This window comes from Pseudonocardia sp. MH-G8 (assembly GCF_002262885.1).
Classification (GTDB): Bacteria; Actinomycetota; Actinomycetes; order Mycobacteriales; family Pseudonocardiaceae; genus Pseudonocardia.
This window is the reverse complement of sequence record NZ_NKYF01000011.1, coordinates 114,712-228,037: the sequence shown is the minus strand read 5'-3', so window position 1 is coordinate 228,037 and position 113,326 is coordinate 114,712. Positions and strand designations below refer to the sequence as shown.

Below are 113,326 nucleotides of genomic sequence, written 5' to 3'. Positions count from 1 at the left end.
CGCGAAGGCGTGCGCGACCATCCCGGTGCGGCCGTAGGGCAGGCGGATCAGCACCACGGGTTGTGGACCGGCGGCGCGTCGCGGGCGGTAGAGGTCGCCGAGCAGCGACACCCCGCCGGGGACGGGAACGGCGACGTCACGGTCCACGGCGTACGCGGTCGCGCGCAGCGGGAGGCCCAGCAGGGCATCCGCGAGCAGCCCGCCCGCTCTGGCCAGCACGTTCACGGCGCGTCCTTCCTCGAAGTCACCCGGCTACGCAATCACCACGCGGCGCTTCCCGCTCGGTGGGGTTTGTCCCGGGGTGACCCGGCAGGCGGCCCCGGTCGCGTTCCGCTCAGGAACGCGGTGCAGCGCATCGTCGTCCGTCACCAGACCGACGCGAGGCTGGGGCGCACGGAGGAGAGTTGGTCACGCACGACGGGAATGCGGCAGGAGTGAAAGACTCGGTCGGCGCCGACGTCGGGTGTTCGAGGTTCATCTCGGTGAGGCGGTCGATGCGTCCGCCACCTGCCTGCGCCGGCCTTGATCACGCGGCAGTGCGGTGTGAGTCATACGTCGGACCCGCTCGCGACTGCCTTCACGCCACTCTCGCCGTCATGATCGCCAGGAGTGGTGCGAGGGCTGCAGGTCTGCTGTTCTGGCACCATTTTCGGCGATCAAGTCCTCCTCTCACATCCGCGGAACGCCGTTTTCATGATCAGATAGACCTGGGAGGGATTCGGGGAAGATTCAACACCTCTCACGTCTATCTGGTCATGAAAACACCTGTGGGCGCGCCGTCCCCGGCTCGCGGCCGCTGCCCCACGCCCCGCCCCTGGTCTTCGGCGTGGTCGGCCGCGTTCCGCTGCCCCTTTCCGTTGGCGGGGTGGTCGGGTTGGTGGAACTGCCGAATATCCGGGCTGGGTGGGCGGCCGTTCCCGGCGCGGGCCCAGGCCCGTTCGGGACGAGCCCGTCGCTGCCAGGTGGGCGCCCACCTTGCGGTGGTCCCGTTCCACACCCTTATCGATGATCATTGGCCAGAGCGAAGGTGTGTCCACCTCCCGTTCCCAGGGAGCAGGGACCTGCAGCGAAGTGGTGCGGCTCAGGTCCTGTCCCGCTGGTCAAGGCCGTTTTGAAGGGGTTCGAGAACGGCACCACAGCCAGGTGGGCACGGACCCGGCCGCCACGGGCTCGTCCGGAACAGGCCTGGGCCCGCGTCGGGGACGGCTGCCCGGTCGACCACGGTATTCGTTGCTTGTGCCCCACCCGGCCACCTTCGGCGCGGAGGTCGACCTCGGCGCCGAACCGACTGCGTGTGAGACCTGGAAATAGGGTGGAGCAGGAAGTCTCGAGTCGGGGACGGCGCGCCCACTGCAACCCGGACTACGAGGCAGAGCAGGATCGCCGCTGACACACCGACAGACGACGTTCGCGGCAAGGGGCGGCCCTCACACGTTGTTCTGTCAAGCCGATCATCTCGGCAGGCATCGTTCACTATTGCACACGGTGGGATCACCCGAACAGACCCATGCCATCGAACACCTGTTCGACTAAACTGGAGGTATGTCCGCAGTCGCCGCCGCGTACGAACACCTCCAAGAGGCGTTCGACGCATTCCGGCAGGCCGCGGAAAACCCCCTGACCTCAGACGCGGAACTGCTGTCGGTGCTCACCATCGGTGAAGGCATGTCCCGACAGCACGACCACCTCATCGTCTCCACCACTGCCGCGCTGCAACGGCGCGGCACGTTCGCCGAACGCGGCTATCGCAAACCCGAAGGCGCGTTGACCGACCTGCTGGGCTGCGACTCCTACGAAGCGCGCCGCCGGGTGGTGGCCGCGGAGCAGGCGTGCGAGCAGATCGGGATCGACGGCACCGTGCTCCCCGCCCGCCTGCCCGCCACCGGGAAGGCGTTCGCCGCCGGGCAGGCAGGGCTGCGCCACGTCGAAGTGATCGCCGCCCTGCTCAACACCCCCGAGGCCGGGCGGATCACCGACTGGCAACGCGCCGGGTTGGAAGAACAGCTGGCCGGTATGGCCGCCGAGTACTCGCCCGGACAGCTACGCAAGATCGGCACACAGCTCCTCGAAGCGCTCGACGGCGACGGCCCCGAACCTGATGACAACCCGCCGGAGCCGGTCAACCGGCTGCAGGTCCGTAAGCGTCGCGACGGGTCGGGCGGCACGATCAGCGGGCAGTTCGACGACGCGGCGATGTTCGACGCGATCGCCTCCGTGATCGACGCCAAAGCGAAGCCTCTCGGCCGCGATGATCAACGATCGACGGGGCAGCGTCAGGCCGAAGCCCTCGCCGACGCCTGCGGGTTCGTCCTCGCCCACGCCACCCTCCCCGACACCGGCGGGCGACGCCCACACCTCAACGTGCTGATCCGGCTCGAAGACCTCGAAACCCGCGCCCGCTCCGCGATGCTCGACTTCGGCGGCCGCATGAGCCCCACCTCGCTACGGATGCTGGCCTGCGACGCAGCGGTCGTACCGATCGTCATGAACGGCGCCGGGCAACCCCTCGACGTGGGGCGCTCCACCCGGGTGATCCCCGACGGGTTGCGCAGGGCGGTCACCGCCCGCGACCGTGGATGCGCGCACCCGGGCTGCGACCGGACGCCATCGTGGTGCGAAATCCACCATATCTGGGAGTGGGAGTACGGCGGCCCCACCGAACTGAACAACCTGGTGAGTTTGTGCAAGGTGCACCACCGCCTGATCCACGATTCCGGGTGGGTGGTGCGGATCCGTGACGGGTTACCCGAGTTCATCCCACCGAAATGGATCGACCCGGAACAGAAACCCCGCCGGAACCCCTGATGGCCGGGCCGACGGGAACCCGTTCCCGTCCAGCGCGCTGCCGTCGTGCGGCCGGTCCTACCCGATCCGGGTACCACAGCCCATCGACGCCGACCTGGCGGCACTGCCCGGCCACCCGAGCAGGTCACGACTGCGGGTCGGCCTCTCGGGCGCTCCGGTCAGCCACCGCACTTCGTGCCGGGACGACACCGTGGAACGCGCGGATGTGCGCATCGATACGGCCGGCGGCGAGCGCGGCGTAGATCTCCCGGTGCTCGCCGCGCAGGCGTTCACGCAGTGCGGGCCAGTCCGGTCGCTCACGCATCGGCCCCGCCGGAAACTCCTGGCGCCGCGGCGACCGGGCGCTGCTGTCGCAGGTCTCTGGGGGCCCGACCGCTCCAGCGGCGGACCGCACGCGTCAGCGCTGACTGTCCCGTCAGCCCGACCATGGCGGTGACCTGCGAGAAGGGGAGGTCGGTCTCGGTGATGAGCCGGTGAGCGGTGGTGCGGCGGACGTCGTCGAGGAGCGCGTCGAAGCTGGTGGATTCCGCGGCGAGGCGACGTTGCAGCGTGCGCGGGTGGACGGTGAGCAGGCGGGCGATCGCGGCGAGATGGATGGGCGCGGAGCCCAGGGAGCGGGCCAGCAGCAGCCGGACCTGGTCGCTCGTGCTCCGCGCGGGTTCGGTGAAGTGCGCGGCGATGTAGTCGAGGGTGATCTCCCGGAGTACCGGGTCGGCGCCGGGCAATGCGGTGGTGAGCAGCCGTGTCGGGACGCGCAGGAGCGCGCCGGGCTGCGCGAAGCGCACGTCGGCGCCGAAGTGGTCGGTGTAGCTGCTGACGGGCGCCAGTGGCGGGTGCGGGAGGTGGGCGGAGCGCAGCCCGTAGGAGCCGCCGTGCAGCAGCACGATGACCCGGTGGAACAGGCCGAGCGCGTGGTCGACGGCCTGCGCGGGCATGGGGTCGGCGTTCTCGTAGAGCAGGCCCACGACGCCCGGTGCGGACTGCGGGTCTGGCACCTGCGCGACGCGGGAGCCGGGGCTGTGGGCGAACAGGAAGCGGGTGGCGCAGTCGAGGGCGTCCCCGAGTGTCGCGGAGTTCTCCACCGCGATCGACAGCGGGCCGAGCACACCGATGTCCTGCTGCGCGGCCAGGCGCAGGCCGAGGTCCGGGCGGTGCAGCTCGCTCGCGGCCGTTTCCAGCAGCCGGCCCGCGGTGCGCGAGGGGACCAGCGCGTCGTCGTTGTCCAGCGAGTCGACCGGCACCCTCGCGCGCGCGAAGAGCCCGTCCGCGTCGCCACCCAGGCCGTGGACGAGCTGCGGGAGGCCGCGCAACGCAGCGGCCCTGACGACGGAGCTCATGTCGTCGGAAGGTAAATCGTCGACGCCGCAGTGGGGAGAGCGGGTACCCGCGGAACTCCCGCAGGACGACGGACGTCATGCAAGCCATGGACCGATCGATACGGCAGGGCCTCGACGGCGCGTTCCTCGACGGAGCGGGCGTCGCGGCCGGTCTTCTTCGCCACGCGGCGGTGGCCGATCTCTGGCGGAACGACAGCGCCCTGCCCGAGATGTCGGTCGGGGCACTCGCATGCCACCTCTCGCGCCAGATGACTCGCGCCGCGCAACTGCTGGGCGCTCCGTCGACGCTTCCCCTCCTCGCCTCGGTCGACGAGCACTACGCCCGCGCCGGCTGGGTCACCTCGACCTCGCCCCACGATCCGGCCAACGATCACACCACCGACGACTCCGAGGCCGAACTCGGGCACACCCAGATGCTCGAACGGCTCGAGAGGGACACGTCGAGCACCACTGGGCAGCTGCGGTCCGGTATGGCGCAGGAGACGATCGACATCCCGTGGCAGGGCTGGGCCCTGCGCCGGGACGACTTCCTCCACACGCGCCTGCTCGAGGTCGTCGTCCACACCACCGACCTCGCCGAGAGCCTGCAACTCCCCACGCCGGAGTTCCCCGAGCCGGCGTTCGCGCCGGTCCGCGACCTGCTCGCCCGCCTCGCCGTCCGCCGTCACGGCCAGTCCGCCGTCATCAGCACGTTGACCCGCCGCGAGCGGGCTCGCAACATCAGCGCCTTCTGAATCACGGGGCGCGCGACAGGCTGCCCCTCGATCGGCCCGGACGACGGAACTCATGTCACCCGAAGGTAAATCATTGTCGCGCAGGGGCAAGTTCGAGGTGGGTGGTGACCGGATACTCGGGGTCGTGTCCACCGAGCTGATCCCGCAGCCCCGCCCGCGACCCCTCGTCGGCAACCTGCCCGACCTCGACGGTGAGAAGGGCATCTTCGGCCTGATGGAGCTGGCCGACGAGCACGGCCCGATCTACCGCCTCGAGGTGCCGGGCGGGGACCTCGTCGTGGTCAGCTCCCAGGAGCTGGTCGACGAGCTGTGTGACGAGTCGCGGTTCGACAAGAAGCTGCACAACCCGCTGCGCAACGTGCGCGACTTCGCCGGCGACGGCCTGTTCACCGCCGAGACCGACGAGCCGAACTGGGGCGCGGCGCACCGCATCCTCATGCCGGCGTTCGGGCCGGCCGCGCTGCGGGAGATGTTCGACGGGATGACCGACATCGCCGAGCAGCTGCTGGTGAAGTGGGAGCGGCAGGGCCCCGGGCAGCGTGTCGACGTCAGCGACAACACCACCCGGCTGACGCTGGACACCATCGCGCTCTGCTCGTTCAGCTACCGCTTCAACAGCCTCTACAGCGAGCAGATGCACCCGTTCGTCGGCGCCATGGTGCGGTCGCTGGTGGAGTCGGGGGAGCGTGGGCGGCGGCTGCCGCTGCAGAACCGCTTGATGCTGCGCACCCGCCACCAGTACGACGAGGACAAGCGGCTGATGTACGAGGTGGCCGACCAGATCATCGCCGACCGCAGGCGCCGGCCGCTCCCCGACGGGCAGCACGACATCCTCGACACGATGCTCGAGGCCGCCGACCCGCGGACCGGCGAGCGGCTCTCGGACGAGAACGTGCGCTACCAGCTCGTCACGTTCCTCATCGCGGGCCACGAGACCACCAGCGGCCTGCTGACCTTCACCCTCTACGAGCTGCTGCGCAACCCCGAGATCCTCGACCGCGCCCGCGCGCACGTCGACGAGGTGCTCGGCGACCGGGCGCCCCGCTACGAGGACCTAGCGCGGTTGGGCTACCTCGACCAGGTCTTCAAGGAGAGCCTGCGGTTGTGGCCGACGGCGCCCGCGTTCGCCGTGCAGCCCTACGAGGACACCGTCATCGGCGGGCGCTACCCCGTGCGCGCGGGGCAGACGCTGCTCGTGCTCATCCCGCAGCTGCACCGCGACCCCGCGGTGTGGGGCGGGCAGGCGCAGGAGTTCGACCCGGACCGCTTCGCGTTCGACCGCGCCGCCGCGCTGCCCTCGAACGCGTGGAAGCCGTTCGGCAACGGACAGCGTTCCTGCATCGGCCGCGGGTTCGCGCTGCAGGAGGCGACGCTGTTCCTGGCCATGCTGCTGCAGCGCTTCGAGCTCACCGCCGCCGATCCGGACTACCGACTGAGCGTCAAGCAGACGCTGACCATGAAGCCCGACGGGCTGTACGTGCACGTCCGCCGCCGCGAGACGACGATCGTCCCCGCCGCCCCGTCCGAGAAGCGCGTCGCCGATCGGGAGACCACGGCCGCGGCGGCGAACGGGATCCCGATCCGGGTGCTGTACGGGTCGAACGCGGGCACGTCCGAGGCGTTCGCCCAGCGGATCGCCAACGATGCGCGGCTGCGCGGCTACACCGCCACCCTCGACAGCCTCGACGGCGCCGCCGGGCACCTGCCCACCGAGGGTGCCGTCGTCATCGTGACCTCCTCCTACGAGGGGCAGCCGCCCAACAACGCCCGCGCGTTCGTCCCGTGGGTGCAGAACCTGGCCGGGGGCGCGCTCGACGGCGTCCGGTACGCGGTGTTCGGCAACGGCAACAAGGACTGGGCCCGCACCTACCAGGCGGTGCCGAAGGCGATCGACGAGCACCTGTCGCGGGCCGGGGCGCGGCGGCTCGTCGCGCGCGGCGAGGCGAACGCCCGCGGTGACTTCTTCGGCGACTTCGAGGACTGGTACGCCGGGTTCTGGGAGCCCGTCGACGGCGAGTTCGGCCAGTCCGGCCGCGAACCGGCGCCGACGCCGCAGCTCGAGGTCGAGTTCGTCGGCGCCGTGCGCGACCCGATCCTGCGCCAGAACGGGCTCGAGCTCGGCACCGTCGTGGCCAACCGCGAGCTGGTCGACACCTCGGCCCCGGGCGCGCGCTCCAAGCGCCACATCGAGATCGCGCTGCCCGACGGGGCCGGCTACCAGGCGGGCGACTACCTGGTGGTCCTGCCGCTCAACCCGGCCGCAACCGTCGACCGCGCCCTGAACCGCTTCGACCTCGTCTACGACAGCAACGTCGTGATCCGCTCCGGCGGCGGGCGCACCTTCCTGCCCACCGACACCCCGGTGACGGCAGGGGAACTGCTGGCCAGCTACGTCGAGTTGGCCCAGCCCGCTACGCGCAAGCAGATCGAGCAGCTCGCCGACGCCACGGTCTGCCCGCCGGACAAGAAGGCCCTCGAAGCCCTCGCCGGCGACCCGGACTCCTACGCCGCCGAGGTGCTCGACAAGCGCGTGAGCGTCCTGGACCTGCTCGAGCGCTACCCGGCCTGCCAGCTCGCGTTCGCCAGCTTCCTCCAGCTACTCGGCCCGCTGACGCCGCGCCAGTACTCGATCTCGTCCTCGCCGCGGTGGAGCCCCGACCACGTCACGCTCAGCTTCGCGGTGGTCAGCGGGCCCGCCCTGTCCGGCCAGGGCATGCACGAGGGCGCGGCCTCGACCTACCTCGCCCAGGCCCGCCCCGGCACGAAGGTGGCCGTCACCGTGCGTCCCTCCAACGTGGCCTTCCACCCGCCTCAGTCGCAGGCCACGCCGATGGTGATGGTCTGCGCCGGCACCGGGATCGCCCCGTTCCGGGGATTCCTGCAGGACCGGGCACTGCGCGCGCAGGCCGACGGCGTCGCGCCCGCCCCCGCGCTGCTGTTCTTCGGCTGCGACCACCCGGGGGTCGACTACCTCTACCGCGACGAGCTGGCCGCCTGGGCCGAGGCCGGGATCGTCGAGGTGCATCCCGCCTTCTCGGCCGAGCCGGTCGACGGGATCCGCTACGTGCAGGACCGGCTGTGGGCCGACCGCGACCGCGTGGTCGAGCTCGTCCGCGACGGGGCCGTCTTCTACGTCTGCGGCGACGGCCGGCGGATGGCCCCCGCGGTCTACGAGACCTGCACCCGGATCTACCGGGAGGCCACCGGGGCCACGGCGCAGGAGGCACAGGCCTGGCTGGACGCGATGCAGCACGACCACGCCCGCTACGTCGCAGACGTGTTCGCCTGAACCGGCCTCATCGCAGCAGCGCGAGCCAGGGGTGGTCCGGTTCCGCGGCACTGATCGCGTCCCGGAGCCACTCCCGCTCGGCCGCACCGAGGACCGGGCGGGCGGCGTGCAGATCGACCACGTCCTTGGGGCGGCGGGCACGCGCCTTGTGGTGCAGCTGCACCTCGGGTGCCAGGAAGGGGACGCCGTCGGCGGTCGTGCGGACGATCTCACGGAGCGGGCGGCGCAGGCGGGGGTCGCGCCGCGACACCCAGTCCGACCCGTCCGACTCGTCGATCATCAACTGGACGCGCCACGGGGCCGTGGCGTGAGGGCGGCACCACACGTCGTGGACCTGGCCCGGCAACGGCTCGCCCCGCTCCCACGGTCGTAGCTGTCCGGGCGGGTCCGCGGCCCACAGCTCCCAGCCCGGGAGCGCGGCGTGGGCGTGGAGGTGGTCGGCCCTGAGGAGCCCGACGTCGATGTCGTCGTGGGAACGGATCGCGCGTCCCGCGGCCAGCTCGATCGCGAACCCGCCCGCGATCCACCAGGGCCCCGGGAAGTCGGCGAAGAGGGCGGCGACCTCGTGAACGCTCGCCGGGGCCCACGATCCCAACTCCGGTGCCGCCACGCCTCGCATCCTGTTGTGGGAGGTGGCGGGGCGCAACGGCATTGACCGGGAAGCCGGCCCGGAGCAGTTCGGCTCGGGTCGTCCGTGTGATAGCACATGTGCTACCCTGCCGTATGAGCGTCGTTGTTGGACTTCGTGAGCTGCGGCAACAGGCGTCCGAGCTGGTCCGTCGAGCTGAGGCCGGCGAGGAGGTCACGATCACCGTTGCCGGCCGACCGAGCGTCCGACTGGTGCCGGCCGTTCCGCGATCCTGGCGCAGCTACTCCGAGATCGCGCACGTGTTCGAGGGCCCCGCCGACGCGGAGTGGACCGCCGATCGCGACCGGGTCGACGATGCCCTCCGCGAACCGCGGACGGCGACGTGAGGGCTGTACTGGACACCAACCTCGTCATAGCCACCGATGTCCCGCAGATCGGCGGGGAGCTGGCCATCAGCGCAGTGACCGTGGCTGAACTGCACTTCGGTGTTCTCGTCGCGCGGGAACCCGCCGTGCGGGCGGAGCGTCTGCGGCGTCTCAGCGTGCTGCAGCGGACGTTCGACCCGCTGCCGGTCGACGACGCCGTCGCGGCCAGCTACGGACAGCTCGCTTCCGCGGTGGTCGCTGCGGGGCGCCAACCGCGGGCGCGCACGATGGACCTCCTGATCGCGGCAACCGCCCACGCCCATTCAGCGCGGCTCTACACCCGCAACATCGACGACTTCGTCGGCATCACAGATCTGGTCGACGTCGTCGCGGTCTGAGCGGTGGGCCGACGTCAGGCGATCAGATAGCCGCCGTCGACGCCGACGACCTGGCCGGTCACCCACCGCGTCGGATCGGCCAGCGCGCGGATCCAGGGCGCCACGTCCTCGGGCCGGCCCCGTCGGCCCAGCGGGATGCGGGCGCGCTCGTCGGCCTCGAGCTGCGCGATCTCGTCGGGGGACAGGCCCATGGCCGTCAGCGCTCCGCTCTCGGTGGGGCCGGGCGCGACCGCGTTGACCCGGACGCCGTGCGCGGCGAGCTCGAGGGCCCAGCTGCGGGTGAGCTGCTCGAGGGCGGCTTTCGTCGCGCCGTACACACTGATGCCGGGAGCCGGCTTGGCTCCGAACGTGCTGGACACGTTGACGATGCTGCCGCCGTCCGCGCGCAGGTGCGGGAGGGCGGCCTGGGTCAGCAGCACGGGCCCGAGGACGTTGGTGGCCCACATCAACGCCGCGTCCTCGGACGTGATGTCGCCCAGCGCGGCGGGCCGGCCCAGACCGGCGTTGTTGACCAGGACGTCGAGGCGTCCTCGCTCGACGAGCGCCGCGTCGATGATCGTCGCGACGTCCTCGGACCTGCCGACGTCGGCGACGTGGGGGCGGATGCCGGGGTGGTGGCCCGCGGTGGCGGCGAGCGCGTCGGCCCGCCGGCCCACCACGAGAACATCCGCCCCGCGCTCGGCCAGGTCGATGGCCACCGCGCGGCCGATGCCCGACCCGCCCCCGGTGACCACGGCGGTGCGCTCGGACCACTTGCTTTCGGAATCTTCGATCATGTCGTGGACGCTAGGTACTGACACGGGTGTCAAGGTCAAGGACGGAGACGGGCGGATGCTGATCGGTGAGCTCTCACGGCGGAGCGGGGTGAGCCGGCGGTCCCTGCGCTACTACGAGCAGCAGGGGCTGCTGAGGTCGCGCCGCACCGCGAACGGGTGGCGCGAGTACGACGAGGCTGCCGAGCGCCGGGCGCGTGGCGTCGCCGAGATGCTCGCGGCCGGGCTGACGCTCGAAGGCGTGAAGGAGCTCGAGCCGTGCCTGGACATGGACGGCCTTGCCGCCTGCGACGACCCCGGCCTCGCGCTGGAGACCTACCGCGCGCGGCTCGCGGTCGTCGAGCAGCGGATGACCGCGCTGCGCCACCACCGCGACGAGCTCGCGCGGCGGGTCGACGAGCTCAGCGGCCGCTGACGCGCCGCCCGAAAACGCGCGGAGTGACGTCAGGGGTCGGCGCCGTGATCGTCACGTCCGTGCATCTGCCAGGGTTCGGTCGAGTACCAGGACCAGCATCGCTACTGCGCCCAGTACCCAGCCCCATACCGGTCGCTCGGCGAGTACGAGCAGTGCTGCCCCGATCAGGAACACGCCGAGCTGGAAGGCGAACAGGGCCGGGTCGGTGAGGCGGTTGCCCGAGGTCGGTGCGGCCCATACCGCCCACAGGCCGATGACCGCCAGGGGCAGGATGCCCGCGAGCACCCACCTCCACGGGCCCGCGCCGACGTGCCAGCCCCACACCCCGAACGCCGCCCAGGCCACGAGCTCGACGGCGAACAGCACGACATCGTTGACGGTCTTGACCACTGGCACTCGACGAGTCTCGCGTACCGACCCTCGGCCCGGGCCGGACATGGGTGTGGCCCTCCTCCGGCCGCGTGCACACGGCCGGAGAAGGGCCACGGATCGCCTGTTCAGGCAGGGGGTCCCTGATCTCCGATCAGGAGAACATGCCCGTGAGCGAGGACAGCCAGCCGCCCGCGCTCGAGCCGGAGGCCGTCGAGATCGACGTCTCGGCGGCGTTGGGGCCGCTGGTGTCGGTCCAGTCCTCGGTCTCCTCCGCCCCGTCCTTCAGCGGCACGACCAGGGCGCCCAGCTTGCCGAGGTCGGCGTCGGCGGGAGCGTCGGGCGAGATCTGGAACGGCGTGGACGACTCCAGCGACTCGCCGGCGCCGAGCTTGCCCTCGGGTCCGCTGATGTTGCAGCTGACCAGGGTGCCGCCCTCGTTGTTCTCGCCCGTCTCCTGGCAGTTCGAGGCCGGCGCGAAGCTGACGTACTCCGGCAGCGACATGTTGAGCAGCATGCCGTCGGTCGCCTTGTCGCTGACGTTGGTGAGCGTGTACTCCACGTCGACCGTGCTGCCCGGCGCGGCGGCGGCCGGCTCGGACAGCGTCAGCTCGAGGTCCGGCGAGTCGTTGTCGGCGAATGCCGGACCCGCGAGCACGCCGAAGCTCACGACGGCGGTCGTGGCCACGACGGCGATCCGTCCGGTGTGACGGATGGTGGAACGCATACTTTCTCCCCGCTCTGTGGATCTGCAACTGTCAGGCGCAGCCCACCGCCGGTCGCCCGGCGTCGTGTCAGACACGATTCCCTCCTGGAGCCGCCTACCTTGTGTCACCGCAAGCCCGCCCACGACTACCTCTGGCAGCCGTTCGGACGAGCCCCCGAGTCCGTTGGTGACAGTCGGTCAACGATGCCGACGCGGCTGGGTAACGTTAAAGTTCTTTCTTCCTCGGTGGCAGCGGTCACCGTGCGGCCCCACGCTCATCCGCCCGGGACGGCCTCCGTGACGGCCGAGAGCTCCGGGACGGCGATCTCGAGCGCATAAGGCAAGCTCAGCGGGCTGCCGAAGCCGAGGGCGCCGTTGAACTCGGAGGCGAAAGTGCCGGTGAAGTAGGTGCGGCCCTCGCTCACGACGGGGACCTGGGCGAACACCGGGTTCGCGAGCATCGCGTCCTCCTCGGCCCCCAAGACGACCAGGACGTCCTCGTCGAGCACGCCGAACTGCTCCGGAGAGACCGCACCCGTGTGCGTGGAGTTGACGAAACCCAGGTCGGTGAAGAACTGGGCGCGCAGGTCGGTCGGCTCGAGGACGTAGGTGGTGGCGGTCTCCTGGGCGAGGGCGACGGCGATCGTCTTCCCGGCGAAGGACGGGTGTGCGGCCGACGCGTCGGCGAACCGCTGCTCGACCGAGGCGACCAGCTGCTCCGCCTCGCCGGGCTTGCCCAGCGCCTGCCCGGTGATGCGGGTCTGCTCCTGCCAGGTGGTCGTCGTCTCCGCCGAGGGCGCCGCCACGGTGGGTGCGAGCTGCGAGAGCTTGTCGTAGTCGGACCGGTCCATGAAGGAGTACACCCCCATGATCAGGTCGGGCTGCAGCTGGGCGATCTTCTCGAAGTCGATCTCGTTGCCGCCGACCTTCTCGGGCGGAGGGCCGGTGATCAGGTCACGTGCCCAGGCCCTGGTGTCCTCGTCGAAGCTGCCGATGAAGTCGCGCACCCCGACCGGCTGCGCACCGAGGGCGAGCACGAAGTCTGCTTCGTTGAACCCGAGCGCCACGACCCGCTGGGGCGGCTGCTCGATCGTCGTCGTACCGAAGGCGTGCTCGATCGTCACCGGGAAGCCGGGCGCAGAACCCGCGGCGGGCGCAGCGGGCTCCGTGGGCTCGGTTCCGGCGCCACAGGCGGCCAGCACGGCGACGGCCGCGGCTGCGGCGATCGCGGTGGACACGGCCCGGACCCGGCCGCGCCACGAACGGCGCCCAGGAGTCGTCATCGTCGTTCTCGGCTTTCAGCAGGCGTGCCGAGGCGGGCCCGGGCACGGAGGGAGCAAGGCAGGTGAGGCTTACCTGACCGTTGGGAAGGTCGTCAAGGTTCCCGCAGGGTCCTGCCGTCATGGTCACAGCGGAGCGACCAGCTCCGTGATCCGCCGCGCCCGGTCCACGACCGCGGGGTGGTCGAGCCCGAAACCACGCGGCGGGCCGAGCCAGCGCGACAGCTGCCGCAGCCCCAGCAGGACGGCACTGCGCAGGATGGTCTCGGCGTGGTCGGCCGGCAGTGGCCGGACCTGCTGGTATCCGCGCAGCACCGCGGGCAGGAGCGCGACGGGCAGGGTCTCGCGGTCGTGCAGCAGGAAGTGCCCGAGGTCGAACAGCGGCTCGGTCCCGCGGATCTCGCCGAAGTCGATGAGCCCGGTGTAGCGGCCGTCGGCGCAGAAGATCGGGGTGACGTCGAAGTCCCCGTGCGCCAGTGCTGCGCGGGCCGGCGGCCGGGCGCGCTCGCGCTCGAGCAGGCCTTCCACGGCCTCCAGGTCCCGACCGTCGAACAGCGACTCGAGCGGTCCCGGCCACCGCTGTGGCAGGTGTGACATCACGAAGGTGGCATGGCGGGAGTGCTCGGCGCGCAGCGGCCACCCCGGACCGTGCCGGCGGACGAACCCGTACCCGTCCACCGCTACCGCGTTGAGCAGGGCGAGATCACGTCCCGCATCCTCGGCGACGGTGGCCGCGACGGCAGGATCGGAGACGTCGGCCAGTGACGTCCCGGGCACCTCGGTCGTGATCAGGACCGAGCGGCCGATGCCGGCGTCGAGCGGCTCGACGTGGACGACGTCGGCGACGCGGACACCGAGGCCCCGCAGCCGATCGTGGAGCTCCGCCTCGGTGCGCAGGTCCTCGCCGGGCTCCTCCGCGACGCGCAGGTAGAACGTGTCGGTTCCGCGGAACACCCGGTAGACCTGGGTGGAGACGCCGTCAGGGGTGCGGGCGAACGCCGGCGTGCAGCCGAAGACCCGCCGCAGCAGCGCGGCCGTGGCCGCGGCGTCGACATCGGGCTTGCGTTCCAGGTCGTCCTCCCGGACTCGTCCCGCGGACGCTAGCGCATCGCGCACGTGCGTTCGCGGGCTTTGATCGTGTGGAGGTGCGCGGTGTGCCACGCCCGGGGCCTCGCTGCGGGTCGGGAGGCAGCGAGCGGTGATCGATCTGATCAGTACCTGGGTGCGGGCGCGGCGACCGTGGCGTACTTGTCGGAGTGATCAGGGTCGGGTGATCGGTCCGAGGAGTGCGTGGGTGCTGTCGCGGCGACGTCAGGTGCTTCTCGCAACGATCACCACCCGCATCCGCGGGGCGAACCTCGTGTTGCCACCGCGTTGGCGGAGGCCGGCCCGAGCCGGTGCCGGTTCGCCTATCCGGCCGTCAGGAAGCCCCGGTAGCCGTCCGCGGCGATCTCGTCGCAGATCGCCCGGTACGCGCCGACCCCGCCGATGTAGGGCAGGAACACACGCGGTTTGCCGGGGACGTTGGAGCCGAGGTACCAGGAGTTCGCGAGCGGGTAGAGGGTGGAGGCGCCGACCTCGGCGACGTGCTCGACCCACGTCCGCTGCGCCTCGGGGGTCGGTTCGATGGTGGCGCCGTCGAGTCGGCGCAGGCACTCGGTGATCCAGTCGACGTGCTGCTCGATCGACACCATCATGTTGCTCAGCACCGACGGGCTCCCGGGCCCGGTGATCGTGAAGAGGTTCGGGAAGCCGGCGACGCCGAGGCCGAGGTAGGTGCGCGGGCCCGCCGCCCACTCGTCGGCCAGCCGGACGCCGTCACGGCCGCGGATGTCGATCGCGAGCAGGGCCCCGGTCATGGCGTCGAAGCCGGTGGCGAGCACGAGGTCGTCGACCTCGACCGTCTCCTCGGTCGTCCGCACGCCGTGCGCCGTGAACTCGAGGATCGGCGTCTTGCGGACGTCGACGAGCCGGACGTGCGGCAGGTTGAAGGTCTCGAAGTACCCGGTGTCCAGGCACGGCCGCTTGGTGCCGAAGGGGTGGTCGTCCGGGGCGAGGGCAAGCGCCGTGTCCGGGTCGTGGACGGTCTCGCGGATCTTGTCGCGGATGAAGTCGGCGACGGTGTCGTTCGCCGCCAGGTCGATGCCGAGGTCGGCGTAGGTGCGTCGCAGCGCGCCCAGGCTGCCCTCCGCCCACGCGCCCTCGAAGGCGGCCTGCCGTTCCTCGGGCGTGGCGTCCAGGGCGTTGCCCTCCGGGACCGCGCCGAGCAGGCCGGCCGCGGACTCCCGGGCCTCCGCGCGGTACCTGCGGTAGTCGGCCTTCCGCGCGGCCTGGGCCGCCGGGTCCATCGGCGCGTTGTGCGCGGGGACGACGTAGTTCGCCGTGCGCTGGAAGACGGTGAGCTCCGCGGCCTGCGCCGCGATCAGCGGGACCGACTGCACGCCGGACGAACCCGTGCCCACCACGGCGACGCGCCGGCCCGAGAAGTCGACTCCCTCGTGCGGCCACCGGGCGGTCGAGTGGATCGGCCCGGCGAACTCGTCGAGGCCGGGGATCTCGAGGTCCTTCGGCTTCGACAGGCAGCCGGTGGCGAAGATGCAGTACCGCGCGGCGACGGTCTCGCCGCGGCTGGTCGTGACCTCCCAGCGCTCGCCGTTCCACACGGCCGCCTCGACCCGGGTGTTTAGCTCGACGTCGCGGCGCAGGTCGAACCGGTCGGCGACGTGCTCGACGTAGCGCAGGATCTCCGGCTGGGCCGGGTAGCGCTCGGTCCACTCCCACTCCTGCTCGAGCTCCTCGGAGAACGAGTAGGAGTACTCCAGGCTCTCGACGTCGCAGCGCGCGCCCGGGTAGCGGTTCCAGTACCAGGTGCCGCCGATCCCGCTGCCCGCCTCGAACACCCGCGAGGTGAGACCGAGCTCGCGCAGCCGGTGGAGCTGGTAGAGACCGGCCAGACCGGCGCCGACGACCACGACGTCCGGGCTGCTGGGTCGGGTGCGGGAACTGAACGACGTCATCGTCACCTCAGCGTCTCCGGGTCCGGGCACTTCCCTGCAACGTACGTCAGCTGGGGCCCGGTCGACCAGGGCGTCGAGCGGACGCGCAACGCGAGCGCCTCGGATCTCGCCGCCCGGGACCGGAGCGAGACCTGCGTCATCGGAGCCTGGACACCCGCGCGGAACTCAGGTTAGCGTCGCCTCAGTAGAAGTGAGGGAGGTCTACGTGGGCTTGCGACTCCCGATCGGGGACGTCACCGTGCTGCTGGGGCCGGCGCTCGCCCGGCTCCGGGTGATGGCGCAGCTGGACGAGGGCACTGCCCGCACGCCGGGAAACGCCGCCGTCGGCGTCCTGCGGCTGGTGGCCGGCCCGGACGACCCGGTCGCGGACCGGTTGGAGACCCTCGACGCGGCCGGCCGCGGTGCCGCCACCATCGTGCTCGTCGACCGCTTCACCGACGGGCTGGCCGCCCACGAGCGTGCCGCGCTGCTGCGCCGGCTGCACGCGGTGGCCGACGGGCGCGCCGTGCTCGTGAACGACCGCGACCCGGTGGCCGCCCTGGCGGCAGCCGACGGCGCGCTGCGCGTCGACCGGACGGGCACGCTGTCCTACGAACCCGTCGGGGAGCTGGACTACCTGGCCTCGTAGGTCAGGCAGTCGGCCACGTCGGTGCCGGCGCCGATGTCCACCGACGGGGCGGTGCATTCGAGCTTGTCGTTGAAGCGGCAGTCGGAGCGGTGGCACGCGCCCACGAGCCCGTTGCGGTCGGTCCCGGCGCGGAACGAGATCTCCACGAAGGTGCCGCAGTGGGCGTGGTCGCCGCCGATGGTGATGGCGCCGGCGTGGCAGCTGGAGGAATCGTTGTACGAGCAGCTCGTGGCCGAGCAGCTGTGCACCTGGGGAAGGTCCTGGACGGAAGTCATGCGGGCAGTCTGGGCGGTTCCGGGTGGCCCCGCCAGGCAACAGAGGCTTGCTTGACCGGCGCCAAGTGTGCCCTGAACAGTACGCGTGACCTGCGGTGATGCTCATCGGCTCGGTGATCGGCCCTCATGCAAGTGCGGCCGATCCGGTGAATCTTGGGCCGCGGCGGCACGCGCCCGCGACATGACTCCGGGGAGCCGACCTGACGAGCCGACGGGTCACCCGGCCTGCGCGGACGGGAAGCGCGGCTCCCGCTTCTCCCGCAGCGCCGCGACACCCTCGAGCACGTCGGGCCCCATGAAGCAGAGCATCTCGTAGGCCGCGGACTGGTCGAAGGCCGGTCCGGCGGCGCGCAGCCAGCTGTTGAGGGACCGCTTGGTGAGCCGGATGGCCTGCTGGGAGCCGGTGGCGAGGACCTGCGCCACCCGCAGGGACTCGGCGAGCACCTGGTCGCGCGGCAGCGCCTTGGCGACCATTCCCAGCCGCTCGGCCTCGGCGCCGGTGAGCATCTCGCCGGTGAGCAGGTAGTAGCGGGCCTTCGCCATGCCGGCCAGCAGCGGCCAGATGATCGCGGCGTGGTCGCCGGCGGCGACGCCCAGCTTGACGTGCCCGTCGCCGAGCTTGGCGTCCTCGGCGCAGATCGCGATGTCGGCCAGCAGGGCCACCACGATGCCGGCGCCGACGGCGACGCCGTTGATGGCGGACACGATCGGCTTCTCGCAGTTGATGATGTTGTAGACGAGGTCGCTCATCTCGGTGAGCATGTGCGAGACGCGGTCGTGGTCGCCCGCCATGCGCTCGACCATCGCCAGGTCGCCACCCGCGGAGAACGCCTTGCCGGCGCCGGTCACGACGGCGACGCGTGTCTGGCGGTCCGCGGAGACGTCGCGCCACACGCGGGCCAGCTCGCCGTGCAGCTGCTCGTCGGTGGCGTTGTACTTGTCGGGCCGGTTGATGGTGATCAGCAGGACGCCGTTGTCGTGGCGCTCGAAGTTCAGCTGCTGGTAGTCGTCCAGGCTCATGGCGGGCTCCTCGTGGGTGGGTCGGGTCCGGGCGCTGCCCGTTCAGCTCATGGTCAGGCCGCCGCTGACGCTGACGGTCTGGCCGGTGATGTAGGCGGCCTCGTCGGAGGCGAGGAACGCGACCGCGTTGGCGACGTCGCCGGGCTCGGCGAGCCGCCGGAACGGGATCGCCTTGACCAGCGCCTCGCGCAGCTTCGGCCCGGCGAAGGAGGCGAACAGCGCGGTGTCGGCCGGGCCGGGGCACACGCAGTTGACGTTCACGTGAGCGCGGGCCAGCTCGCGGGCGGTGGACTTGGTGAACGCGATGACGCCGCCCTTGGCCGCGGAGTACACCGCCTCGCCGGACGAGCCGACGCGCCCCGCGTCCGAGGCGATGTTGACGACGGACCCGTGGCCCTGCTCGGCCATCAGCGGCAGCACCGACTTCGACGTGTGGAGCACGCCGTAGAGGTTGATCGCGATGAGCCGGTCCCAGTCGGCGGGATCGGAGTCGACGAAGGGGCCCGCCTTGTCCCAGCCCGCGTTGTTGACCAGCACGTCGATCCGGCCGAACCGCTCGCGCGCCTGGGCGACCATCGCCGTCACCGACGTGGGGTCGGTGACGTCGGCGGGCACGGCGACGCCGCCGACCGCGTCGGCGGTCTCGGTGGCGGTGGCCTCGTTGACGTCGGAGACGACGACGGTGGCGCCCTCCGCGGCGAGCTTCTCGGCGATGGCACGGCCGATGCCCTGACCGGCCCCGGTGACGATGGCGATCTTCTCGTCGAGCTTTCCCACGGTCTTCCTCCCTACGGCGCGAGCTCGCGGCCCAGCTTCTGCCGGGCGATCACGAGCTTCATGATCTGAGCGGTGCCGTCCCCGATCTGCAGGCCGAGCACGTCGCGGAGCCGCTGCTCGATCGGCAGCTCGGTGCGGTAGCCGTACTGGCCGTGCAGCAGCAGGCACTGGGTGATCACGTCGTACGCGGTCTTCGGGGCCCACCACTTGCACATCGCGGCGTCCGCGGTGTGCGCAGCACCGGCATCGCCCCGCCACAACGTCTGCAGGCACAGCAGCCGGGCCGCGGCCAGCAGCGTCTCCGCCTCGGCCAGCGGGAACGCCACGCCCTGGTTCGTGCTCAACGGCCGGTCGAAGGCCTCGCGGCCCGCGACGTGGCGCCAGGTCTCGTCCACGGTCTGCTGGGCGGCGCCCACGCACTGCAGGCCGATCAGCGCGCGGCTGAAGTCGAAGCCGCGCATCACCTGGCTGAAGCCGCGGCCCTGCTCGCCGAGCAGGTGGTCCGCGGGAATCCGGACTCCCTCCAGGTGCGCCGCGCCGCGCCCGACCGCCGTCGTGCCCATGTCGGAGTAGAGCTCCCGGCGCACCCCGGGCAGGTCGAGCGGTACGAGGAACGCGCTGATGTCGCGCCCCCGCTGCACCGACGGCCCGCTGCGGGCGAAGACCACGACCGCGGAGGCGTCGCGGGCGAAGGACAGCGACTTGACCCCGTCCAACACCCAGTGGTCGCCGTCGCGCACGGCCGAGAGCCGGGGCATGCCGGCGTCCGAGCCCGCGTGCGGCTCGGTCAGCCCGATCCCGACGATCTCCTCACCCCGGCAGATCTGCGGCACCCACCGCGCGGCGATCTCCGGGGTGGCGTGAGTCGCCAGGATCTGACCGACGAGGGAGCCCACGACCTGCAGGTAGGCCACGTTGATGTCGCCGCGGGCGATCTGCTCGGTGATCACACCGGAGGTGACCCGGTCCGCGCCGGCGCCCCCCAGCTCGGTGGGCAGCTCGGGTGCGATCAGGCCCGACCGTCCGATCTCGCGCCGCAGTTCCGGCTCGATCCGGCCCGCGGCCTCGCGATCCCGGTAGCCCGGGAGCAGGTGGTCCTCGGCGAGGGAGCGGGCGCGGTTGCGGAACGCGCGCTGCGCTGCGGTGAGTGCGAAATCCATGGCCGCCTCCCGTCGACGTTGACCACAGTGACGAAGTTCGACTCAAGGGTCAATAGCCTGGGTAGGTATTTGACTTGCGGGTCAGATGTGCGTGACACTGAGCTGATGAGGGCGACGTCCGTGGACGAAGCGGTCGGCCGCGTGCAGCGCAAGCGCGGGCGCCGCATCCAGCAGATCCTCACCACCGCCGCCGAGCTCTTCGGCGAGCACGGCTACGACGCTGTCAGCCTCGAGGACGTCGCCGATGCCCTCGACGTCACGAAGGGCTCGCTCTACTACTACTTCGCCAGCAAGGACGAGCTGGCCACCGCGGCTATCGAGACGCTGGGCAACGACTGGACCGACCGGCTCGAGCGGCTGCGCGCGGCGCAGGGCGGCCCACCGGCCGAGCGCCTGCGGGAGCTGGTCCGCGCTCACGTGGCGATCGCCGTGAACGAGTACCCGGCGGCTCTGCGGATGTTCCTGGTGCCCGGCACGTGGCCCCACGCGCAGCGCACTCGCATCAAGGAGCTGCGCCGTCGGCACGACCAGGTGTTCCGGACCGTGCTCACCGAGGGCGTGGAGTCGGGCGACTTCGCGACCGTCGGCGTCGACGTCACCCTGCAGATCATGCACACCGCGATGAGCCAGGCGCCGTCGTGGTGCGCGGAGCGTGCGCCGGGGGAGCGGGACCAGGCACTCGACGAGCTCGCCGGCGCGTTGATGAAGCTCGTGGCGCGGTGATCGGGTTTCGGGAGGGCGGGCTCGGTGCGTGACCCCGACGAGGGCGTCGGCCCGGACGGCGCGATCGTGACAGGCGTGTCGCGGGGGAAGGTGCCCGCGGCGTTCGAGCCGGTGCTCGCTGCGGTCAGCGACGCGGTCGGCGAGGCCGTCTCGCTGCACCTCTACGGCTCGGTCGCCACCGGGCGGGCACGGGTCGGCGCATCCGACGTCGACCTGCTCGCCGTCGGGCTCCCCGCCCCGGTCGCCGGCGCTGTGAGCCGCACGCTCTCGGCCCGGTTCGCCGGGCTGGCGCGGGGTATCGAGATCGGCGCGGGCCGGCCGGAGGACGTCGTCGGCGAGGGCGACGAGCAGTACGGCAACCGCGTGTTCCTGCGGCACTACTGCGTGCGCGTGTCCGGGCCGCCCGGCCCCGACCTGCCCGCCTTTCCCGCCGACGCGCGCGCCGCCCGCGGGTTCAACGGCGACATCGCGATGCACGCGCAGCGGTGGCGCGCGGCCCTCGCGTCAGGAGCGGACCCGGCTGCGCTCGGACACCGCGCGGCACGCAAGACGCTGCTTGCGCTGGCGTCCCTGGTCAGCGTGCACGACGGGACGTGGACGACGGACCGCGCGTCCGCGTGCCGGCGCTGGTCGGAGGTCGACCCGGGGATGGCCGAGGACCTCGCGGTGCTGCTGCGCTGGTCCGAGTTCTCGCCCACGCCTGCCCCGACACGCGAGCGGGTGCGGCGGGTGCTGGAGGGCCCGGTGGCCCGGATCGTCGCCGCGTTCACCGCGACGGTGGGGCTCTGGCGCGCGAGCTGACGGGCCGTGGCCCTCGTGCGCGAGGCGGCCGGTCCTGATCCAATCGGGGACGTGCCGGGACCGCTGGTCCTCGGCCTACGCCGAGGAGGATGTGCATGGCCCCCGTCCGGACGTCGTTCGTGCTGCCCGGGCTCACCGCGCCCGCCGAGATCGTCATCGATACCTGGGGCGTCTCGCACATCTACGCCGCGAGCACCTACGACGCGTTCCGCGTGCAGGGGTTCAACGCGGCGCGCGACCGGCTCTGGCAGATCGACTTCTGGCGCCGCCGCGGGCTCGGTCTGCTGTCGGAGGTGTTCGGCTCCGAGTACGTCGAGCGCGACCGGTCGGCGCGGCTGTTCCTCTTCCGCGGCGACACCCGCGCCGACTGGCTCGCCTACGGTTCGGACACGAAGCGAGCCGCGACCGCCTTCGTCGAGGGCGTGAACGCGTTCGTGCGGCGGACGCGGGACGAGCCGGGGCTCCTGCCCGTCGAGTTCCGGGAGCTGGGCTACGAGCCGGCGTTCTGGGAGCCGTCGGACGTCACCCGCATCCGCAGCCACGGGCTGTTCTACAACCTGCGCGACGAGGTCGCCCGGGCGCTGGTGCTGCGCGACCACCCCGCCGGGGTGGAGGAGCTGCGCAAGCGGCGCGAGCCGTCACGGCCGCTGCAGGTGCCCGAGGGGCTGGACCTGGGCGTCATCCCGGACGACGTGCTGGCCGTCTACGACCTGGCGACGGTGCCGCCGGTGTTCGGCGCTGCGCCGTCGCCCGGTGTGCTCCCGGAGGGCAGCAACAACTGGGTGCTCGCGGGTGAGCGCACCGCGAGCGGCCGGCCGATCCTCGCCAACGACCCGCACCGGGCCGCTGCGGCGCTGCCGGGCCTGCGCTACCTGGCTCACCTGTCGGCCCCCGGGTTCGACGTCATCGGCGCGGGGGAGCCGGCGCTGCCGGGGATCTCCATCGGCCACAACGGTCACATCGCGTTCGGGCTCACGATCTTCCCGATCGACCAGGAGGACCTCTACGTCTACGAGACCAACCCCGCCGACCCGCTCGAGTACCGCTACCAGGGCCGGTGGGAGCCGATGCGGGTGGAGCGCGAGACGGTGCCGGTGCGCGACGGTGCGCCGGTGGAGGTCGAGCTGCGGTTCACCCGGCACGGCCCGGTGATCCGCAGCGACCCGCAGCGGAACACCGCCTTCGCCGTGCGCGCCGCCTGGCTGGAGCCGGGGATGGCGCCCTACCTCGGCAGCATGGACTACATGCGGGCCCGCGACCGCGACGAGTTCCTGGCCGCGATGAACCGCTGGGGTGCGCCGGGCGAGAACCAGGTCTACGCCGACCCGGAGGGCTCGATCGCGTGGAAGGCGGCCGGGCTGACCCCCGTGCGGCCGAACTGGGACGGCACGCTGCCCGTGCCCGGGGACGGCCGCTACGAGTGGGCGGGTTTCCACGACGCCGACGAGCTGCCGGGCTCGGTCGACCCGCCGCAGGGTTATCTCGCCACGGCCAACGAGCGCAACCTGCCCGACGACTTCCCGGCGGATCGCCACATCACCTCCGACTGGTACGCGCCCTACCGGCGCCGCCGGATCGACGAGGTGCTCGCACCTGCGTCGGAGGTGACACCGCAGGAGATGGTGGCGCTGCAGAGCGATTCGGTGAGCATCCCGGCGCGCCGGATCCTCGCCCGCGTCGCGGACCTCCCGCTCGCGCCCGACGTGGACGGCCTGGGTCTGCTGCAGGACTGGGACGCCGACCTGCGACCGGACTCGGCCGCAGCCGCCCTGTTCGAGGTCTGGTACCGCCGCCACCTGCGCCCGGCCGTGCTCCGCCGGGCGCTCGAGCAGCTCGTCGCCCCCGACGCCGTGGCGGGCGTCGCGCGGCAGATCGCCGTCCGCGACGAGCAGGGCGCCGACGCCCGCGTCGACCTCGACCTGTTCGAGACGCCCGGCGAACGCCTGGGCCCGGACCCGGAGCGCTTCCTGGCCGAGACGGTCGCGACCACGCTGGCCGCGGCCGTCGCCGAGCTCGAGGAGCTGCTCGGACCCGACCGCGCGCGCTGGAGCTGGGGCCGTCTGCACGTCGGCCGGATGGCCCACCCGCTCGCGGCGCTGCTGCCCGACGTGCCGCCCGAGCAGCTCGTCGCAGGCCCGCTGCCCCGCGGCGGCAGCGGGGACACCGTGGGCAGCACCGCCTACGGCCCGGACTTCGTGCAGAGCGTCGGCTCCACGTTCCGCGTCGTCGTCGACGTGGGGGAATGGGACGGGTCGCTGGCGATGAACGCGCCCGGCCAGTCCGGGCGGCTCGGCGACCCGCACGCCACCGACCTCTTCGCCCCCTGGGCGCGCGGCGAGGCCTTTCCCCTGCTCTACAGCCGTGAGCGCATCGACGCCGCGGCGGAGCAGGTCATCACGCTCGACCCGCCGGCGCACGAGTGACGACCCGGATCCCTGGCCCGACGATCCGGCTCAGACGAACGCGCGCACGCTCTCCGGCGCGATGATGTCGTCCTCCGGGGCCGCCACCGCTCGCACCTCCTGGTAGAAGATCCACAAGTGCTGGGCGACGGCCTGCCGGGCGGCGACCGGGTCCCGCCGCGTGATGGCTTCGACCATGAACCGGTGGTCGTCGGAGCGGGTTCCCGAGTGCGGGAGGGCGAGGGTCCGTCGCCGGAACTCGACCATCTCCGGCACGAGCGGTTTGTACAACCCGATCAGCACGACGTTGTGCGAGGCGTTCATGATCGCTTCGTGCAGCGCCTCGTCGGTGTGCACGAGGGCGTGGAGGTTCTGCGCGTGGGCCTCGTCGTGCGCGACGCGGAGCCGGTCCAGCTCGCGTAGCTCGTCGTCGGTGGCGCGGGTGCAGGCGAGCCCGGCCGCCGTGGTCTCGAGGCCGATCCGGGCCTCGAGCAGCTCGGTGAGGGCGAAGCCCTCGTCGAGGCTCCACCTCACGTACTGGGTGGTGGGGTCGTCCGCGGGCGGCTCGCAGATGAAGGTCCCCTTGCCCCGAACCACCTCGATGATCCCGAGCGTCGAGAGCTTGCGCAGCGCTTCCCGCAGGGACGTGCGCCCGACGTTGAGCTGCTTGGCGAGCACGGGCTCCGACGGCAGCCGTTCGCCTGGTTTGAGGGTGCCGTTGGCGATCGTCGCGGTGATCCGTTCGGCGATCACGTCGGGAACGGGCCGCCGCGTGAGCGGTTCGGACAGTCCGTCGGTCAACGCCACGAATCCACTCCTGTCTGTTGACACATGTCAGACAACTGCTTAGCCTTCCGTCCACCTGCGAGACGCCTTGATGGTAGCCCAGCGACGGGGCCCCGAGCGCGAACGCCCGAATGGAGTCGATGAACCGTGCCGACCGAGCTCTCACCCGCGCCGATCGCGTTCGGCGTCCGCTTCCCACCCTGCGGCTCCGCCCGCGCCGTCGCCGACGCGGTGGCGTTGAGCGAGCGCAAGGGCTTCGACGTCGCGTGGATCGCCGACTCCCAGCTGCTGTGGCGCGACGTGTTCGCGACGATGGCACTGGCCGCCACGGCGACCGAGCGCATCACCCTCGCCTCCGCGGTCACGAACTTCGTGACGCGCCACCCGAGCGTCGTCGCGTCGGCGGCGAACACCGTCAACGAGCTCGCGCCGGGGCGGGTGATCCTCGGCGTCGGCACGGGCGACAGCTCGGTCAAGCCGCTCTCGATGCGGCCGAGCCGCCTGGGCGAGATGCGTGACGCGATCGCGATGGTGCGCACGTTGCTGGCCGACGAGGTGCAGGAGTACGGCGAGCGGAGCGCCAAGCTGCGGGCGCCGGTCGCGCCGGTGCCGGTGCACATCGCGGCGAGCGGGCCCCGCTCGCTGGGGATGGCCGGCGAGATCGCGGACGGCGTCCTGACCCTCGCCGGCATCTCGCCCGAGACCATGTCCGGCACCCGGGACGCGGTCGCGGCGGGCGCGGCCGCCGCGGGCCGGGACGTCTCGGATCTCGCCTTCACGGTCGGCGCGTTCTGCAAGATCACCGACGACATCGAGCGGGACGCCGCCATCCTCAAGCCGATCTGCCTGCACATGGCGAGCATCGGCGCGCAGGACTTCCTGCGCCTCGCCGGCATCGAGCTCCCGCCGCCGCCCACGGTTCCCGACGTCTACCCGGACATGGTGCACGCGGAGGACTGGGACCTCGCCGTCGCCGAGGCGGGCCGGTACGTGACCGACGAGATGGCGGTGCGGTTCTCGCAGACCTTCTGCCTCTTCGGCACCGTCGAGGAGGTCCTGGACCGCATCCGGCGCGCCGTGGAGGTCGGTGCCACCGGGTTCTACCTGCGCCACGTCGGCAACTACACGCTGCCGATCGAGCTCATCGAGACGTTCGGCGACGAGGTCCTGCCGAAGCTCTCCGGCGCGACGACGGGGGCCCGGCCGTGACCGATGTCCTGCTGCAGTCCGCGGTGGACCTGGCGCGCATCCCGTCCGCGGTGCCGCTCGGCGCGGACACGCTGATCGAGCCCGACCACCCGCTCCTCGTCGACTACGTCCAGGAGCACCTGCGGCCGCGGTTCGTGGAGCTGGGCTGCACCGACATCCTCGACCTGCCGCGCAACCAGTTCGCCGTCCGCTTCGGTACCGGCGGCGGACCGACCCTCGCGCTCGTGGCATACACCCCGACCCAGCACCACAACCTCATGGCCGATCCGTGGTCCGGGCGGATCGAGGCCCCCGCCGGCATCGACGAGCCGTGCCTCTTCGGGCAGGGGATCACCCAGAACAAGGCGCACCAGGCGTGCCTGCTGAGCCTCGCCGCACGGCTGGCCGGGGACGGGCCGGCGTTCGAGGGCACCCTCCTGCTCTGCGTCAACAACGAGGGCCGCAGCAGCCACGCCTGCTCGGACGCCCTGCTCGACGCGCTGCCGGTCCGGCCGGACCTGGTGATCCAGCTCTTCCCGACCGGCTTCGACATCTCGACCGGCAACCGGGGGCGCATCGACCTGCACGTCGACGTGCGGGGGCGGGCGAGCCACTCCTCGACACCGCCGCCGGGCGGGGGCGTCATCGCCACCACCCGGCAGGTGCTCAACCGCATCGACGCGCTCGACGTCGACGTCCGGCGCCGCCGTCACCCGCGGCTCGGGCAGGAGCACGCCGTGCCCTACCAGGTCGTGTTCGAGCCGCTCGCCCCGCACACCCTGCCCGCGTCGGCGCACGTCGTCGTGGACCGCAGGCTGCTGCCCGGCACCGACCCGGAGGGGACGGCCGACGAGCTGCGCACCGCCCTCGGCGGGCTCGACGACCACTGCGAGATCGCCGTGCGTCCCGGCGTCCGGATGCTCCCGGCCGAGTTCCCCGCGGACCGGGGCGACCTGTTGGCCCCGCTGGAGCGGGCGGTGCTCGCGCACCGCGGCAGCCCTGCGACCCGCGCGACCTACGGCGGCACGTTCGACGCCGGTGGCCCGACGGCGCGAGGTGTCCCGACGGTGATGTTCGGCGTTCCCGAGGACGGCGACCTCCTCGGTGACGATTTCGTCCGCATCTCGGACCTGCGTCTGCAGGACCGGATCGTGCGGGACACGGTCGCGACCTTCTTCGGCCTCGATGAGGCGGACGCAGTCCCATCCACCCGGAGGTGCCGTCCATGAGAACGCCCACCCGCTCCGGCCCGTCGCCCCAGGCGCGCCGGGTCCTGATCGCGAGCCTCGCCGGCAGCACCGTCGAGTGGTACGAGTTCTTCATCTACGGAACGGCGGCGTCGCTGCTGTTCGACGACCTGTTCTTCCCGGACTTCGACCCGCTGGTGAGCTCGCTGCTGGCACTGTCGACGTTCGCGATCGCGTTCGTCGCCCGGCCGATCGGCGGCGCCGTCTTCGGGCACTTCGGTGACCGCATCGGCCGCAAGTCGATGCTCGTGATCACACTGACGATGATGGGCGCGGCGACCTTCGCCATCGGGCTCCTGCCGACCTACGCCCAGATCGGCGTCGCGGCGCCGTTGCTGCTCGTCCTGCTGCGCCTCATCCAGGGCTTCTCCCTCGGGGGCGAGTACGGCGGCGCCGTCCTGATGAGCATCGAGCACGCCGGCACCGGCAAGCGCGGGTTCTTCGGAGCGGTGGTCAACACCGGTGCCGGATGGGGTCTCCTGCTGGCCAACCTCGTGTTCCTCGCGGTGTCGCAGCTGCCCGACGAGGCGTTCCGGACCTGGGGCTGGCGGATCCCGTTCCTGCTCAGCGCCATCCTCGTGGTGCTGGGGCTGGTGATCCGGATGAAGGTGGACGAGAGCCCGGACTTCCAGGCCGTCAAGCAGTCCGGTGAGGTGCGCAGGGCGCCCGTGGTGGAGGTGCTGCGGCGCCACGGCGGGCTGGTGGCACTGGTCTGCCTGGCCTACCTGTCCGCGGGTGTCACGTTCTACGTCGGGACGGTCTTCTCGCTCTCCTACGGCACCGGCCAGGGCATCGACCGGAGCACCCTGCTCGGCCTGATCACCGCGGTGAACGTGCTGACGATCCTCGGGATCCCGTTCTTCGGCTGGCTGTCCGACCGCTACGACCGCAAGCGCATCTTCCTCGCGGGCATCGTGGGAATGGCCGCGCTGAGCTGGGTCTGGTTCCCGATGCTCGGTGCCGGCAGCACCGCGCTCATGATGCTCGGGTTCGTGATCCTCTTCATCCCGTACGCCGCCAACTACGGCGTCATGCCGGCGTTCTTCGCCCACGTCTTCCCCGCGCCGGTGCGCTACACGGGGCTGTCGATCGGATACACGCTCGGCACGGTGCTGGGCAGCGGCCTCGCGCCGATCATCGCGACGTTCCTGCTCGGTACGACCGGCGGCTGGCCGGCCATCGCGCTCTACATGACCGGGGTGGGCGTGCTGTCGTTCGTCGCTGCGCTGTTCCTGCACGAGCGCCACGGCGAGCCGGCCGTGGCCGATGCGGCGGGCGTCACGCCCGCCGGGACTGCGAGGTAGCGGCGTGGCTCGCTTCCTACGGCCCGGCTCGCTCGCCGAGGCGTGCGAGATCCGGGCGGCGCAGCCCGAGGCGGTGCCGCTCGCCGGCGGCACCGACCTGATGGTGCAGCTGAACTCCCGCCGGGAGCGGCCGGCCGCGCTGCTCGACCTCGGCCGGGTGGCGGAGCTGACGCAGTGGTCCCGCGACGGCGACGGGTTCAGGATCGGCGCGGGCGTGCCGTTCACGAGGATCATCGACGAGATCGGGGAGCAGCTCCCGGCGCTCACCGCGGCGGCGCGGACGGTCGGCTCGGCGCAGATCCGCAATCGCGGCACCCTCGGCGGCAACCTCGGCACGGGGTCGCCCGCGGGTGACGGGTTGCCGCCGCTGGTCGCCACGGGCGGCGAGGTGGAGCTCGTGTCGGTCCGGGGGAGCCGGACCGTCTCCGTCGAGGAGTTCTGCACCGGCCCGAAGACCACCCTGCTCGCGCCCGACGAGCTGGTGGCGGCCGTGCGCGTGCCGGCGGCGCGAGGGCCACAGCGGTTCGCGAAGGTCGGCACGCGCAACGCGATGGTGATCGCGATCGCGGCGGTCGCAACCGCCTTGGACGTCGGGAACAGGGCCGTGCGGGTGGCGTTCGGGGCGGCCGGCCCCCGACCGGCACGGGCCCGCGCGGCCGAGGAGTTCGCCGTGGCGGCCCTCGACTGGGACGGCGGGGTGATCGGGCCGGAGGTGGCGAACCGGTTCGGTGCGCTCGTCGCCGAGGCGTGCACCCCGATCGACGACGTGCGCGCGAGCGCCGCCTACCGCAGGCGGGCCGTCGCCGTGCTGGCCGCCCGCTCACTCAGCTGGACCTGGAACGAGTACCGGAGGGGCACGTGCGCCTGACCTGCAGCGTCAACGGTGAGCACCGCGAGGTGGACGGGCTCGACGGTGAGGAGAGCCTGCTGTTCACCCTCCGCGAGCGCATGGGTCTGCCCGGCGCGAAGAACGCGTGCGAGCAGGGCGAGTGCGGCTCGTGCACGGTGTACCTCGACGGCACCGCGGTGTGCGCCTGCCTGGTGGCCGCCGGGCAGGCCGAGGGCCGCGAGGTCGTGACGGTCGAGGGGCTCGCCGACGGGGAGGACCTGCACCCCGTGCAGGAGGCGTTCCTCGAGGCGGGGGCGGTGCAGTGCGGCTTCTGCACGCCGGGGCTCGTCGTCGCGGTCCACGACCTGCTGGCCCGCACCCCCGAGCCGGACGACGCGGCGATCCGGGAGGCGCTCGCGGGGAACCTCTGCCGGTGCACCGGCTACGAGAAGATCATCGACGCCGTGCGGCTGGCGGCCTCGGGGGCGGAGGCGCGATGACGGCCTCCACCGGGGTCCGGCGGGGAACCGTCGGCAGCAGCCCGCGCCGCCCGGACGGCGTGCCGAAGGTGCGTGGGGAGTTCGCCTACTCGTCCGACCTGCATGCCGAGGGGATGCTCTGGGGCGCCACGGTCCGCAGCCCGCACCCGCACGCGCGGATCCGCTCCATCGACGCGACCGCCGCGGCGGGGACGGACGGTGTGCTCGGCGTCCTCACCGCCCGCGACGTCCCGGGCACCAACCGGTTCGGGCTCGAGACGCGCGACCAGCCGGTGCTCGCGGACGGCGTCGTGCGGTTCCTGGGAGAGCCGGTGGCGGTCGTGGCGGCCGAGAACCCCGACGCGGCACGACGCGCCGCCGCCGCCGTCACCGTGGACTACGAGGTGCTCGACGCCCTGGTCGACCCGGAGGCCGCGCTGGCGGGCGAGGGTCCGCAGCTGCACGAGGGCGGGAACGTCGTCGCGCACCGCCCCCTCCGCAAGGGCGTTGCCGATCCCGTCGCCGACGTCGTCGTGACCGGCCGGTACGAGGTCGGGATGCAGGACCAGGCGTTCCTCGGCCCCGAGTCCTGCCTCGCGCTGCCCGTCGAGAACGGCGGCGTCGAGCTGTACTGCTCCACGCAGTGGCTGCACGTCGACCAGGACCAGCTCGCCGGCGTCCTCGGACTGCCGACGGAGAAGGTGCGGCTCGTCCTGTCCGGTGTCGGGGGTGCGTTCGGCGGCAAGGAGGACCTGTCGGTCCAGGCGCACGCCTGCCTGCTCGCGCTGCGGACGGGGCGGCCGGTGAAGATGGTCTACGACCGCGAGGAGTCGTTCGTCGGTCACGTGCACCGCCATCCCGCCTGGATGGAGTACGAGCACGGCGCCACCCGAGACGGCAGGCTCGTCTACGTGCGGGCCCGGATCCTGCTCGACGGCGGCGCGTACGCCTCCACCTCCCGCGCCGTGGCCGGGAACGCGGGGTGCTTCGCCGTCGGCCCGTACGAGGTGCCGAACGTGCACGTCGACAGCTACGCCGTCTACACGAACAACCCGCCGTGCGGCGCGATGCGGGGGTTCGGGGCCGTGCAGACGTGCTTCGGCTACGAGTCGCAGATGGACAAGCTGGCCGCCGAGCTCGGCATGCACCCGGTGGACCTGCGGCAGCGCAACGCCGTGCGCACCGGCAGCGCCATGGCCACCGGGCAGCGGATCGAGGGCCCGGCGCCCGTCGCGGAGCTGCTGTCGCGGGTGCGCGACGCGCCGGTGCCGGTCGGGGACGACGGCCTGCAGCCGGGTGGGACGGGCAACACCACCTGCGGCGAGGGCGTCCGGCGCGGCGTCGGGTACGGCGTGTCGGTGAAGAACGTGTGCAAGTCGCTCGGCTACGACGACTACGGCACGGCGCGCGTGCGGCTGTCGGTCAGCGGCGGGGAGCCGGTCGTGCAGGTGCACACCGCGGCGGCCGAGGTCGGCCAGGGGCTGGTCACCGTGCAGGCCCAGATCGCTCGGACCGAGCTGGGCGTCGACTCCGTCGTCGTCCTCCCGGCCGACACGGACGTCGGCGACGCGGGCACGTCCTCGGCGTCGCGGCAGACCTGGATCTCCGGCGGGGCCGTCAGGGCGGCCTGCGTCGCGGTGCGGGAGCGGGTGCTCGAGTTGGCGGCGACAGCGTGCGGCGAGCCCGCGGAGTCGCTGGAGATCGGCCAGGGCGGGGCGGTGGTGACCGCGAGCGGGGAGATCTCCCTGGTCGACCTGCTCGGCGGGGACGCGATCGACGAGACCCGCGAGTTCCGGCACCGCCAGACCTTCCCGCTGGACCCCGAGACCGGGCAGGGCGCCGGGCACGTCGCCTTCGCGTTCGCCGCGCACCGCGCGATCGTGGACGTGGACGTGGACCTCGGCCTGGTCCGGGTCGTCGAGATCGCGTGCGCGCAGGACGTAGGGAAGGCCATGAACCCGGACGCGGTCGCCGGGCAGATGCACGGCGGGATCGCGCAAGGGCTCGGGCTGGCGCTGATGGAGGAGGTGCAGGTGGCGGACGGGCGGATCCGCAACCCGTCGTTCACCGACTACCTCCTCCCCACGGCGCTCGACATGCCGGCCATCCGGCTGGACGTCCTGGAGATCCCCCGCGACGACTCGCCCTACGGGCTGACCGGGGTGGGCGAGCCGTCCCTGCTGTCGTGCCCGCCCGCGATCGCCGCGGCCATCCGCGACGCCTGCGGCGTCGACCTCGTGCGGATCCCCGTGCGGCCGGATGCGATCGTGTCGCTATGAAGGTCGCCGTGCTGTCCCTGGGCGGCACGATCGCGTCGTCGGGCACCGGTGGTGTCACACCGCGGCTGTCCGCGGACGACCTCGTCGCGGCCGTGCCGCACCTGCGCGACGTGGCCGTGCTCGAGACGGCGACGGTCCGTCAGGTGCCCTCCGGTGACCTGACGCTGACCGACGTCGCCGAGTTGGCCGTCGAGATCGGCAGGCGCCTCGCGGGCGGCGCCGACGGGATCGTGATCACGCAGGGCACGGACACCATCGAGGAGACGGCCTTCGCGCTCGACCTGCTGCTCCCCGGCCCGCAGCCGGTGGTCGTCACCGGGGCGATGCGCAACCCCACCCTCCCCGGAGCGGACGGTCCCGCGAACCTCCTCGCCGCCGTGCAGGTCGCGGCGTGCCCGCAGGCCGCCCGGATGGGTGTGCTCGTCGTCGCGAACGACGAGATCCACGCGGCGCGGTTCGTGCGCAAGACCGCCACGTCGAGCCCGGCCGCCTTCCGGTCGAGCTCGCTGGGGCCGGTCGGGTGGGTCGTCGAGGGTCGGCCGCACATCGCGTTGCCCGTCCCGCCGCCGGCCATCGGGGAGCTGCCCGTCCCGGGGACGATCCCGCCGGTCGCCCTGCTGACCTCCGCGATCGGCGACGACGCCCGCCTGGTCCCCGAGCTGGAACGGCTCGGCTACGGCGGTCTGGTCGTCGCGGGGTTCGGCGGCGGTCACGTCCCCGGGGCGGTCGCGCCCGCGTTGACGGACCTGGCCACCCGCCTGCCGGTCGTGCTGGCTTCCCGCACGGGCAGCGGTGAGCTGCTCCGGGAGACCTACGGCTTCCCGGGCGCGGAACGGGACCTGCTCGCCCACGGGTTGATCTCCGCGGGATTCCTGGACGGACCGAAGGCGCGGGTCCTGCTGAGCCTGCTCCTCGCGGGCGGCGCGGACATCGGGCGCGTGCGCGAGGCCTTCGGGCGGGCTGCCAGGACTCGGCCCTCACCCTGAACGCGACACCCGTGCAGTGAGACCGCGACTCGCGGGTTTCTGGGGTCAGTCGTCGACCGCTCGGGACTCCCAGAGGATCTGGCCCGTGGCGCCGGGCGTGGCGAACTGAGGGTTGGGGGCGGCCGCGTCGAACGTCGCCACCTGCCCCGGCTGCACGTCCAACGGGTGGTTCGCGACGATCGCCCCGTCGGCCGAGACCTCGAGCCTGCCCCGGGCGGGCGACGTGCCGGAGTTGGTCACGGTGATCGTCACCCTGCAGGTCTCGGTGACGCAGAGCGACTCGGGCTCCATCACGATCGCGACCTCCGGCCGCTCCTGCAGCCGCTGCGCCAGTGACTTCGGTGCCTCCGCGGCACGGATCGCCTCCGCGGCCCCCGCGACGGTGCCGGCGTCCTCGGCCGGCACGTCGTTCACCCGCACGGGGGCGCGACCGTCTCCGGGACCGACGTCGAGGGCGAGCGGTGGGTGCGGTTCGGAGGCGGCCACGGCCACCCGGCGGGTGCCGTCGACGAGCACGAAGGCGTCCTGGCCGTCCACCTGGAGCCGCTCGAGCGCCTCCCACTGCCGCGGCGGCCCCTCCGGGCGCAGGTCGAGGGCGAGGCCGTGCGGGTGCAGCGCCAGGAGCGGGTCGATCTCCTGGGTCTCGGTGAGCGGATCGGCCACCCAGGTGTCGGCGAGGTCGTCGGCCCGGGCCGCGTGGTGGTAGAGCCACCACTCCCGGTCGCCGCGCAGCAGGATGCCCGAGCCGTCGCTGACGATCTCCGCCGTGGCGTTCCCGCCGTCGCGGGACAGGCTGCCCCGGCTGCCGGCCCCGGTGACCGTGAGGTCGAAGCGGATCTCGCCGCCGTCGAGGGCGGCCACCGTGCCCTGGTAGCGCGCACCGCTCCAGCTCTCGGCCTCGGTGGCGGCCGCGTCGACCAGCTGCCCGGGCTGCGTGCGGACCAGCCACAGCGTCAACGCCACGCCGGCGACGATCGCGACGAGCACGCCGACGAGCGTCAGCGGCCAGACCCTGCGCTTGCGACGCGGCGCCGCAGCGGTGGCGGTGGCCGAGAGGGCGCCGGAAGCCGGCGCGCCTGCCGGAGCCGGAGGTGGCGTGGACGGCGCATCCCGGCCCGTCGGTCGAGCGCCGCCGGCGAAGGACCATGCACCGGTGCTGTCGGCGGCCGCCGCGGGAGTGCCGACCCCCGGCTCGGCGTCCGCGGGTCGCGGCACCTGCGGCAGAGCGGTGGTGGGTGGGGGGACGGGAACCGGCGGCCGCGGTCCGGGAGGCGCGTCGCCGGGACCGCGCCCCGACGGCGGTGCGAGCGGCGGGACCGGGCCGGTGGTGCCGGTGGGGGTGGGCGAGAACATCGACGGGGACGGGCCGGCTGCGCTCGCGGGCGGCGGCGCACCCCCCGGCCCGCTCCCGGGGCGGGGAGGGACTGCGGGCCGCGCGTCGAACACGTCCACGGGGATCGCCGTGGTCGGCGGGGCCGCAGGCGGCGGTCCGGGATGCGCCAGATCCGGGTTGAAGAGATCGGCGGCGCCGTTCGGAGCGGCGCCGTTCAGGGGTGCGTCCGGCGTGCGGTGGGGCGGGCCGGGGTCGAAGAGCGCGGCGGGTTCCGCAGGCGGGGGAGCGGCCACCGGGACGGAGGGGAGGCCGACGGTCTCCGGCTCCGCCACGGGAGCCGGGTCGTCGCGGGGAACGAACGTGGCCGGCGTGACGGTGTCGTCGGCGATCAGGGGGAGGCCCACGGTCGGCGGCGCCGTCGGACCGGGCGGCGGTGTGGGGTCGGGCGGCGGTGTCGCTGCGACGCCGGACGACTCCGGGATCGCGGAGGTGTCCGGCTCGGGCTCCCCGACGTCGGCGGGCAGGGGGCTGGTGGCATCGGCGGGCAGGGGGCCGGTGGCGTCGGTGGGCAGCACGACCGGCAACGGCCCGGTGGCGTCTGCGCGTCCCACCGGGCGCGCAGGGATGTCCTCGTCGGTCCTGGTGCCCCCGGACGGGGCAGCACCGGTTCCGCTCATCGGCCTCTCCTCCCCGTCGTTCGGACGCCCATGGCAGGGCCGTTCGCACCATGGACGGACCGGCCGCGCCTGCCCAGCGTGCTGTGCGGCGGATCACACGATGTCGCCCGCGCGCGCCGATGCAGCTTCGCACGGCGGCACTCGGCGTCCGTCCGACACCTCGGCCCCGGGCGCTCGGCGCCGCCTGCGCGCGACGAACGGCATGCGGGCGCCTGCTCCGTACGGCCCTACGTCGGCGAGGTCCGCGCCGCCACCCACGCCCAGGACCGCGGCTGAGCCGCACGAGCCCGCGACACGTCCGCACCCAGGCCCCGACTCGCGGGGTGCGGTGCCCCCACCCCGCGAGTCGGGGCCTGGGTGTACGCATGTCGCGCTCGCTCAGAACAGGCGCGCCAGCGCCGTCTCCAGGTCGGGCAGGCCCGAGGTGTCGAGCAGGAACGTCTCCTCGAGGACCCGGCGGATCTCGGCGGGCGACTCCAGCGTGCGACGTTCGGTGGGCCCACCCAGGTGGTGGACGGCGAGGCCGGGCCCGCTCAGGGCGTAGCGGCGGTCCGGGTCCGGCCGGGCGACCATGATCCCGGACAGGAAGTGCGATGCCGGGTGGTGACCGAGGTAGAAGTTGGACACCTCGTAGTCGACGAGCAGTTGTTCGGCGAGGTCGAAGCGGTACAGCGGCCGCCATTCGCTACCCACGAGGGCCTGCATCACGAAGCCGGTGCCGGCGGGCCACAGCCGGAAGGGCTCGTGAGGGGTCTCCTGCGCGACCTCGGGCTCGAGCGCCAGCACGCCGGTGAGCGTCAGCCCGCCGAACCCGACGTCGACGAGGTGCGTCCCCTCCGGCAGGTCGACGCGCAGCAGCATGTGCCCGCGCGGGGTGAGCGGCGCGTCGGCCGGCCGCCCCCACATGACGCGCGCGGCGAGGCCGGTGGTGGCGTAGCCCAGGGCGTCGAGCGCCCCGCGCAGCAGCAGGTTCTGCTCGAAGCACCAGCCGCCGCGCCGGCCGCGGACGAGCTTGGCGGACAGGCCGTCGGGGTCGAGGCGGACCTCGCGGCGGGTGAACGGGTCGAGGTTCTCGAACGCGATGGTGCGGGCGTGCGCTGCGACGATCCGGCGCAGCGTCGGCAGGTCGGGGGCGTCGGCGTCGGCCACGCCGATCCGGTGGAGGTAGTCGTGCAGGTGGCTGGTGCTCACGATCGACATCGTCGCGGTCGCGGGCGGCCCGCGACAACCGACGAACGGCACTTTCGTTCGTACCTAGCCGACGAGAGTGCCGTTCGTTGCCTTGGAGCGCTTCGCGCGGAACCGGGAGACCAGCGACGGGCCCACCAGCAGCAGCACCGCCAGCACCAGGACCACCACGCACAGCGGGCGGGTGAAGACGATCAGCAGGTCGCCGTCGCCGATCGCGCTGGTCTGCACCAGCGCCTTCTCGAACAGCGGCCCGAGGACCAGGCCCAGCACGAGCGGGGCGGTGGGGAAGCCCAGCCGCTTCATCGCGTAGCCGATGAGCCCGAAGACGAGCACCACCCACATGCTGAACGTGTTGTTGGAGATCGCGTAGGCGCCGAGCAGGCTCGTGAACAGGATCAGCGGGTAGAGGTAGCCGTAGGGGACCCGCAGCAGCTGCGCGAACACCGGGGCCAACGGCAGGTTGAGCACCAGCAGGATCAGGTTGCCGATGAAGAACGACGCGAGCAGGCCCCACACCAGCGCGGGCTGCTGCTCGAACAGCAGCGGCCCGGGCTGGATGCCGTAGATCGTGAACGCGCCGAGCAGCACGGCCGTGGTGGCGCCACCGGGCACGCCGAGGGTCAGGGTCGGCACGAAGTTGGCGTTGGCCGCCGCGTTGTTGGCGCTCTCCGGCGCGGCCACGCCCTCGATCGCCCCGCTGCCGAACTCGTCCTTGTGCTTCGAGACCCGCTTCTCGACGCCGTAGGCCATGAACGAGGCCAGCGTGGAGCCCGCGCCGGGCAGGCAGCCGAACAGGAAGCCGACGCCGCTGCCGCGCAGGATCGCCCCGCCGGAGCGCTTGAGGTCGTCGCGGCTGATCATCAGCTCCCGGAAGCGGGCGCGGATCGGCGCGGCGGCGCCCTCGTGGATCTGGTGCAGCACCTCGCCCACGGCGAACAGCCCGATCATCACCTCGACGAACGGGATGCCCGAGAGCAGGTCGACCGAGCCGAACGTGTAGCGCGAGACCCCGCTGCCGGTGTCGACGCCGACCATCGCGATGGCGAGCCCGACCACCGCCATCGTGGCGCCGAGCACCCGGTCCTCACCGGAGAAGCTGACGATCGTGGCCAGCCCGAGCACCATCACGGCCAGCATCTCCGGTGGCCCGAAGCGCAGCGCGAACTCGGCGAACGGGGGAGCGAGCGCCATCAGCAGGGCCAGCGAGATGATCGCCGCGACGAACGACCCGATCGCCGAGATCGACAGCGCCGCGCCCGCTCGGCCCCTGCGCGCCATCTGGTAGCCGTCGATGGTCGTGACGACGGTGGCCGCCTCGCCCGGCGTCGAGATGAGGACCGAGGTGATCGTGCCGCCGTACTGGGCGCCGTAGTAGATCCCGGCGAGCATGATCAGCGCCGTCACCGGCTCGAGCCCGAGGGTCAGGGGCAGCAGGATCGCGACGCCGGTGGTGGAGCCCAGGCCGGGCAGCACGCCGATCACGGTGCCGAGCAGCACGCCGAGGAAGCACCAGGCCAGGTTCTCGACCGAGAGCGCGGTCTCGAACCCGAGCAGCAGGTTGTCGATCATTTCGTCACCAGCCCATGAGGTCGCCGAGCAGGCCGGTCGGGAGCGGCACGTCGAGGAACTCCTCGAAGACGCCGTACCCCGCGGCCACGGCCACCACGGTGACGACCACCGCCACCAGCGGCGGGCGCCGCTCGACGACCGCGGAGACGAAGAGCATCAGCAGGCCGAAGGCGGGCAGGAAGCCGAGCAGGGGCACCAGCAGCACGGTGACCGGCAGGGCGAGAACCACCATCCACAGCTGGCGGACCCGCTGCGCGTCGGTGCGCCCGAACACGTCCACCCCGCCGCCCGTCGGAGCCTCCCGCTCACCCGAGCGCAGCCGGCGCAGCCGGACCAGCAACTGGCCCGCGCTCAGCAGCAGGAGCAGCAGGCCCAGCACCATCGGGAGCAGGCCGGGTCCGACCCGCCCCTCCTCGCCGAGGATGCCGTAGCCGAACGAGGTGACCAGCACCGCCGCCCCGAGCGCCGCGAGGACCCCGAACGCGATCGCCTGGGGCCCCGGGCCCGCGGTCCCGAGCGGTTCGGGACCCGCCGCTTCCGCCGGCTCGGCCGCCTGCTCGCTCACGACTTCAGCGCCTCCTCCAGCAGCGTGCGGTTGCGGCCCAGGTACTCGACGAACTCGGGCCCGGCCGCGGTGATCGGCTGCAGGTAGCTCTCCTCGACGTAGCTGCGGTACTCCTGCGTCTCGAGCGCGCGCGTCATCGTGTCGATCCAGTACTTCTGCTGCTCCTCGTCGATGCCACCGGGCGCGAGCACGCCGCGGAACTGCGCGAACGAGACCGGGATGCCCTGCTCGGTGGCGGTCGGGATCTCCTGCAGCGCGCCGTAGTCGTAGCGCTTCTCGGCGAACGCGCAGACCGCGCGCAGGTCACCGGAGTCGAGCTGGCCGATCACCTCGCCGGGGTTCAGCGACGCGACGTCGATCTGGCCGCCCAGCAACGCGGCGATGAGCTCGCCGCCGGACTCGAACGCCACCCGGTCGAACTGCACGCCCGTCTCGTTCTCGGTGAGGCCGAAGACGATGTTGTCCAGCCCGGTCTGGCCGCTGATCCCGGCGACGACCCGCTCCCCGCGTGCGGCGTCGACCACGTCGGTGCAGGTCTGGTACGGCGCGGCGGCCGGCACGACGAGGAGCGTGTAGTCCTCCGCGACCTTCATGATCGGGGTGAAGTCCTCGTAGGTGAACTCCACCTGACCACCGGTCGGAAGCGCGAGCAATGCGGTCTCGGTGGCGAGCAGGGTCTCGGCGTCGCCCTCGCGGCCGAGGAAGTAGGAGTAGCCGACGGCGCCCGAGCCGCCCTCCCGGTTCTCCACGGACACGGTGACGTCCGGCGCGGCCGCCTCGATGGCCGCGCCCAGCGCCCGGCCGGCCCGGTCGCTGCCGCCGCCCGCGGAGAACGGCACGATCATCGTGACGTCGCCGTCGGGCTGCCAGCCCTCCGCGGAGTCGTTCCCGCCGCCTCCTCCACCGCATCCCGCGAGCGCGAGTGCGCCGACGGCCGCGACCGCCAGTGCGGTCCTGGTAGCTGCACGGTTGTTCATGCCGGGTCCTCCCTCTCGCTCGTGCCGGACGGATCGGGTGGCGTCGCCTCGCCGAGTGCGGCGGCGCCCTGGGCGGCGAGCGCGTGGATCTCGCCGTCGGAGTAGCCGACGGCCCGCAGCGCGTCGGCCGTGCCCTCGCCCAGGAGCGGGCCCGCGGCGTCGCGGACCGCCGGGGTGCGCGAGAACCGCATCGGCGAGCCGAGCTGGCGCACCGGTCCCAGCACGGGGTGGTCGGCGTCCCAGAAGTACTCGCGCTGGTTGAGGTGCTCGTCGGTGAACACCTGGCCGTAGTCGGCGATCGGGGCGCAGGGCACGCCGGCGTCGTCGAGGGCACGCACCAGGTCGGCGCTGGTCCAGCCCCGGGTGACGTCCTCGATCTGGGCGATCAGGGCCTCCCGGTGCGCGTGGCGGCGGGACGCGTCGGCGTAGCGCTCGTCGGCCTGCAGGGCGCCGAGCCCGAGCACGTCGCACATGCCCGACCACGTCTTCGGGGTGACCGCGCCGAGGGTGACGTGGCCGTCGGCGGTGCGGACGGCCTGGTAGGGGGCGCTGGTCTGGTGCGCCGACCCCAGCGGATGGCCGACCTCGCCGGTGGCGAAGTACTTGCCGGCCTCCCAGACGGCGAAGGACACGCCCGCCTCCAGCAGCGAGACGTCGACGTGCTGGCCCTGCCCGGTGCGGTCGCGCTCGCGCAGCGCGGCGGTGACGGCGAGCGCGACGTAGAGCGCGCAGACCAGGTCGCAGATCGGCACGCCGATCTTCGTGGGCTCCCCGTCGGGAGTGCCGGTGATGCTCATCAGGCCGCCGCGGGCCTGCGCCATGATGTCCAGCCCGGGGAGGTTCGCGAGCGGGCCGTCCTGGCCCCAGCCCGACGCCGAGGCGTAGACCAGGCGCGGGGCCGCCTCGCGGAGGCTCTCGTAGTCCAGCCCGAGCTTGCGCATCGCGCCGGGCCGCAGGTTCTCCACCAGCACATCGGCCTCGGCGGCCAGCCGGCGCAGCGCCTCCCGGCCGTCCTCGGACTTCAGGTCGAGGGCGACGGAGCGCTTGTTGCGGTTGAGGCGCGCGAACGGCGAGCTGTGCCCGTCGAGGAACGGGCCGGTCGTGCGCACCGGGTCGCCCGCGCCCGGCACCTCGATCTTGAGGACGGTGGCGCCCAGGTCGGCGAGCTGCATCGTCGCGAACGGCGCCGCCATGAAGGCGCCGACCTCCAGCACGGTGACGCCCGCGAGCGGGGCCGTCCCGTCGGAGCTCTCGGAACCCAGCACACGCACCTCCGCAGTCTTGGCGACATCGACAAGCTGAACTACTGTCTACAGAAGTTCGTAGGCGCGAGACAAGGGTCAGAGCGAAACTCGCTCGTACCCGGTTCGCCTCGAGGAGGTGCGCGGCAGCGTGTCCGACCAGCCCGACCGGCGCATCGAGGCGCCGCCGAGCATCATGCAGCTCGCCGCGTCCGCGCTACGGGCGATGATCCTCGCCGGGGAGCTGCGGCCCGGGGACCGCGTCGTGGAGAACCAGGTGGCCATCCGGCTCGGCGTCAGCAAGCCGCCGCTGCGCGAGGCCCTGCGGGTGCTCGAGCAGGAGGGGCTCGTCGTACGGTCCCCGCGCCGCGGCGTCGTGGTGACGCCGCTGACGCTGCACGACGTCTACGAGATCTGCACCCTGCGCCACGACCTCGAACACCTCGCCGTCGACCTCGGGGTGCCCTGCCACGCGCCCGAGCGGATCGAGCGGTGCCGCACGGCGTACGCGGAGCTGGCGCGGGTCGCCGCGGAGGGTGACGCCGCCGCCGTCACCGAGCGGGGGTTCGCCTTCCACGTGGCCGTGGTCGGGTTGGCCGGGCACCGCAGGCTGGAGGAGGCCTACCGCTCACTGGCCCTGCAGCTGCACCTGTGCATGGCGATGAACCGCCGGGCCCGGCGCAGCCACGAGACGCTCGCCGGGGACGCCCGGCGCCACCTGCGCATCCTGGAGCTGGTGGAGGCGGGCGACCCCGCGGCCGTGCACGACGAGCTCGCCCACCACGGCGACCGCACGTTCCTGCTCGAGGCGGGGGAGAACTTCCCCGGCGGCTCGCCCGAGTCGCTGGCCTGGCTGGAGCAGGTGCGCCGGCACCAGACCACCATCTGATCCCCTCGTGACCGCAAAGGAGCGGGCATGACGAACCCGGCCGATACCACCGGCTTCCTCACCTACCCCGAACCGCCCGAGAAGCTGCGCCGCCGCCTGACGCTCGTCACGGCGCTGTCGGTGCTGGGACCCGGCGCGATCGTCGCGTCGGCCAACATCGGCTCCGGCGAGATGGTGTTCGCCGCGCGGGGCGGAGCGATATTCGGCTACGCGCTGCTGTGGGCGTTCCTCGTCTCGGCCGCGGCGAAGGCCGCGCTGGCCTACTCGTTCAACCGGTACACCGTCGTGGCGGGCGAGCACCCGATGGCCCGCTGGGCCACGCTGTTCCGCGGGCCGCGCGGCTGGTTCACCCTGCTCATGGGCGTGGTGTCGATCGCCGCGGTGCCGTCGTGGGTCGGCGGGCTCGGCGTGGGGCTGGGCGACCTCATGGCCTCGCTCACCGCCGTCGGCACCGGTGCGCTGTGGGCCACGGGGCTGATCGTGCTGTCCGGGCTGCTGTCCTGGTTCGGCGGCTACCAGCGCCTGGAACGCGCGCAGACCGTGATCGTCGGGTTCATGCTGCTGGCCGTCGCGATCAGCGTGGTGGTGCTGCAACCGGACTGGCTCGCCGCGCTGGCCGGGCTCCTGCCGAGCGTCCCGGAGTACAACGGCTGGGTCGCGGGTGCCTACCCCGACATCGCCGAGCGCTCCGAGTGGCTGGAGCTGGCCGTGTACCTGGGCGCCGTCGGCGGCGGCACCTACGACTACATCGGCTACGCGGGCATGCTGCGCGAGAAGCGCTGGGGCATGCTCGGCCGCGACGACCAGGCCGGGCTGGCCGAGCGGCTCGCGGCCCTGCCCCGCGGGGCCCGGCTGCCGCTCTCGGAGGACCCCGAGCAGGTGGCCCGCGGCCGCGCGTGGAGCCGTGCGCCGCTGGGCGACACGGTGCTGTCGTTCGCCGCGATCGTCGTCTTCGCGTCCATGTTCATGATCAACGGCGCGTCCCTGCTCGCCTCGCAGCAGCAGATCCCCGAGGGCAACGACACCCTCACCTACCAGGCCGGCTTCCTCACGGCGATCCACCCGACGCTGCAGTACCTCTACTACGTCGCCGTCTTCTTCGCGTTCTTCGGCTCGCTCTACGCGTTCTGGGAGCTCTACACCTACACCGCCTACGAGACGCTCTCCCCGGTGTTCGGACGGCTGCGCCGCGCCGGGCCGCGCGTCCTGCGACCCTGGATGTACGGCTACATCCTGGTCGCGAGCCTCGCGCTGGTGTTCACGGTCGGCGAGCTGGTGGTGATCGTGACACCCGCGTCCGTGCTCGGCGGCCTGCTGGCCTCGGGGCTGTTCTGCCTCGCGATCCTGTGGACCGAGCACAAGGTCCTGCCCCCGGCCTACCGCCTGACGACCGCAGGCCGCTGGTGGGTGCTGCTGTCCGGGGTGTTGCTGACGATCCTGGGGCTGGTCTCGACGTGGGAACTCTTCACATGAAGGCCCTCCAGGAGTTCTGGAAAGCCACTTTGCTGCCCTGCAGGTTCATGAATGTGGCTTTCCTGAACCACCTGGTGGCGTCGTGAGGCCCGGGAGCGCTGTCGCCACCGCCTGTCTTGCCGTGCTGTCGGTGTGGCGGTTCGTCGACGGGGCGCCGGTGTGGGCCGCGGTCTTCGCCGGGCTGGCGCTGTTGCAACTCGGGTTCTCGCTGCGCGGCACCGGGCCGTCCCGCGTCGCCGCCGCCGACCCGGCACGCCGCGGCTGGGTCCGGATCGCCGTGGCCAACCTCGTGCTGGCCCTCGCCGCGGTGTTCTGGTTCCCACCGCTGGCCCTGGTGCTCGCCGGGTTGGGCCTCTACTCGGCCCATCGGGCCCGGGCCGCCCGGCCCGCCGTTCCCCAGGCGTGATCGCCGATCCGGTGCACTCCCGGCGAGATGCCGCCGGGAGTGCACCGAACCGATGATCTAGAGGCCCGCGAGGCGGCGGGGGTCGGCGGACCACGTCGCGATGGATCTGCGGTAGCCGTCCGGCAGCCGGAGGCGGTCGAGCTCGCGTGCCGTGAAGAGCCCGACCTCCACGTGCTCGTCGGAGAGCACCGGTTCCGCGTCGGACCCGGGCACGCAGCCGTAGGTCACCACGAAGACGTGCCGGTCGACCGACGTGACGTGGTAGAGCCACGCGTCGAGCAGCGGCCCGGCCCGCACGACCCAGCCCGTCTCCTCGGCGATCTCGCGGACGACGCACTGCGCCGGCGTCTCCCCGATCTCGATGCGGCCCCCGGGCAGCTCCCACTCGTCGCGGTCGTTGCGCAGCAGCAGCACCCGGGCGTCCGGGTCGAGCACGACACCCTTGACGGAGACGGGGAACGCGGGCGGCACGACCCCGGCTCCTCAGCCGACGGCGCCGATGACGATCCCCCAGGACCTGATCGCACGGTCTGCGACCACACCGACCTGCCGGAACGGGTCGTCGTCGAGCAGCTCGCCGATCTCCGTGGCGCTCTCCCCTTCGAAGATGAGCATCCCGCCCGGGGCCTCCTCCGGGCCCCAGGGTCCGCACACCTTCAGCTTCCCGGCGTCGTGCAGCTCCCGCAGGAACGCCCGGTGCGCGGGCCGGTGCTCGTCCCGCTTGTCGTCCGAACCCTCGGCGTAGGTGTAGAACACCGTGAACAGGCTCAATTCAGTTCCTCATCTCGGAGTTGTCGAACACGCCCGCAGGTCAGCGGGCGAGCCAGCCGCCGTCCACCGGGAGCACCGCGCCGTGGACGTAGTCGGCGGCGCGGGAGCAGAGGAACAGCACGGCGCCGGCGATGTCGGCGGCCTCGGCCCAGCGCCCCGCCGGGATGCGGTCGAGGATGGCCCGGCTGCGCTCCGGGTCCGCGCGCAGGTCGTGGGTGTTGGCGGTGGCGACGTAGCCGGGTGCCACCGCGTTGACGTTGACGCCCTTGTCGGCCCATTCGTTGGCCAGCGCCTTGGTCAGCCCGGTCACGGCCGACTTCGACGAGGTATAGCCCGGCACGGTCACGCCGCCCTGGAAGCTCAGCACCGACGCCGTGTTGACGATCTTGCCGCTGCCGCGTTCGACCATCGTGCGCCCGACCTCACGGGACAGCACGAACGTGGAACGCAGGTTCACGTCGACCACGTGGTCGAACTCCTCGTCGGAATGCATCGTGGCAGGTGCGCGCCGGATCGTGCCGGCGTTGTTGACCAGGATGTCGACGTCGCGGGCGGCGAGGTCCGCGGCGAGGGCGGCGACCTGCTCGCGGTCGGCGAGATCCGCCGTCACGGCGATGAGCTTCCGGCCGCGTGCCTCCACCGCTTCCCGGACCTCGTCGTCCCCACCGGGCCGGCCGGAGCCGACGGCGATGATGTCGGCGCCCGCCGCGGCGAGGCAGTCGGCGATCGCGAGGCCGATGCCCCGGCTCGCCCCGGTCACCGCGGCCAGCCGGCCCTCGAGGCCGAACAGGCTCTCCGCGTAGGCGGCAGGCGTGGTCGCAGTGGTCATGGCGCCGGAGTTCTCCTACTCGTGCAAGGGATTACGGGGTGTGTCCGAGGGCGGCCGAGATCTTGTCGGCCGCCTCGATGGCGTACGGCGCCATGGCCGCCACCTCGTCGACGGTGTGCTCGAGCTTCAGCGTGGAGATGCTCAGCCCGTACTTGATGGTTCCGGTGTGGTCCCGGACGGGCGCGGCGACGCAGCGCACACCCGGGGCGTTCTCCTCGTCGTCCTCGGCGAAGCCGCGTGCCCGTACGGTCGAGACGACGCGGCGCAGCGTCTCCAGGTCGGAGATCGTGCGTTCGGTGCGGGGCGTGAGCCCGGTGCGGGCCGCGTAGTGGGCCAGCCCCTCGTCGGTGAACCCGGAGAGCACGACCTTCCCGATGCCCGAGGAGTGCATCGGGATGGTCAGGCCCACGCGGGAGGGCATCTGGTAGGGCTTGTCCGAGTCGGCGCGGATCAGGTAGATGATCTCGTCGCCGTTCGCGACACCCACGTGCACCGTGCAGTGCACCTGGGCCACCAGCTCGTCGACGATCGGCTGGGCGATCGCCGAGATGTCGATCTGCTGCAGCGCGCGCCCGGCGAGCGACAGGATCGTGGGCCCCGGCAGGTACTGGCCGTCCGGGCCCACGGCCACGTACCCCCGGTCCACCATCGTGGACAGGATCCGGTGCACCGTGGCCTTCGCCAACCCGGTCGCCTCCACCACGTCGGTGAAGCGGGGATGGGTCAGCACCGCCGACAGCACGAGCAAGGTCTTCTCGCTCGCACTGGCGCGTTCTCCGGTGGCCGGGTTCTCGGGGGGCATGTCTCACCTGTCCGGGCTCAGCGCGTCACCGCATCTCGGCGATGGGGACGCCGTCCATGTCGTCGAAGGATTGATTCTCCCCTGCCATCGCCCAGACGAAGCTGTAGCTGGCCGAGCCGAAACCGCAGTGCACCGACCAGCTGGGTGAGATCACCGCCTGCCCGTCCGCCACCAGGAGGTGCCGGGTCTGCGACGGCTCACCCATGAGGTGCACGATCCGGGCGTCGGCCGGCAGGTCGAAGTAGAGGTAGGCCTCCATCCGCCGGTCGTGGGTGTGCGCCGGCATCGTGTTCCACATGCTGCCTTCGTGCAGCGTGGTCACTCCCATGACCACCTGGCAGCTGCGCACGCCGTTCTCGTGGATGTACTGGTTGAGCGTGCGCCGGTTGGAGGTGACGCCGTCGCCGAGCTCGCGCACGGTCCCGCTGCCCGCCTCGACGAGCGTGGTCGGGTACGCGGTGTGCGCGGGCGCGGAGAAGAGGTAGAACCGCGCGGGGTCCTCGGCCGCCGCGGAACCGAACGTCACGTCCTGCGCGCCGCGCCCGACGTACAGGCACGAGCCCGTGCCGACCTTGTACTCGGCACCGTCCACGGTGATCGTCCCGGCGCCGCCGACGTTGACGATCCCGGCCTCGCGGTGCTCGAAGAAGTGGTCGCTGCGGATCTCCGGGAACCCGGGCAGCGGGACGGTGGTGGTGACCGGCGCGACGCCGACGAGCACGACGCGGTCGTGGTGGGTGTAGACCGCGCGCACCTCGTCGGCGGCGAACAGGTCCTCGACGAGGTAGCGGCGGCGCAGTTCCGCGGTGTCCATCCCGGGGATCTGCTCCGGGGAGGTGGCATAGCGCTGCTCCATGGAATTCCTTCCTTCTCTACAGGAGGCCCAGCAGGCCGGGCAGCCAGAGCGACAGCCCCGGCGTGAAGATCACGACGACGAACACGACGACGAGCGCGACGAAGAACGGGATGAGCCTGCGGACGACGGGCTCGATCGCGAGGTCGGCCACCTTCGCGCCGACGAACAGGATCGTGCCGACCGGCGGTGTGATCGTGCCGATGCAGACCCCGAGCACGATCATCATCCCGAAGTGGACCGGGTGGATCCCGAAGTTCTCCACGACCGGCAGGAAGATCGGCGTGAAGATCAGTACGGCGGGCGTGGCGTCCATGAAGCAGCCGACGACCAGCAGTACGAGCGCGATCATCAGGAGGATCAGCACCGGGTTGGTGGTGATGCCGAACAACCCTTCGGCCACCATCTGCGGGACCCGCGCGAACGACAGGACGAAGCCCATGACCGTCGAGACGCCGATCAGGAACATGACGACGGCCGTGGTGCGGGCGGCGTCCATGAGGATGCCCGGCAATTGCCGCACGGAGATCGCCCGGTAGACGAAGGACAGCGCCAGCGCGTACAGCACCGCGATGCAGGAGGCCTCGGTGGCGGTGAAGAAGCCCGCGAGGATCCCGCCGATCACCACCACGATCAGCAGCAGCGCCGGGACCGCATCCAGCAGTACCTTGAGCGACCGGGTGAGGCCGATCCGCTCGGTCACCCGCAGCTCGGGTCGCGTGCGGGCGTACAGGTGCACGGCGACCATGCAGACCAGCGCCCACGCGATGCCGGGTAGGTAGCCCCCGACGAACAGCGCCGCCACCGAGGTGCCCGACACAAGCGAGTAGACGATCATCAGGTTGCTCGGCGGGATCAGCATCCCGGACGGCGCGGAGGCGATGTTGGCGGCGGCGGCGAAGCTGCGGTCGTAGCGCTCCTTCTCCTGCAGCGGCGTCATGACCGAGCCGACGGCGGCGGCCGCCGCCACCCCGGAGCCGCTGATGGCCCCGAACAGGGCGTTGGCCGCCACGTTGGTCTGCGCCAGCGATCCCGGCGCCCGGCCGACCAGCACCTTCGAGGCGTCGATCAGCCGCAGCGCGATGCCGCCGTTGTTCATGATCACGCCGGCCAGCACGAAGAACGGGATGGCCAGCAGCGGGAACGAGTTGATCCCGCGGAAGATCTGCTGGGCCGCGGTGAGCACGCCGTCCTCGGTGCCGAGGAAGACGAACATCGCCGCCAGCGACGACAGGCCGACGGCCACGCTGATCGGGGCGCCGATGACCAGCAGCACCGCGATCCCGACCAACAGCAGGAGAGCGGCGAGCGAGACGGGGTCCATTGCTCTCCTAGACGAGCTCGGGCTCGGCGTCGGCCACCGGGCGTTCGGCGCCGGTGAGGATCTGCACCAGGTGGAAGAGGGTGTAGAAGGCGATCAGGGCGCCGCTGATCGGCAGGGCCAGGTAGAGCGGGCCCACGGTGACCGGCAGGCCGGTCAGGTTCTGGTTCCAGGCCAGCTGCGACACCAGGAACCCGCCCCACAGCAGCGCCAGCCCGGTGAAGGTCAGGATCGTCAGCTGGACGACGACCGCCAGCACCAGCTGGGCGGTGCGCGGCAGCCGGCGCACCACTACGTCCATGGCGACGTGGCCGCGCTCGCCGAACACGAGCGCGGCGCTGAACAGGCCCAGCCAGATGAACAGGTACTTGGCGAGTTCCTCGGACCAGCCGCTGGGGCTGCCGAGGACCTGCCGGGCGAACACCTGCCACGACACGTCGATCACGAGCGCGGCGAACAGCACCACGCACACCGCGGTCAGCGCGCGATCGAGGATCTTCTTGACCGCGGTCATCTCAGCCGGCCGTGGCGGCCGCGCGCGCCTGCTCGTGGATCCGGCGAGCGACGTCGCTGGTGAGCTTCTGCTCAACCAGCGGCCGGATCGCCGCCGCGAACGCCGCGGTGTCCACCTCGTTGAACTGGGCGCCCGCGTCCTTGGCGGCCTGGGTGACCGTCGAGATCTCGGACTTCCAGAGCTGCCCCTCCTCCTCGACGGCGGTGCGCACCTCCTCGGTGAAGATCGCGCGGTCCTCGGGGGGCATCCCCTCGAGCACCGCCGGGTTGATGATCAGGTAGTCCGGCAGCATGAGGTGGCGGGTGTAGCTGTAGTACGGCGCGACCTCGGAGTGCTTGGAGTTGAAGTAGGTCAGCTCGTTGTTCTCCGCGCCGTCGATGACACCGGATTGCAGGGCGGTGTAGACCTCACCCATCCCCATGGGCGTGCCGCTGCCGCCCAGCAGCCGGATCATCTCGATGTTCGTGTCCGACTCGATGACGCGGACCTTCATCCCGGCGAGGTCGGCAGGCGTCGTGATCGGGCCCCGCGGGTTGTACATCGAGCGGATGCCGCCGTGGAACCCGGCGAGCACGTGGATGTTCTGGTCGTCGAGCGAGGAGTAGAGCTCGGAGACGATCGCGGGGTCGTTGGTGACCTGGCGCTGGTGGTCCTGCGAGTCGAAGGTGAACGGCAGGTTGAAGGCCACGAAGTCGGGGTTGAAGTTCTCCAGCAGCGGGCTGGCGACCATCGACATGTCCAGCGTGCCGGACTGGACCAGCTCGATCGTCTCGCGCTGAGCCCCGAGGGTTTCGTTCGGGTAGACCTCGATGCCGTACCGGCCGTCGGTGCGCTCGGCGAGGCGCTCGCCCATGGCCTGCATCGCGATGAACTGCGGGTGGTTCTCGGGCTGGTTGAACGCGACCCGGAACACCGTCTCCGCGGTGGCCGCTGCCGAGCCGCCGCCGGCGTCGTCACCTCCGACGGCGCCGCCGGGAACGCCGGTTCCCGCGCTGCACGCGCTCACCAGGAGCGCCGCCGCGGCCACGCCTGCGAGCGCCGTTGCCTTTCCGTGTCTCATGCCGGACTCCCTTGTCAGCCGATCCATGGATGGAACTCAGTTCCGTGTCACGGAACAAGCTAGAGGACGGGCCGAACCTGCGCAACGGTCTCGTCGGGGCGCGGACGTATCGTCACCGCGAGCCGCGCGCCGGGCGCGACCGTGGAGGAGGGGCGGGCCGTGGGCCGTCTGCAACGGATCAGCGATCAGGCGGGCCGCTGGTTCCCGCTGATCGTGCTCGTCGCCGGGGCGATCGCGCTGGCGGTCCCCGGGGCGTTCGCCGGCTGGTCGGCGGCGGTGCCGTGGCTGCTCGCACTGATCATGCTGGGGATGGGCCTCACGCTGCGGCCCGTCGATTTCGCCTACGTGGCGCGGCGCCCGATCGCGTTCGTCATCGGCGTCGTGGCCCAGTTCGTGATCATGCCCGGTATCGGGTGGCTGCTGGCGACGGCGCTGCCGCTGAGCCCCGAGCTCGCCGTCGGCGTGATCCTCGTGGCCTGCGCCCCGGGCGGCACCGCGTCCAACGTGATGGTCTTCCTCGCCAAGGGCGACACGGCGCTGTCGGTGGCGATGACGTCGGTGTCCACGCTGCTCGCGCCGATCGTCACCCCGCTGCTGGTGCTCGCGCTGGCCGGCCGGTTCCTGCCCGTGCAGCCGGGCGCGCTCTTCTTCTCGATCGTGCAGGTCGTGCTGGTGCCGGTGCTGCTCGGGTTCCTGCTGCGCCGCTTCGCCGAACCCCAGGTCGAGAAGGTCGTGCCCGCGCTACCGCTGGTCTCGGTCGTCGGGATCACCGCGGTGGTGATGGCCGTGGTCGCCGGCAGCGCGTCGGCGCTGGTCGCGTCCGGCGTCGTCATCGTGGTCGCGGTCGTGCTGCACAACGTGCTGGGGCTGGGGCTGGGATACGTCGTGGCCCGGCTGTGCGGGCTCGACGAGAGCGCGCGCAGGGCCATCGCCATCGAGGTCGGCATGCAGAACTCCGGCCTCTCCGCCACGCTGGCCACCGCCCACTTCAACCCGGTCGCGGCCCTGCCCGCCGCGGTGTTCTCGGTGTGGCACAACGTGAGCGGCTCGATCCTGGCCGGCTACTGGGCGCGGCGCCCGGTCGCCGTCCCGTCGGACCGCGTCTCTCCGTCCTGAGCGGTCGCGGGTCGAATCCGGCCCCGAATCGTGCACGCGCCGTGTTCTTCCCATTGCTCCGCGCCCGCTGAACGGGCACGACCGGGCGAACTCACCCCCCGCGCGACGTGGTGACCGTCACCCGTGGCAGATTATGAGTACGGCGTACCCCGAAACTCGGTCCCTCGTTGGAGCGGTGGGGGTGGCCTGGGGGCGGGCCGGCCTGTAAGGGGGGAAGCATGATTGAGCTGGATGGCGTCTCGAAGATCTACGGCAACGGGTCGGTGAAGGTCAGGGCGCTCGGTCCGGTGGACCTCTTCATCGAGGAGGGGGACTTCGTCGCGATCATGGGGCCGTCGGGCTCCGGCAAGAGCACCATGATGAACATCCTCGGCTGCCTGGACGTGCCGAGCAGCGGGCGCTACAGCTTGGACGGGATCGACGTCAGCAAGCTGAAGGACAACAAGCTCGCCGGAATCCGCAACACGCGCATCGGCTTCGTGTTCCAGTCGTTCAACCTGATCGCGCGCACATCCGCGCTGCGCAACGTCGAATTGCCGTTGGTCTACGCGCGCAGCGCGAACCGCAGGAACCGGGCCAGGGCGGCGCTCGAACGGGTGGGGCTCGGCGAGCGTGCCGACCACATGCCCAACGAGCTCTCCGGCGGCCAGCAGCAGCGTGTCGCGGTGGCGCGTGCGCTGGTCACGGAGCCGGCGATGATCCTGGCCGACGAGCCGACCGGCAACCTGGACACCAGCTCGACCGTCGAGATCATGAAGCTGCTGGCCGAGCTCAACGACTCCGGGCGCACCGTCGTGCTCATCACCCACGAGCCGGAAGTGGCGGAGTTCGCCAAGCGCGTGATCGAGCTGCGGGACGGCCAGATCGTCCGGGACGTGCGGCAGCAGCAGGTGATCCACTCGTGATCTTCGAGACCGCGCGCATCGCCCTGCGTGGCCTGCGGGCCAACAAGCTCCGGTCGGCGCTCACCACGCTCGGCATCGTCATCGGCGTGGCGGCGGTCATTGTGCTCGTCGCGCTCGGCAACGGCATCCAGGCCGGGTTCAACGACATCTTCGGCTCGCTCGCCACGCAGATCACCGTGACGCAGACCCAGGGCGGTGTGCCCGGTGGCGGGCAGGCGCGGGATCTCACGGAGAACGACATGGAGGCCCTCACCGACTCCACGGACGCGCCCGACGTCCTGTCGGCCACGCCGGTGGTGGGCGGCGCCGCGCTGCTGCAGGTGGAGGGCGGGCTGCAGTACCGCACCTCGGTCACCGGCACCACGGCCGAGTACCTCGACATCAACGACCGCGACCTCGAGGCGGGGCGGGGCTTCGACGCGCAGGAGGCCCGCACCAACGCCAAGGTGGTCGTGCTCGGTCCGAACCCGGTCCAGGAGCTGTTCGGCGGCAACAACGCCAGCGCGCTGAACAGCGAGATCCGCATCGGCAGCGCGGTCTTCCGCGTGATCGGCGTGGCCGAGTCCGACGGCCAGCAGGACGACGTCGCGATCATGCCCCTCGGGGCGGCGCGCAGCTACCTGGTCGGCGGCGACGACGAGCTCGACACGATCATCGTGCGGGCCCGCTCCTCGGAGGCGGTGCCCGCCGCGGTCGACCAGATCACCGCGGTCCTGACCGACCGGCACAACATCCGCGACCCCGCCGAACGCGACTTCGACGTGCAGGCACTGCAGAGCCTGCTCGACCAGTCCTCGCAGTTCCTGACGTTCCTCACGCTGTTCACGGGAGCGGTCGCGGGGATCTCGCTGGTCGTCGGCAGCATCGGCGTCGCGAACATCATGCTGGTGACGGTCACCGAGCGGACCCGCGAGATCGGGATCCGCAAGGCGATCGGTGCCCGGCCGCGGGTGATCCTGCAGCAGTTCCTCCTCGAGTCGATCTTCCTCTCGGGGCTGGGCGGGCTGATGGGGATCGCGCTCGGCGTGGGGTTGTCGCTGACCGGCGCGCTCGTGCTCCCCCAGCTCATCCCCGATTTCCCGGCCCCGGTGGTCGACGTGACGTCGGTCGTGTTCTCGTTCACGATCAGCCTGATCATCGGCCTCGTCGCCGGCGGCTACCCGGCCAACCGGGCCTCCCGGCTGCGTCCCATCGAGGCGCTCCGATACCAGTGATCCGCACCAGCGAAGTGACCAAGGTAGGAGTTCCCATGTCTCGAACGACCGGTCGGCGCCGCCGGGCGGCGTACGCGATCGGTGCGCTGGTGGCGCTGGCCACGACGGCGTGCACCGCGGAACCGCCACCACCACCCACGCTGCGGGTGGATCGCGGGGAGGTCGCCACCACCGTGTCGGCGTCCGGAACCCTGGCCGCGATCTCCGAGCAGAACCTCGGTTTCCCCGAGGGCGGGAAGCTCGTCGAGGTGCTCGTCGGGGTCGGGGCCCGGGTCGAACCCGGGCAGGTGCTGGCCCGCGTCGACGACTTCGAGCTGCGCCAGACCCTCGAGCAGGAACAGGCCCGGCTCGCGCAACAGCAGGCGGAGCTGGACCGCGCCACGGGCGGCAACGCCCTGAACGCCACGGGCCGCACGCTCGACCAGGCCAAGGAGATCCTCGAGGCCACGGAGAAGGAGGTCAGCGAGACGAACGAGGCTAATCGCTCGGCCACCGGCCGGGCCCGCAAGCAGCTCGACTTCGACCGCGAGGTCCTCGACCGGGCCGAGGACACGCTGCGGCGGACCAAGTCCGAATGCAACAGCGGCGACGATGACGAGGACCCGGCGCCTACGAGGACGTCCGAGTCGGCGGCGCCGGAGGAGCCCTCAACAGAGGGCGAGATGGAAACCGACGAGGGCAGCAGCGGATCTGACAGCGGATCCGACGAAAACTCCGACGAAGACTCTGACGACGAGAACACGCAGGTGCGGGGCGCTTCCTACGCCGTCCCGACCCAGACCGCCGCATGCGACCGCATCGCGACCGAGGAGACGGCGGTCGAGAGCGCGGAGCGCAGCGTGATCGCCTCGGAGACCGAGCTCGACGCGGCGAAGCACCGCGAGGACGTCGAGGCGGCCGGCGGGCAGGTGTCGATCGAGAACGCGAAGCAGAGCGTCGTCACGGCGGAGAACGACCGCGGCACGGCCCAGGTGGACAACCCCTCGGACGTCGACGGCGCCCAGGCGCTGGTCCGCGAGGCGCAGGCGGCCGTCGCGATCGCGCAGCGCAACGTCGACAACACGGTGCTGCACGCGCCGGTCGCCGGCGTCGTGTCCGTGATCAACGGAAAGGTCGGGGAGTACCTCGGCGCCGCGTCGGGCACCACCCCGCTCGCCCCCGGCTCCACCGCGGCACTGCCGGGCGGCACCAACCTCGCGTCCGGCGACAGCGGCGGTGGGAGCAGCACCGCGCCCGGCGGCGGTGCCTTCATGGTGCTGAACAACATCGACTCGTTCCAGCTCGTCGTGCCGTTCGAGGAATCGGACGCCTCGCGCGTGGCGGTGAACCAGCCGGTCGAGGTCACCGTCGACGCGATCCCGGACCTGCGGGCCCCGGCCACCGTGCTGGCGATCGCACCCTCGGGTGACCCGTCGTCGGGGATCGTGGAGTACTACGCCACGATCGTGCTGCGCGAGGGCAGCGACCCCCGCCTGCGCGACGGGCAGACGGCGCTGGCCGACGTCGCGGTCGAGTCGGTGGGCAACACGCTGCGCGTGCCGTCGGCGGCGGTGCGGCGCGAGGGCGGGGGCACGGTGGTCGACGTGCGCGGCTCGGACGGCCAGGCCGTACCCACGCCGTTCCACGCCGGTGTCGCGGGTGACGAGTACACCCAGGTGCTGTCGGGCCTGCGCGACGGGCAGGAGCTGCTGCTGCCCCAGCCGCCGCCGGCCGGCTGACGGCCGTGAGTGGGAACGAGTGCTCCGGCACTCGTTCCCACTCACCGCGCCCGCTAGCGTCGGCACGTGATCGCCGGTGCTCCACCTCGCGGCGGCGTGGCCCGGGGTGGGCTCGGCGCCCTGGCTGCGGGCGTCGCCGTCCTGCTGCTCGCCACCGCGGGCCGCTACGGCTACCACCGCGACGAGCTGTACTTCCTGCGGGCGGGCCGGGAGCCGGCGTTCGGCTACGTCGACCAGCCGCCGTTCACCCCGCTGCTCGCCCGCGCGATGGACGTGCTGGCACCCGGCTCGCTGATCGGGTTGCGGGTGCCCTCGGCCCTGGCCGCGGCGGCGGTGGTGCTGCTGACGGGGCTGATCGCCCGCGAGCTGGGCGGTGGCCGCGGCGCGCAGCTCCTGGCGGCGGGGAGCATGGCGGTGTCGGCGGTGCTCCTGGCCGTCGGGCACCTGCTCTCCACGGCGACGTTCGACCTGCTCGCCTGGACCGCCGTGACGTGGTTGCTGGTCAGGGCGCTGCGCGACGGCGGTGGCGTCTGGATCGCGGCCGGTGCGGTCGCCGGTGTCGGGCTGCAGAACAAGCTGCTACCGCTGTTCCTGGTGGCCGGCGTGCTCGCGGGCGTCCTCGCCGCCGGGCCGCGTCCGGCGCTGCGGAGCTGGTGGCCGTGGCTGGGTGCTGCGGTGGCGGTGCTGCTCTGGGCGCCGAACCTGCTGTGGCAGGCGGCGAACGGGTTCCCGCAGCTCGCGCTGTCGGCGGCGATCGCGGGGGGCAGCTCGGGGACGAGCGAGCCCTGGTACGTGTTCCTGCCCTTCCAGCTGGTGTTGGTGAGCCCGCTGCTGGTGCCGGTGTGGGCGTTGGGGTGGTGGCGGCTCGCGCGCGATCCGGTGCTGCGCACCTGGCGGGCCTTCGCCGTGGCGTACGTGCTCGTGGCCGCGGTCTTCCTGGTCACCGGCGGCAAGCCGTACTACCTCGCCGGGTTCTTCCCGGTGCTGCTGGCTGCCGGGGCGACGCCGGTCGTGGCCTGGGCGCAGCGGGGCGCACGGCGCGTCCGCGCCGGAGTGGTGGCAGCGGCGCTGGTGCTGAGCCTGGCGATGTCGTCGGTGCTCATGCTCCCGCTGGTGCCGCAGGAGGAGCTCGCGGGCACCTCGGTCCCGGACATCCACTACGACGCGGGGGAGACGGTCGGGTGGCCGGCGTTCGCCGCCACGCTGGCCGCCGTGCGCGAGCGGGTGCCCGCGGGTGAGCGGGTGGCGGTGCTCGCCGGCAACTACGGGGAGGCCGGCGCCGTCGACCGGTTCCTGCCCGCCCTCGCCCCGGCCTACAGCGGGCACAACGCCTACTGGGACTGGGGCCCGCCGCCCGACGACGCCACGACGCTGATCGTCGTCGGGATGCGGGAGGAGCAGCTGCGCCGCTGGTTCGGCCAGGTGCGGCTCAGCGCCCGGATCGACAACGGCGTGGGCCTGGACAACGACGAGCAGGGCAGCCCGGTCTGGCTCGTCCGCGAGCGCCTGCTGCCGTGGTCGCAGCTGTGGCCGCGGTTGCGCAGCCTCGGCTGAGGACCGTCAGCGCATCGGGCCGCCGGTCAGCCCGTTGAGCAGGACCGTCACGCTGCTCTCGGCCCCCGTGCCGAAGGCGGTGGCCAGCGCGTACCCCACGGCGGCGTCCTGCGGGGTCACTGCGGTGCCCGGCGCCCAGACGGCCATGAGCTCCACCGTTTCCGGCTCCAGCATCAGCTCGCCCAGCGTGCGGTCGTCCCGGGCGAACCTGCTGCCGTGCTCGTCGCGGGGGTGCAGCCGGTAGTGCGTGCCGGCGACGGTGGCGTCCACGCGGAACGAGGACCGGGTGAACCGGCCGCGGCCGGCGGAGAGCTCGGCGGGCACGTCGTCGACGGTGAGCGTGAGGTGGCGGGCGTCGCGCGTGCCGATCGGGATGTACGGCGAGACCTCGGCGTCCTCGCCGCGCCTCAGGTGCACCGCCGGGAAACCGTCGCCCGCGACCTCGACCCGGCCCTGTTCGGCGTCGGTGTGCACGATGACGACGCCGTGCAGCGGGTCCTCGACGACGCAGGTCTGGATCAACGGCACCCGGTGACGGTAGCCGACTCAGGACTGCTCGCGGCGCCGCCGCCACGGCCACCGCCGCCGGCGCCGCGGCGGCTCCGGCTCGGGTTCGGGCGGCGCGGGCGCCACGGCCAGCGTCGAGGCCTGCCGGCTGAGGACCTCGAGGTTCGCCCGCACGTCGCTGTGCGCGGGGTCCAGCGCCACCTGCTCGGCCACCTCCGCGGCCTGGGACACGGCGTCCGCGAACGCGGAGCGGGACGCGTCGAGGCGCTGGGCGATGCGCTTGGCCGGCTCCTCGCGCACCCGGAACCACGCCGGTTCGATCGAGTCGCCGACGATCGCCAGCCGGCGCACGGCGTCCAGCTCCGCGTCGAGGCGCTGGGCGATCTCGGCGAGCCAGCTGCGGGCGGGCCCGGCGGGCAGCGCGCAGGTGATCCGGCGGAAGCGGGACACGGAGTCCGCGCAGTCGCCGACGTAGCCGTTCCAGTAGCGGGACAGGCTCGGGGTCGGCTCGGGCTGGCGCGGCATCGTGACAGGGTGCCCCATCCGGCGCAGGCCGACCGCAGCGCGGCCCCGGGTACGGTACGTGCGCGAGCGGGGGGAGCAGCGATGGCCGGCACGGACGACGGGCGGCGCGCCCCGATCACGCTCGAGGACGTCGCGCGGGCGGCGGGTGTCTCCCGGGCCACCGCGTCGCGGGCGCTCACCGGCTCCGACGTCGTCTCCACACCTGCCCGCGAGCGGGCCCGCGCCGTGGCCGCGAGCCTGGGCTACACCCCCGACCGGCTCGCCCGCGCGCTCGCGGCCGGCACCGGCTCCCGGCTGGTCGTCGCCGTGGCCGGGCCCGACCCCGCCGTGCTCGACGACGCCTACACGGGGCAGGTCGTGAACGCCGCCGCCGCGGTGGGCGACGGGGCCGGGGTCGGCGTCTCGCTGCAGTGGCTCCCGCTCTACGGGCTCGCGGAGCTGGAGCGCATCGGCGCCGACCGCAGCGTGCACGGGTTGGTGCTGGTCAACGCCACGCACGGGCTGCTGGCCCGCGTGCCGCGGTCGCTGCGGGGGAGGGCGGTGTCGATCGGTGTCGGCTCCCGCGACGTGCCGGCTGTCGACATCGACAACGCCGGTGGCGCCGCGGCCCTGGTCACCCACCTCATCGGCACGGGCAGGCGGCGCATCGCGATGGTCACCGGACCGCGCTGGCTGCCGTGCTCGGAGCGGATGGTCGAGACCTACCGCGCGGTGCTGGCCGACGCCGGGCTCCCGGCTCGCGTGGTGTCCGGCGGGTTCGCGGCCGAGGACGGGCTGTCCGGCGCGCGGCACGCACTGCACCGCTGGCCGGACACCGACGCCGTCCTCGCCGTGTGCGACGCGGTGGCGCTCGGCGCGATCGCGGCGCTGCGCGAGCTGGGCGTGCAGGTGCCGGGCGACGTCGCCGTCGCGGGTTTCGACGACGTGCCGATGGCGGCGTGGGGCTTCCCGGCGCTCACCACGGCCACCCACCCGGTGCGGGCGATCGCGACCGCGGCCGCCACCGCCGTGCTCGGTGGGGGAGCGGGGCCCCCGCAGACCTGGTACCGGTCGGAACTCGTGCTCCGCGCGAGCGCCTGATACCCCGCCCCGGTCAGGCGGCCCGCCGCCGGAGCTGCGCGAGGCGGGCCTTGAGCTCGGTGTCCTTGTTGAGCGGGTCGTGCGCCTCGTCGGGCTCGACGCCTCCGGCCTTGCCGACCGCGTTGAGCACGGCGAACATCCGCACGAGGTGGGCGATGCGGGCCTCGTCCTGGTCCACCGGCCGCTGGGCCTCGCTGGCCAGCGCCAGCGTGCGGTCGATCCACAGCACCTCGCTGTGCAGGTCGGCCCGCTGCAGGACGTCGACCATCCGTTGCCGCAGATCGGAGGGTTCGAGATCGAGCCAGCCCGACACGGTCTCCGCCTCGGTGGGGAAGGGCTTGCCCCGTTCCTTGAGGTAGACCAGCTCGACCGCGTACGCGTGCCCGTACGCGCAGTAGCGGCAGCCGTTGCGCAACGAGACGGTGACGCAGGCCAGGTGGGTGCGCAGCGGGCCCAGGATGCGCAGTGTGCGCTCGTAGCGCGGCATGTTGCGGGCGAACCACCCGACCGCCTCGACGGCCCCTTGATCGGCCACGATGTGCGCCATCAGCCTCGGCGGGAATCCCCACAGCTGCTCGCCGAGACCCTCGAGCAGGCGTACGGCAAGGCGATCGACCCCGCGCCCTGCCATGCCGTCCCCCTGACTCAGAGTGACTTACACGCTACTCGCACGTGCAGATGCATGTGAGGGTTATTCCAGTCCGTTACGCCGATGTTGCATGCGGTGGAATGGCCGCCGGGGATTGGGCCGAATGGCCGCAACAACGGCGTCGAGCGACGTTCGCGCTGGTCAGCCGCCCGGGTAGCGTGACCACCAGTGCCGGTCGGGGGCCTGCTGGTATTCGCTCCCGCCGGGCCGGTCCTCGACCTGATCGACCAGATCGCGGGCGAGCGTGTCCACCGCCCACGCGGCCTCCAGGCGGGCGACCAGCTCGACCGGCAGCCGCTCCGCCCCGTGGACGGCGCCGAGCAAGGCGCCGGCGAGCGGGCCGACCGCGCCGGGTGCCGCCAGCTCGCGCGCGGCGTACAGCGTGTCGGCGATGACCTCCGGACCCGGGCAGCGTGCCGCCAGCGCGGCGCCACCGCGCAGGGCCGAGACGGCGCCGTGGTCGAGCGCGAGGCGCGCGAGCGGCAGACCGGCGTCGCGGGCGTCGTCGAGCACCGGGTCGCCGGTGGCGTGCAGCGCGGCCGGAACCGAGGCCGTCCCCAGCGCCGCGCGCGCCAGGTCGACGGCGGTGAGCGTGGCGCGCACGGCGTCGGGATCGCCGTGGGTGGTGGTCACGACCTCGGCCGTCCAGCCCGCGGGCGCGGCGACGGCGGCCAGCGGCAGGCGCGGCGAGAGCGCGTGGTGGCCGTGGCTGCTCGCCGCGGCGGGGTCGGGCGCGATCTCGCGTGCGCCCTTCAGGGCCGCCACCACGGAGGGTGCGTCGCCGCGGCGCTCGCGCATGGCGGGCACGCGGTGCAGCCAGCCCGAGGGCTCGATCGGCCGCGGGATCGCGATGCCCTGCGCGCGAGCCCACCGCCGGTAGGCGAACCAGACGGCGATCGGTGTGGGCCCGATGCCGCGATGGTCGGACCGGACCATCGCGCGGATCAGCCCCTCGGCCGTGAAGCACGCGAGCTGGGTGGTCGCCGTGCCGAGCAGGACGCCGGAACCGGGCTGGTCGGGGCGCGTGAGGGCGTCGCCGAGGGCAAGGCCCAGCAGCAGCCCGCGCACCCGCGAGAGCCGCTCGGCCCGGCGCACCGCGGCGCCGTCCGCGGGCTGCACGGTGAGCACCACGGGTTCGGGGCTCGACGGACTCACACCACGACACTACTGCTGGTGGAGGCCTCCCGCGGTACCGATACGTGGCCAGGAGAGCCGCACCCCGTCACACGGCAGCGCTCCCGAGCTGCCACATCTCGTAGTTCCCGCACTCGGCGGTGATCGTGGCCGTCGTCCGGGCCGCGGCGAAGAAGTCGTCCACCACCGGCGAGGTGCGCGATGCCGCCACCGCGATGCACACCTGCTCGGGCGCCAGATCCGGGATGGGCACGAAGCTGACTTGCGGATGTGCGTAGAACACGGTCGCCGAACGGGCCAGGAACGAGATGCCCCGGCCGGCCGCGACGTGCTCGAGCGTCTCGTCCACCCCGCGCACCAGGTACCCGGCGTTGGGGTGCGGGCGCCTGGTGGGCTGCGTGCTCGTGTCCGTGTGCCAGACCAGCGGCTCGCCGGCCAGGTCCGCCTCGGTGATCTGCTCCTTGCCTGCCAGACGGTGGCCGACGGGCAGCACCGCCACCCGCGGTTCGGTGTACAGCGGGACCACGCGCAGGCCGGCCTCGTCGATGGGCAGCCGCACGTAGGCGACGTCGATGCGGCCGTCGAGCAGCATCGTGGCCTGCTCGTCCCCTTCGATCCGCTGCACGTCCACGAGAACGTCCGGGTGCCGGTTGGCGAACAGCTTCACCGCCGGGGTGACCGCGACGCCTGCCCGGAAGCCGACCATGAGCCGCCGGCCGCCCTGCGCGGCCACGGTCACCCGGTGGCGGACCGCCTGCGCGGAGGCCAGCAGCGGGCCGGCGTCGGTCAGCAACTGCCGGCCGGCGTCGGTGAGCGCCACGCCGTGGCTGTCCCGTGTCAGCAGCGGGGTGCCGAGGTCCTGTTCGAGCGCGCGGATCTGACGGCTGAGCGCCGGCTGCGCGATGTGCAGCTCGGCGGCGGCACGGCCGAAGTGCAGCTGGTCGGCCACGGCGACGAAGTAGCGCAACTTGCGCAGGTCCAGATCCATGGCGCCTCCCGGTCCGGCGATGCCGCCACGGTATCGCAGGTGTTCACCGCGACCCGGTGGTTGCGTGGTCGTCGCCGGGCTGTCGAGCAGACGACGCGGGGATGGCGTTGTCGATGAGGACGGCGGCGATGGCGGCGGCGGTGGGGAAGGATCCGCTGTTGAGGACCCGGGTGCGCGCCGAGGCGCCGTCGATGAGCAGTGCGAGTTGTTCGCCGAGCTGTTCGGGGTCGGTGGCGCCGGCTTCGCGGGCGGTCTCGGTGAGCCGCGCGGCGATGGCGGTCTTGTAGTCGCGTGCGTACCGGGACGCGGGGTGTTGGGGGTCGTGGAGCTCGACGGCCGCCGCGATGTAGGGGCACAGGGGCATGGACGCGGGAATCTCGAAGGCGGCGAGGAGCCGTTCGCGGGGTGTGAGGTCGGTGCGGTCGAACACCCCGGACATGACGTCGGGGTCGAATCGGCGCAGGTACTCGGCGACGAGGTCGTCCTTGCTGGTGAAGTGCTGGTAGGCCGTGCGCTTGGACACCTGGGCCACGGCGCAGAGCTGGTCCATGCCGGTGCGGTTGATGCCCTGATCGCGGAACAGCTGCTGTGACGCGCTGAGGATGCGCTCGCGTGCGCCCCTGCCGCGGCGCCGGCCCAGGGGGCCCTTCTCCGGCTCGGTCATGCGTCCAGTGTAGGCCCGTCGGTACCGATCGGTGTACGTAGCTTGCGCCCCGACCGGCCGTCGGGGTACGTTAGGGACACAGTCCGGTGTATATAAGAGCTGAGCTGTTCGGACACCCCTCAATTCAACGGAGTGATCGTGGGAAAGCTCGATGGCAAGGTAGCGGTGATCACCGGCGGATCCACCGGAATGGCACTGGCCGGCGCCAAGCTGTTCGTCGAGGAAGGAGCGCACGTCTTCATCCAGGCCCGGCGGAAGGAAGCACTGGACGACGCCGTCGAGCTGATCGGCCGCAACGTCACCGCCGTCCAGGGTGACGCGGCGGAACTGGACGACCTGGACCGCTTGTACGACACCGTCAAGCGGGAAAAGGGCTCGATCGACGTGCTGTGGGCCAGTGCCGGAATGGGCGAGCCCGGCGTCCTCGGTGAGATCACCGAGGAGCAGTTCCACCGCGCCTTCTGGCTCAACGCGCGCGGCACCCTGTTCACCGTGCAGAAGGCGCTGCCGCTGATGAACGACAACGGCTCGATCTTCATGACCGGATCCAACGCCTCCCTCGGCGCCTTCCCCGGCTGGAGCCTCTACGCGGGGAGCAAGGCCGTCCAGCAGGCCTGGGCCCGTGTCTGGCTCAACGAACTGCGCGACCGCAACATCCGGGTCAACGTCCTGACCCCCGGCCAGGTCGCCACCGCCAAACAGGAAGAACTGTTCGACGAGGCGACCAAGGCCGCATTCGAGTCCCTCATCCCCCGCGGAAAGATGGGCCGCCCCGAGGAGATCGCCACCGTGGCCCTGTTCCTCGCCTCCGACGACTCCAGCTACGTCAACGGCCTGGAGTTGCTCGCCGACGGCGGCACCACCGCCATCTGAACCGGCGAGGAGTAGCCATGACCACATTCGCTCAGCACCGCGCCACCGTCGAGTCCTTCGTCGACTGCATGCACGGCGGCGCGGACGAAGACGCTCTCGCCCGTGTCCTCGCCGAGGACGTGGTGCTGATCGGCCCGCTCGGCGACGAGCCGCTCCGCGGCCGCGAAGCCGTCACGGCAGCCATCCAGGGCGTTTCCGCGGTGGCCGAGGACCTCACCTACAAGGAGGTCCTCAGCGGCGAGACCCACCACGCCGCATTCTTCCGGCTGCAGATCGAAGGCACGGCGGTCGACGGGATGGACTACATCCTGCTCGACGCGGACGGCAAGATCGCCGAGGTGACCATTTTCTGGCGCCCGCTGCCGTCCGCCGTCGAAATGCAGGGTCACCTCGCACGAACGAGACAGAGCGACCCCTCGAGAACGGGAAGAGAGCACATCTCATGAGCAGCATCACCCTCATCGGTACGGGGAACATGGCCCGCGCGATCGGCACGCTCGCGGTGGCGGGCGGCAACACCGTGGAGGTCATGGGACGCGACCAGGACAAGGCCGATGACCTGGCCAAGGCGCTGGGCGGCGGCGCGACGACGGGCAAGTGGGGCGCCGTCCCGGACGGGGACATCGTCATCACGGCCCTGCTGTACGCCGGTGTCGTTCCGGTTGTCGCCGAGTACGGAGCCGCCCTCGCGGGCAAGGTCATCGTGGATATCAGCAACCCCTTCAACGCCGCGTTCGACGGACTTGCCCACGGCGAGGAGACCTCGATCGCGCAGGAGATCGCCAAGGTGGCCCCGGCCGACACCAGCGTGGTGAAGGCGTTCAACACCATCTTGCGCAATGTCCTGGAGAAGGGCCGGCCGAACGTCTTCCTCGCCGGCGACGACGCGCAGGCCAAGGCGGCCGTGGCGGCATTCATCGAGAGCCTCGGGCTGCGTCCGCTGGACGTCGGAGCCCTGAAGATGGCGCCCTGGCTGGAAGGCATGGGCCTGGTCACGGTGGGGCTCGCCGGCAACGGGGTCGGCCACGGGGACTTCGCCCTCGGCGTCGACGAGTTCACCGGCTGAGCCTGCGGGGGAGGACCGGGCAGACTGCCGGACGTGACGCGTACCGAGGGGGAACGGCTGGCGGAGCTGCTCGGGTTGCAACCGCTGCCCGACGAGGGCGGCCTGTTCCGCCGCACGCACGTGGACGCGCACTCGTCGGCGATCTACTACCTCCTGCTGGCGCCGGAGTTCTCCGCGCTGCACCGGCTCGGCGCCACCGAGACCTACCACTGGTACGCGGGGGCGCCACTGCGGATGCTGCTGCTCGGCGCGGACGGGCAGGTGACCGAGCCGGTGCTCGGCCCCGACGTCGCGGCCGGGCAGCGTCCGCAGATCGTCGTCCCGGCGGGGACCTGGCAGGGGTCCAGCCCGGTGGGGGAGTTCGCGCTCGTCGGTACGACCACGGCGCCACCGTTCGACTGGGCGCACTTCGAGCTCGGCGACCGGGCCGGGCTGAGCGCCGCCCACCCCGGCGCGGCCGCCCGGATCGCGGAGCTCACGCGCGCGGACGGCCACTGATCGCGGATTGGCCGTGGCCGCCGCGCGGGCGCCGGGTGAGGCTGGCGGACATGCGCACCTTCGCCCAGGTCGACGTCTTCTCCGCCACTCCCTACCGGGGCAACCCGGTGGCCGTCGTGCTCGACGCCGACGGGCTGTCCACCGAGCAGATGCAGCAGTTCGCGCACTGGACGAACCTGTCGGAGACGACGTTCGTCCTGCCGCCGACCCGGCCCGGCGCGGACTACCGCGTCCGGATCTTCACCCCGGTCCGGGAGCTCCCCTTCGCCGGCCACCCCACGCTCGGCACCTGCCACGCCTGGCTCGAACGCCACCCCGGGCACGCCGGGGACACGGTCGTGCAGGAGTGCGGGGCCGGGCTGGTCACCGTCCGGCGCTCGGGCGGGCGGCTCGCCTTCGCCGCGCCGCCGTTGCAGCGCGACGAGCCCGTGGACGACGCGCTGCAGGAGCAGATCGCGCACGTGCTGGGCGTCGACCGGTCCGCCATCCGCGACACCCACCACCTCGACAACGGCCCGGGCTGGATCGGGGTGCTGCTCGACAGCGCGCAGGCGGTGCTCGACGTCCGCCCGGAGCAGACCGAGCTCAAGATCGGCGTGGTCGGCCCGTACCCGCCCGGTGCGCCGCACGCCGTGGAGGTCCGGGCGTTCTTCCCCATGGGCCGCTCGACGGTGGAGGACCCGGTCACCGGCAGCCTCAACGCCGGGCTCGGGCTCTGGCTGCTGCGCACCGGCCGCCTCCGGGCGCCGTACACGGCCGCCCAGGGGACGGTGCTGGGACGCGCCGGGCGCGTGCACGTCGACCGCGACGCCGAAGGCACGATCTGGGTCGGCGGCGACGCGGTCACCTGCCTGCGTGGGGAGGTCGAGCTCTCCTCAGGGCTCGCCACGGACCCGGCGGTGCGCTAGAACGATCAGATGGCCCTCGCCTACGTCATCGGCACCTTCGACACCAAGGGTGCCGAGCTGCGTTACGCGGCCGAGCGGCTCGAGGCGGCGGGTGCGGGAGTCGTCACCGTCGACGTGTCCACGCGGGAGCGCGGCGCGGCCGCGGACGTGAGCGCCGACGAGGTCGCGGCGCACCACCCCGACGGCGCGGACGCCGTGTTCACCGGCGACCGCGGCAGCGCCGTCACGGGCATGGCGGCGGCGCTGGAGCGGTTCCTGACCACGCGGTCCGACGTCGGCGGCGTCCTCGGCCTGGGCGGCTCCGGAGGCACCGCACTCATCACGCCGGCCCTGCGGGCGCTGCCCGTCGGCGTCGGCAAGATCATGGTGTCGACCGTGGCGTCCGGGAACGTCGCCGCCTACGTCGACGCCTCCGACATCGCGATGTGGCACTCGGTCACCGACGTCGCAGGCCTCAACCGCATCTCGCGCCGCGTGATCGGCAACGCCGCGCACGCGCTCGCGGGCATCGTGATGCACGAGGTCCCGCCCGCGCAGGACCGGCCCGCGGTCGGCCTCACGATGTTCGGCGTCACCACGACGTGCGTCACCGCCGTGACCGAGCGGTTGGGCGAGGCCGTCGACCCGCTCGTCTTCCACGCCACCGGCACCGGCGGGCGTGCGATGGAGAAGCTCGTGGACGACGGCCTGATCGGCTCGGTCCTGGACATCACCACCACCGAGGTGTGCGACCTCGTCGTCGGTGGCGTCTTCCCGGCCACCGGGGACCGGCTCGGCGCGATCGCCCGCACCGGCGTGCCCTACGTCGGGTCGTGCGGGGCCCTCGACATGGTCAACTTCGCGGGCCGGGCCACGGTGCCCGAGAGGTTCGCCGGCCGGAACCTCTACGAGCACAACCCGCAGATCACACTGATGCGCACCACCCGCGACGAGTGCGTCGAGATCGCGCGGTTCCTGGCGGAGCGGCTCAACGCCTGCGACGGGCCGGTGCGGTTCCTGCTGCCCACCGGCGGCGTGTCTGCGCTGGACGCGCCCGGCCAGGCGTTCTGGGACCCCGAGGCCGACGAGGCGCTGTTCGCCACGCTGGAGGCCGAGGTGCGCATGACCAGCACCCGCCGCGTCGAGCGCGTGGCGCACCACATCAACGACCCCGAGTTCGCCGACGCGCTGGTGAGCGCGTGGGGAAAGGTTCACGAATGAGGTTCGAGCGAGCCCAGCTCGTCGAGAAGTTCCAGGACATGGCGCGCCGCGGCGAGCCGATCGTCGGCGGCGGTGCGGGCACCGGGCTCTCGGCCAAGTGCGAGGAGGCCGGCGGCATAGACCTCATCGTCATCTACAACTCCGGGCGCTACCGCATGGCCGGGCGCGGCTCGCTCGCCGGGCTGCTCGCCTACGGCAACGCCAACGACATCGTGGTGGAGATGGCCGCCGAGGTGCTGCCGGTCGTCGAGCACACGCCGGTTCTGGCCGGCGTCAACGGAACCGACCCGTTCATGCTCACCGACCGGTTCCTGCGCGAGCTGGCCGACCTCGGCTTCGCCGGGATCCAGAACTTCCCGACCGTCGGGCTGATCGACGGCGTGTTCCGGGCGAACCTCGAGGAGACCGGCATGGGCTACGGGCTGGAGGTCGACCTCGTCGCCGCCGCCCGCGAGGCCGACCTGCTCACCACGCCGTACGTGTTCTCCGCCGAGGACGCCCGCGCCATGACCCGCGCCGGCGCCGACATCATCGTCTGCCACATGGGCCTGACCACCGGCGGCGCGATCGGCGCGGAGACCAGCAAGACCCTCGACGACTGCGTGGGCCTGATCGACGAGTGGGCGGGCGCGGCGCGCGAGGTGCGCGACGACGTGCTCGTGCTCTGCCACGGCGGCCCGATCGCGATGCCCGACGACGCCGCGCACGTGCTGGAGCGCGCGACGCTCTGCCACGGCTTCTACGGCGCCTCCTCCATGGAGCGCCTGCCCACCGAGAAGGCCCTGACCGAACAGACCCGCGCGTTCAAGTCCCGCCTGACCCGATAGGAGCCCTCATGCCCCGTCCGTACGCCAGTGGTGTCGTACCCGCCTCCGCCGACGCCGTCTGGTCCCTGATGCGCGACTTCAACGGCCTGCCCGGGTGGCTGCCCGCCGTGAGCGCGAGCGAGCTCACAGAGGGCGGATCCGGCGCCGAGGTCGGCGCGGTCCGCCGCCTGACGCTGGGCGACGGCGGCGTCGTGGTCGAGCGCATGCTGGAACTGCACGACGCCGAGCGCCGCTGCACCTACGAGATCCTCGAGAGCCCGTTCGCCGTGCGCCGTTACGTCTCGACGTTCCGGGTCGCGCCCGTCACGGCGTCGGGCGAGGCGTTCGTGGAGTGGTGGTCGGAGTACGACGCCGAGGCCGCCGACGAGGCGGGCCTGACGCAGACGTTCGCCGACGCGATCTACGGGGGCGGGATCGCCGCGCTGCAGAAGCACTTCGGCAGCTGACGCAGGCGTCACGCGCCGGCTGCGCCGGACCCGCCCTCACCCAGGAACGCCTGGCGCAGCCGGTACTTCTCGATCTTGTTCGTCGGCGTGCGCGGGATCTCGCCGATCACGCGCACGTGCCGGGGCCGCATGAACTTCGGCATGCGCGGCACGCACCACCGCGACACCTCCTCCGGGTCGACGGTGTGGCCGTCCTCGGGCTGGAGGTACACGACCACGTCGTCCTCGTCGCCCTCGGCGCCGGGTACGGCGAAGGCGGCGGCGAGCCCGACGTCGGGGTGGTCGCCCAGCACGTCCTCGACCTGCGCGGAGGACAGGTTCTCGCCGCGCACCCGGATGCGGTCGCCCATCCTGTCGAGGAAGCAGAAGTCGCCGTCCGCGTCCTGCACGGCGGCGTCCCCGGTGTGGAACCACAGGTTCGCGAACGCGGCAGCGGTGGCCGCCGGCCTGCCGAGGTACTCGCGCAGGACCAGACCGGGCAGTCGCGGGCGCAGCGCGAGCTGTCCGGGGACACCGGGCGGGCACGGCGTGTCCCGCTCGTCGAGCACGGCGGCCTCGAAGAACGGGGTGGGCCGGCCCATGAACCCCTTGCGGTCGACCTGATCGCCCGCCAGGAGCGGCAGGCCGTTGCGCCGGCACACCTCGCGCATCTGCGCGTGCGTTCGGCCCCGGTAGTGCTCGGGCGGCGTGCCCTCGCCCTCGCGCACCTCTTCGAGCCCCGCCGCCAGGGGCGCTCCCGATTCGCTCTGCCCGAAGCCCGCCGTGACGAAGTCGATCCCGAACCGCCGGGCGAACCGGTGGTGACCGAGCGGGAGCGGCTGCATGTGCACGCACTTCAGCGGGTTGGCGCGGTCGTCGGAGCGCTCCGGCGCGTTGGTCAGCCACGGGATCATGACGTCGAGCAGGATCGCCGTGGTCGCGTTCGTGGAGCGCACGCGGTGCCAGAACTCGTGCGGGCTGAACCGGTCCCACATCGACACGCCCGCACCGACCCAGCACGCGCGGACGACGTTGGCGATCGCGCCGCCCACGTGGTACATCGGCAGGTCCGTGTAGACGACGTCCTGCGGGGTGAGGACCGACCGCAGCGTGTACGTGTACTGGTTCATCCAGCGGTGCGGCTGCACCACGCCCTTCGGCGCCCCCGTCGTCCCCGACGTGTAGATCACGTTGGCGACGTCGTCGAAGGTCAGCGGCACGTCGGGCGCCGCCGCAGGTGCGAGCAGCTCCGCGTGGCCGATCTCCGCGAAGCCGTGCTCGTGCCGCGGACCGGGCAGGACGATCACCATCGGGGGGTCCACCAGGTCGGCGCGCACCGCCTCCAGCGCCGGCACCAGGTCGGCGTCGACGACCACGGCCGCCGGCGCGGTGTCGTTCAGCTGGTAGGCGAGCAGCCTGCCGGTGAAGGCGAAGTTCACCGGGCAGTAGACGGCGCCCGCCTTCCAGATCCCGAACATCCACGAAGTCGTGGCGAACGGGTCGGCCGAGAACACCGAGATCCGGGCCCCGCGGGTGATGCCGCGCGCAGCGAGGTTCCCCGCGATCGCATCGGTCGTCCGGCGGGCCCCGGCGTACGTCAGGTCGGTCCCGTCGTCCCCGTAGTGCACGAACACGGCGTCCGGGGTGGTCGCGGCCCAGTGGTCGAGCCGCTCCGTGGCGAGGTCCCCGTCGCGGGTCAGGAGGTCGAGGCGGGCCGCCGCGTCACTCATCCACGGAACCTCCAGCTCACCGGCCCCGGCGTACGCAACGGGGCGGCCAGGGACGCGAACTCGCACAGCAGCGGGCGGGTGTCGCGGGGGTCGATGATGTCCTGGATGTTGAACGCCTCGGCCGTGCGGAACGGGGAGCGGATCGCGTCCATCCGCTCCCAGATCTCGGCGAGCATCGCCTCGGGGTCCTCGGACGCCTCCAGATCGGCCCGGTAGGCGGCCTCGATGCCCCCTTCGAGGGGGAGCGAGCCCCAGTCGGCCGAGGGCCACGCGTACCGGTACTGCACCCGCGCCGCGTTGGTGTGGGCGGCGCCCGCCACCCCGAACACCTTGCGCAGGATCACCGAGCACCAGGGCACGCTCGCCTGGTAGACGGCGTTCAGCGCACGCACGCCGAACCGCATCGTCGCCGCGCGCTCGGCCTCGACGCCGATCACGAACCCGGGCTGGTCGACGAGGTGCACGACCGGGAGGTGGAACGTCTCGGCGAGGTCGACGAACCACTCGATCTTGCGGGCGGAGGTGGCCGTCATGCCACCCCCGTAGACCATCGGGTCGCCGGCGAGCACCGCGACCGGCCACCCGTCCAGGCGGGCGAGCCCGGTGACGGCCGAGCGCCCGTGCCCCTTGCCCAGCTCCAGGAACGAGCCCTGGTCGACGACGGCCTCGATGATCGGCCGGATCTTGTAGGCGCGCCTGCGGTTGCGGGGGATCGCGCGGATCAGCCAGTCCTCGCGCCGGTCGGTGGCGTCCTCGCCGGGCACCCGCTCCGGCAGCCCGTGCACCGACGCCGGCAGGTAGGACAGGAACCGGCGGGCCCGCTCGAAGGCCTCCTTCTCCGACTCGACGACGTCGGTGACCACCCCGTTGGTGCCGTGGATGTCGCTGCCCCCCAGCTCCTCCTTCGTGATGGGGGCGCCGAGCCGGGCGACCAGGGGCGGTCCCGCCGCGAAGACCTGCGCGGCCCCGCGCACCATCACCGAGTAGTGGCTGGCGGCCACCCGGGCGGCGCCGAGACCGGCCACCGGGCCGAGCGCCAGCGCGACGACCGGCACGTTGCCCAGGTTCGCCACCACCCACTCCCAGCCCGGGTTCGCCGGCACGTAGGTGCGGCCGATCGCCTCGAGCGAGCGGATCGAACCACCGCCGCCCGTGCCCTCGACGAGCCGGACCAGCGGGAGCCGCAGCTCGTGGGCGAGCTGCTCGGCCATGATCTGCTTCTCGCGGATCGACGCGTCCGAGGCCCCGCCCCGCACGGTGAAGTCGTCGCCGCCGACGACCACGGGCCGCCCGTCGAGCCGCCCGCGTCCGAACACGAAGTTCGCCGGCTGGAACCGGCCGTCCGGCAGCGGGCGGCCGGCGATCGCGCCGATCTCCCGGAAGCTGCCCGCGTCGAGCAGCGCGTCGATCCGCTCGCGCACCGTGAGCCGCCCGGCGTCGTGCTGGCGGCGCACCTTCTCCGGGCCGCCCATCTCGCGCGCCTGCTGCTCGCGGCGGCGCAGCTCGTCGACCTCCGGCTGCCAGCTGTCGGTCATGTCTGCGCCTCCGCGGGAGCAAGTACGTCGTCGCTCATGGCCCCTCCGTCACCCGCGCGCCGAACACCGGCGCCCGTTTCTCCACGAACGCCTGCACGGCCTCCCGGTGGTCCGCGCTCACCCCGCACTCGAGGTGGCGGGGTACCTCGCGGTCCATCGCGTCGGGGAGGTCGCACCGCTGCGCATCCAGCAGGTTGGCCTTCATCGCGGCGAGGGCCTGCCGCGGTCCGGCCGCCAGGTCGGCGGCGGTCGACAGGGCGAACCCGGCGAGCGCGTCGGCCTCCACCATCCAGTCCAGGAGCCCGAGCTCGTGGGCCGCCGTCGCGTCGAGCCGCTCGCCGAGGAACATCAGCCGACGCGCCCGGCTGGGCCCGACGAGCCGCGAGAGCAGCCACGTCGTGCCGTAGTCGCCGGAGAGCCCGACCTTCCCGAACGCCGTCGCGATGACGGTGTCGGGGCACCCGATCCGCAGGTCGCAGCCCAGCGCGAGCCCCAGCCCCGCGCCCGCCGCGGCGCCCGGCAGCGCCGCGATCGTCGGCTTCGCCATCGCGTGCAGCCGGCCGGTCGTGGCGTGCTGCATCGCCTGCTGGCGCCGCGCCCGCTCCTCCCGCGGCGCGCTCGTCCCGCCGCCCTCGCCGCCGCGCGCGGCGAACGCCTTGACGTCGCCCCCCGCGCAGAACGCGGTGCCGGCCCCGGTGACCAGGACGGCGCCGACGTCGTCGGCGACCTCCATGTCCGCGAGCACGGCCGCGAGTGCGGTCAGCATGTCCGGCGAGAGGGCGTTGCGCCGCTCGGGCCGGTTGAGGACCACCACGCCGACCCCGCGCTCCACGCGGGCCAGCAGGTCGTCGGTCCCGGTGTCGATGGTGCGGTCCATGCGTTTCGAGCGCCTCCTCAGGCCGTCCTGCGGAACTTCGGGTCGATGGCGCGCTGCGCGACGTCACCGAGCACGGTGAAGGCGAGGGCGGTCGCCACGATGGCGATGCCGGGCGCCAGCATCTGCAGCGGTGCGTGGTAGATGAACGTGTAGGCGCGGGCGAGCATCGAGCCCCAGCTGGAGCCGGGCGGCTGCACGCCCAGGCCGAGGAAGCTCAGGCTCGCCTCGGCGATCAGGGCGTGCGACAGCAGCAGGCTCGCCTGCACCAGCACGGGCTGGATCGCGTTGGGCAGCAGGTGGCGCCGGACCAGGTGCCCGCCGCGGCTGCCGAACGTGCGCGCGGCGTCGACGTAGGGCTCCTCCTTGACGGCGAGCACCTGGGCCCGCATCAGCCGCGCCACCGACGGGGCGAACACGATGCCCACCGCGATCATCGAGTTGACGAGGCTGGGCTGCAGGGCGGCCGTGATCCCGATGGCGAGGATGATCGCGGGGAAGGACAGCAGCGTGTCGATCACGCGCATCAGGGCCATGTCGACGGCGCCGCCGAGGTATCCCGCGGCCAGCCCCAGCGGGATCCCGATCCCGAGCGCCACGCCGACGGCGAGCACGCTGGCCAGCAGCGACGCCCGTGCCCCGTGCAGGAGCCTGCTGAGGATGTCGCGGCCGAGGTCGTCGCTGCCCAGCAGGTACCCGGGAGTTCCGGCGGGCTGCAGGATGACCTCGTAGTTCTGGGCGTTCGGGTCGTGCGGGGTGAGCCACGGGGCCAGCGCCGCGGCCGCGACCAGCACCAGCAGGAACCCGGCGCAGGCGATCGCGCGCGGGTCGCGGGCGAGCCGGGACAGCACGGCGGCGCCGGCAGCGGGAGGCGGCTCGGCGGTGGTGGTGGGGGCAGCGGACCGGATCTCGACGGACATGGCCGCTCCTCACGCGATCCGGGGGTCGACGACCCGGTAGACGAGGTCCACGAGCAGGTTGGTCGCGAGCACCAGCAACGCCGTGACCAGCACGATCCCCTGGATCATCGGGTAGTCGCGCTGGGTGGTGGTCTGCACGACCAGCGATCCGATGCCGGGGATCGCGAAGAGGGCCTCGACCACGACCGTGGCGCCGAGCACCCGGCTCACCAGCAGGCCGATGATCGTGGCGAGCGGCAGCCCGGAGTTCTTCAGGGCGTGCCGCCAGATCCGGGTGTGCCGGGAGAGGCCCTTGGCCTGGTGGGTGCGCATGTAGTCCGACTGCAGCACCTCGATCATCGCGCTGCGCAGCTGCCGGCACACCTCGGCCGCGCCCACCGCGCCGAGGGCGATCGCGGGCAGCACCAGGTGCCACAGCGACCGCAGCGGGTTCTCGGTGATCGAGACGAACCCGGTGGCGGGCAGCCATTTCAGGGTGAGGGCGAACACGAGCACCAGCACCATGCCGAGCCAGAAGTTCGGTACCGCGATGCCCAACGTCGCCGCCCCGGTGATCACCGAGTCGGAGCCCCGGCCCCGCCGCTGCGCCGCCGCGATCCCCAGCGGCACGCCGATCCCCACCGCGACGACGAGCGACGCCGCGCCGAGCGTCAGCGTGGTGGGCAGCCGCTGCCCGATCAGGTCGAGGACCGGCTCGCCGGTGGACAGCGACGTCCCGAGGTCGCCGGTGACCACGCCCCCGAGCCAGTCGAGGTACTGCAGCAGGAACGGGCGGTCGAGCCCCAGCTGCTCGCGCAGCTGCGCCAGCCGTTCCGGGGTGGCGTTCTCGCCCGCGATGGCCTGGGCCGGGTCGCCGGGGATGAGGTGCAGCAGGCCGAACACGAGGAACGTCGCGAGCAGCAGCGTGGGGATCACCCCGGCGAGCCGCTTGCCCACCCCTCGCACCCCGGGAAGCTGCCGCCGGGTCCGGGGAGCGGCGGCCGACGTCGTCGTCATCGCGCGATCCTCACCGTCGTGAACTTCGGTTTGCCCAGCAGGCTCGGCTGGTAGCCGCTGACGTCGTCGCTGTAGACGGCCGCGCTCGCCGGGAAGAACAGCGGGACGAACAGCGCGTTGTCGGCGACGGTCGCGGCGAGCCGGCCGAGCCCCTCCCGCCGCTGCGCGAGGTCCGCACCGGCGTTGGCCGCGGCGAGCGCCTCGTCGATGCCGGGCGTGCCGACGTGACCGGTGTTGTAGTAGCCCTCCGCGGTGAACATCAGCTTGTAGGTCAGGGCCGGGTCGGGCCTGCCGGTCCAGGCCGACAGCATGGCCGGGTAGCGGCGCTCGTTGAAGAACTCGCTGCTGCCCTGGGTGAGCTCGGTCGGGATGAGGTCCACCCGGATCCCGACCTTGCCGAGCTGGTACTTGAGCACCTCGCCCAGCCGGATGCTGGTCGGGTCGGTGTACACGATCATCGGGAAGTCGACGCCGCCGGTGTGCCCGGCCTCGGCCAGCAGGCTGCGCGCCTGCTCCGGGTCGAAGGGGTAGGTGGGCACCAGCGGCTCGGGGTAGGCCCAGTGCGCCGACGGCAGCGGCATCCACCCGACCTCGCCGCGCCCGAAGTGCGCCACCTCCAGCAGCTGCTCGCGGTTGATCGCGAGGTTGAGCGCCCGGCGCACGCGCACGTCGTCGAACGGGGGTGCGGCGACGTCGAGGTAGACGATCTTCTGGTAGAGCTGCGGGCTGACGCTCGCGTCGAAGCCGGGGGACTCCTCCAGGTTGCCGATGTCCTGCGGCGGCGGGTCGAACGCGAAGTCCTGCTGGCCCGACCGCAGCGCGTTCACCGCCGTCGAGTCGTCGGTCATGATCGTGAAGGTGATCCCGTCGAGGTGGGGCAACCCCTGCTGCCAGTAGTCGCCGAACCGCTCGACCCGCACGCGTGCGCCGTTCTGCCACTCGACGAACCGCCACGGTCCGGTGCCCACCGGGTTGCGCTCGAACGCCTCCCCGTGCTGCTCGGCGGCGGTGGGGGAGATCATCATCCCGGCGCGGTCGGCGAGCGTCAGCAGCAGCGACGAGTCGGGCGCGGTGAGGTTGAGCCGGACCGTGTGCGCGTCGAGCACGTCGATGCCCGCGATCGCCTGGACGTCGGCCTGGATGTTGGACAGCTCGCCCTGCGCGCGCTCGATGTTGTACCGGACCGCCTCGGCGTCGAAGGGCGTGCCGTCGTGGAAGGTGACACCGCGGCGCAGGTGCAGCACGAGGGCCGTCGGGTCGCTCTGGTCCCAGGACTGGGCCAACCCCGGCGCCGGCTCCAGCGTCTCCGGGGTGAACGAGACCAACGTGTCGTACAGCGTGAACAGCACGCCGTGGTCGGAGCCGGAGTTGCCGCGCTGCGGGTCGAGCGAGGACGGGTTCGACGGCCAGGCGACCTTGAGCACGCCGGGAGCGGTGGCCGCGCTGGTCCCGGCACAGCCGGCGCAGACGATGGCGAGCACCAGGCCCAGTACGAGCAAGGGGAGCCGGGAGAGGCGCGTCATGATCCGACCCCGGCGAGCGCGAGCGCGTCGGCGTGGTGGCAGGCGACCTGGTGCCCGGGGCCCAGCTCCCGCCATGCGGGCACCTCCTCCGTGCAACGCTGCGTGGCGTAGCGGCAGCGCGTCCGGAACCGGCAGCCCGACGGCGGGTGGACCGGGCTCGGGATATCGCCCTGCAGGACGATCCGTTCCCGCCCGTCGTCGCCGCCGATCCGCGGCTGCGCCGACACGAGAGCCTCGGTGTAGGGGTGGCGGGGCCGCGTGACGAGCTGCTCGACCGGACCGACCTCCATCAACCGGCCCAGGTACATGACGGCGACGCGGTCGGCGATGTTCGCCACCACCGACAGGTCGTGGGTGATGAACAGGTAGGCCAGCCCCAGCTCGGACTGCAGCGTGGCCAGCAGCCCCAGTATCTCGGCCTGCAGCGCCACGTCGAGCGCCGACACCGCCTCGTCGCAGACGACGAGCGCCGGATCCAGGACGAGGGCCCGCGCGATGTTGACCCGCTGCTTCTGCCCGCCGGACAGCTCGTGCGGGTAGCGCGCACCCAGCTCGCGCGACAGCCCCACGAGGTCGAGCAGTTCCAGGGCGCGGGTGTGGCGGCGCTCCCGGTCACCGCCCCGGCGGATCGCGAGCGGCTCCTCGATGCTCGCCAGCACCCGCATCCGGGGGTCGAGGCAGGCGTGCGGGTCCTGGAACACCATCTGCAGGTGCGCCGACATCTCCCGGCCGGCTCGGCCCCGCAGGGTGACCAGGTCGGTGCCGCGCAGGCGCGCGGTGCCCGCGGTGGGCCGCACCAGGCGCATCAGGGCCCGCCCGAGCGTCGACTTCCCGGACCCCGACTCGCCGATCAGCCCCAGCGTCTCGCCCTCGTGCACCGCGAAGGAGACGCCGTCGACGGCCTTGACCCGCTCGTCGCGACGCCGGGTGGCGTAGGAGACGTACAGGTCCTCGACGTCGAGCAGGGGCGTCATCAGCGGGCTCCCGGGAGGTGGAGCTCGGCGGAGCGGCTGCACCGCACGAGGCGCGGGGAACGGCCGGGCAGCGGTGCGAGCTCGGGCCTGCGGTCGGCGCACTCGGTCGTGGCGTGGTTGCACCGGGGGTGGAACACGCAGCCCGTCGGCGTCGCGCTCGGAGCGGGGACACGGCCGGGGATCGTGTGCAGGACCCGGTGCCGGTCCTCGATGCGGGGGATCGCCTGCAGCAGGCCGGAGGTGTAGGGGTGCTGCGGGGAGCGCAGGACGTCGTCGACCGCACCGGCCTCCACGGCCTCGCCCGCGTAGAGCGTGACCATCCGGTCGCACAGCTCGGCGACCACGCCCAGGTCGTGGGTGATGAACAGGACGGCGGTGCCGCGGTCGCGCGACAGCGCGCGCAGGAGCTCGAGGATCTGCGCCTGGATGGTGACGTCGACCGCGGTGGTGGGTTCGTCGGCGATGAGCAGCCGGGGTTCGCAGATGAGCGCGATAGCGATCATGACCCGTTGGCGCATACCGCCCGAGAGCTGGTGGGGGTACTCGTCGAACCGGCGGTCCGGCAGCGGGATGCCGACGGACTCGAGCATCTCGACGGCGGCGCGGCGTGCGGCGCGGCGGGTCGTCCGCCGGTGGGCCCGCAGGGTCTCGGTGAGCTGCCGTCCCACGGTGAAGACCGGGTCCAGCGCCGTCATCGGCTCCTGGAAGACCATCCCGATCTGGTCCCCGCGCAGGCGGTTCCACTCCGCGGGCCGGAGCCCGAGCAGGTCGGCGCCCTCGAACCGGATGCTCCCGGTGATCTCGGCGGGCGGCTGGGGCACGAGCCCCATCACCGACAGCGCCGTGAGGGATTTCCCGCTGCCGCTCTCGCCCGCCATGCCGAGGATCTCGCCCTCGTCGATCGCGAACGACACGTCGCGCACGGCGGCGTTGCGACGACCGCCCGCCGCGGGGAAGGACACGTGCAGGTGGTCGACCTCCAGCACCGGTGACACGTGACCTGCCCCCTCCGTTGCGGGACTGCGTGACGTGCACCACGGTAGGCATTCCGTGAAAGTGACGTCAATATCGCTTTTTTCGCGGCCTGTGGTTACGCTCGCGTGACACCACTGCGGCAGTGAAGGCGAGGTGGGACGTGACGGCGGGACGAGCTCTCCCGGTCGCGGATCCGCGGACCAAGAAGGGCCGGGGCTCGAAGGAAGCGCTGCTCCGCGCGGCACGCGTGGTCTTCGGGAGGGACGGGTTCGCCGCCGCCCGGGTCAGCGACGTCGCGGCCGAGGCCGGTATGTCCAACGGCGCCTTCTACCGCTACTACGTGGACAAGAACGCCGTCCTGATCGAGCTCATCACCATGCTGCTGCAGCAGCTCTACGACGAGTCGCAGGCGCGGTGGAGCCCTCGGGACCCGGTCGAGTCCGTCGTGGTGACCACCGAGCGCTACTTCCGCTTCTACGCGCGCAACGCCGACCTGTTCGGGGTGCTGCACGAGACGATGCAGACGCACCCGGAGATCGAGGCGATGCAGGCGGACAACCGCAAGGACTTCCACGAGCGCATCACGCGGATGATCGGGCGGGCCGTGGAGAAGGGCCTGATGCGCGCGGACGTCGACCCGGACCTCGGCGCCGCGCTGCTCGGGGGCATGACCGAGCACTACGCCTACTACCGCTTCGTCCTGCACCGCTATCCCGAACGCGACCTCGGCGACGTCAGCCGGGAGCTCGCCAAGGTGTGGGCCGTCGGGACCTTCAGCGAGCAGGCCCGCAGTGACATGGCCTCCGGGGACATGGCCTCCGGGGACATGGCTTCCGGGGAGGGAGCACCGTGATCACGAGCCTGCTGGTGGCCAACCGCGGGGAGATCGCCCGCCGGGTGATCCGCACGGCCCGCGCGCTCGGCGTGCGCACGGTCGCGCTGCACGCCGGCGTGGACGCCGACCTCCCGCACGTCCGGGAGGCCGACGACGTGGTCGCGCTCGCGGATCCGGATGGGTACCGCGACGTGGACGCGGTGGTGGCCGCGGCCCGGACGTCGGGCGCGGAGGCGGTGCACCCCGGCTACGGCTTCCTCTCGGAGAGCCCGGCGCTGGCGCGCGCGTGCGTCGAGGAGGGGCTGCTGTGGGTGGGCCCCGACCCGGAGTCGATGGAGCTGCTGGCCGACAAGGTCGCCGCGCGCAACCACGTCGCGGGGCACGGCGTGCCGGTGCTCCCGGGCACGGCCGACGCCGTGACGGGAGCGGACGGGGCGCTGGCCGCGGCACGGCGGCTCGGCTACCCGCTGATGGTCAAGGCGACCGCCGGGGGCGGCGGCATCGGGATGGGCGTGGCCGGCGACGACACGCAGCTCACCAAGGCCGTGACCACCGCGGCGTCGCGCGGGCGCGGCGCGTTCGGGGACGCGCGGGTGCTGCTCGAGCGCTACCTGCCGGGCGCGCGGCACGTGGAGGTGCAGGTACTCGGGTTGCCCGACGGTTCGGTCGTCGGCTTCCCCGAGCGGGACTGCTCGGTGCAGCGGCGGCACCAGAAGGTGGTGGAGGAGACCCCGTCGCCCGCGGTGGACCCGCCGCTGCGGGCGCGACTGCGCGCCGCGGCCGTCAGCGCGGCGGAGAGCGTGGGCTACCGCAACGCGGGCACGGTCGAGTTCCTGCTGCAGCCCGACACCGGCGAGTTCTTCTTCCTCGAGGTCAACACCCGCCTGCAGGTGGAGCACCCGATCACCGAGGAGGTGTGCGGGGTCGACCTCGTCGCGCTGCAGCTGCAGGTGGCGGCGGGTGCGGACGTCCGGGTGGAGCCGCCGCGGGCGCGGGGCAACGCGATGGAGTTCCGCGTGTGCGCCGAGGACCCGGTGCGCTTCCTGCCCGGCCCCGGCGCGGTCACGGAGTGGGTGGAGCCGGCGGGACCGGGGATCCGGGTCGACTCCGGCTACGCGGCCGGCACGACCGTCACCCCGCACTTCGACCCGCTGCTCGCGAAGCTGGTCGTCAGCGGCGCGGACCGCGCGCAGGTGCTCGACCGGGCCCGGCGGGCGCTGGCGGCATTCCGGGTGCGCGGGCCGAAGTGCAACCTGCCGTTCCTGGCGGAGGTGCTCGCCGGTCCCGAGTTCGCCTCGGGCGACTACGACACGGGAATCGTGGACCGGCTCGTCGCAGCGCGGCGGCCGTGATCGAGGAGGTGCAGCAGTTGGCCGAGATCCGAGCCGAGATGGTGGCGAACGTCTGGAAGCTGGTGGCAGCCGAGGGCAGCGCGGTCGACGTCGGGGACGAGATCTGCGTGCTGGAGTCGATGAAGATGGAGATCCCCGTGGTCGCCGAGACCGCCGGTGTCCTGGCCCGGATCGCCGTGGCCGAGGGCGACGCCGTGCAGGAGGGCGACCTCATCGCCGTCGTCGAGTCCTGAGGGGGCCGACCATGATCGGAATGAGCGCCCTGGACGGGGTGCGCGTCCTCGAGATCGCGCACTACATCGCGGGCCCGCAGTGCTGCCAGATCCTCGCCGACCACGGTGCGGACGTCGTCAAGATCGAGCCGAGGACGGGCGAGCAGGGCCGCCGGTCCTGGCCGATGCACGAGGGCGACAGCCTCTACTTCGCCGCCAACAACCGGGGCAAGCGCAGCCTCACGCTCGACCTGGCGCGCCCCCAGGGCCGGGAGGTGCTGCACGACCTCCTGCGCACGGCGGACGTGCTGGTCACCAACTACGCGCCCGGCGTGCCCGAGAAGCTCGGGTTCGGCGTGGACGACGTGCACGCGGTCAACGAGCGCACCGTGGTCGTGCACGTCACCGGGTTCGGGCGCACCGGCCCGAAGTCGGGGTGGGTCGCCTACGACGGGATCGTGCAGGCGATGAGCGGGCTGGCCGACATGACCGGCTCCCCGGACGGGCCGCCGACCGTCGCGGGGCCGTTCGTCGCCGACAACGTCGCCGCCCTGCAGGCCACCATCGCGGTGCTGCTCGGGCTCGCGGCGCGCGAGCGCACCGGCGTCGGGCAGCTCGTCGACGTCGGCATGCTCGACGGGCTGCTGCCCCTGCTCGGCCACCACGTGGCCGCGTCCGCCGCGGGCCTCGCACCCACCCGGTTCGGCAGCGAGCTGCCCACCTCGTTCTGCGGGCTCTACCCCGCCGCGGACGGCTGGGTCTACCTCGCGCCCGTGACACCGCGCATGTGGGAGCGGTTCAGCGCGATCCTCGGCTGTCCGGAGTGGGCGGAGCGGGAGGCCGCGCAGCCGCGCTGGCGGGTGCACCACCGCGCCGAGCTCAACCCCGTGGTCACGGCCTGGACGCGCGAGCGGACCACGGCCGAGATCGTCGACGTGCTGCAGGAAGCCGACGTGGTCTGCGGGCCGGTGCAGTCGGTGGGCGACGTGCTGGCCGACGAGCACGTCCGCGACCGCGGGATGACCCACGACGTCGAGCTGGCAGGCGGGGCGACGGTGCCCATGGCCGGGCCCGCGCTGCGCCTGACCGGGACCCCGGCCCGACCCGGTGACCGGTCGCCGGCGCTCGGCGAGGACGAGGACGCGGTGCTCGCCGAGCTCGGCTACTCCGCCGCCGACGTGGCCGGGCTCCGCGGGGCCGGGATCACCGGCGCGGCGGGCACCCGGTGACGGGGCTCGACCCGCCGGGCCTGGACCTCGCCCGCCTGCGCGCCCACCTCGACGCCGCCCGGCCGGGGACGGTGCGGGGCGACCTGCACGCGCTCGTGATCCCCGGCGGGAGGTCGAACCTGACCTACGAGGTCGGCGACGGGCACACCACCTGGATCGTGCGCCGGCCGCCGCTCGGGCACGTGCTGGCCACGGCGCACGACATGGCCCGCGAGCACCGCGTGATCACCGCCCTGCGCGACACCGCGGTGCCGGTGCCGCGGACGTTCGTCCTGTGCACGGACCCGGACGTGATCGGCGCGCCCTTCTACGTGATGGAGAAGGTCGAGGGCGTGCCGTACCGGACGGCCGACGAGCTCGCCCCGTTCGGCCCGGAGGAGGTCCGCGCGCTCGCCCTGCGGCTGGTCGACACCCTCGCCGAGCTCCACGCGGTGGACCGGACCGAGGTGGGCCTGGGCGACTTCGGCCGCCCCGACGGGTACCTCGCCCGGCAGGTGAAGCGCTGGAAGCAGCAGCTCGACGCCTCCCACAGCCGCGACCTCGCCGGGGCCGACGCGCTGCACCGACTGCTCGCCGGGAGCGTGCCGGAGCAGCAGCCCGCCGCGATCGTGCACGGCGACTACCGGCTCGACAACGTGCTCGTCCACGACGGGCGGATCCGCGCGGTCCTGGACTGGGAGATGGCCACGCTCGGCGACCCGCTGGCCGACGTCGGGCTGCTGCTGGTCTACCAGCGCCGCCACGAGCTCGGGGGCACCTTCCTCGGCGGTGTCGCGACCGCACCGGGGTTCCCGTCGCCGCAGGAGGTCGTGGCCCGCTACGCCGAGCGGAGCGGGCGCGACCTGTCGCGGCTGGGCTTCTACCTCGCGCTCGCCTACTTCAAGTCGGCCGTGATCTGCGAGGGGATCCACTACCGGTACCAGCAGGGGCAGACCGTGGGGGAGGGCTTCGACACCGTCGGGCGGGCCGTGGAACCGCTGCTGGCGGCCGGGCTGCAGAGCATCGACCAGGGAGGACGTCGCTAGTGGACACGAGGTTCGAGGGCAAGGCCGCGATCGTCACCGGCGCCAGCCGGGGCATCGGGCTCGCGATCGCGCAGCGGATCGTCGACGAGGGCGGGCGGGTGTGCCTCACCGCGCGCAAGCAGGAACCGCTGGACCAGGCGGTCGCGGCGCTGGGCCCGGAACGGGCGATCGCGGTGGCGGGGAAGGGCGACGACGCCGAGCACCAGGAGTCGGCGGTCGAGGCGACGCTGGCGGCGTTCGGCCGGATCGACTGCCTCGTGAACAACGCCGGGATCAACCCGGTGTACGGGCGGCTCATCGACCTCGACCTCGCCGCAGCGCGCAAGATCGTCGAGGTCAACTGCCTCGGCGCGCTGTCGTGGACGCAGCGGGCCTACCACGGGTGGATGGCCGAGCACGGCGGATCCGTGGTCAACGTCGCCTCGGTGGCCGGGCTCGGGTCCTCGCCGGGGATCGGGTTCTACGGAGCCAGCAAGGCGATGCTGATCAACATGACCCGGCAGCTGGCCGTGGAGCTCGGGCCGGTGGTGCGCGTCAACGCGGTGGCCCCGGCCGTCGTCAAGACCGACTTCGCCATGGCGCTCTACGCCGAGGGCGAGGAGAAGGCCGCGCGGGCGTACCCGCTCAAGCGGCTCGGCGAGCCCGCGGACATCGGCAGCGCGGTGGCGTTCCTGCTGTCCGCGGACGCGTCCTGGATGACCGGGGAGCTCGTCGTGCTCGACGGCGGCGTCACGCTCACCCGCGAACGGTGATCGGTACCCGGCCCGAGATCGAGGAGCAGTGATGGAGTTCGCCTTCGACGCCCGCACCGAGGAGCTGCGCGCGCAGCTGCTCACGTTCATGGACGAGGCCGTGTACCCGGCCGAGCAGACCTTCCACGACCAGCTCGACGCGCTGGAGAACCGGTGGGCCTGGTCGACGGTGCCGGTCCTCTCGGAGCTGCGCGCGGCCGCTCGCTCGCGCGGGCTGTGGAACCTGTTCCTGCCCGGCGGGCACGGCGCAGGCCTCACGAACCTGCAGTACGCGCCGCTGGCGGAGATCACCGGGCGGTCCGGCATCGCTCCGGCGGCGATCAACTGCTCGGCCCCCGACACCGGCAACATGGAAGTGCTGTCGATGTTCGGTTCGCAGATGCAGCGCAAGGAGTGGCTCGACCCTCTGCTCGCGGGTGAGATCCGCTCGTCGTTCGCGATGACCGAGCCCGACGTCGCGTCGTCGGACGCCACCAACATCAGCACGCGGATCGAGCGCGACGGCGACGACTACGTCCTCAACGGCCGCAAGTGGTGGATCACAGGGGCGCTCAACCCGGACGCCGCGGTCTTCATCGTCATGGGCAAGTCCGACCCCGAAGCGGTGCGGCACCAGCAGCAGTCGATGATCCTCGTCCCGCGCGACACACCCGGGCTGACCATCAAGCGAGGGATGGAGGTCTTCGGCTACGACGACCGGGAGAAGGGCGGGCACGCGGAGTTGGAGCTCGCCGACGTGCGGGTGCCGGCGGCGAACCTGATCGGGCAGGAGGGCGACGGGTTCGCGATCGCCCAGGCACGGCTGGGCCCCGGCCGCATCCACCACTGCATGCGTGTGGTCGGCGTCGCGGAGCGGGCGCTGGAGCTGATGTGCGACCGCGCGTCGCAGCGGGAGGCGTTCGGCAAGCGGCTGTCCGAGCAGGGCGTGATCCGGGACTGGATCGCCGAGGCCCGGGTGCGGATCGAGCAGCTGCGGCTGCTCACGCTCAAGGCCGCCTGGCTGATGGACACCGCGGGCAACAAGGGCGCGCACACCGAGATCCAGGCCATCAAGATCGCCGCACCGCAGACGGTGGAGTGGATCGTGGACAAGGCCATCCAGGTGCACGGCGCCGGCGGGCTGTCGCAGGACTTCCCGCTGGCCAAGCTGTTCGCGAGCATCCGCACCCTGCGGTTCGCCGACGGGCCGGACGAGGTGCACAAGAACGCGCTCGCCCGCAACGAGCTGCGACGCCAGGCCGGACGCCGCGGCTGAGCGCGGAGGGCGCTACTACTCCTTCAGCCAGGCGTACGCCGTCTGGCGCGAGATGCCCAGCGCCTTCGCCATCGCGCTCGTCTCCAGGCCCTGCTGCTTTCCGGTCGTCAGCAGCTCCTGCTGGCGGCCGCGCAGCTCCTCCAGGCGCTCGGCGACCTCCCGCATCTGCCCGAGCAGGGCATCCGCCTCGGCCCCGGCGCCGGCCCGGCTGCGCCCCGCGCCGGGACGCGGGTAGTCACGCACCTCGTCGGCGTCCCACCGCTTGCGCCCCTGCGCGTCCGGCTCCGGGAGCGGGGCCGGGGCCTGCCCGCGCGAGACGTAGCCGAGCCACGTCGCGGGCTTGACGCCCCAGGCCGCCGCGCACTCGGCGCTGCCCCAGGTCTGCGTCACCAGATGCGCACCCGCTGCCCGGGCTCCCGGTACAGCGCGTCGTCGGGCTGCACGCCGAACGCCTCGTGGAACGCGTCGAGGTTGGTGACGACGGCGTTGCAGCGCAGGTCCGGCGGGGAGTGCGGGTCGATGGTCAGCCTGCGGACCGCCTCGGCCTCGCGGGTGACCGCCCGCCACACCTGCGCCCACGCGATGAGCACGCGCTGCAGCCCGGTGAAACCGTCGAGCACCGGCGCCTCGACGCCGCCCCGTGCGATCTCGTAGGCCTTGATCGCGATGGTCAGGCCGCCGAGGTCGCCGATGTTCTCGCCGACGGTGAGCGCGCCGTTGACCGTGTGGCCGGACAGCCCGGCGGGGGAGAGGGCGTCGTACTGGGCGATCAGGGCCTGGGAGCGGCGGTCGAACTCGGCGCGGTCGCCCGTCTCCCACCAGTCGGTCATGGTGCCGTCGCCGTCGTACTTCGATCCCTGGTCGTCGAAGCCGTGCCCGATCTCGTGGCCGATCACGGCGCCGATGCCGCCGTAGTTGGCCGCGTCGTCGGCCTCGGGGTCGAAGAACGGCGGCTGCAGGATCGCGGCCGGGAACACGATCTCGTTCAGCCGCGGGTGGTAGTAGGCGTTGACGGTCTGCGGCGTCATCAGCCACTCGTCGCGGTCCACCGGGCCGCCGACCTTCGCGAGCTGGAAGTCGGTGTGCCAGGAGGCGGCGCGCGACGCGTTGCCGAGCAGGTCGTCGGGCCGGATCTCCAGCGCGGAGTAGTCCTTCCACCGGTCCGGGTAACCGATCTTGGGGGTGAACCTGCCGAGCTTCTCCAGCGCCCGCTCGCGGGTGGCCGGGCTCATCCAGTCCAGCTCGGAGATGCTGCGCCGGTAGGCCTCCACGAGGTTGGCGACGAGCTCGACCATCCGCTCCTTGGCCGCGGCCGGGAAGTGCCGCTCGACGTAGAGCGCGCCCACCGCCTCACCGACGGCGCCCTCGACGACCGAGACCCCGCGCTTCCACCGCTCCCGCAGCTGCGGTGTGCCCGACAGCGTGCGGCCGTAGAACGCGAAGTCCTCCTCGACGATCGCCTCGGTGAGGTAGTCGGCGCACGCCGAGACGGTGCGGATGGCGAGCCACTCCTGCCACTGCGACAGGGGACGCTCGGCCCACAGCTTCGCGGCCGCGGCCACGAAGCTCGGCTGCCGCACGATGACCTCGTCGAAGGCGTTGGCGGGGGCGTCGAACGCCGCCAGCCACTGCTCCCAGTCGAACTCCGGCGCGTTCTCCCGCAGCGCGGGCAGCGTCATGAGCGTGTAGGTCTTCTCGGCGTCGCGGTTGGTGACGCGGTCCCAGGAGACGGCCGCGAGCGCGGTCTCCAGCTCCATGACGCGCTCGGCGAGCCCGGCCGGGTCGGGCAGCCCGACCAGCTCGGCCAGCCGGGCGAGGTGCGCGACGTACGCGGCGCGCGTCTCGGCGTGGGCGTCCTCGCGGTAGTAGGACTCGTCGGGCAGCCCGAGCCCGGACTGCTCGAGCTGCACGAGGTAGCGCTCGGCGTTCTTCGGGTCGGTGCTGACGAACGCGGCCGCCAGCGCCGTGCGCCCCTCCCGCTGCCGGCGCCCGAGCACGGCGGCCAGCGCGGCCTTGTCGCCCGCGGCCGCGACCTCGTCGAGCAGCGGCTGCAGCGGGGCGGTGCCGAGCGCCTCGATCCGCTCGACGTCCATGAAGGAGGCGTACAGGTCGGCGATCTTGCGGGCATCGCTGCCGGGCTCGCCTTCGGCCTGCTCGACGATCGCGCGCACGTCCTCCTCGGCCCGGTCGCGCAGCGCGCGGAACGCGCCGTCCTGCGCGCGGTCGTCGGGGATCACGTGCGAGCTCAACCAGCGGCCGTTGACGTGGCCGAACAGGTCGTCCTGCGGGCGGATGGCGGGATCGACCCACCGGAGGTCCAGGCCGGAGTGCGCCGGGCGCGTCGAGGTGGTCACCACCCCATCCTGCCCGTCCCGCGGATCCGGCGCGCCGGTGCCGTCCGTGGTTCGCTCACGGCATGGACCATGTGTACCGCGTCACAGAAATCGTCGGCAGCAGCTCCAACAGCCTCGACGAGGCCATCCGCCACGGCATCGGCCGCGCCACGCAGACCCTGCGCAACGTGGACTGGTTCGAGGTCACCGAGATCCGCGGGGCCGTGCAGGAGGACCGGGTGAGCTACTTCCAGGTCGGCATGAAGATCGGGTTCCGGCTCGACGAGGGCTGACCCGATGCGGTGAGCAGATGACCCATGATCGGTCCGAGGTCGAGGTTTCCGCCCTCGTCGGGGCGATGAGCTGGATCTCGGAAGGATCAACGGGTCGTGATCGGTCTGAGTTCGAGCTTTCCGCCCTCGCCGGGGCGATCAGCTGGATCTCGGATCGATCATGGCCGCTCGGCGGTGCCGCCGTCGATCATCGGGTCCGGGCGTCGATGTAGCGGCGCAGGGCCTCGGCGGCCGCGGCCGTCAGCGGGCCGGGGGCGGCGGGCAGCGCACGCCCGTCGATCGCGGCCACCGGCTGGACCTCGCGCGTGGTCGAGGCCAGGAACGCCTCCTCCAGCCGGGGGAGCTCCGCGCGGTCCAGGCTCCGTTCGGCCACGCGGGAGAGCGTGAGGACGTGGCGGCGGGTGATCGAGTCGAGGATGTGGTCCTCCAGCGGCGGGGTGTGCAGGCGACCGCCGAGGACGTAGAAGAACGCCGACGTCGGGGCCTCGAGCACGTGCCAGTCCGGCGTCACGAGCAGTGCCTCGTCCGCGCCTGCCTCGCGCGCGAGCCGGGAGGCGAGCATGTTGGCCGCGTAGGACAGCGACTTGACCGCGTCGAGCACGCGCGTGGGGGCGTACTCGACGGTGCCCAGCGTGACGCTCGCGCGCTGCTCGGGGAGCGGGGCGAGCACGGCCACCCGGCGCCCGCCGCGCGTGATCAGCAGCCGGACGGTGCCATCGACCGCGCCGGCCTTCGCGAGCAGCGCGTCGACCTCGGCCCGGGCGGCGTCGAGGTCGAACTCCAGCCGGACGTTCGCCGCGGACCGCACGAGCCGGGTGAGGTGCTCGTCCCAGGCGAAGGGGCGCCCGGCGTAGAGGCGGGCGACCTCGAACACACCGTCGCCCCGCAGCAGGCCCTCGTCGGTGATCGGGATCGTCATCTCGTCGGCGCGGCCGATGATGCCGTTCACGGATGCCAGATCGTCCACGGCTCGCAAGCCTACGGACGGCAGCTCAGGAGGAGCGCGCGGCTGCGGGCCTGCAGTTCCGAGGGCCCGAAGGGGGAGCCGACGAACTCGGCGACGCCTGCGGCGCGCATCTCCTCGACCCGCCCGGCGACCTCGGACTCGGTGCCGATCAGCGCGGCGTCCTCCGGCCCGGCCCAGCCCTCGCGGTCGAGCATCGCGCGGTAGGAGGGCAGCTTCCCGTAGGTCTCGAAGTTCTCGGCCGCCTGCGCGCGGGCGGCCGCGGCGTCGTCGGTGACGCAGATCGGCAGCGCCGCGATCACCTCCACCGGACGCCCGTCGGCCGCCTCGCGCAACCCGGGGCCGGTGTGTTCGGCGAGCGTGCGGGGCCCGGTCATCCAGGTCATCGTGCCGGCGGTGCGCCGCCCTGCGAGGCGCAGCATCTGCGGGCCGAGGGCGGCGATGTACACCGGAGGTGTCGGGGCGTCGTGGATCACCAGCCGCCCGCGTGTGCTGGTGAACTCCCCGGTTGCGTCGGCGGCATCCCCGGCGAGCAGGGGCAGGAGCCCGTCGAGGAACTCCCGCATCCGCCGCACCGGCCGCTCCCACGACATGCCCCAGACGTTCTCGACCACGATCTGGTGGCTCAGCCCGAGCCCCAGCAGCAGCCGTCCGCCGGAGATCAGGTTGACGGTCAGGGCGCGCTGGGCCAGCGCCATCGGGTGCTGCACCTGGATCGGCAGCACACCCGTGCCGACCTCGATGCCCTCGACCTCGCGCAGCGCCACGGCCAGGGTGGTCAGCAGGTCGGGGTCCTGGGGGAGCTGCGACGTCCACGCCCGCGTGAAGCCCTCGTCGCGGACCTGCCGCAGGCGCTCGACGTAGCCGTTCACCGGGTCGCGGTTCCCGAGGAAGGTCAGCACGCTGATCCGCATCCGCATCACCTTGCCACGTCGTTCACAGGTGCGAACGAAATCGCCCGTTCCGCCCCACCGACGGGTGTCGCAGCGCGATCCTGCGCCGATGACGACCTACGCCTACGACACCGGCACCCACCAGCTCGTCGCCGTGTGGGACACCGGCATCGGCGCCACCGCGCAGCTGGTTGCGCACCTGAACGCCGCCACGCAGGAGACGGCCGGCCTGCACCTGGCCCAGGCCCTGACCCGGCTGTCCGAGGCGGTGTGGTTGAGCTACCTCCAGCCGGAGGTCTTCGACATCCCCGTGGCGGCGGCAGTCGGGGCGATCCGCCGCCCGCACCTCCCGCAAGCCGGCATCGTGCGCGTGGAGATGCACCCGGTCGTGGAGAGCGCGCACCGCGTCGGGCGGGAGCTGTGCGAGGTGGGGAGCGCCGGGGTCACCCGAGCGGTCGTGGCCGACGTCGAGGAGGAGATGGCCGCCGCCGGGAACGCCGAGCGCGGCGACCTCGCGGGCCGCGCGCGCCAGGCCGTGATGCTCACCCGCGTGACACCGTCGCCGGCGCAGATCGCGGAGGCCGACCGGCTGCTGCACGAGGTGCCGATGTGCGGCCCGGGGCTGTACACGCAGGTCGAGCCCGCTGCCGCCGCCGTCGCCGCGATCCACTGGTTCCTGGCGGCCGTCACCGTCGTGGAGCGTCTCGCCCGGACCACCGGGGAGGACGTCCTCGAACAGGCCGAGCAGGTCGAGTACTTCGATTCGGCGGTCGCCGGCACCGTGGTGCGCATGGCGGCCGTCGGCCGGCCGGACCGGACACCGCTGGGCATCGCGCAGGAGCTGTTGCGGATGGCGGTGCTGACGTCGCGGGGGATGCTCCTCGCCCCGAGCGAGCCCGCCGAGGACGGCCCGTTCTTCACCGCGCTGGACCCCGCTCGCCCCGCCCGCTGCCTGCTCGACGGGCTCGTCGCCGGAATCCAGGCACTGGCGGCGCTGCACGCCACCCACCTCGAGTGCGATTTCGACCCGGGGTGCAGCGAGAGGGAGTGGACGGAGCACGCGCGCACCCACTTCGACGCCGCCGTCCGGGAGGAGGCCGCGGCCCGGGCACCGGAGCGGATGGCGGAGCTGGTGATGCCGTCCGCGTGAAGGTCGGCCTTGCCAGCGGGCATGCTGCCGATGTAGAACCGATATATGAGCGATGCACGACCGGTCGACGAATTCCCCGGGTGGCAGCTGAGCAACGACGGAGGCGCCGGTCTCCCGGTGCTGCACGAGGTCGACGTCGTGGTGGTCGGAGGCGGTGCGGCCGGGGTCGCGGCCGCGACGGTCGCCGCCGAGGCGGGCCACTCCGTGGTGCTGGTCGAGAAGTACGGCTTCTGCGGCGGCGCCGCCGTCGCGGGGATGTCCGGGACGATCTGCGGCTCCTACCTGGCCTCCGAGTCCGAGGACGGCCGCCGGCGCGTCATCGAGGGGTTCACGGGCCGCTTCCGCGAGCTCCTGCTCGAGCGCGGCGGGCTCACCGAGCCGCAGCTCTACGGCAAGACGCTCACCGAGGCGCACGATCCCCTCGTCTGGCGCGAGGTCGCCGACCACCTGCTCGTGACGGCGGGCGTCACGGTCCTGCTGCACACCACCGTGGTCGGGGTCCTGCTCGACGCGGACGGGACCCACCACGGCGTCGTCGTCGAGTCCACCGCAGGCCGTTCCACGATCCGCGCCGCCCGCACCATCGACGCGTCCGGCGACGCCGCGGTCGTCGCGCGGGCGGGGCACCGCACCGTCTTCGGCGCCGACGGCTCCATCCAGAACCCCACGATGTTCTTCCGGCTCGGCGACGTCGACGTGCCGGAGTTCGACCGGGCGTGGGGCCGCGACACGATCTGCGAGCCCTGGGTGTCGGACGCGATCATCGCCGCCCGCGGCGAGGGGCTGGACCTGCCCCGTTCCAAGATCTGGATCTTCCGCACCACCCGGCCGCACGAGTTGCTGGTCAACGCCACCCGGCTGACCGCGCGCGACGGCCGGATGCTCAACGTCGTCGATCCCGCCGACTTCACCGAGGCCGAGATCCTCGGCCGTGCCCAGGTCCGGGACTACGCGGCGTTCCTGCGAGCGCACGTCCCCGGCTGCGCCGCCGCCCACGTCGTCGACACCGGCGTCGAGGCGGGCATCCGGCAGACCCGCTCCATCGTCGGCGCCGAGACCCTCCGCAACGACGACGTCCTGGCGTGTCGCAAGCGGCCCGACGGCGTGGTCCGGTCACCGTGGCCGATCGAGCTGCACAGCGGCGACCGGCCGCGCCTGGAGTGGCTGTTCGACGACGTCTACGAGGTCCCCTACCTGGCCCTCGTGCCCGCGACCGGCGAGAACGTCATCACCGCGGGCCGCTGCCTGTCCGCGGAGCACGAGGCGCTCGCGTCGGCGCGCGTGACCGCGCAGTGCTTCGAGTACGGCCACGCGGCGGCCGTCGCCACGTCGCTGTCGCTGCGCAGGTCGCTGCGCTACCGCGAGATCGACGGCGCCGACGTCCGCGCGGTGATGCGCGAGCACGGCAGCGCCCTCTGAACCAGCGCCCTCTGAACTGCGGCGCCTCTGACCCCTCCGTACCACCCGACCACAGGCGAAGGAGCCATCGGTGAGTCGCCCCCTCCCCGGCGCGGAAGTGACCGCGACCAGTCCCACGAAGTTGCGCAAGGTCATTGCCGCCTCCATGGCGGGGACGGTGGCCGAGTGGTACGAGTTCCTGCTCTACTCGGCCGGCTCCGCGCTGGTCTTCGGCACGCTGTTCTTCCCGAGCGCCGACGACCCCCTCGACGGCGTCATCAACGCGCTGCTCATCTACGCGGTCGGGTTCGTCGCCCGCCCGTTGGGCGGCATGGTGTTCGGCTACTTCGGCGACCGGTACGGGCGCAAGAAGCTGCTGCAGGTGAGCCTGCTGCTGGTCGGAGCCGCCACGTTCCTCATCGGCTGCCTCCCCGGCTTCGCCACGATCGGCTACTGGGCTCCGGTGCTGCTGGTGGTCCTGCGCTTCGTGCAGGGCTTCGCCGTCGGCGGCGAGTGGGGCGGAGCCGTCCTGCTGGTGGGCGAGCACAGCCCGCCGGAGCGGCGCGGGTTCTGGTCGAGCTGGCCGCAGGCCGGGCTGCCGGTGGGCAACCTGCTGGCCACGGTGGCGCTGCTGTCGCTGGCCTTCGGCCTGCCCGAGGAGGCGTTCCTGGCGTGGGGGTGGCGCGTCGCGTTCTGGGCGTCGGCCGTGATCGTGATCATCGGCTACTACATCCGCACGCAGGTCGAGGAAGCCCCGATCTTCGTGCAGTCGATGGAGAAGGCGAAGACGCAGGCCGTACAGAACCTGGGCGTCTTCGAGGTGGTGCGCCGCTACCCGCGGGGCATCCTCGTGGCGATGGGCGCGCGGGTGGCCGAGAACATCCTCTACCAGGTCGTCGTCACGTTCTCGATCACCTACCTGTCGATCAAGGTCGGCAGCAGCACCACGGACATCCTCCTGCTGCTGGTCGTCGCGCACGTCGTCCACTTCGCGGTCGTGCCGCTGTTCGGCCACCTCGCCGACCGCATCGGACGGCGGCCCGTCTTCCTCGTGGGCTCGGTGCTGATGTGCGGCTGGGGCTTCGTCGGCTTCCCGTTGATGGACACCGGCAGCGACGTGCTGATCGTGGTCGCGCTCGTCCTCGGCGTCGTCGTGCACGCACTGATGTACGCACCGCAGCCCGCGATGATGGCCGAGATGTTCCCGACCCGGATGCGGTACTCGGGGGTGTCCTTCGGCTACCAGATGACCTCGATTTTCGCCGGGTCACTGGCGCCGTTCATCACCGCGTCGCTGCTGCGGGCCTACGACTCGTCCGTGCCGATCTCGGTCTACCTGCTGGTCGCAGCCGTCATCTCCACGGTCGCGGTGGCCTTCGCCCGGGAGACGAAGGGCATCTCGCTGGAGAGCGTCGACCTCGCCGACGACGCGCGCGAGGCCGCGGGCGTCCCCACCCACTAAGAACCTCCGGAAGGGAGGCCGGTCGTGCTCTCGGGCGTGTCCGTCGTCAGCTTCACCCACTTCCTGCAGGGCCCCTCGGCCACGCAGATCCTCGCCGACCTCGGCGCCGACGTGATCAAGGTCGAGCCGACCGGCGGCGCGTTCGAGCGCGGCTGGTCGGGCCCCGACGCCTACCTCGACGGCGAGAGCGTCTTCTTCCTGCTGGGCAACCGCAACGCGCGCAGCCTGAGCATCGACATGAAGGCGCCCGAGTCGATCGCGCTGCTGCGCAAGCTGCTCGCCGAGGCCGACGTCCTGGTCGAGAGCTTCCGCCCGGGCACGATGGAGCGCCTCGGGCTCGGCTACGAGTCGCTCAAGGAGCTCAACCCGCGGCTCGTCTACTGCTCGCTGTCGGGCTACGGGGCCGACGGGCCCTACAAGGACCGTCCCGGGCAGGACGTCCTGATCCAGTCGCTCTCCGGGCTCGCGCACGCCACCGGCGGCGGCGACACCCCGCCCACGCCGGTCGGCGCCTCGATCGTCGACCAGCACGGCGCCGTCCTCGGCGCGCTCGGCATCCTGGCGGCGCTGCACGGGCGGGAACGGACCGGGCGCGGCTGCCTGGTCGAGAGCAACCTGCTCAGCGCCGCCCTCGACCTGCAGATCGAGCCGCTCGCCTACCACCTCAACGGGTCCCGCGGCGAGCGCAGCCCGTCGCGGATCTCGTCGATGTTCTACAAGGCGCCCTACGGCGTCTTCCCGACGGCCGACGGGCACATCTGCGTCTCGATCACGGCCCCGCCGGTGCTCGCGGCGGTCCTCGACGACCCGTGGTTCGCGAGCGTCGCCGACGACGAGGTGCTGGCCCGGCGCGAGGAGGTCAACGAGCGCGTCGCGGGACACCTCGCCGCGCGCACGACCAAGGAGTGGGAGGACCTGTTCACCGAACGCAAGGTCTGGTTCGCGCCGGTCAACGACTACGCGGCGGTCGTCGACGATCCCCAGGTGCGCCACAACGAGTCGGTGCTGCGCTTCGACCACCCGACCGCGGGAGAGGTGGCGGTGCTCGGTCACCCGGTGCGCTACGACGGTGAGCGGCCGGGACTGCGGTCGCTGCCGCCCGCGCTGGGCGAGCACACCCGCGCCGTCCTCGCCGAGCTGGACCTCACCGCGGAGCAGATCGACGCGCTGGTGGCGAAGGGGGTCGTCCGTGGCTGACGACAACGCCGTCCGCGCCGAGCGCCACGGTGCGGTCGAGCTGCTGGTGCTGGACCGGCCCCGCAAGCTCAACGCCTTCGACCTGCAGATGCTCGGCGAGCTGGACGCGCACCTGGCGCGGGTGGCCGCCGACCGCGAGGTCAGGGCGGTCGTCCTCACCGGCGGGCCGCGGGCGTTCTCCGCGGGCGCCGACATCCGCGGCTACCTCGACGCCTCCCCGGGGCAGCTGCGCACGATCACCGAGACGGCGGGGGCGCTCTGCCGCCGGATCGCGGAGCTGCCGGTACCGACCGTGGCGGCGGTGCGCGGGCTCGCGCTCGGCGGCGGGTTCGAGGTCGTGCTGGCGTGCGACCTGGTCGTCGCCGCGCAGGACGCCCGGTTCGGCCTCCCCGAGACCGAGCTGGGCCTGATCCCCGGCTGGGGCGGGACGCAGCGCCTCACCCGGCTGCTCGGAGTGCACCGGACGCTCGAGCTGATCCTCACCGCGGGCGGCCTGGATGCGGCCGAGGCGCACCGGCTCGGGGTGGTCAACCGGGTCCGTCCCGCCGACGACGTGGTGCCCGAGGCGCTGGCCTGGGCCCAGGAGCTCACCCGACGGGCCCCGCACGCCCTCGCGGCGGCCAAGACGGCCGTCCGCGCCGCCGCGGCCGGGGAGGGCTTTGCCCTGGAGCGCGAGCTGCTGCTCGGCCTCTACCGGACCGCCGACGGGGTGGAGGGTGTCCGGGCGTTCGCGGAGAAGCGGAAGGCGGTGTTCGGCGGGCGGTAGGTCAGCGCGGCCCGTCGATGGATGGACCGGCCGGTTCGGCCGTAAGTTGCTGGGCATGTGCTGCGCTCATTCCGAAGAGCTGCCGGCCGAGGTCCTGGACGACGTGGCCGGCGTGATCGGGACAGAGGTCACTCTTCTCGACCGCCTGACCGGAGGCGTCAACGGGGGTGCCGTGCGCGTCCGGTTGGCCGGAATGCCACATGCAGTGCTCAAGGCAGTGCCCCGCGCACACTCCGACCACCTGGACGAGACGTTGCGCGCCCAGAGAATCGTCGAGCACATGCGCGGGCGCGGCTATCCCACCCCGGCCTGGCTCGGAGTGGGGGCCACAGCTACTCATGTATGGCATCTGATGGATTTCGTTGACGCGGCTCCCGCGTCAGCGCTGACCCCGTCCCTCGTCGAGCAGCTGATGGAGATCATCGAGCTCCAGGCCGGTCAAGCCTCCGAGCCCTACGACCACTGGTCCTACGCCTGGCGGGTCGCCACCGGTCAGGAACCGGCTGTCGCCGGGCCGGATTTCGACGAGACGCCGGAGCAGTCGCGTCTCCGCCGGTCCATGGCCGGGCTCTCGGGGTATTCCTCCCTGGTGTCGGTCTTGGTCGAGCGCCTGCGGCTCGTGTGTGCCGACGTCGCACCACCACGGGAGGCACCCGACATGGTCCATACCGATCTCTCGACCCCCAGCAACGTCCTGGTCCGTGACGGAGCGGTGGTGGCGGTCGTCGATATCGGGAACGCAGGTAGCGGCACGCGGGCGACCGATCTCATGACCCTCGCGTGGTACACGTTCCAGGATCCGCTGCTGGACGGTGTCCGAACGCGGCTGTGGACGAGAATCCTGGACCTGGTCGGCGGGGAGGGGGCGGCGGTGCTCGTAGCGTCACAGATCCTCCACATGCTCGAGATCCCCATCCGTCACGGGCGCGGTGATGCCGTTCCCGGGGTCGTCGAGCGCGGCCATCGCGCCCTCGACGAGCTGAACGCGCTTCGCTGATGGTGTGCGAACAAGCTGCTGTCCAGATTGCTTGGCGCTGCGGTGATCATCGGTTGGGTGCACGAACGGCCGGATACGGCCGCCCGTGCGCCCGATCGATGACCAGGGCTTCTGGTCGGCGCTTCCGGCCCTGCCACGGCACCCGTCGCGCAGATCACGAAGTCCGGCCGTGGTGCCGGTCCGGCAGCAGATGGCGGAGCTGATGGCCCTGCTCAGCGCGCCCCGAGCGCCGTCCACTGGTCGACGAGGCTGTCGAGCACGGCGTCGTAGCCCTGGAACCCGTAGGAGCCCACCGACTCCTGCGAGTTGATCCGCACGACCCGCCCCGCCTGCACGGCCGGGAGCGTCGGCCACAGCGGCGAGCCCTCGAGCTCGGCGACCGCCGCCTCGCCCGCCGGGCCGGTGTTGGTCATGACGACGATCGTGTCGCCGGTGACCTGCCCGAGGCTCTCCGGGCTGATCAGCACGAACTCGCCGTCGCCGTACGGCTCGCCGCTGATCGCGCCGATCTCCGGGACGATCCGGGCGCCGGCCTCGGCGAGCCAGCGCGCCACGGACGAGCCCGTCGGCTGGTAGACGCGGAACTGCTGGCCGCCGATGCCCAGGACGATCGAGACGGCCCCGATGTCCCCGAGCTCGGCCAGCCGCGCCGCCCGCCGCTCGTCGAACGCGGTGATCAGGGCGTCGGCCTCGGCCTCGCGACCCACCACCGCGGCGATCGCCCGCAGGCTCACCGAGGCGTCGGTGAAGTCGACGTCGATCGCCACCGTCGGCGCGATCCCCGACAGCGCGGTGTACTGCTCCTCGATCCCGCCGGTCCAGCCGATCAGCAGGTCGGGCTCGAGCGCGGCGACGGCTTCCAGGTTGACGTCGTCGGCGCCGCCCGCCGTGGGGATCACGGTCACGTCCCGCGTCTGCTCGGCCACGAGCGGCGGGAACGGCGTGCCGATGATGCTCTCGGAGGTCAGCGCCCCGAGCGGCGTGATGCCGAGCGCGAGCAGGTGCGACAGCGCCGCGCGCCGGTCGAGCGCGAGCACGCGGGTCGGCGCCAGCGGAACCTCGGCCGTGCCCAGCGGGTGTGTCACGGTGCGGGTGGCCGGGGCGGCGGGACCGTCCGCGGGGCCGGACGAGCAGGCGGTGAGCAGCCCGGCGGCGCCGAGGAGGGCCAGGAACTCGCGGCGGGTCGCATCGGTGACGAGGGGTCGGGCGAGCACGGTCGGGGACATGCGCGAGAGCTTAAGTAAGGCTGGCCTTCCTCGTCGAGATCGGGTGTCGAGGTCGGGTGTCGAGGTCGGGTGTCGAGGTCGGATGTCGACGGTGGATGCCGCCGTGGTGCGATCGCGGTCGTGTCGCTCGCCACCCACCTCGCCGCCCTCGATCCGGCCCGGATGACCCAGCTCCTCGAGCAGCGCCCCGATGTCCTGGTCGAGCCGGTGCCGCGGACGTTCGAGGAGCTCGCGCAGCGACTGAACGGCGTCGACTCCCTGTCGGAGGCCCTGCAGCGGATCAACCGTGACGAGCTCGCCGTCGCCAGGGTCGTCGCGGTGCTGGGGGAGATGGAGCCGGCCACGCTCGCGGAGAGGCTGTGTGTTCCGGAGGCGGACGTCCGCGATGTGGTCGGCGTGCTGTGCGCCCGCGGCTTGGCGTGGGAGGTCCGCGGGCGGTTCGGTCTGCCGCCGCGCCTCGCGGAGCACCTCGGGGCCGACTTCGGCCCGCTCCGGCCGCTCGCGGTCATCGCCCGGAACTCCTACGTCGAGCACCTGCGGACGGCCGTGGCCGGGCTGGGCTCCGATCCCGAGGGGCTGCGCAAGCCTGAGCTGATCGCGCGGCTCGAAACGCTGCTGACCGATCCGGAGACCGTCGCCCGAGCCGTCCGTGATCGCTCGCCCGCAGCGCTGCAGCACCTCGCGCGCCTCGTGAGCGGCGAGGTCGTCTACAGCGGGTTCGGCCGTCAGGACGATCCGACCACCGAGCTGGTTCGCGCGGGCCTGCTCCTCGACGGGTCTTCCCACCAGCCGGCCCTACCGCGCGAGGTGGCCCTCTTGATCCTCCTCGACGGGATGACCGGCATCACCGGGCCGCCGTCGCTCCCGCCGGCGGATCAGGCCGCCGCGGATGGTCAGGCCGGCGCCCAAGCCGGGCTGCGCGCACTGACCACGTTGCTGGACGAGGCCCGCCACCGCCCGCTCGCGCCGATCAAGAAGGGCGGCGTCGGCGCGCGGGAACGGATGCGGCTCGCCAAGCGGCTCGGCCTGGCCGAGCCGGCCCTGTGGATCGACGTCGCCGCCGCGACCGGCCTGCTCGCGCAGACCAGGGAGGGCTACGCCCCTACCGATGCCTACGACGGCTGGCGCGAGGCCGACCCGGGCGTCCGCTGGGCGCGCAGCGCGCTCGCCTGGTTCGCCCTCGACGTGGCGCCGACCAGCCGCGAGACCGCGGACGGCGAGGTCGCTCCGCCCGTGCCGATGGTCTCCGGCGCGGGACTGCTGCGCCGGGCGCTGCTGCGGGCCGCCGCGGGTGGGCGATCGCTTCGGGCGGCAGGCGAGCAGATCGACTGGTTCTGCCCACTCCACAGCTACGACGACGAGCGCTGTTCCCGGAAACTCGCGGCGGCGCGGCTCGAGGGGGAGTTCCTCGGGGTCGTCACCGCCGACCGGCTGACGGAGCTCGGGGAGCACCTCGTCGCCGTGGCGGGCCGTCCGGACGCCGCGGACGAGCTGGCGCGGCGGTGCGCCGACCTGCTGCCGGCCGCGCCCGGGCTGCTCGTGCTCCAGTCCGACCTGACCGCGGTGGTGTCGGGCCAGACCAGCGCCGCGGCCGCTCGCCTGCTGGCCGCCGCGGCCACCCCGGAGTCCCCTGGTGCCGCGACGACCTGGCGATTCACGCCCGCGAGCGTGCGGGCGGCCCTCGACGCCGGCTGGACGGCCGACGAGCTGCGCGCCGGGCTCGTCGCGGCCGCTGACCGCCCGCTGCCGCAACCCCTGGACTACCTGCTCGGCGACGTCGCCCGCCGCCACGGCGCGGTGCGAGTACGCGAGGTCCGGACGTGCGTCACCGGCACGGAGGCGGAGATCAGCGAGATCGTCAACACCCGCTCGTTGCGGTCGCTGCAGCTGCGCCGTCTCGCGCCGACGGTGCTGGCCACCGCGGCGGACGTGGCGGAGGTGCTGTCGATGCTGCGCGCGGCGGGCTTCGCGCCGATGCCGGAGGACGCCGACGGCGTCGTGGTCCTGCCGGAGCGCGCCGCGGATCCGGCGCCGGAGACCACGGCGCCGAGGACGAGGGCCCGGGTGGCTGCGGCGGATCTGGCCACCCGGCTGCTCACCGACACCCCGGAGCCGCCGCGGGAGAGCCCGGCGCAGGTCGAGCTCGCCCGCCTCGACGCCGAGCTCGATGCGGCCGAGGTGGCGCTGCTCGCCGACGCGCTCGACCACGACCGCGACGTGCGAATCGTCTACCGGAACCAGGCCGGCAACCGCACGGTTCGCGAGATCCGGCCGCAGCAGCTGCACGGGCGGTGGCTGCACGCGTGGTGCCACCTGCGTTCCGCGGAACGCGAGTTCACGGTGGCCGGGATCGAGTCGGTCAGCCCTGTCGGCTGAGATCCCGCTACGGCAGCGGCGCGATGTTGTGATTGCGGTGGAAGACGTTGGCCGGGTCGTAGGCCCTCTTGACCTGCCGTGCGCCGGGCGCGCGATCGCGCGCCCCAGTGCCGCCGGTGGTGACCGGCGGCCGGACCGAAACCCATCGGTCGGACGAGACGGGGCTGCTCGGAGGGGGTGCCAGGGGCGTCGGCCTGCTAGGCCAGCGCCCGGCGGAATCCCCACAGGTGCACCGACGGCACCGGGCTCCAATCGAGTTCGGTGGCCCGGCGGAAGCCCAGCCTCACGTAGAGGGCGTGCGCGGCCGTCATCTCCGGCATCGACGACAGCACCAGCTCGGTGAGGCCCAGCCGGCGGGCGTCGGCCAGGCAGTGCTCGACCAGGGCGCGGGCGACGCCACGGCGACGAGCGGCGGGATGAACGGCCAGCATGCGGAACTCGCCCTGCTCGGGGCGGGTGGCCAGCTCGCGCAGCCCGGAGCCCGGCGGGCACCAGGTGAGCGTGCCGAGCAGCCGGCCGTCGGGCTCGGCGGCCACCAGCACCGCGGCTTCTGCGGCACGGCCCGCGGCGTCGAGCAGCACGGCTTCGTAGTGGTCGGCGCCGCCGTGGGCCAGGAACCCGTCGGCGCGGTAGCCGGCCACGCACAGCTCACCGGCCGCCGTGAGCTCGTGGGGACGGGCGGGCCGCACCGCGTAGCCGGTGCTGCGTTGCGCTTCCGCCTGCGGTTGCCGGCTCATGCGGACACCGCGGAGCGCTCGATGTCGAGATCGGCACGGTCGGCGGCCGCCCGGCCCGCGTGCCAGCCCGCGCCGTTGGTGACCGACACCGCCTTCTGCACGGTGTGGTGGTACATCTCCTGGAAGGTCTCCTCGACCACACGGGAGCGGTCGGCCAGCACGGGGAGCAGACGCTCGTCGGCCTGCGGTTCGGCTGCCGTGCCGGCCGCCTCCTGCAGCCGCTCGCCGATGCGGGCGGCGTAGGCGACGAGGAAGGACTGCCGGAAGGACCGGGTGCGCGAGGTGCCGGTGCGGCTGGTCTGGCTGCCTTCGGCGACCATCGCCCGCGTGGCCTGGACCAGCAGGGACGTGGCCAGCACTTCGGTGATGTCGAGATCGAGCTGGTCGCCGATCAGCGCGACGAAGCCGAGGTCGGGGTGGAAGACCGCCTTGCATCGGTTGGCCGCGGCGATCGCGGCGACGAGCTGCGACTTCGCCTCGAGGTACGGAGCGTCGAGCCAGAGCCGGGTGGACGTCGCCGCCTGTGGCCGGTGCTCGTCGGCGTCCAGCAGGGCCCGCTCGAAGGCGTGCCGGTTCATCAGCTCCTGCGCCTTGGCCGAGAGGGCCTCGGCCTCCTCCGGGAACTGGGTGGACTCGGCCTTGGCCAGCAGCGCGCGCACCCGCGAGAGGATCTTCTGGTCGACGCCGACGGCCGCCGTGGCGTGCTGGACCGCGCTGCCGGGCGGCGGCACGATCTGGGGCAGCCGCGGCAGCGTGACGAGCTCGGCGAGCAACGTGATCGTGGCGAGGAGGGCGTGTTCGACGGTGAGGCGGTGGCGGTGCGCCCACTGCGGCAGGTGCGGCCGGTCGCGCTTCCACCAGACGTCCGCGTCGAGCTGCCGGACCTGCGCGGCCCACCGCTCGTGGACCGTCTGCGCGGCGTGCTGCGCGGTGTCGGCGGCGATCATGTCCACCAGCAGGCCGGCGATCACGGCGTCGACCCGGCGGCGGGTGATCTCCCAGAGGTCGGCGGGCAGCCAGCCGCCGCGCCACATGACCCCGAGCGTGCGCGTGAGGATCATGCCCGCGGCCGTGCCGACGGCATGCGGGTTGCGGGCGAACTGGCCGTTGGCGAGCTCGGCCGCGCAGGCCGAGGCCTCGTCCGGATCACCGGTGCGGGCAACGGCCAGCAGTGTGTTGGCCAGTTGCTCGGCCGATGGTGGCGGTGGCGGGTCGGCGTACTCGTCGCCCCCGGGCCAGGGTGGGACGTCGCCGAACTCGTCGCGCGGCGGGGTGGGGCCCCGCTGCGGGCGTGCGCGCTTCTTCGCGGCGCGCTTCTCGCGGTTCCGCTTGCTCACCCGTGCCTCCTCGGCTACGCGTTGGAGTCGTGGCCGAAGGGTAGGGGTGGGTACCGACAGGACGAGGACGGCGCCCGTCACGCAGGGGCGCTTCCCTCCCAGCCGGGCATCGCCATGGTCCAGCACACCGCGGTGCCCTCCAGGGCGACGGTGCCGTCGTCCCGGGTGACGCTGCAGCTCAGCTTGGTGATCGGCTTGTCGTCGCGGGCGTCGGTGACCTCGACGCGGCCGGTGATGGTGTCGCCGGGGCGGACGGGCGCGGTGAAGTTCCAGGACACCGACAGGAACACGGTGCCGGGCCCGGGGAGCTCCTCGGCGACGACCGCGTTGAGGACGGCGCTCGTCACCCCGCCCTGGACGACGATCTGACCGAACCGCGACGACTCCGCGGCCCGGGTGTCGTAGTGCAGGGGATTGCGGTCGCCGCTGAGCGTCGTGAACAGGGCGATGTCGGCCTCGCGCACCGTGCGGGACAGCTCCGCGGTGGCTCCGACGGCCGGCTTTCCGAGCGGCCATGTGGACGTCGTGGTCATCGTGGCTCCTGAACGGGTGCGGGGGGCGTCCGGTGGTGGTGGCGTCGAAGGGTCTGCATGGCGCGCGCGCCGAGAACGGGACCGGGAACGAGCAGGAGGAAGGCGTACTGCCACCCGACGGCGTCGGCGAGCAACGGGACCAGCTGGATGCTGAGCACCGTCAGGGCGAACCCGAGTGCCGTCTGCGCCGTCAGGGCGGTCCCGACGAAGCGGGGGTCGACGAGCTCGCTGAGTGAGGTGGAGAAGACCCCGGAGTCGGCGATCACCGCGGCGCCCCACACCGCGCAGAACACGACGAGGACCGCAGGGGTGGCGTGGAAGGCCAGCGGCGAGAGCAGGCAGCACGCTCCGCTGACGGCCAACGCGGCCACCGCCACCGGCGCCCGCCCGAACCGGTCCGCGCCCAGCCCGCCGAGCAGGCAGCCGACCGCACCGAAGACGCCCATCGTCGCGAACACGACCAGCCCGACGGATCCCGGGAGCGCGTTTGCCGCGGAACTGGCCAGGAGGAAGGCGGGCAGCCAGGTCCAGAGGGCGTACAGCTCCCACATGTGTCCGAAGTAGCCGAGGTTCGCCAGCAGGGGGCCGCGCTCGGTGAACATCGTCAGCGCGTAACGGGGGTGCGGCGCGGACCTGCCGGACAGGTGCGGGCCCGGTCGCACGACCAGGACGGCCACCAGGGCGCCGAGCCCACCGAGCGCGGACGCGACGAACAGGACCGCGGACCACGGCAGGTCACCCAGCCCGCTGATGAGCTGAGGCATGGTGGAGCCGAGCGTCAGGGCCCCGACCAGGACACCCAGGGCGAGGCCGCGGCCCGCACTTGGGGCCCACGACGCCATCAGCTTCATCCCGACCGGGTACACGCCGGCCAGGCACACACCGGTCAGGAACCGCAGCGGGATCGCGCCGCCCATCCCGTCGACGGCCAGGGCGAGGACGAGCGTGCAGAGCGCGGCCGAGGCTGCGCTCACGGCCAGCAGCACGTGGGCGGCGATCCGGTCGGCCAGGTTCAGCGCGGCGGAGCCGATCGCCCCGACCACGAAGCCGATCTGGGTCGACCCGGTCAGCCACACGGCGCCGGCCGTGGAGATCCCCCAGTCCTGGCGCAGGCTCGGCACGACGGCCGATACCGAGAACCACACGGCGAGACCGAGCACCTGGACGAGGGCGATGGCAGCTCGCTGACGGCGGGCCGGGTCGGTGCCGTGGTGCTCGACGGTCACGTCGTGTCGCACGTAGGTCGCCTCCCGTAGCCGCTGTGACCGCGAACATAGACGGACCTGTCTGCCCATACAAGTCTGTACACCTCGGGTCGGAGGTGTGAGACCCTGGCCGTGCGAGCGCGAGAAACCGGATGATCTTCCGGACGGAGCGGAGGTGGGCGCATGAACCGTCGCCCGCGGCCCAACAAGCGGGACCTGATCGTCGAAGAGGCGTCGAAGCTCTTCTACCAGCGCGGCACCGCGCTCGGGGTGGACACCCTGATCGAGGAGATCGGCGTCGCGAAGATGACGCTCTACAAGCACTTCGCCACCAAGGACGAGCTCATCCTCGCCTGCCTGCGCTACGTCGACGCGCGCTACCGCGACCGTCTGCGCAACGGGCTCGGGGTCGACAGCTCACCCACCGAGCGGGTGCTGGGGATCTTCGACTCGCTCCGGCGTTGGTTCGACACGCCCAGCTTCCGCGGTTGTGCCTTCGTCAACGCCACCGTGGAGCTCGCGGACCCGGAGCACCCCGCGCACCGGGCGGTCCTCGAGCACAAGACCAGCACCCGCGAGTGGGTCGCCGAGCTGCTGGTCGAGTGCGGCGTCGCCGACCCGCAGTTCGTCGCGCGTCAGATCGTCCAACTCATGGAGGGCGCGATCACCACCGCGATGCTCGAACACGACGCGACGGCCGCCGACGTCGCGCGCGCGTCCGCCGCCCAGGTCCTGGCCGCGAGCTCGAGGTCAGCTCCCTGATCTCTCCTCGGGGCGGGCGGTGACCCGGGGCGAGCGCGCCCAGAGCAGGCCGACCGCGACGGCCAGCACCGCCACGGCGACGAGCAGCCCTGCGGCGCCGCTCCCGGTGACCCCCAGCGCGAGGTAGCCGACCGCCGAGGCGCCCGCGGCCACCAGTGCGAACGGCAGCTGGGTCGTCACGTGGTCGACCAGGTGGATGCCCGAGCCGATCGAGGACAGGATCGTCGTGTCCGACAGCGGGGACGTGTGGTCGCCGAAGATGGCGCCGGCGAGCACGGCACCGAACACGGGGACGAGCAGGGCGGGGTCGAGCGCCAGGGCGATCTCGGCGGCGATCGGCAGCAGCAGCCCGAACGTCCCGAACGTGCTGCCGATCGAGAAGGAGATGAACGAGGCCAGCGCGAACAGCAGGACGGGCAGCACGGCCAGCGGCAGCGCAGCGTCGATCAGCCCGGCCAGGTACTCGCCGATGCCGAGCTCGGAGATCACCCCGGCGGTGATCCACGCGAGGAACAGCACGGCCGCGGCCGTCAGCATCGACCGCAGCCCGGACACCGCCGCCCGTCCGACGAGGGCGCCGGGGGTGCGGCGCAGCAGCAGCGTTCCCGCCGAGAGCAGGCACGCGACGACGACACCGACGAAGAGCGAGAAGATGACGTCGGTGTTCGCCAGGATCTCCATCGGGGAGAGCGGGCCGTCGGTGCCGGCGATGCCGATCCACAGCGCGCAGGCCACGGTGACGCCGGTGAGCACCAGCACCGGCCACAGCAGGTCGCCGACATGGCCGTCGCTGCGCGCCTGCAGGTTGCGGTCGGCCTCGCCGGGCACCGGTCCGCGGGAGGAGTCGAACAGCACGCCGTCGTCGACCGCCAACTGCTCGTGCCGGCGCATCGGGCCGAAGGCGAGGCTGAGGACCGCCGTCGCCACCGCCAGCAGGAGCGCCGTGATCGCGTACAGGTTCATCGGGATCGACTGCAGGAACGCCTCGTAACCGGTGATGCCGGTGACGCCGTTGGCGTCGAGGATGCCCGTCATGGTGGCGGCGATGAACGCGGCCCACCCCGAGATCGGCACCAGGATGATCACCGGCGCCGCCGTGGAGTCCACGAGGTAGGACAGCTTCGCGCGGGAGATGCGGTGCTGGTCGGTGATGGAGCGGCTGACGTTGCCACCGACCAGCGAGCTGAACGCGTCGTCGAAGAAGATCACGATGCCCAGGACCACCGGCACCAACTGGGCCTGCACCCGCGTCCGGACCCTCGTGATCGCCCAGGACGCGAACGCCAGGAGGCCGCCGGAGACGTGGATGAACGAGGTCAGGACGCCCAGGAGCAGGACGACACCGAGGATGTAGACCTCCTCCGCCACCGCCCCCTCGTCGATCACGAGCCCGGCGGCGACGTCGACCACGAAGGTGGCCGCGACCAGCAGGTTCCCCTGGGCGTAGAGGAGGGCGCCGAGGGCGATGCCGAGCGCCAGGGAGATCAGGATCCGGCGGGTGGCGATGGCGCAGGCGATGGTGACGAGCGGCGGGAGCAGGGACAGCAGCGACGGTTCCAACGGATCTCCTCGTCATTGGGGAGCGTGTGGAAGCACTGGTCTTGTCTGATGGTCAGTCAATGTGTGAGGGACGTCAATGCCGATGACCGACGGGAGGGGCTGCGCCGAGGCACCTGCACGTGATCCAGCGCTCATGTGAAGCGGCCATGATCAGAAGTTCGGCGCGTTCGCGGGCGGAATCCGCCCGTTTTCGCGCCGAAGTCCTGATCATGCTCGCCACATCGCCCCGGCCTCGCTCGCATGGGCCCAGGTTTGCTCCGAGACACACGCGGAGGAAGCGGGGAGTAACGCAGCGTCGTGCGCCACCGACTCCTGGAGCAGCACGGGCAGGGGGACGGCCGTCACAGCGGATCGCCGCGCTCCTCCACCACTCCGGCGACCCCAGCCGCCGGTGGCAGACGGGATGCGATGACAGACGACGAGGCCGGCATGCCGCCGGCCCATGAGGCAATCCTGCGCGTTCACGTCACCGGGGAGGCCGGCTAGTGGCACGCCTGCACGTCCTCACCGACTGGCACGGCCCGGGCGAGGAGAAGGCGGCACGCCGGCTGGCCGAGAGCCTGCCCGAGCACTGGGACGTCGTCGCCGGGCGCAACGTGCCCAGCGGGATGGGCACGGTCGACCTCGACCTGGTGGTCGTCGGCGAGCGCGCGGTGTTCGTGTGCGAGGAGAAGGCGTGGGGGCCGCACGTCATCACCGGGGAGGTGTCCTGGTACGTCAAGGGCGCGCCCCGGCACAACCCGGTGGGCCAGGTCAACCACGCGGCGCGGGTGCTGGCCGGGCGCCTCACGGGCAAGGTCCCGGGCTGGGCGCAGGCGTTGCGTGGGTTGCCGAGGGGATCGCGCCCGGTGTTCGCCCACGTCGTGATGTCGCACGACCACCTGGTGCTGGACGACACCGCCGACCTCGGCGAGCACGTCGTGCTGCGGCTGGCCGACACCGCGGGCGTCCTCACGGCGCTCGACGCCGGCTTCCCGAAGTCGATGGCGCCGCTGCGCCCGCAGCTGATGGCCTTCCTGCTCGGCCTGCCGCCGCGCGGCCCGGAGCAGCTGCCCCCGCAGATCCTGCAGTACGACGTCCTGGCCGAGCTGCCGCCGCAGGAGAACTCCCGCGTGTTCTCGGCCCGCACCCCGGCGGGGGAGCAGGCGCTGCTCACGTGCGTGCCGATCGATGGGGTCGATGACCCGCAGCGGGCCCGCGAGCTGGCCACCCGTGATCACGACGCCCTCGTCGCGCTGGCGAGCAAGGACCGCACCGGGCGCGTCCAGGGTTGGTTCGACTGGGACGGCTACCGCGTCACCCCGGTGATCGTCGAGGAGTGCGCGAGCCTCGGCCGCCTCGCCGCTGCCGCGCGCCCGCGGCACGACCCGACCGGGCGGGTGCCGTCGAACCAGGGCGTCCCGCTCGTGCGCGACGCCTTCGCCGCGCTCGCCGACGTCCACGAGCTGGAGATCACCCACCGGGCGCTGCAGCTGCGCAGCGTCGAGGTGACTCCTGCCGGCCACGTGCGGTTCCGCGACTTCGGCCGTGCCCACCTGCCTTCGGCGCAGACCATCGCGCCCGCGCTCGACGAGGACCACCCCTCGGCGGGCTTCCGGCCGCCGGGGATCCCGCTGGCGTTCCACCAGCCGGACGACGACGTCTACAGCCTCGCGCTGTGCCTCGTGCAGTGGTTGCACGGCGACGCGAGCGACCTGCCCGACCACGACCTCGCGCGTCAGCGGGCAGCCGCGTACCCCGAGGTCGGGCACGTGCTGGCCCGCTGCCTCTCGCTCGACGCCACCGATCGGCTCACCGCCTCCGCGGCGGTGCAGGCCCTGGCACCGGCGTCCGCGCCCGACCAGCCGTTGCGGGAAGGCACGGTGCTGGCGGGCCGGTACCGGCTGGTCCGCCAGCTCGGCGAGGGAGCGTGGGCCACCACCTGGCTGGCCCACGACGACAACCTCGACAAGCACCGCACCCTGAAGTTCCTGCGCCCCGACCGCGTGAGCGCGGAGCAGGCCAAGGCCGAGTTCGAGAACGCGTGGATCCTGCGCAGCCACCACTGCGCCCGCATGGACGACCGGCTGCCCAACCCGGAGCCCGGCGTCCTCGTGCAGGAGTACGTCCCCGGGCAGACGCTGCACGACTTCGTGGCCGGCAGCCGCCCGCTCGAGCGCGAGGAGGCCCGTCGCATCGCCGCGGACGTCCTCCACGGCCTGGCCGACGCCCACGCGCAGTCGCTGTACCACCGCGACGTCAGCCCGAACAACATCATCGTCCGGCCCGACGGCCGCGCGGTGCTGATCGACTTCGGGCTGGCGGCGAAGGCGGATGCGGCGCATTCCGTCGTCGGCTCGCCCCCGTACACCGCGCCCGAGGTGTGGGCGCGGCGGCAGTGGTCGCCCGCCGCGGACGTCTACAGCGCGGCGGCGTCGGTCCTGCAGGCCATGCTCGGTCGCCTCCCGTACGCGGGCGCCGGGCTCGACGAGCGGCGCACGCTCATCCCGCCGTCGGCCGAGCACGTGCAGCGCTTCGGGCGCGCGTTGCTCGACACGCTCTACTCCGCCGTCGCCTACGAGCCGGGGGAGCGGCCGGGCGACGCCGCGGCGTTCGCGCAGAAGGTGCTGCGGGCCAGCGACACCTCCGTCGCGCCCGGGCGCCGCGTCGTCAACCCGACGGTCGACGCGCTGCGCGGGCTGTACCGCCACAGCGCGATCGGCAACGCGGGCAACCGCGGCCTGGACGACGAGTTCGCCCGCGACACCTACGCGACCACCAACCTCGACGCCGACCTCCTCCCCGCGATCGTGGACGGCCGGCTCGACGTCGTCGTCCTGTCGGGCAACCCGGGTGACGGCAAGACCTCGTTCCTGGTGCGCGTCGGCGCCGCGCTCGACCAGGCCGGCGCCACCTCGCTGCACGCGGACGCCGCGGGCTGGCGCAAGCGCCTCGGCGGGCGGACCTACGCGGCGGTCTACGACGCGTCCGAGTCGCACGGGGAACTGTCGTCGGACGCCCTGATCAGTCAGGCTGTCGATGAGCCCGGCCCGCGCACGGTGCTGTTGGCCGCCAACGACGGCCGCATCGCGCAGTTCTGCGCCGAGCACCGCGAGCGGTATCCGGAGATCACCGCGGAGCTCGACCGGCAGCTGCGCGGGGGCGCTCCGGCGGAGGCGGACGCGCGCATCGTGCTCGTCGACCTCAAGCGCCGCGCGCTGGCGCTGCCCGACCTCGACGGCCCGGCGCTGGGTGCCGGCATCCTGGCCTCGCTGACCTCCCTGCACCGCTGGGAGATCTGCAAGGGCTGCGAGGCGCGGGAGGTCTGCCCGATGCGGGCCAACGCCGAGCAGCTGCGTTCCGGGCGCGCCCGCCGGGCCGTCTCGGAGCTGCTGCTCACCAGCCACCTGCGCCGGCGCCGGCGCGCCACCGTCCGCGACGTGCGGTCCGCGTTCGGCTGGCTGATCACGGGCGACACGTCGTGCGAGGCCGTGCACGACGACGTCGAGAACGGTCTCGACCCGTCGGCCGGGCGCCGCGCCTTCGACCTCGCCTTCGACGCCGGCAGCGGCGACTACCTGGTGCGCGAGTGGGCCGACCTCGACCCGGCGGTGCTGCCGGCACCCGGTGCCGCCCGCGCCGCCCGCGCCCGCCGGGACTTGGTGCCCGACCTCGCCGCCCTCGACACGGCCACGATGACCGGGCTCAAGCGCTCGCTGTTCTTCGGCGCGTGGGACGGCGCCGGCACGCGTCCCGAGGTGCGCAGCTACCGGCACCTCGACGACTACCTCGCCGCGCTGGACGATCCGGCCTCGGCGCTGCCGCGGATGCTGCTCGGCGTGTCGCGGGTGCTCGCGTTCGTCGCCTACCCCGACGTCGGCAAGCTCGCGCTGCGCGACCGCGCGTTCGACGACCCGGCGGTCCGCTCGATCGTCGTGGTCAAGGAGCTGCCGGCCGCGGAGTTCGTGCTGCGGGCAGCGACCTCGGCGGCGCCGTTCGTCGAGTCGTTCCCCGACCAGCTGGAGCTGCGCCACCGCCGCGGGGCACGGCTGCGGATCACGCTCGACACCGCCGAGCTGCTGTTCCGCTCGGCCGACGGCGAGGTGCTGGGTGACACCGCGTCCGCGGCGCTGCGACAGGAGATCGAGGGCTTCGGCAACCGGCTGCGGCTGGAGCCGGCGCAGACCGTCCGAATCGTCGACGGCTCCGGCAGCTCGCTCGTCGCCGGTGTGGACGCGGGCGGCGTGATCGTGCGGAGGTCGAAGTGAGCATCCCGCTGCCCACCCCGCTGCGGACCTACCAGTACCGGCCGCTCACGGTGTTCTCGCTGCTCGACACCGACACCGACCGCGTGCTGCCGCAGCTGTTCGAGATGTGCGTCAAGGGCGGGCGGTCCAGCCGCTCGCGCACGGATGCGAGCGACTTCGCCGGCTACCGCGACGCGATGCTGGCGTCCGGTCACGTCCGCGGCTTCACCTCGGACAACGACCTCGCCCTGCTGGACGGCTGGCTGCGCTCGTGCGTGGTCGACATGGGCCGCTCCGGCCGCGGGAAGTCCGGCGAGCAGATGCTGGCCGTCGCGCCGCTGACCTTGGCCGCCTACCGGGCGGGCCTGCCCACGAAGCGAGACCGGCACCGCGGTATCGACGACGTCGCCTACGGTCTGCTGCTCGCCGAGCTGGAGCGCCGAGGTGCCGGTGCGAGCGGTTCCGGATCGGCCCGGGCCCAGCTGCGCGAGCTGGTCACGCGGACCGTCGGCCGAGGGCTGGCGATCGGCCCCGAGCCGCGCTGGGAACCGCAGCTGGCCGACCCGGAGCGGCTCGACATCGGGGCGCTGCTGGAGTTCCGGTTCGTCGAGGGCTTCGCGATGGCCGACGCCCGCGAGATCGACGCGACCGCGCCCGACAGCCCGCTGCCCGGCGTCGCCGCCGACCTGGGCGCGATGCTGCTCGCCCACCTGCGGGCCTACGGCGACGAGCTGCCGGTGCCGTCGCTGATGTCGAGCTTCGCCGCGCTGCTCGCGCTGGGCGTGTTCACGTCCAGCCTGCGGGCCGACGCCGCGGCGCGCGAGCTGCTCCGCACCGGCGAGCGGCCCGCGGACCTGGAGCCGGGGCCGGCGCCCGCGTCGCCGGTCGAGCTGTACTGCGACTTCACCGGCGACCTCGGGGCGGAGTCCGATCGCATGTCGCGGCGCTGCGTCGAGCGCGACCTCGACCGCGTGCGGCTCGCGTTCCGCGACCGCATGGCGTTCGTGGTGATCGAGCAGGCGCTGCCGCGGATTCCCGGCGAGGCCGAGCGCCGCAGCGGGATGAGCAGCGCCGAGAAGCTCGTGCACCTCGCGTCGCTGCGCGAGCACCGCCGCGTCGAGACCTACGCGATGGGCCGGATCGACGACATCGTCGCCGAGGCCGCCGCGTCGGGCGATGCCTCCGAGCCCGAGCTGGAGTTCCTCCAGCGGGTGCAGGCGAGCGAGGACAGCGAGCTCGACAAGCTGCTCGACATCCTGGAGCAGGTGAACCAGACGAAGGCCGTCAGGAACGCGGTCAACTGGTTCTGGTCCGTCGGCGGGCTGGAGAAGCCCTACGGCGTCATGCGCGGTTCCACGCGCAGCCGGCGTTCCTGGCGCTACGCCCCCACCGACGAGCTGATCACCGCCCTGTTGCTGGCGATCTTCGTCGAGCCGGACGGCGTCACCACCCGCCCGACGATGCCGCTGCGCGAGGTGCTCGACGCGCTGCGGCACCGCTTCGGCATCCTGATCGACCGCCCGCCGGCCTTCCTCGACGGCGCCGAGGCCCGCGCCGCGGCGAGCGCGAACCTCGACGCGTTCACGCTGCGACTGCAGCTGCTCGGCTGCTTCGACAGCCTCTCCGACGACTTCTCCGTGCAGGTCGTCCGCCACCCCCTCGGAGACTCCTGATGGCCGCGCCGACCTTGCTCCCCCCGGCGACCGCCCAGCCGCACCTGCCCGACCAGGTCGTGGCGGTGCTCGCCCGGCTGCTGGCCACCCAGCTCGAGGACCACGGCATCGGGCACTGCCTGCGCGTCGACAGCGTCCGTCGCGGTGACGCCGGCCGGCTCGCCTCCGCGCTCTCCGGGTTGCTCCCGCCGGGCTCGACCGACGTGCACGTCCTGGCCGACCACGCCGATCAGACCGACGGCCTGACCATCCCGGCCGAGCGCACGATCGAGCTGCGCAACCGCAAGCGCCGCCGCCTCGTGCTGATGGTGCCCGTCGGCAGCGGTTCGGCCGCCAGCTCGCTGGACAACAGCTTCGCCCGCGTCGACATCACCGAGCTCCTCGCCCGGGCGGGCGACGAGCTGCTCGCCGAGCTGGCGAACACCGAGGTGGCCGACGGCGTGCGGCGGGTGGCGCGGGAGCTGGGACGCAGCAAGCCGGTCGAGGCCTGGACCCGCTACCTCGCCACCGTCGCGGACGACCCGACCTGGGCGACGGCGGGCGCGGCGCTGTGGATCGTCGGGCTCGTGCCGGACCTGGGCGGCCCGGCGCTGGTCGGCCGCCTCCCGCGCAACGTCGCCTGCGTGCGGGCGATCTCCCGCCCGAGCCGCGCCGTGGCGTCGGTGGCCGACCGGCTCACCACCGCCGAGCTGCAGGAGGGCGAGGCCCGCGGCCGGATCGCGCGCTACCTCTCCCGCCCGGACGTCGACCTGTCGGACGCGGCGTCGTGGGCGGCCCCGCTCGCCGAGCCCCTGCCCGCACCGCTGAGCTTCGACCACTGGCCGATGGTCACGCTGCTCCCCGGCGACCTGACCAGCCTTCGGCTCGACCCGTTCCTCAAGGACGACGGCACGCTGCGGCCGGGCACGCGCCTGCACCAGGAGAACGCCGGCGACCTGCCGTACGTGGAGACGGGGGAGGGCTCACCGGGCTCGGTGACCCTGACCTGGCGCACGGACCCGGTGAAGACCGAGCTCGTGCACCGCTGGCTGCTCGAAGCCCTGCCGCCCGAGGACCTGCGCGAGCTCGACACCGAGCCCCTGGCGAAGCAGACCGTCAAGGGCGACAAGACCCGTGGCACCGTCCGCCTCGACATCGCCGAGGAGGACCTCACCGACGGCGCGCTGCTCGTCGTCCGGCTCACGGCGCTGGACCGCGACGGCCAGCGCGTGCTGCTGAAGAACGGCGACGAGGCCGTCGACGAGAGCCAGCAGTTCGCCGTCCGCTGGGAGAACGACCCGCTGCCCACCTCGGGGCGCCGCGCGTCCAGCCGCTCACTGGCCCAGGCCCGGCTCGAGGCGGCCCTGGAGGGGCAGGACGACCACCGCGAGGGCGCGCCGCAGTGGGCGGGCGGCAACTTCGAGCTGCGCCTCGGCGGGCGACGCACGGTCCAGCTCGCGCTGAGCCCCGCGCTCGTCGACCTGCAGCGCCGCTCGCTCGCCGAACGCGGCCGCGTGATGGCGTGGGAGGCGGACGGCCGGCTCGGCGAGGTGCTCGACTCGGCCGCCTTCTCCCCGCTGGACGGGATCCTGCCGCCCACGTTCGCCGAACGCCGCCGCCACCTGTTCGGCCGGCTCGCCGCCCGCAAGCCCCGCGACGTCGTCGAGACGCTCGCGTGGGACGAGGAGCTGCGCCAGGAGGTGATCAGCTACTGCCAGTCCTACCGGCGGGCGCTGGACTCCACGGTGCACCCGGACATCCGCAGCGGGCTGCTGGCCCTCGACACCGTGCGGCTGTCCGTCGACACCGTCGGGCACCAGCCGATCGCCGCGACGCTCGTGCTGCCGCTGCACCCGATGCGCCTGGCCTGGGCCGTCGAGCTCGACGCCACGTTCACGCGGTGGGCGCGGGAGCTCGCGGACGTCGGCCGGTCCAGCGTGCGCCGCCGGCAGTCGGTGGACGCGCGGCTGGTCCGCCGGGTGACGCCCGCGAACCTGCCCTTCGCCGTCCGCGGCGTGGACGGCCTGCCGTTCGTCTACGTCCGGGAGGCCACGCTCGGCACCGGGGTCTACCTGCACGCCGCCGAGGCCGAGCCCGGCGCGGCGGTGCAGGCGGTGTTCGAGGTGCTGGGCCTGGACCGCCGTGACGTCCCGGCCGACCTCCCGCCGTCGGCCGTGGCCGAGCGGGTGGCCGCCTACCGCGCGGCCAACCCGGGGCAGGACGCGCTGCGCGTGCTCGCCTACAACGCGGGCTCGGGCGAGCTGCTCGCCCGCGCGCTGGCGGAGTCGGTGCTCACCGAGACCGACGACGAGGACGGTCTCGCGACGGCGCCGGCCCGGCTCGACCTCACCGCCTACAGTCGCCGGCCCTCGTTCACCGACCCCGTGCCCGCCCTGACCGACCTGCAGCGCGCCGTGGCGTCGCAGGAGGTCCGCGGCACGCGCTCGCACCTCGTCCCGCCGCTCGGGCTGAGCGTCCGCCCGCACGAGCGGCTCGCGTCCGACACCGGCGCCGCGCACCTCGGCGTCGTGGCCGACCTCGCCGTCACCGAGATCCAGGTCGACAGCACGGGCGCGATCGACGCGGCCGCCTCGTTCCGCAACCTGCTCACACCGGCCCCGACGCGCCGTGCGGCCGACGCGCCGGTCTGGCGCACCGCGCCGGCGCTGCGCACCCGCAACCGCGAGGGCGCCGCCGACGTGGTCGAGGCGCACCGCGCCTACCAGACGGCCCTCGGCGCGGCGCTCGAGCAGGGCGAGGGGCTGCCCGCGCTGACCGCCCGGCTCGGG

General features: G+C 72.8%; 107 protein-coding genes (2 of these 107 running past the window's edge). 53 read left to right on the top strand and 54 right to left on the bottom strand.

Annotation, left to right across the window (positions count from 1 at the left end; translation table 11 throughout):
• Positions 1-225: the beginning of a CocE/NonD family hydrolase gene (locus CFP66_RS24740; RefSeq protein ID WP_233159690.1), read on the bottom strand. Its footprint begins 1,440 nt before the window's first position; 225 of the gene's 1,665 nt are visible here — the first part of the coding sequence; it begins with the start codon at positions 223-225; its stop codon lies beyond the left edge, outside the window.
• A gap of 1,317 nt (positions 226-1,542) precedes the next feature.
• Here CFP66_RS24740 and CFP66_RS24735 point away from each other — a divergent pair.
• Complete coding sequence (locus CFP66_RS24735; RefSeq protein WP_094927533.1) at positions 1,543-2,805, top strand: HNH endonuclease signature motif containing protein; 1,263 nt, start codon at positions 1,543-1,545, stop codon at positions 2,803-2,805.
• Positions 2,806-2,929: 124 nt separating this feature from the next.
• Here the strand turns inward: CFP66_RS24735 and CFP66_RS24730 are convergent, their stop codons facing one another.
• Both CFP66_RS24730 and CFP66_RS24725 read right to left on the bottom strand, forming a co-directional pair.
• Positions 2,930-3,109 carry a hypothetical protein gene (locus tag CFP66_RS24730; RefSeq protein WP_198961644.1) on the bottom strand — a complete coding sequence of 60 codons (180 nt, stop codon included), beginning with the start codon at positions 3,107-3,109 and terminating at the stop codon, positions 2,930-2,932.
• A complete protein-coding gene (locus CFP66_RS24725) occupies positions 3,102-4,142 on the bottom strand; it encodes an AraC family transcriptional regulator (RefSeq protein ID WP_094927532.1) in 1,041 nt (346 codons plus the stop codon). Before CFP66_RS24725 ends, CFP66_RS24730 begins: the two co-directional genes overlap by 8 nt.
• 86 nt (positions 4,143-4,228) lie before the next feature.
• Between CFP66_RS24725 and CFP66_RS24720 the strand changes: the two genes are divergently transcribed.
• Positions 4,229-4,876, top strand: a complete 648-nt coding sequence (locus tag CFP66_RS24720) for a maleylpyruvate isomerase N-terminal domain-containing protein (RefSeq protein ID WP_158228202.1) — start codon at positions 4,229-4,231, stop codon at positions 4,874-4,876.
• Between the two features lie 124 nt (positions 4,877-5,000).
• Positions 5,001-8,165: a bifunctional cytochrome P450/NADPH--P450 reductase gene (locus tag CFP66_RS24715; protein ID WP_198961643.1), complete on the top strand. Its 3,165-nt coding sequence runs from the start codon at positions 5,001-5,003 to the stop codon at positions 8,163-8,165.
• Positions 8,166-8,172: 7 nt separating this feature from the next.
• On the opposite strand, the gene CFP66_RS24710 is transcribed toward CFP66_RS24715, so the two are convergent.
• Positions 8,173-8,775 (bottom strand): nucleotidyltransferase domain-containing protein, encoded by a 603-nt coding sequence (locus CFP66_RS24710; protein ID WP_233159689.1) that lies wholly within the window; start codon positions 8,773-8,775, stop codon positions 8,173-8,175.
• 113 nt (positions 8,776-8,888) lie between these two features.
• Here CFP66_RS24710 and CFP66_RS24705 point away from each other — a divergent pair, with 113 nt between their 5' ends.
• Positions 8,889-9,140, top strand: a complete 252-nt coding sequence (locus CFP66_RS24705; RefSeq protein ID WP_094927528.1) for a type II toxin-antitoxin system Phd/YefM family antitoxin — start codon at positions 8,889-8,891, stop codon at positions 9,138-9,140.
• Positions 9,137-9,517 carry a type II toxin-antitoxin system VapC family toxin gene (locus tag CFP66_RS24700; protein WP_094927527.1) on the top strand — a complete coding sequence of 127 codons (381 nt, stop codon included), beginning with the start codon at positions 9,137-9,139 and terminating at the stop codon, positions 9,515-9,517. Before CFP66_RS24705 ends, CFP66_RS24700 begins: the two co-directional genes overlap by 4 nt.
• A 14-nt stretch (positions 9,518-9,531) precedes the next feature.
• Here the strand turns inward: CFP66_RS24700 and CFP66_RS24695 are convergent, their stop codons facing one another.
• The gene (locus tag CFP66_RS24695; protein ID WP_094927526.1) at positions 9,532-10,293 is read right to left on the bottom strand and encodes an SDR family NAD(P)-dependent oxidoreductase; all 762 of its coding nucleotides are present in this window, start codon (positions 10,291-10,293) and stop codon (positions 9,532-9,534) included.
• Here CFP66_RS24695 and CFP66_RS24690 point away from each other — a divergent pair.
• Entirely contained in the window at positions 10,208-10,705 is a 498-nt protein-coding gene (locus CFP66_RS24690; RefSeq protein ID WP_369805151.1) for a MerR family transcriptional regulator, read from the top strand. The two genes, CFP66_RS24695 and CFP66_RS24690, sit on opposite strands and share 86 nt — an antisense overlap.
• A gap of 51 nt (positions 10,706-10,756) precedes the next feature.
• On the opposite strand, the gene CFP66_RS24685 is transcribed toward CFP66_RS24690, so the two are convergent.
• The 5 genes from CFP66_RS24685 to CFP66_RS24665 all read right to left on the bottom strand — a co-directional run bounded on the left by CFP66_RS24685 (position 10,757) and on the right by CFP66_RS24665 (position 16,077).
• The gene (locus CFP66_RS24685; protein WP_158228201.1) at positions 10,757-11,101 is read right to left on the bottom strand and encodes a YrdB family protein; all 345 of its coding nucleotides are present in this window, start codon (positions 11,099-11,101) and stop codon (positions 10,757-10,759) included.
• A gap of 127 nt (positions 11,102-11,228) precedes the next feature.
• The gene (locus tag CFP66_RS24680) at positions 11,229-11,801 is read right to left on the bottom strand and encodes a hypothetical protein (RefSeq protein ID WP_094927523.1); all 573 of its coding nucleotides are present in this window, start codon (positions 11,799-11,801) and stop codon (positions 11,229-11,231) included.
• 254 nt (positions 11,802-12,055) lie between these two features.
• Positions 12,056-13,018, bottom strand: coding sequence for an iron-siderophore ABC transporter substrate-binding protein (locus CFP66_RS24675; protein ID WP_233159687.1), 963 nt, complete (start codon positions 13,016-13,018; stop codon positions 12,056-12,058).
• Positions 13,019-13,186: 168 nt separating this feature from the next.
• The gene (locus CFP66_RS24670; protein ID WP_158228200.1) at positions 13,187-14,176 is read right to left on the bottom strand and encodes an aminoglycoside phosphotransferase family protein; all 990 of its coding nucleotides are present in this window, start codon (positions 14,174-14,176) and stop codon (positions 13,187-13,189) included.
• A 293-nt stretch (positions 14,177-14,469) separates the two neighbouring features.
• A complete protein-coding gene (locus CFP66_RS24665) occupies positions 14,470-16,077 on the bottom strand; it encodes an NAD(P)/FAD-dependent oxidoreductase (protein ID WP_094927520.1) in 1,608 nt (535 codons plus the stop codon).
• Between the two features lie 205 nt (positions 16,078-16,282).
• Here CFP66_RS24665 and CFP66_RS24660 point away from each other — a divergent pair, with 205 nt between their 5' ends.
• Positions 16,283-16,705: a hypothetical protein gene (locus CFP66_RS24660; RefSeq protein ID WP_094927567.1), complete on the top strand. Its 423-nt coding sequence runs from the start codon at positions 16,283-16,285 to the stop codon at positions 16,703-16,705.
• Here the strand turns inward: CFP66_RS24660 and CFP66_RS24655 are convergent.
• From CFP66_RS24655 to CFP66_RS24640, 4 genes are all read right to left on the bottom strand, one after another.
• Positions 16,690-16,980, bottom strand: coding sequence for a DUF1540 domain-containing protein (locus CFP66_RS24655; RefSeq protein ID WP_094927519.1), 291 nt, complete (start codon positions 16,978-16,980; stop codon positions 16,690-16,692). The genes CFP66_RS24660 and CFP66_RS24655 overlap by 16 nt on opposite strands.
• 216 nt (positions 16,981-17,196) lie before the next feature.
• Positions 17,197-18,000, bottom strand: coding sequence for an enoyl-CoA hydratase/isomerase family protein (locus CFP66_RS24650; protein ID WP_094927518.1), 804 nt, complete (start codon positions 17,998-18,000; stop codon positions 17,197-17,199).
• A 42-nt stretch (positions 18,001-18,042) separates the two neighbouring features.
• On the bottom strand, positions 18,043-18,777 hold the full coding sequence (locus tag CFP66_RS24645) for an SDR family NAD(P)-dependent oxidoreductase (protein WP_094927517.1): 735 nt from the start codon (positions 18,775-18,777) through the stop codon (positions 18,043-18,045).
• 11 nt (positions 18,778-18,788) lie between these two features.
• On the bottom strand, positions 18,789-19,937 hold the full coding sequence (locus CFP66_RS24640; RefSeq protein ID WP_094927516.1) for an acyl-CoA dehydrogenase family protein: 1,149 nt from the start codon (positions 19,935-19,937) through the stop codon (positions 18,789-18,791).
• Positions 19,938-20,042: 105 nt separating this feature from the next.
• Between CFP66_RS24640 and CFP66_RS24635 the strand changes: the two genes are divergently transcribed.
• From CFP66_RS24635 to CFP66_RS24625, 3 genes are all read left to right on the top strand, one after another.
• Positions 20,043-20,660, top strand: coding sequence for a TetR/AcrR family transcriptional regulator (locus CFP66_RS24635; protein WP_094927515.1), 618 nt, complete (start codon positions 20,043-20,045; stop codon positions 20,658-20,660).
• Positions 20,661-20,684: 24 nt separating this feature from the next.
• Entirely contained in the window at positions 20,685-21,461 is a 777-nt protein-coding gene (locus CFP66_RS24630; RefSeq protein ID WP_094927514.1) for a nucleotidyltransferase domain-containing protein, read from the top strand.
• Between the two features lie 95 nt (positions 21,462-21,556).
• Entirely contained in the window at positions 21,557-23,884 is a 2,328-nt protein-coding gene (locus CFP66_RS24625; RefSeq protein ID WP_233159686.1) for a penicillin acylase family protein, read from the top strand.
• A 30-nt stretch (positions 23,885-23,914) separates the two neighbouring features.
• Here CFP66_RS24625 and CFP66_RS24620 read toward each other — a convergent pair whose 3' ends face one another.
• Positions 23,915-24,670 carry a FadR/GntR family transcriptional regulator gene (locus CFP66_RS24620; RefSeq protein ID WP_158228199.1) on the bottom strand — a complete coding sequence of 252 codons (756 nt, stop codon included), beginning with the start codon at positions 24,668-24,670 and terminating at the stop codon, positions 23,915-23,917.
• 126 nt (positions 24,671-24,796) lie between these two features.
• On the opposite strand from CFP66_RS24620, the gene CFP66_RS24615 reads away from it, so the two are divergent.
• The 7 genes from CFP66_RS24615 to CFP66_RS24585 are packed head-to-tail and all read left to right on the top strand — an operon-like array spanning position 24,797 to position 32,961.
• Complete coding sequence (locus tag CFP66_RS24615; protein WP_198961641.1) at positions 24,797-25,858, top strand: LLM class flavin-dependent oxidoreductase; 1,062 nt, start codon at positions 24,797-24,799, stop codon at positions 25,856-25,858.
• Entirely contained in the window at positions 25,855-27,066 is a 1,212-nt protein-coding gene (locus CFP66_RS24610) for a M20 family metallopeptidase (RefSeq protein WP_094927511.1), read from the top strand. The genes CFP66_RS24615 and CFP66_RS24610 overlap by 4 nt, the downstream gene beginning before the upstream one ends.
• Positions 27,063-28,388 (top strand): MFS transporter, encoded by a 1,326-nt coding sequence (locus CFP66_RS24605; protein WP_094927510.1) that lies wholly within the window; start codon positions 27,063-27,065, stop codon positions 28,386-28,388. The genes CFP66_RS24610 and CFP66_RS24605 overlap by 4 nt, the downstream gene beginning before the upstream one ends.
• Entirely contained in the window at positions 28,351-29,256 is a 906-nt protein-coding gene (locus CFP66_RS24600; protein ID WP_094927509.1) for a xanthine dehydrogenase family protein subunit M, read from the top strand. The genes CFP66_RS24605 and CFP66_RS24600 overlap by 38 nt, the downstream gene beginning before the upstream one ends.
• The gene (locus tag CFP66_RS24595) at positions 29,247-29,717 is read left to right on the top strand and encodes a (2Fe-2S)-binding protein (RefSeq protein ID WP_094927508.1); all 471 of its coding nucleotides are present in this window, start codon (positions 29,247-29,249) and stop codon (positions 29,715-29,717) included. Before CFP66_RS24600 ends, CFP66_RS24595 begins: the two co-directional genes overlap by 10 nt.
• Positions 29,714-31,975, top strand: a complete 2,262-nt coding sequence (gene pucD / locus CFP66_RS24590; RefSeq protein WP_094927507.1) for a xanthine dehydrogenase subunit D — start codon at positions 29,714-29,716, stop codon at positions 31,973-31,975. Before CFP66_RS24595 ends, pucD begins: the two co-directional genes overlap by 4 nt.
• Positions 31,972-32,961, top strand: a complete 990-nt coding sequence (locus CFP66_RS24585; RefSeq protein WP_094927506.1) for an asparaginase — start codon at positions 31,972-31,974, stop codon at positions 32,959-32,961. The genes pucD and CFP66_RS24585 overlap by 4 nt, the downstream gene beginning before the upstream one ends.
• Before the next feature lie 45 nt (positions 32,962-33,006).
• Here CFP66_RS24585 and CFP66_RS24580 read toward each other — a convergent pair whose 3' ends face one another.
• The 6 genes from CFP66_RS24580 to CFP66_RS24555 all read right to left on the bottom strand — a co-directional run bounded on the left by CFP66_RS24580 (position 33,007) and on the right by CFP66_RS24555 (position 40,538).
• The gene (locus tag CFP66_RS24580; protein WP_094927505.1) at positions 33,007-34,971 is read right to left on the bottom strand and encodes a hypothetical protein; all 1,965 of its coding nucleotides are present in this window, start codon (positions 34,969-34,971) and stop codon (positions 33,007-33,009) included.
• A 378-nt stretch (positions 34,972-35,349) separates the two neighbouring features.
• Positions 35,350-36,162, bottom strand: coding sequence for an arylamine N-acetyltransferase (locus CFP66_RS24575; protein ID WP_158228198.1), 813 nt, complete (start codon positions 36,160-36,162; stop codon positions 35,350-35,352).
• 63 nt (positions 36,163-36,225) lie between these two features.
• Entirely contained in the window at positions 36,226-37,731 is a 1,506-nt protein-coding gene (locus CFP66_RS24570) for a tripartite tricarboxylate transporter permease (protein WP_094927503.1), read from the bottom strand.
• A 4-nt stretch (positions 37,732-37,735) separates the two neighbouring features.
• Positions 37,736-38,296 (bottom strand): tripartite tricarboxylate transporter TctB family protein, encoded by a 561-nt coding sequence (locus tag CFP66_RS24565; protein ID WP_158228197.1) that lies wholly within the window; start codon positions 38,294-38,296, stop codon positions 37,736-37,738.
• On the bottom strand, positions 38,293-39,273 hold the full coding sequence (locus CFP66_RS24560; RefSeq protein WP_094927501.1) for a tripartite tricarboxylate transporter substrate binding protein: 981 nt from the start codon (positions 39,271-39,273) through the stop codon (positions 38,293-38,295). The genes CFP66_RS24565 and CFP66_RS24560 overlap by 4 nt, the downstream gene beginning before the upstream one ends.
• A complete protein-coding gene (locus CFP66_RS24555; protein ID WP_233159684.1) occupies positions 39,270-40,538 on the bottom strand; it encodes a CaiB/BaiF CoA-transferase family protein in 1,269 nt (422 codons plus the stop codon). Before CFP66_RS24555 ends, CFP66_RS24560 begins: the two co-directional genes overlap by 4 nt.
• 127 nt (positions 40,539-40,665) lie before the next feature.
• Between CFP66_RS24555 and CFP66_RS24550 the strand changes: the two genes are divergently transcribed.
• From CFP66_RS24550 to CFP66_RS24540, 3 genes are all read left to right on the top strand, one after another.
• On the top strand, positions 40,666-41,403 hold the full coding sequence (locus CFP66_RS24550) for a GntR family transcriptional regulator (protein ID WP_233159683.1): 738 nt from the start codon (positions 40,666-40,668) through the stop codon (positions 41,401-41,403).
• A gap of 27 nt (positions 41,404-41,430) precedes the next feature.
• On the top strand, positions 41,431-42,876 hold the full coding sequence (locus CFP66_RS24545; RefSeq protein WP_094927500.1) for an Nramp family divalent metal transporter: 1,446 nt from the start codon (positions 41,431-41,433) through the stop codon (positions 42,874-42,876).
• 82 nt (positions 42,877-42,958) lie between these two features.
• Positions 42,959-43,282 (top strand): hypothetical protein, encoded by a 324-nt coding sequence (locus CFP66_RS24540; RefSeq protein ID WP_143517372.1) that lies wholly within the window; start codon positions 42,959-42,961, stop codon positions 43,280-43,282.
• 57 nt (positions 43,283-43,339) lie between these two features.
• On the opposite strand, the gene CFP66_RS24535 is transcribed toward CFP66_RS24540, so the two are convergent.
• From CFP66_RS24535 to CFP66_RS24500, 8 genes are read right to left on the bottom strand one after another with little or no spacing between them, the layout of a single operon-like run.
• On the bottom strand, positions 43,340-43,753 hold the full coding sequence (locus tag CFP66_RS24535) for an NUDIX domain-containing protein (RefSeq protein ID WP_094927498.1): 414 nt from the start codon (positions 43,751-43,753) through the stop codon (positions 43,340-43,342).
• Between the two features lie 12 nt (positions 43,754-43,765).
• Positions 43,766-44,053, bottom strand: a complete 288-nt coding sequence (locus CFP66_RS24530) for a YciI family protein (RefSeq protein WP_094927497.1) — start codon at positions 44,051-44,053, stop codon at positions 43,766-43,768.
• A gap of 40 nt (positions 44,054-44,093) precedes the next feature.
• Positions 44,094-44,882 carry an SDR family oxidoreductase gene (locus tag CFP66_RS24525; RefSeq protein WP_094927496.1) on the bottom strand — a complete coding sequence of 263 codons (789 nt, stop codon included), beginning with the start codon at positions 44,880-44,882 and terminating at the stop codon, positions 44,094-44,096.
• Positions 44,883-44,913: 31 nt separating this feature from the next.
• Complete coding sequence (locus CFP66_RS24520) at positions 44,914-45,684, bottom strand: IclR family transcriptional regulator (RefSeq protein ID WP_094927495.1); 771 nt, start codon at positions 45,682-45,684, stop codon at positions 44,914-44,916.
• 25 nt (positions 45,685-45,709) lie between these two features.
• Entirely contained in the window at positions 45,710-46,540 is an 831-nt protein-coding gene (kduI, locus tag CFP66_RS24515) for a 5-dehydro-4-deoxy-D-glucuronate isomerase (protein ID WP_094927494.1), read from the bottom strand.
• 16 nt (positions 46,541-46,556) lie between these two features.
• Positions 46,557-47,861, bottom strand: coding sequence for a TRAP transporter large permease (locus CFP66_RS24510; RefSeq protein ID WP_094927493.1), 1,305 nt, complete (start codon positions 47,859-47,861; stop codon positions 46,557-46,559).
• A 7-nt stretch (positions 47,862-47,868) separates the two neighbouring features.
• Entirely contained in the window at positions 47,869-48,372 is a 504-nt protein-coding gene (locus tag CFP66_RS24505) for a TRAP transporter small permease (RefSeq protein ID WP_094927492.1), read from the bottom strand.
• 1 nt (position 48,373) lies between these two features.
• Positions 48,374-49,432: a TRAP transporter substrate-binding protein gene (locus CFP66_RS24500; RefSeq protein ID WP_094927491.1), complete on the bottom strand. Its 1,059-nt coding sequence runs from the start codon at positions 49,430-49,432 to the stop codon at positions 48,374-48,376.
• 159 nt (positions 49,433-49,591) lie between these two features.
• Between CFP66_RS24500 and CFP66_RS24495 the strand changes: the two genes are divergently transcribed.
• The 5 genes from CFP66_RS24495 to CFP66_RS24475 all read left to right on the top strand — a co-directional run bounded on the left by CFP66_RS24495 (position 49,592) and on the right by CFP66_RS24475 (position 55,939).
• Entirely contained in the window at positions 49,592-50,548 is a 957-nt protein-coding gene (locus CFP66_RS24495) for a bile acid:sodium symporter family protein (protein WP_094927490.1), read from the top strand.
• A 218-nt stretch (positions 50,549-50,766) separates the two neighbouring features.
• Positions 50,767-51,453, top strand: a complete 687-nt coding sequence (locus CFP66_RS24490) for an ABC transporter ATP-binding protein (protein ID WP_094927489.1) — start codon at positions 50,767-50,769, stop codon at positions 51,451-51,453.
• Entirely contained in the window at positions 51,450-52,667 is a 1,218-nt protein-coding gene (locus tag CFP66_RS24485; protein WP_094927488.1) for an ABC transporter permease, read from the top strand. Before CFP66_RS24490 ends, CFP66_RS24485 begins: the two co-directional genes overlap by 4 nt.
• A gap of 35 nt (positions 52,668-52,702) precedes the next feature.
• Positions 52,703-54,385, top strand: coding sequence for an efflux RND transporter periplasmic adaptor subunit (locus tag CFP66_RS24480; RefSeq protein ID WP_094927487.1), 1,683 nt, complete (start codon positions 52,703-52,705; stop codon positions 54,383-54,385).
• Positions 54,386-54,451: 66 nt separating this feature from the next.
• Positions 54,452-55,939, top strand: a complete 1,488-nt coding sequence (locus CFP66_RS24475; RefSeq protein ID WP_094927486.1) for a glycosyltransferase family 39 protein — start codon at positions 54,452-54,454, stop codon at positions 55,937-55,939.
• Between the two features lie 6 nt (positions 55,940-55,945).
• Here the strand turns inward: CFP66_RS24475 and CFP66_RS24470 are convergent, their stop codons facing one another.
• Both CFP66_RS24470 and CFP66_RS24465 read right to left on the bottom strand, forming a co-directional pair.
• Complete coding sequence (locus tag CFP66_RS24470) at positions 55,946-56,467, bottom strand: hypothetical protein (RefSeq protein WP_094927485.1); 522 nt, start codon at positions 56,465-56,467, stop codon at positions 55,946-55,948.
• An 18-nt stretch (positions 56,468-56,485) separates the two neighbouring features.
• Complete coding sequence (locus CFP66_RS24465; RefSeq protein ID WP_094927484.1) at positions 56,486-56,971, bottom strand: hypothetical protein; 486 nt, start codon at positions 56,969-56,971, stop codon at positions 56,486-56,488.
• 81 nt (positions 56,972-57,052) lie between these two features.
• On the opposite strand from CFP66_RS24465, the gene CFP66_RS24460 reads away from it, so the two are divergent.
• Positions 57,053-58,051: a LacI family DNA-binding transcriptional regulator gene (locus CFP66_RS24460; RefSeq protein ID WP_094927483.1), complete on the top strand. Its 999-nt coding sequence runs from the start codon at positions 57,053-57,055 to the stop codon at positions 58,049-58,051.
• Positions 58,052-58,064: 13 nt separating this feature from the next.
• Here the strand turns inward: CFP66_RS24460 and CFP66_RS24455 are convergent, their stop codons facing one another.
• From CFP66_RS24455 to CFP66_RS24440, 4 genes are all read right to left on the bottom strand, one after another.
• Positions 58,065-58,682 (bottom strand): hypothetical protein, encoded by a 618-nt coding sequence (locus CFP66_RS24455; RefSeq protein WP_094927482.1) that lies wholly within the window; start codon positions 58,680-58,682, stop codon positions 58,065-58,067.
• Between the two features lie 159 nt (positions 58,683-58,841).
• A complete protein-coding gene (locus CFP66_RS24450) occupies positions 58,842-59,855 on the bottom strand; it encodes a hypothetical protein (protein WP_198961640.1) in 1,014 nt (337 codons plus the stop codon).
• Between the two features lie 67 nt (positions 59,856-59,922).
• Entirely contained in the window at positions 59,923-60,822 is a 900-nt protein-coding gene (locus CFP66_RS24445) for a LysR family transcriptional regulator (RefSeq protein ID WP_094927481.1), read from the bottom strand.
• Positions 60,823-60,865: 43 nt separating this feature from the next.
• The gene (locus CFP66_RS24440; RefSeq protein WP_094927480.1) at positions 60,866-61,486 is read right to left on the bottom strand and encodes a TetR/AcrR family transcriptional regulator; all 621 of its coding nucleotides are present in this window, start codon (positions 61,484-61,486) and stop codon (positions 60,866-60,868) included.
• 138 nt (positions 61,487-61,624) lie between these two features.
• Between CFP66_RS24440 and CFP66_RS24435 the strand changes: the two genes are divergently transcribed.
• The 8 genes from CFP66_RS24435 to CFP66_RS24400 are packed head-to-tail and all read left to right on the top strand — an operon-like array spanning position 61,625 to position 67,304.
• A complete protein-coding gene (locus CFP66_RS24435; protein WP_094927562.1) occupies positions 61,625-62,359 on the top strand; it encodes an SDR family NAD(P)-dependent oxidoreductase in 735 nt (244 codons plus the stop codon).
• Positions 62,360-62,376: 17 nt separating this feature from the next.
• Positions 62,377-62,805 (top strand): nuclear transport factor 2 family protein, encoded by a 429-nt coding sequence (locus tag CFP66_RS24430; protein ID WP_094927479.1) that lies wholly within the window; start codon positions 62,377-62,379, stop codon positions 62,803-62,805.
• Positions 62,802-63,425 (top strand): NADPH-dependent F420 reductase, encoded by a 624-nt coding sequence (locus CFP66_RS24425; RefSeq protein WP_094927478.1) that lies wholly within the window; start codon positions 62,802-62,804, stop codon positions 63,423-63,425. The genes CFP66_RS24430 and CFP66_RS24425 overlap by 4 nt, the downstream gene beginning before the upstream one ends.
• 33 nt (positions 63,426-63,458) lie before the next feature.
• Positions 63,459-63,923, top strand: a complete 465-nt coding sequence (locus CFP66_RS24420) for a cupin domain-containing protein (protein ID WP_233159682.1) — start codon at positions 63,459-63,461, stop codon at positions 63,921-63,923.
• 50 nt (positions 63,924-63,973) lie between these two features.
• Positions 63,974-64,831: a PhzF family phenazine biosynthesis protein gene (locus CFP66_RS24415; protein ID WP_094927561.1), complete on the top strand. Its 858-nt coding sequence runs from the start codon at positions 63,974-63,976 to the stop codon at positions 64,829-64,831.
• 9 nt (positions 64,832-64,840) lie between these two features.
• Positions 64,841-66,031, top strand: coding sequence for a Tm-1-like ATP-binding domain-containing protein (locus tag CFP66_RS24410; protein ID WP_094927476.1), 1,191 nt, complete (start codon positions 64,841-64,843; stop codon positions 66,029-66,031).
• The gene (locus tag CFP66_RS24405) at positions 66,028-66,858 is read left to right on the top strand and encodes a phosphoenolpyruvate hydrolase family protein (RefSeq protein ID WP_094927475.1); all 831 of its coding nucleotides are present in this window, start codon (positions 66,028-66,030) and stop codon (positions 66,856-66,858) included. Before CFP66_RS24410 ends, CFP66_RS24405 begins: the two co-directional genes overlap by 4 nt.
• A gap of 8 nt (positions 66,859-66,866) precedes the next feature.
• Positions 66,867-67,304 (top strand): SRPBCC family protein, encoded by a 438-nt coding sequence (locus CFP66_RS24400; protein WP_094927474.1) that lies wholly within the window; start codon positions 66,867-66,869, stop codon positions 67,302-67,304.
• Between the two features lie 8 nt (positions 67,305-67,312).
• Here CFP66_RS24400 and CFP66_RS24395 read toward each other — a convergent pair whose 3' ends face one another.
• The 8 genes from CFP66_RS24395 to CFP66_RS24360 are packed head-to-tail and all read right to left on the bottom strand — an operon-like array spanning position 67,313 to position 76,830.
• Positions 67,313-69,013 (bottom strand): AMP-binding protein, encoded by a 1,701-nt coding sequence (locus CFP66_RS24395; protein WP_094927473.1) that lies wholly within the window; start codon positions 69,011-69,013, stop codon positions 67,313-67,315.
• On the bottom strand, positions 69,010-70,548 hold the full coding sequence (locus tag CFP66_RS24390) for an acyl-CoA carboxylase subunit beta (protein ID WP_094927472.1): 1,539 nt from the start codon (positions 70,546-70,548) through the stop codon (positions 69,010-69,012). The genes CFP66_RS24395 and CFP66_RS24390 overlap by 4 nt, the downstream gene beginning before the upstream one ends.
• A gap of 34 nt (positions 70,549-70,582) precedes the next feature.
• Positions 70,583-71,425, bottom strand: a complete 843-nt coding sequence (locus CFP66_RS24385) for an enoyl-CoA hydratase-related protein (protein ID WP_094927471.1) — start codon at positions 71,423-71,425, stop codon at positions 70,583-70,585.
• Positions 71,426-71,442: 17 nt separating this feature from the next.
• Entirely contained in the window at positions 71,443-72,342 is a 900-nt protein-coding gene (locus CFP66_RS24380) for an ABC transporter permease (RefSeq protein ID WP_094927470.1), read from the bottom strand.
• Between the two features lie 9 nt (positions 72,343-72,351).
• Complete coding sequence (locus CFP66_RS24375) at positions 72,352-73,338, bottom strand: ABC transporter permease (protein ID WP_094927469.1); 987 nt, start codon at positions 73,336-73,338, stop codon at positions 72,352-72,354.
• Positions 73,335-74,861: an ABC transporter substrate-binding protein gene (locus CFP66_RS24370; protein ID WP_158228196.1), complete on the bottom strand. Its 1,527-nt coding sequence runs from the start codon at positions 74,859-74,861 to the stop codon at positions 73,335-73,337. Before CFP66_RS24370 ends, CFP66_RS24375 begins: the two co-directional genes overlap by 4 nt.
• Positions 74,858-75,835 carry an ABC transporter ATP-binding protein gene (locus tag CFP66_RS24365; protein WP_094927467.1) on the bottom strand — a complete coding sequence of 326 codons (978 nt, stop codon included), beginning with the start codon at positions 75,833-75,835 and terminating at the stop codon, positions 74,858-74,860. Before CFP66_RS24365 ends, CFP66_RS24370 begins: the two co-directional genes overlap by 4 nt.
• Positions 75,835-76,830, bottom strand: coding sequence for an ABC transporter ATP-binding protein (locus CFP66_RS24360; protein WP_094927466.1), 996 nt, complete (start codon positions 76,828-76,830; stop codon positions 75,835-75,837). The genes CFP66_RS24365 and CFP66_RS24360 overlap by 1 nt, the downstream gene beginning before the upstream one ends.
• Before the next feature lie 140 nt (positions 76,831-76,970).
• Here CFP66_RS24360 and CFP66_RS24355 point away from each other — a divergent pair, with 140 nt between their 5' ends.
• From CFP66_RS24355 to CFP66_RS24325, 7 genes are read left to right on the top strand one after another with little or no spacing between them, the layout of a single operon-like run.
• Positions 76,971-77,663: a TetR/AcrR family transcriptional regulator gene (locus CFP66_RS24355; protein WP_158228195.1), complete on the top strand. Its 693-nt coding sequence runs from the start codon at positions 76,971-76,973 to the stop codon at positions 77,661-77,663.
• A complete protein-coding gene (locus tag CFP66_RS24350) occupies positions 77,660-78,997 on the top strand; it encodes an acetyl/propionyl/methylcrotonyl-CoA carboxylase subunit alpha (protein ID WP_094927464.1) in 1,338 nt (445 codons plus the stop codon). The genes CFP66_RS24355 and CFP66_RS24350 overlap by 4 nt, the downstream gene beginning before the upstream one ends.
• Before the next feature lie 8 nt (positions 78,998-79,005).
• Positions 79,006-79,230: a biotin/lipoyl-binding carrier protein gene (locus CFP66_RS24345; RefSeq protein WP_198961651.1), complete on the top strand. Its 225-nt coding sequence runs from the start codon at positions 79,006-79,008 to the stop codon at positions 79,228-79,230.
• A 20-nt stretch (positions 79,231-79,250) separates the two neighbouring features.
• On the top strand, positions 79,251-80,438 hold the full coding sequence (locus tag CFP66_RS24340) for a CaiB/BaiF CoA-transferase family protein (protein WP_158228194.1): 1,188 nt from the start codon (positions 79,251-79,253) through the stop codon (positions 80,436-80,438).
• Positions 80,435-81,463, top strand: a complete 1,029-nt coding sequence (locus CFP66_RS24335; protein WP_094927462.1) for a phosphotransferase family protein — start codon at positions 80,435-80,437, stop codon at positions 81,461-81,463. Before CFP66_RS24340 ends, CFP66_RS24335 begins: the two co-directional genes overlap by 4 nt.
• A complete protein-coding gene (locus tag CFP66_RS24330; RefSeq protein ID WP_094927461.1) occupies positions 81,463-82,215 on the top strand; it encodes an SDR family oxidoreductase in 753 nt (250 codons plus the stop codon). Before CFP66_RS24335 ends, CFP66_RS24330 begins: the two co-directional genes overlap by 1 nt.
• 31 nt (positions 82,216-82,246) lie before the next feature.
• Entirely contained in the window at positions 82,247-83,470 is a 1,224-nt protein-coding gene (locus tag CFP66_RS24325; RefSeq protein ID WP_094927460.1) for an acyl-CoA dehydrogenase family protein, read from the top strand.
• A 15-nt stretch (positions 83,471-83,485) separates the two neighbouring features.
• On the opposite strand, the gene CFP66_RS24320 is transcribed toward CFP66_RS24325, so the two are convergent.
• The gene (locus tag CFP66_RS24320; RefSeq protein ID WP_233159681.1) at positions 83,486-83,860 is read right to left on the bottom strand and encodes a hypothetical protein; all 375 of its coding nucleotides are present in this window, start codon (positions 83,858-83,860) and stop codon (positions 83,486-83,488) included.
• Positions 83,857-85,824 (bottom strand): M13 family metallopeptidase, encoded by a 1,968-nt coding sequence (locus CFP66_RS24315; protein ID WP_094927459.1) that lies wholly within the window; start codon positions 85,822-85,824, stop codon positions 83,857-83,859. The genes CFP66_RS24320 and CFP66_RS24315 overlap by 4 nt, the downstream gene beginning before the upstream one ends.
• Positions 85,825-85,886: 62 nt before the next feature.
• Here CFP66_RS24315 and CFP66_RS24310 point away from each other — a divergent pair, with 62 nt between their 5' ends.
• Positions 85,887-86,096, top strand: coding sequence for a dodecin (locus CFP66_RS24310; RefSeq protein WP_094927458.1), 210 nt, complete (start codon positions 85,887-85,889; stop codon positions 86,094-86,096).
• Positions 86,097-86,283: 187 nt separating this feature from the next.
• On the opposite strand, the gene CFP66_RS24305 is transcribed toward CFP66_RS24310, so the two are convergent.
• Both CFP66_RS24305 and CFP66_RS24300 read right to left on the bottom strand, forming a co-directional pair.
• On the bottom strand, positions 86,284-87,063 hold the full coding sequence (locus CFP66_RS24305) for an aminotransferase class IV (RefSeq protein WP_143517371.1): 780 nt from the start codon (positions 87,061-87,063) through the stop codon (positions 86,284-86,286).
• Positions 87,064-87,074: 11 nt separating this feature from the next.
• Positions 87,075-87,974, bottom strand: a complete 900-nt coding sequence (locus CFP66_RS24300; protein WP_198961639.1) for a TIGR03564 family F420-dependent LLM class oxidoreductase — start codon at positions 87,972-87,974, stop codon at positions 87,075-87,077.
• Between the two features lie 88 nt (positions 87,975-88,062).
• Between CFP66_RS24300 and CFP66_RS24295 the strand changes: the two genes are divergently transcribed.
• The 6 genes from CFP66_RS24295 (at position 88,063) to CFP66_RS24270 (ending at position 94,923) form a co-directional block, all read left to right on the top strand.
• Positions 88,063-89,103, top strand: a complete 1,041-nt coding sequence (locus CFP66_RS24295) for a hypothetical protein (protein ID WP_143517370.1) — start codon at positions 88,063-88,065, stop codon at positions 89,101-89,103.
• Between the two features lie 45 nt (positions 89,104-89,148).
• On the top strand, positions 89,149-90,522 hold the full coding sequence (locus CFP66_RS24290; RefSeq protein ID WP_094927454.1) for an FAD-dependent oxidoreductase: 1,374 nt from the start codon (positions 89,149-89,151) through the stop codon (positions 90,520-90,522).
• 70 nt (positions 90,523-90,592) lie between these two features.
• Positions 90,593-91,963, top strand: a complete 1,371-nt coding sequence (locus CFP66_RS24285; protein WP_369805149.1) for an MFS transporter — start codon at positions 90,593-90,595, stop codon at positions 91,961-91,963.
• 24 nt (positions 91,964-91,987) lie between these two features.
• Positions 91,988-93,160 (top strand): CaiB/BaiF CoA-transferase family protein, encoded by a 1,173-nt coding sequence (locus CFP66_RS24280; protein ID WP_094927453.1) that lies wholly within the window; start codon positions 91,988-91,990, stop codon positions 93,158-93,160.
• Positions 93,153-93,926, top strand: a complete 774-nt coding sequence (locus tag CFP66_RS24275; RefSeq protein ID WP_094927452.1) for an enoyl-CoA hydratase/isomerase family protein — start codon at positions 93,153-93,155, stop codon at positions 93,924-93,926. Before CFP66_RS24280 ends, CFP66_RS24275 begins: the two co-directional genes overlap by 8 nt.
• 103 nt (positions 93,927-94,029) lie before the next feature.
• The gene (locus tag CFP66_RS24270; protein ID WP_233159680.1) at positions 94,030-94,923 is read left to right on the top strand and encodes a phosphotransferase family protein; all 894 of its coding nucleotides are present in this window, start codon (positions 94,030-94,032) and stop codon (positions 94,921-94,923) included.
• A gap of 212 nt (positions 94,924-95,135) precedes the next feature.
• Here CFP66_RS24270 and CFP66_RS24265 read toward each other — a convergent pair whose 3' ends face one another.
• Positions 95,136-96,149, bottom strand: coding sequence for an ABC transporter substrate-binding protein (locus tag CFP66_RS24265; protein ID WP_094927450.1), 1,014 nt, complete (start codon positions 96,147-96,149; stop codon positions 95,136-95,138).
• 120 nt (positions 96,150-96,269) lie between these two features.
• Between CFP66_RS24265 and CFP66_RS24260 the strand changes: the two genes are divergently transcribed.
• Positions 96,270-98,525, top strand: a complete 2,256-nt coding sequence (locus CFP66_RS24260) for a helicase-associated domain-containing protein (RefSeq protein WP_233159678.1) — start codon at positions 96,270-96,272, stop codon at positions 98,523-98,525.
• A 7-nt stretch (positions 98,526-98,532) separates the two neighbouring features.
• Here the strand turns inward: CFP66_RS24260 and CFP66_RS50385 are convergent, their stop codons facing one another.
• The 5 genes from CFP66_RS50385 to CFP66_RS24240 form a co-directional block, all read right to left on the bottom strand.
• A complete protein-coding gene (locus CFP66_RS50385; protein WP_369805152.1) occupies positions 98,533-98,709 on the bottom strand; it encodes a BBE domain-containing protein in 177 nt (58 codons plus the stop codon).
• A gap of 13 nt (positions 98,710-98,722) precedes the next feature.
• Positions 98,723-99,262, bottom strand: a complete 540-nt coding sequence (locus tag CFP66_RS24255; protein ID WP_094927449.1) for a GNAT family N-acetyltransferase — start codon at positions 99,260-99,262, stop codon at positions 98,723-98,725.
• Positions 99,259-100,599, bottom strand: a complete 1,341-nt coding sequence (locus CFP66_RS24250; RefSeq protein WP_094927448.1) for a DUF2786 domain-containing protein — start codon at positions 100,597-100,599, stop codon at positions 99,259-99,261. Before CFP66_RS24250 ends, CFP66_RS24255 begins: the two co-directional genes overlap by 4 nt.
• A 77-nt stretch (positions 100,600-100,676) precedes the next feature.
• On the bottom strand, positions 100,677-101,132 hold the full coding sequence (locus CFP66_RS24245; protein ID WP_094927447.1) for a MaoC family dehydratase: 456 nt from the start codon (positions 101,130-101,132) through the stop codon (positions 100,677-100,679).
• The gene (locus CFP66_RS24240; RefSeq protein ID WP_233159676.1) at positions 101,129-102,370 is read right to left on the bottom strand and encodes an MFS transporter; all 1,242 of its coding nucleotides are present in this window, start codon (positions 102,368-102,370) and stop codon (positions 101,129-101,131) included. Before CFP66_RS24240 ends, CFP66_RS24245 begins: the two co-directional genes overlap by 4 nt.
• Positions 102,371-102,520: 150 nt before the next feature.
• Between CFP66_RS24240 and CFP66_RS24235 the strand changes: the two genes are divergently transcribed.
• Entirely contained in the window at positions 102,521-103,099 is a 579-nt protein-coding gene (locus CFP66_RS24235) for a TetR/AcrR family transcriptional regulator (RefSeq protein ID WP_094927445.1), read from the top strand.
• Here CFP66_RS24235 and CFP66_RS24230 read toward each other — a convergent pair.
• Positions 103,088-104,659, bottom strand: a complete 1,572-nt coding sequence (locus tag CFP66_RS24230; protein WP_094927444.1) for a Na+/H+ antiporter NhaC family protein — start codon at positions 104,657-104,659, stop codon at positions 103,088-103,090. The genes CFP66_RS24235 and CFP66_RS24230 overlap by 12 nt on opposite strands.
• 485 nt (positions 104,660-105,144) lie before the next feature.
• Here CFP66_RS24230 and CFP66_RS24225 point away from each other — a divergent pair, with 485 nt between their 5' ends.
• The 3 genes in view from CFP66_RS24225 to CFP66_RS50165 are tightly spaced (each overlapping or abutting the next) and all read left to right on the top strand, a layout consistent with a single transcriptional unit that may run on beyond the window.
• Positions 105,145-108,906, top strand: coding sequence for a protein kinase (locus tag CFP66_RS24225; RefSeq protein WP_094927443.1), 3,762 nt, complete (start codon positions 105,145-105,147; stop codon positions 108,904-108,906).
• Complete coding sequence (locus CFP66_RS24220) at positions 108,903-110,558, top strand: hypothetical protein (protein ID WP_094927442.1); 1,656 nt, start codon at positions 108,903-108,905, stop codon at positions 110,556-110,558. The genes CFP66_RS24225 and CFP66_RS24220 overlap by 4 nt, the downstream gene beginning before the upstream one ends.
• On the top strand, positions 110,558-113,326 hold the 5' portion of the coding sequence (locus CFP66_RS50165) for a helicase HerA domain-containing protein (RefSeq protein ID WP_198961638.1). It continues 2,490 nt past the right edge of the window; 2,769 of the gene's 5,259 nt are visible here — the first part of the coding sequence; its start codon is at positions 110,558-110,560; its stop codon lies off the right edge, out of view. Before CFP66_RS24220 ends, CFP66_RS50165 begins: the two co-directional genes overlap by 1 nt.

Bases quoted from the DNA above. Each gene is read 5' to 3' on its own strand.
- CFP66_RS24375 (WP_094927469.1), bottom strand. From the start codon at position 73,338: ATGACGACGACGTCGGCCGCCGCTCCCCGGACCCGGCGGCAGCTTCCC.
- CFP66_RS24500 (WP_094927491.1), bottom strand. From the start codon at position 49,432: ATGAGACACGGAAAGGCAACGGCGCTCGCAGGCGTGGCCGCGGCGGCG.
- CFP66_RS24665 (WP_094927520.1), bottom strand. From the start codon at position 16,077: ATGACGTCGTTCAGTTCCCGCACCCGACCCAGCAGCCCGGACGTCGTG.
- CFP66_RS24640 (WP_094927516.1), bottom strand. From the start codon at position 19,937: ATGGATTTCGCACTCACCGCAGCGCAGCGCGCGTTCCGCAACCGCGCC.
- CFP66_RS24405 (WP_094927475.1), top strand. From the start codon at position 66,028: ATGAGGTTCGAGCGAGCCCAGCTCGTCGAGAAGTTCCAGGACATGGCG.
- CFP66_RS24605 (WP_094927510.1), top strand. From the start codon at position 27,063: ATGAGAACGCCCACCCGCTCCGGCCCGTCGCCCCAGGCGCGCCGGGTC.
- CFP66_RS24395 (WP_094927473.1), bottom strand. From the start codon at position 69,013: ATGAGTGACGCGGCGGCCCGCCTCGACCTCCTGACCCGCGACGGGGAC.
- CFP66_RS24655 (WP_094927519.1), bottom strand. From the start codon at position 16,980: ATGACTTCCGTCCAGGACCTTCCCCAGGTGCACAGCTGCTCGGCCACG.
- CFP66_RS24720 (WP_158228202.1), top strand. From the start codon at position 4,229: ATGGACCGATCGATACGGCAGGGCCTCGACGGCGCGTTCCTCGACGGA.
- CFP66_RS24425 (WP_094927478.1), top strand. From the start codon at position 62,802: ATGAGCAGCATCACCCTCATCGGTACGGGGAACATGGCCCGCGCGATC.
- CFP66_RS24340 (WP_158228194.1), top strand. From the start codon at position 79,251: ATGAGCGCCCTGGACGGGGTGCGCGTCCTCGAGATCGCGCACTACATC.
- CFP66_RS24445 (WP_094927481.1), bottom strand. From the start codon at position 60,822: ATGGATCTGGACCTGCGCAAGTTGCGCTACTTCGTCGCCGTGGCCGAC.
- CFP66_RS24695 (WP_094927526.1), bottom strand. From the start codon at position 10,293: ATGATCGAAGATTCCGAAAGCAAGTGGTCCGAGCGCACCGCCGTGGTC.
- CFP66_RS24690 (WP_369805151.1), top strand. From the start codon at position 10,208: ATGGCCACCGCGCGGCCGATGCCCGACCCGCCCCCGGTGACCACGGCG.
- CFP66_RS24735 (WP_094927533.1), top strand. From the start codon at position 1,543: ATGTCCGCAGTCGCCGCCGCGTACGAACACCTCCAAGAGGCGTTCGAC.
- CFP66_RS24365 (WP_094927467.1), bottom strand. From the start codon at position 75,835: ATGACGCCCCTGCTCGACGTCGAGGACCTGTACGTCTCCTACGCCACC.
- CFP66_RS24490 (WP_094927489.1), top strand. From the start codon at position 50,767: ATGATTGAGCTGGATGGCGTCTCGAAGATCTACGGCAACGGGTCGGTG.
- CFP66_RS24265 (WP_094927450.1), bottom strand. From the start codon at position 96,149: ATGTCCCCGACCGTGCTCGCCCGACCCCTCGTCACCGATGCGACCCGC.
- CFP66_RS24730 (WP_198961644.1), bottom strand. From the start codon at position 3,109: ATGCGTGAGCGACCGGACTGGCCCGCACTGCGTGAACGCCTGCGCGGC.
- CFP66_RS24255 (WP_094927449.1), bottom strand. From the start codon at position 99,262: ATGAGCCGGCAACCGCAGGCGGAAGCGCAACGCAGCACCGGCTACGCG.
- CFP66_RS24585 (WP_094927506.1), top strand. From the start codon at position 31,972: ATGAAGGTCGCCGTGCTGTCCCTGGGCGGCACGATCGCGTCGTCGGGC.
- CFP66_RS24545 (WP_094927500.1), top strand. From the start codon at position 41,431: ATGACGAACCCGGCCGATACCACCGGCTTCCTCACCTACCCCGAACCG.
- CFP66_RS24325 (WP_094927460.1), top strand. From the start codon at position 82,247: ATGGAGTTCGCCTTCGACGCCCGCACCGAGGAGCTGCGCGCGCAGCTG.
- kduI (WP_094927494.1), bottom strand. From the start codon at position 46,540: ATGGAGCAGCGCTATGCCACCTCCCCGGAGCAGATCCCCGGGATGGAC.
- CFP66_RS24680 (WP_094927523.1), bottom strand. From the start codon at position 11,801: ATGCGTTCCACCATCCGTCACACCGGACGGATCGCCGTCGTGGCCACG.
- CFP66_RS24725 (WP_094927532.1), bottom strand. From the start codon at position 4,142: ATGAGCTCCGTCGTCAGGGCCGCTGCGTTGCGCGGCCTCCCGCAGCTC.
- CFP66_RS24295 (WP_143517370.1), top strand. From the start codon at position 88,063: ATGACGACCTACGCCTACGACACCGGCACCCACCAGCTCGTCGCCGTG.
- CFP66_RS24480 (WP_094927487.1), top strand. From the start codon at position 52,703: ATGTCTCGAACGACCGGTCGGCGCCGCCGGGCGGCGTACGCGATCGGT.
- CFP66_RS24455 (WP_094927482.1), bottom strand. From the start codon at position 58,682: ATGGCAGGGCGCGGGGTCGATCGCCTTGCCGTACGCCTGCTCGAGGGT.
- CFP66_RS24600 (WP_094927509.1), top strand. From the start codon at position 28,351: ATGCGGCGGGCGTCACGCCCGCCGGGACTGCGAGGTAGCGGCGTGGCT.
- CFP66_RS24525 (WP_094927496.1), bottom strand. From the start codon at position 44,882: ATGACCACTGCGACCACGCCTGCCGCCTACGCGGAGAGCCTGTTCGGC.
- CFP66_RS24290 (WP_094927454.1), top strand. From the start codon at position 89,149: ATGAGCGATGCACGACCGGTCGACGAATTCCCCGGGTGGCAGCTGAGC.
- CFP66_RS24650 (WP_094927518.1), bottom strand. From the start codon at position 18,000: ATGAGCCTGGACGACTACCAGCAGCTGAACTTCGAGCGCCACGACAAC.
- CFP66_RS24460 (WP_094927483.1), top strand. From the start codon at position 57,053: ATGGCCGGCACGGACGACGGGCGGCGCGCCCCGATCACGCTCGAGGAC.
- CFP66_RS24300 (WP_198961639.1), bottom strand. From the start codon at position 87,974: ATGCGGATCAGCGTGCTGACCTTCCTCGGGAACCGCGACCCGGTGAAC.
- CFP66_RS24310 (WP_094927458.1), top strand. From the start codon at position 85,887: ATGGACCATGTGTACCGCGTCACAGAAATCGTCGGCAGCAGCTCCAAC.
- CFP66_RS24580 (WP_094927505.1), bottom strand. From the start codon at position 34,971: ATGAGCGGAACCGGTGCTGCCCCGTCCGGGGGCACCAGGACCGACGAG.
- CFP66_RS24245 (WP_094927447.1), bottom strand. From the start codon at position 101,132: ATGACCACGACGTCCACATGGCCGCTCGGAAAGCCGGCCGTCGGAGCC.
- CFP66_RS24430 (WP_094927479.1), top strand. From the start codon at position 62,377: ATGACCACATTCGCTCAGCACCGCGCCACCGTCGAGTCCTTCGTCGAC.
- CFP66_RS24705 (WP_094927528.1), top strand. From the start codon at position 8,889: ATGAGCGTCGTTGTTGGACTTCGTGAGCTGCGGCAACAGGCGTCCGAG.
- pucD (WP_094927507.1), top strand. From the start codon at position 29,714: ATGACGGCCTCCACCGGGGTCCGGCGGGGAACCGTCGGCAGCAGCCCG.
- CFP66_RS24415 (WP_094927561.1), top strand. From the start codon at position 63,974: ATGCGCACCTTCGCCCAGGTCGACGTCTTCTCCGCCACTCCCTACCGG.
- CFP66_RS24505 (WP_094927492.1), bottom strand. From the start codon at position 48,372: ATGACCGCGGTCAAGAAGATCCTCGATCGCGCGCTGACCGCGGTGTGC.
- CFP66_RS24410 (WP_094927476.1), top strand. From the start codon at position 64,841: ATGGCCCTCGCCTACGTCATCGGCACCTTCGACACCAAGGGTGCCGAG.
- CFP66_RS24625 (WP_233159686.1), top strand. From the start codon at position 21,557: ATGGCCCCCGTCCGGACGTCGTTCGTGCTGCCCGGGCTCACCGCGCCC.
- CFP66_RS24235 (WP_094927445.1), top strand. From the start codon at position 102,521: ATGAACCGTCGCCCGCGGCCCAACAAGCGGGACCTGATCGTCGAAGAG.
- CFP66_RS24570 (WP_094927503.1), bottom strand. From the start codon at position 37,731: ATGATCGACAACCTGCTGCTCGGGTTCGAGACCGCGCTCTCGGTCGAG.
- CFP66_RS24560 (WP_094927501.1), bottom strand. From the start codon at position 39,273: ATGAACAACCGTGCAGCTACCAGGACCGCACTGGCGGTCGCGGCCGTC.
- CFP66_RS24385 (WP_094927471.1), bottom strand. From the start codon at position 71,425: ATGGACCGCACCATCGACACCGGGACCGACGACCTGCTGGCCCGCGTG.
- CFP66_RS24520 (WP_094927495.1), bottom strand. From the start codon at position 45,684: ATGCCCCCCGAGAACCCGGCCACCGGAGAACGCGCCAGTGCGAGCGAG.
- CFP66_RS24440 (WP_094927480.1), bottom strand. From the start codon at position 61,486: ATGACCGAGCCGGAGAAGGGCCCCCTGGGCCGGCGCCGCGGCAGGGGC.
- CFP66_RS24390 (WP_094927472.1), bottom strand. From the start codon at position 70,548: ATGACCGACAGCTGGCAGCCGGAGGTCGACGAGCTGCGCCGCCGCGAG.
- CFP66_RS24510 (WP_094927493.1), bottom strand. From the start codon at position 47,861: ATGGACCCCGTCTCGCTCGCCGCTCTCCTGCTGTTGGTCGGGATCGCG.
- CFP66_RS24635 (WP_094927515.1), top strand. From the start codon at position 20,043: ATGAGGGCGACGTCCGTGGACGAAGCGGTCGGCCGCGTGCAGCGCAAG.
- CFP66_RS24465 (WP_094927484.1), bottom strand. From the start codon at position 56,971: ATGCCGCGCCAGCCCGAGCCGACCCCGAGCCTGTCCCGCTACTGGAAC.
- CFP66_RS24370 (WP_158228196.1), bottom strand. From the start codon at position 74,861: ATGACGCGCCTCTCCCGGCTCCCCTTGCTCGTACTGGGCCTGGTGCTC.
- CFP66_RS24400 (WP_094927474.1), top strand. From the start codon at position 66,867: ATGCCCCGTCCGTACGCCAGTGGTGTCGTACCCGCCTCCGCCGACGCC.
- CFP66_RS24380 (WP_094927470.1), bottom strand. From the start codon at position 72,342: ATGTCCGTCGAGATCCGGTCCGCTGCCCCCACCACCACCGCCGAGCCG.